103 protein-coding genes and 2 pseudogenes (2 of these 105 cut by a window edge) are annotated in these 114037 nt (G+C 62.6%); 42 read left to right on the forward strand and 63 right to left on the reverse strand.

From position 1 onward, the window contains the following. On the reverse strand, positions 1 to 424 hold the 5' portion of the coding sequence (gene tcdA, locus AC3B5Q_RS20280; protein WP_162149610.1) for a tRNA cyclic N6-threonylcarbamoyladenosine(37) synthase TcdA. Its footprint begins 386 nt before the window's first position; the window shows 424 of its 810 coding nt (coding positions 1-424); it begins with the start codon at positions 422 to 424; its stop codon lies beyond the left edge, outside the window. Positions 425 to 543: 119 nt separating this feature from the next. Here tcdA and AC3B5Q_RS20285 point away from each other — a divergent pair, with 119 nt between their 5' ends. The 4 genes from AC3B5Q_RS20285 (at position 544) to AC3B5Q_RS20300 (ending at position 5684) form a co-directional block, all read left to right on the forward strand. Then, on the forward strand, positions 544 to 3135 hold the full coding sequence (locus tag AC3B5Q_RS20285) for a glycosyltransferase (RefSeq protein WP_021785921.1): 2592 nt from the start codon (positions 544 to 546) through the stop codon (positions 3133 to 3135). Between the two features lie 190 nt (positions 3136 to 3325). After that, positions 3326 to 4477 carry a succinyl-diaminopimelate desuccinylase gene (gene dapE / locus AC3B5Q_RS20290; RefSeq protein WP_021785922.1) on the forward strand — a complete coding sequence of 384 codons (1152 nt, stop codon included), beginning with the start codon at positions 3326 to 3328 and terminating at the stop codon, positions 4475 to 4477. After that, the gene (locus tag AC3B5Q_RS20295) at positions 4477 to 5289 is read left to right on the forward strand and encodes a putative RNA methyltransferase (protein WP_021785923.1); all 813 of its coding nucleotides are present in this window, start codon (positions 4477 to 4479) and stop codon (positions 5287 to 5289) included. Before dapE ends, AC3B5Q_RS20295 begins: the two co-directional genes overlap by 1 nt. A 17-nt stretch (positions 5290 to 5306) precedes the next feature. After that, on the forward strand, positions 5307 to 5684 hold the full coding sequence (locus tag AC3B5Q_RS20300; protein WP_010952612.1) for a hypothetical protein: 378 nt from the start codon (positions 5307 to 5309) through the stop codon (positions 5682 to 5684). Between the two features lie 122 nt (positions 5685 to 5806). Here AC3B5Q_RS20300 and AC3B5Q_RS20305 read toward each other — a convergent pair whose 3' ends face one another. Further along, positions 5807 to 6016, reverse strand: a complete 210-nt coding sequence (locus tag AC3B5Q_RS20305; RefSeq protein WP_003252255.1) for a cold-shock protein — start codon at positions 6014 to 6016, stop codon at positions 5807 to 5809. Between the two features lie 233 nt (positions 6017 to 6249). Between AC3B5Q_RS20305 and plsB the strand changes: the two genes are divergently transcribed. The 3 genes from plsB to AC3B5Q_RS20320 all read left to right on the forward strand — a co-directional run bounded on the left by plsB (position 6250) and on the right by AC3B5Q_RS20320 (position 9931). Then, positions 6250 to 8736: a glycerol-3-phosphate 1-O-acyltransferase PlsB gene (plsB, locus tag AC3B5Q_RS20310; RefSeq protein WP_021785925.1), complete on the forward strand. Its 2487-nt coding sequence runs from the start codon at positions 6250 to 6252 to the stop codon at positions 8734 to 8736. Positions 8737 to 8812: 76 nt separating this feature from the next. Beyond that, on the forward strand, positions 8813 to 9211 hold the full coding sequence (locus AC3B5Q_RS20315; RefSeq protein ID WP_021785926.1) for a YbaY family lipoprotein: 399 nt from the start codon (positions 8813 to 8815) through the stop codon (positions 9209 to 9211). Between the two features lie 33 nt (positions 9212 to 9244). Beyond that, positions 9245 to 9931: a DUF4197 domain-containing protein gene (locus AC3B5Q_RS20320; protein ID WP_021785927.1), complete on the forward strand. Its 687-nt coding sequence runs from the start codon at positions 9245 to 9247 to the stop codon at positions 9929 to 9931. 180 nt (positions 9932 to 10111) lie between these two features. Here AC3B5Q_RS20320 and AC3B5Q_RS20325 read toward each other — a convergent pair whose 3' ends face one another. Together AC3B5Q_RS20325 and AC3B5Q_RS20330 are read right to left on the reverse strand one after the other, a co-directional pair. Next, positions 10112 to 13177: an efflux RND transporter permease subunit gene (locus tag AC3B5Q_RS20325; protein WP_021785928.1), complete on the reverse strand. Its 3066-nt coding sequence runs from the start codon at positions 13175 to 13177 to the stop codon at positions 10112 to 10114. Between the two features lie 6 nt (positions 13178 to 13183). Continuing rightward, positions 13184 to 14284 (reverse strand): efflux RND transporter periplasmic adaptor subunit, encoded by a 1101-nt coding sequence (locus AC3B5Q_RS20330; RefSeq protein WP_021785929.1) that lies wholly within the window; start codon positions 14282 to 14284, stop codon positions 13184 to 13186. A gap of 175 nt (positions 14285 to 14459) precedes the next feature. Between AC3B5Q_RS20330 and AC3B5Q_RS20335 the strand changes: the two genes are divergently transcribed. Beyond that, positions 14460 to 15101: a TetR/AcrR family transcriptional regulator gene (locus AC3B5Q_RS20335; protein ID WP_021785930.1), complete on the forward strand. Its 642-nt coding sequence runs from the start codon at positions 14460 to 14462 to the stop codon at positions 15099 to 15101. Positions 15102 to 15170: 69 nt separating this feature from the next. Here the strand turns inward: AC3B5Q_RS20335 and AC3B5Q_RS20340 are convergent, their stop codons facing one another. Further along, entirely contained in the window at positions 15171 to 15947 is a 777-nt protein-coding gene (locus AC3B5Q_RS20340) for a class I SAM-dependent methyltransferase (protein ID WP_014592156.1), read from the reverse strand. Positions 15948 to 16051: 104 nt separating this feature from the next. Between AC3B5Q_RS20340 and AC3B5Q_RS20345 the strand changes: the two genes are divergently transcribed. Beyond that, positions 16052 to 16672 (forward strand): energy transducer TonB, encoded by a 621-nt coding sequence (locus AC3B5Q_RS20345; protein ID WP_274101284.1) that lies wholly within the window; start codon positions 16052 to 16054, stop codon positions 16670 to 16672. A 2-nt stretch (positions 16673 to 16674) separates the two neighbouring features. On the opposite strand, the gene AC3B5Q_RS20350 is transcribed toward AC3B5Q_RS20345, so the two are convergent. The 7 genes from AC3B5Q_RS20350 to ppc all read right to left on the reverse strand — a co-directional run bounded on the left by AC3B5Q_RS20350 (position 16675) and on the right by ppc (position 23868). Next, positions 16675 to 17364 carry an extensin-like domain-containing protein gene (locus AC3B5Q_RS20350; RefSeq protein WP_331245214.1) on the reverse strand — a complete coding sequence of 230 codons (690 nt, stop codon included), beginning with the start codon at positions 17362 to 17364 and terminating at the stop codon, positions 16675 to 16677. Beyond that, positions 17364 to 18194: an isocitrate lyase/PEP mutase family protein gene (locus tag AC3B5Q_RS20355; RefSeq protein WP_319298696.1), complete on the reverse strand. Its 831-nt coding sequence runs from the start codon at positions 18192 to 18194 to the stop codon at positions 17364 to 17366. The genes AC3B5Q_RS20350 and AC3B5Q_RS20355 overlap by 1 nt, the downstream gene beginning before the upstream one ends. Before the next feature lie 28 nt (positions 18195 to 18222). Beyond that, complete coding sequence (locus AC3B5Q_RS20360) at positions 18223 to 19092, reverse strand: DUF72 domain-containing protein (protein ID WP_021785934.1); 870 nt, start codon at positions 19090 to 19092, stop codon at positions 18223 to 18225. Positions 19093 to 19095: 3 nt separating this feature from the next. After that, on the reverse strand, positions 19096 to 19386 hold the full coding sequence (locus AC3B5Q_RS20365) for a hypothetical protein (protein ID WP_028697074.1): 291 nt from the start codon (positions 19384 to 19386) through the stop codon (positions 19096 to 19098). A 131-nt stretch (positions 19387 to 19517) separates the two neighbouring features. After that, the gene (tsaB, locus tag AC3B5Q_RS20370) at positions 19518 to 20192 is read right to left on the reverse strand and encodes a tRNA (adenosine(37)-N6)-threonylcarbamoyltransferase complex dimerization subunit type 1 TsaB (RefSeq protein WP_021785936.1); all 675 of its coding nucleotides are present in this window, start codon (positions 20190 to 20192) and stop codon (positions 19518 to 19520) included. A gap of 140 nt (positions 20193 to 20332) precedes the next feature. Then, the gene (adk, locus tag AC3B5Q_RS20375; RefSeq protein WP_004575467.1) at positions 20333 to 20983 is read right to left on the reverse strand and encodes an adenylate kinase; all 651 of its coding nucleotides are present in this window, start codon (positions 20981 to 20983) and stop codon (positions 20333 to 20335) included. A 257-nt stretch (positions 20984 to 21240) separates the two neighbouring features. Beyond that, positions 21241 to 23868 carry a phosphoenolpyruvate carboxylase gene (gene ppc, locus AC3B5Q_RS20380; RefSeq protein WP_021785938.1) on the reverse strand — a complete coding sequence of 876 codons (2628 nt, stop codon included), beginning with the start codon at positions 23866 to 23868 and terminating at the stop codon, positions 21241 to 21243. A 261-nt stretch (positions 23869 to 24129) separates the two neighbouring features. Here ppc and AC3B5Q_RS20385 point away from each other — a divergent pair, with 261 nt between their 5' ends. The 3 genes from AC3B5Q_RS20385 to lptF all read left to right on the forward strand — a co-directional run bounded on the left by AC3B5Q_RS20385 (position 24130) and on the right by lptF (position 26006). Next, on the forward strand, positions 24130 to 24474 hold the full coding sequence (locus AC3B5Q_RS20385) for a hypothetical protein (RefSeq protein WP_021785939.1): 345 nt from the start codon (positions 24130 to 24132) through the stop codon (positions 24472 to 24474). 276 nt (positions 24475 to 24750) lie between these two features. Beyond that, a complete protein-coding gene (locus AC3B5Q_RS20390; protein WP_020190164.1) occupies positions 24751 to 25164 on the forward strand; it encodes a DUF4398 domain-containing protein in 414 nt (137 codons plus the stop codon). A 50-nt stretch (positions 25165 to 25214) separates the two neighbouring features. Beyond that, complete coding sequence (gene lptF, locus AC3B5Q_RS20395; RefSeq protein ID WP_053870484.1) at positions 25215 to 26006, forward strand: lipotoxin F family OmpA-related lipoprotein LptF; 792 nt, start codon at positions 25215 to 25217, stop codon at positions 26004 to 26006. 332 nt (positions 26007 to 26338) lie between these two features. Here lptF and AC3B5Q_RS20400 read toward each other — a convergent pair. From AC3B5Q_RS20400 to prfB, 8 genes and pseudogenes are all read right to left on the reverse strand, one after another. Continuing rightward, positions 26339 to 26428, reverse strand: a pseudogene (locus tag AC3B5Q_RS20400) (hypothetical protein); the annotation flags it as partial. Positions 26429 to 26920: 492 nt separating this feature from the next. After that, positions 26921 to 27247, reverse strand: coding sequence for a PA3694 family proteiin (locus AC3B5Q_RS20405; protein ID WP_021785893.1), 327 nt, complete (start codon positions 27245 to 27247; stop codon positions 26921 to 26923). Then, the gene (locus AC3B5Q_RS20410) at positions 27244 to 28167 is read right to left on the reverse strand and encodes an alpha/beta hydrolase (RefSeq protein ID WP_274119276.1); all 924 of its coding nucleotides are present in this window, start codon (positions 28165 to 28167) and stop codon (positions 27244 to 27246) included. The genes AC3B5Q_RS20405 and AC3B5Q_RS20410 overlap by 4 nt, the downstream gene beginning before the upstream one ends. Further along, entirely contained in the window at positions 28139 to 29416 is a 1278-nt protein-coding gene (locus AC3B5Q_RS20415) for a flavohemoglobin expression-modulating QEGLA motif protein (RefSeq protein WP_028698370.1), read from the reverse strand. The genes AC3B5Q_RS20410 and AC3B5Q_RS20415 overlap by 29 nt, the downstream gene beginning before the upstream one ends. A gap of 135 nt (positions 29417 to 29551) precedes the next feature. Beyond that, entirely contained in the window at positions 29552 to 30100 is a 549-nt protein-coding gene (locus tag AC3B5Q_RS20420) for a hypothetical protein (RefSeq protein WP_021785891.1), read from the reverse strand. A 30-nt stretch (positions 30101 to 30130) separates the two neighbouring features. Then, positions 30131 to 30835 (reverse strand): TetR/AcrR family transcriptional regulator, encoded by a 705-nt coding sequence (locus tag AC3B5Q_RS20425; RefSeq protein ID WP_003252210.1) that lies wholly within the window; start codon positions 30833 to 30835, stop codon positions 30131 to 30133. 207 nt (positions 30836 to 31042) lie between these two features. Next, entirely contained in the window at positions 31043 to 32545 is a 1503-nt protein-coding gene (gene lysS / locus AC3B5Q_RS20430) for a lysine--tRNA ligase (protein WP_021785890.1), read from the reverse strand. 93 nt (positions 32546 to 32638) lie between these two features. Then, positions 32639 to 33734, reverse strand: a protein-coding gene (gene prfB, locus AC3B5Q_RS20435) for a peptide chain release factor 2 (RefSeq protein ID WP_101196216.1) whose coding sequence is annotated in 2 segments (ribosomal slippage) — positions 32639 to 33661 and positions 33663 to 33734 — 1095 coding nt in all. Because the reading frame shifts where the segments join, the coding sequence is not laid out codon by codon here. A gap of 305 nt (positions 33735 to 34039) precedes the next feature. Here prfB and AC3B5Q_RS20440 point away from each other — a divergent pair. Then, entirely contained in the window at positions 34040 to 34471 is a 432-nt protein-coding gene (locus AC3B5Q_RS20440; RefSeq protein WP_021785889.1) for a hypothetical protein, read from the forward strand. Positions 34472 to 34533: 62 nt separating this feature from the next. Here AC3B5Q_RS20440 and AC3B5Q_RS20445 read toward each other — a convergent pair. The 8 genes and pseudogenes from AC3B5Q_RS20445 to AC3B5Q_RS20480 form a co-directional block, all read right to left on the reverse strand. Then, a pseudogene (locus AC3B5Q_RS20445) lies at positions 34534 to 35560 on the reverse strand (diguanylate cyclase); the annotation flags it as partial. Between the two features lie 48 nt (positions 35561 to 35608). Next, complete coding sequence (wspF, locus tag AC3B5Q_RS20450; protein ID WP_103469420.1) at positions 35609 to 36622, reverse strand: Wsp signal transduction system protein-glutamate methylesterase WspF; 1014 nt, start codon at positions 36620 to 36622, stop codon at positions 35609 to 35611. Continuing rightward, positions 36619 to 38910 (reverse strand): hybrid sensor histidine kinase/response regulator, encoded by a 2292-nt coding sequence (locus tag AC3B5Q_RS20455; RefSeq protein ID WP_021785886.1) that lies wholly within the window; start codon positions 38908 to 38910, stop codon positions 36619 to 36621. The genes wspF and AC3B5Q_RS20455 overlap by 4 nt, the downstream gene beginning before the upstream one ends. Further along, positions 38907 to 39572, reverse strand: a complete 666-nt coding sequence (locus AC3B5Q_RS20460) for a chemotaxis protein CheW (protein ID WP_021785885.1) — start codon at positions 39570 to 39572, stop codon at positions 38907 to 38909. Before AC3B5Q_RS20460 ends, AC3B5Q_RS20455 begins: the two co-directional genes overlap by 4 nt. Further along, on the reverse strand, positions 39569 to 40852 hold the full coding sequence (locus AC3B5Q_RS20465; RefSeq protein WP_488392724.1) for a CheR family methyltransferase: 1284 nt from the start codon (positions 40850 to 40852) through the stop codon (positions 39569 to 39571). Before AC3B5Q_RS20465 ends, AC3B5Q_RS20460 begins: the two co-directional genes overlap by 4 nt. After that, positions 40849 to 41355, reverse strand: coding sequence for a chemotaxis protein CheW (locus AC3B5Q_RS20470; protein ID WP_135192775.1), 507 nt, complete (start codon positions 41353 to 41355; stop codon positions 40849 to 40851). Before AC3B5Q_RS20470 ends, AC3B5Q_RS20465 begins: the two co-directional genes overlap by 4 nt. Positions 41356 to 41360: 5 nt before the next feature. Beyond that, positions 41361 to 42983 carry a methyl-accepting chemotaxis protein gene (locus tag AC3B5Q_RS20475; protein ID WP_021785882.1) on the reverse strand — a complete coding sequence of 541 codons (1623 nt, stop codon included), beginning with the start codon at positions 42981 to 42983 and terminating at the stop codon, positions 41361 to 41363. 392 nt (positions 42984 to 43375) lie between these two features. Then, positions 43376 to 44059, reverse strand: coding sequence for a tellurite resistance TerB family protein (locus tag AC3B5Q_RS20480; RefSeq protein ID WP_021784208.1), 684 nt, complete (start codon positions 44057 to 44059; stop codon positions 43376 to 43378). A gap of 216 nt (positions 44060 to 44275) precedes the next feature. Here AC3B5Q_RS20480 and ydcS point away from each other — a divergent pair, with 216 nt between their 5' ends. The 5 genes from ydcS (at position 44276) to AC3B5Q_RS20505 (ending at position 49760) form a co-directional block, all read left to right on the forward strand. Then, positions 44276 to 45427 (forward strand): putative ABC transporter substrate-binding protein YdcS, encoded by a 1152-nt coding sequence (gene ydcS / locus AC3B5Q_RS20485; protein WP_021784209.1) that lies wholly within the window; start codon positions 44276 to 44278, stop codon positions 45425 to 45427. Positions 45428 to 45577: 150 nt separating this feature from the next. After that, positions 45578 to 46609: an ABC transporter ATP-binding protein gene (locus AC3B5Q_RS20490; RefSeq protein ID WP_021784210.1), complete on the forward strand. Its 1032-nt coding sequence runs from the start codon at positions 45578 to 45580 to the stop codon at positions 46607 to 46609. Between the two features lies 1 nt (position 46610). Continuing rightward, on the forward strand, positions 46611 to 47522 hold the full coding sequence (locus AC3B5Q_RS20495; RefSeq protein WP_021784211.1) for an ABC transporter permease: 912 nt from the start codon (positions 46611 to 46613) through the stop codon (positions 47520 to 47522). Beyond that, entirely contained in the window at positions 47512 to 48318 is an 807-nt protein-coding gene (locus tag AC3B5Q_RS20500; RefSeq protein ID WP_021784212.1) for an ABC transporter permease, read from the forward strand. Before AC3B5Q_RS20495 ends, AC3B5Q_RS20500 begins: the two co-directional genes overlap by 11 nt. Positions 48319 to 48335: 17 nt before the next feature. Beyond that, positions 48336 to 49760, forward strand: coding sequence for a gamma-aminobutyraldehyde dehydrogenase (locus AC3B5Q_RS20505; protein ID WP_084852279.1), 1425 nt, complete (start codon positions 48336 to 48338; stop codon positions 49758 to 49760). A gap of 310 nt (positions 49761 to 50070) precedes the next feature. On the opposite strand, the gene AC3B5Q_RS20510 is transcribed toward AC3B5Q_RS20505, so the two are convergent. Further along, positions 50071 to 51177 (reverse strand): NADH:flavin oxidoreductase/NADH oxidase, encoded by a 1107-nt coding sequence (locus AC3B5Q_RS20510; protein WP_021785131.1) that lies wholly within the window; start codon positions 51175 to 51177, stop codon positions 50071 to 50073. Between the two features lie 772 nt (positions 51178 to 51949). Here AC3B5Q_RS20510 and AC3B5Q_RS20515 point away from each other — a divergent pair. Genes AC3B5Q_RS20515 through AC3B5Q_RS20525 form a run of 3 tightly spaced genes read left to right on the forward strand, consistent with a single transcriptional unit; the run spans position 51950 to position 54043 of the window. After that, positions 51950 to 52543 (forward strand): 2OG-Fe(II) oxygenase, encoded by a 594-nt coding sequence (locus AC3B5Q_RS20515; RefSeq protein WP_173401672.1) that lies wholly within the window; start codon positions 51950 to 51952, stop codon positions 52541 to 52543. Then, positions 52540 to 53463 (forward strand): hypothetical protein, encoded by a 924-nt coding sequence (locus AC3B5Q_RS20520; RefSeq protein WP_135192776.1) that lies wholly within the window; start codon positions 52540 to 52542, stop codon positions 53461 to 53463. Before AC3B5Q_RS20515 ends, AC3B5Q_RS20520 begins: the two co-directional genes overlap by 4 nt. 37 nt (positions 53464 to 53500) lie before the next feature. Further along, a complete protein-coding gene (locus AC3B5Q_RS20525) occupies positions 53501 to 54043 on the forward strand; it encodes a hypothetical protein (RefSeq protein WP_021785703.1) in 543 nt (180 codons plus the stop codon). Between the two features lie 92 nt (positions 54044 to 54135). Here the strand turns inward: AC3B5Q_RS20525 and recJ are convergent, their stop codons facing one another. Both recJ and AC3B5Q_RS20535 read right to left on the reverse strand, forming a co-directional pair. Next, positions 54136 to 55845: a single-stranded-DNA-specific exonuclease RecJ gene (recJ, locus tag AC3B5Q_RS20530; RefSeq protein WP_020192999.1), complete on the reverse strand. Its 1710-nt coding sequence runs from the start codon at positions 55843 to 55845 to the stop codon at positions 54136 to 54138. 8 nt (positions 55846 to 55853) lie between these two features. Further along, positions 55854 to 56396, reverse strand: a complete 543-nt coding sequence (locus tag AC3B5Q_RS20535; RefSeq protein WP_003252169.1) for a YaeQ family protein — start codon at positions 56394 to 56396, stop codon at positions 55854 to 55856. 130 nt (positions 56397 to 56526) lie between these two features. Here AC3B5Q_RS20535 and AC3B5Q_RS20540 point away from each other — a divergent pair, with 130 nt between their 5' ends. Then, a complete protein-coding gene (locus AC3B5Q_RS20540; RefSeq protein WP_392524212.1) occupies positions 56527 to 57726 on the forward strand; it encodes a CaiB/BaiF CoA transferase family protein in 1200 nt (399 codons plus the stop codon). A gap of 19 nt (positions 57727 to 57745) precedes the next feature. Further along, positions 57746 to 58621, forward strand: coding sequence for a TIGR02285 family protein (locus AC3B5Q_RS20545; protein WP_021785705.1), 876 nt, complete (start codon positions 57746 to 57748; stop codon positions 58619 to 58621). A 189-nt stretch (positions 58622 to 58810) separates the two neighbouring features. On the opposite strand, the gene AC3B5Q_RS20550 is transcribed toward AC3B5Q_RS20545, so the two are convergent. The 6 genes from AC3B5Q_RS20550 to xerD form a co-directional block, all read right to left on the reverse strand. Next, entirely contained in the window at positions 58811 to 59092 is a 282-nt protein-coding gene (locus AC3B5Q_RS20550; protein WP_021785706.1) for a DUF3509 domain-containing protein, read from the reverse strand. Positions 59093 to 59171: 79 nt separating this feature from the next. Continuing rightward, positions 59172 to 59591: a response regulator gene (locus AC3B5Q_RS20555; RefSeq protein WP_028696992.1), complete on the reverse strand. Its 420-nt coding sequence runs from the start codon at positions 59589 to 59591 to the stop codon at positions 59172 to 59174. Between the two features lie 130 nt (positions 59592 to 59721). Then, entirely contained in the window at positions 59722 to 61131 is a 1410-nt protein-coding gene (thrC, locus tag AC3B5Q_RS20560; RefSeq protein WP_003252159.1) for a threonine synthase, read from the reverse strand. A gap of 60 nt (positions 61132 to 61191) precedes the next feature. Further along, positions 61192 to 62496 (reverse strand): homoserine dehydrogenase, encoded by a 1305-nt coding sequence (locus tag AC3B5Q_RS20565; RefSeq protein WP_003252157.1) that lies wholly within the window; start codon positions 62494 to 62496, stop codon positions 61192 to 61194. An 83-nt stretch (positions 62497 to 62579) separates the two neighbouring features. Continuing rightward, positions 62580 to 63323: a thioredoxin fold domain-containing protein gene (locus AC3B5Q_RS20570; protein ID WP_021785708.1), complete on the reverse strand. Its 744-nt coding sequence runs from the start codon at positions 63321 to 63323 to the stop codon at positions 62580 to 62582. 153 nt (positions 63324 to 63476) lie between these two features. Beyond that, on the reverse strand, positions 63477 to 64373 hold the full coding sequence (gene xerD / locus AC3B5Q_RS20575) for a site-specific tyrosine recombinase XerD (RefSeq protein WP_003252154.1): 897 nt from the start codon (positions 64371 to 64373) through the stop codon (positions 63477 to 63479). Between the two features lie 68 nt (positions 64374 to 64441). On the opposite strand from xerD, the gene AC3B5Q_RS20580 reads away from it, so the two are divergent. Beyond that, on the forward strand, positions 64442 to 66247 hold the full coding sequence (locus tag AC3B5Q_RS20580; RefSeq protein ID WP_021785709.1) for a cation:proton antiporter: 1806 nt from the start codon (positions 64442 to 64444) through the stop codon (positions 66245 to 66247). 3 nt (positions 66248 to 66250) lie between these two features. Here the strand turns inward: AC3B5Q_RS20580 and AC3B5Q_RS20585 are convergent, their stop codons facing one another. The 6 genes from AC3B5Q_RS20585 to ffh all read right to left on the reverse strand — a co-directional run bounded on the left by AC3B5Q_RS20585 (position 66251) and on the right by ffh (position 70331). Then, on the reverse strand, positions 66251 to 66658 hold the full coding sequence (locus AC3B5Q_RS20585; RefSeq protein ID WP_014592194.1) for an acyl-CoA thioesterase: 408 nt from the start codon (positions 66656 to 66658) through the stop codon (positions 66251 to 66253). Between the two features lie 94 nt (positions 66659 to 66752). Continuing rightward, positions 66753 to 67103 (reverse strand): 50S ribosomal protein L19, encoded by a 351-nt coding sequence (rplS, locus tag AC3B5Q_RS20590; RefSeq protein ID WP_003252148.1) that lies wholly within the window; start codon positions 67101 to 67103, stop codon positions 66753 to 66755. 42 nt (positions 67104 to 67145) lie between these two features. Continuing rightward, on the reverse strand, positions 67146 to 67898 hold the full coding sequence (gene trmD, locus AC3B5Q_RS20595; protein ID WP_003252146.1) for a tRNA (guanosine(37)-N1)-methyltransferase TrmD: 753 nt from the start codon (positions 67896 to 67898) through the stop codon (positions 67146 to 67148). Between the two features lie 3 nt (positions 67899 to 67901). Next, positions 67902 to 68438: a ribosome maturation factor RimM gene (rimM, locus tag AC3B5Q_RS20600; protein WP_003252144.1), complete on the reverse strand. Its 537-nt coding sequence runs from the start codon at positions 68436 to 68438 to the stop codon at positions 67902 to 67904. Positions 68439 to 68443: 5 nt separating this feature from the next. Beyond that, the gene (gene rpsP / locus AC3B5Q_RS20605) at positions 68444 to 68695 is read right to left on the reverse strand and encodes a 30S ribosomal protein S16 (protein ID WP_003252142.1); all 252 of its coding nucleotides are present in this window, start codon (positions 68693 to 68695) and stop codon (positions 68444 to 68446) included. Between the two features lie 259 nt (positions 68696 to 68954). After that, on the reverse strand, positions 68955 to 70331 hold the full coding sequence (ffh, locus tag AC3B5Q_RS20610) for a signal recognition particle protein (protein ID WP_003252139.1): 1377 nt from the start codon (positions 70329 to 70331) through the stop codon (positions 68955 to 68957). A 311-nt stretch (positions 70332 to 70642) separates the two neighbouring features. Between ffh and AC3B5Q_RS20615 the strand changes: the two genes are divergently transcribed. The 3 genes from AC3B5Q_RS20615 (at position 70643) to AC3B5Q_RS20625 (ending at position 74235) form a co-directional block, all read left to right on the forward strand. Next, positions 70643 to 71452: a cytochrome C assembly family protein gene (locus AC3B5Q_RS20615; protein WP_021785711.1), complete on the forward strand. Its 810-nt coding sequence runs from the start codon at positions 70643 to 70645 to the stop codon at positions 71450 to 71452. 9 nt (positions 71453 to 71461) lie between these two features. Continuing rightward, entirely contained in the window at positions 71462 to 72667 is a 1206-nt protein-coding gene (locus AC3B5Q_RS20620; RefSeq protein ID WP_021785712.1) for a transporter associated domain-containing protein, read from the forward strand. A gap of 269 nt (positions 72668 to 72936) precedes the next feature. After that, positions 72937 to 74235: an MFS transporter gene (locus AC3B5Q_RS20625; RefSeq protein ID WP_021785713.1), complete on the forward strand. Its 1299-nt coding sequence runs from the start codon at positions 72937 to 72939 to the stop codon at positions 74233 to 74235. A gap of 37 nt (positions 74236 to 74272) precedes the next feature. Here AC3B5Q_RS20625 and purT read toward each other — a convergent pair whose 3' ends face one another. The 5 genes from purT to AC3B5Q_RS20650 form a co-directional block, all read right to left on the reverse strand. Next, positions 74273 to 75454, reverse strand: coding sequence for a formate-dependent phosphoribosylglycinamide formyltransferase (gene purT / locus AC3B5Q_RS20630; RefSeq protein ID WP_488392725.1), 1182 nt, complete (start codon positions 75452 to 75454; stop codon positions 74273 to 74275). A 76-nt stretch (positions 75455 to 75530) separates the two neighbouring features. Beyond that, complete coding sequence (locus AC3B5Q_RS20635) at positions 75531 to 75998, reverse strand: VUT family protein (RefSeq protein ID WP_103469424.1); 468 nt, start codon at positions 75996 to 75998, stop codon at positions 75531 to 75533. Positions 75999 to 76191: 193 nt separating this feature from the next. Next, positions 76192 to 76383, reverse strand: a complete 192-nt coding sequence (locus AC3B5Q_RS20640; protein ID WP_162497239.1) for a DUF1289 domain-containing protein — start codon at positions 76381 to 76383, stop codon at positions 76192 to 76194. 1 nt (position 76384) lies between these two features. Beyond that, positions 76385 to 76909 (reverse strand): gamma carbonic anhydrase family protein, encoded by a 525-nt coding sequence (locus AC3B5Q_RS20645; RefSeq protein ID WP_103443794.1) that lies wholly within the window; start codon positions 76907 to 76909, stop codon positions 76385 to 76387. Positions 76910 to 76953: 44 nt separating this feature from the next. Then, positions 76954 to 77553 (reverse strand): CoA pyrophosphatase, encoded by a 600-nt coding sequence (locus tag AC3B5Q_RS20650; RefSeq protein WP_021785718.1) that lies wholly within the window; start codon positions 77551 to 77553, stop codon positions 76954 to 76956. Positions 77554 to 77676: 123 nt separating this feature from the next. Between AC3B5Q_RS20650 and AC3B5Q_RS20655 the strand changes: the two genes are divergently transcribed. The 4 genes from AC3B5Q_RS20655 to AC3B5Q_RS20670 all read left to right on the forward strand — a co-directional run bounded on the left by AC3B5Q_RS20655 (position 77677) and on the right by AC3B5Q_RS20670 (position 85205). Further along, the gene (locus AC3B5Q_RS20655) at positions 77677 to 78228 is read left to right on the forward strand and encodes an NUDIX hydrolase (protein ID WP_021785719.1); all 552 of its coding nucleotides are present in this window, start codon (positions 77677 to 77679) and stop codon (positions 78226 to 78228) included. 22 nt (positions 78229 to 78250) lie between these two features. Then, positions 78251 to 78805: a L,D-transpeptidase family protein gene (locus AC3B5Q_RS20660; protein ID WP_010952551.1), complete on the forward strand. Its 555-nt coding sequence runs from the start codon at positions 78251 to 78253 to the stop codon at positions 78803 to 78805. Positions 78806 to 78965: 160 nt separating this feature from the next. Continuing rightward, positions 78966 to 80651 (forward strand): ShlB/FhaC/HecB family hemolysin secretion/activation protein, encoded by a 1686-nt coding sequence (locus AC3B5Q_RS20665; protein WP_021785721.1) that lies wholly within the window; start codon positions 78966 to 78968, stop codon positions 80649 to 80651. A 27-nt stretch (positions 80652 to 80678) separates the two neighbouring features. Continuing rightward, the gene (locus AC3B5Q_RS20670; protein ID WP_488392726.1) at positions 80679 to 85205 is read left to right on the forward strand and encodes a hemagglutinin repeat-containing protein; all 4527 of its coding nucleotides are present in this window, start codon (positions 80679 to 80681) and stop codon (positions 85203 to 85205) included. 160 nt (positions 85206 to 85365) lie between these two features. Here AC3B5Q_RS20670 and AC3B5Q_RS20675 read toward each other — a convergent pair whose 3' ends face one another. Then, entirely contained in the window at positions 85366 to 86001 is a 636-nt protein-coding gene (locus AC3B5Q_RS20675) for a Pr6Pr family membrane protein (RefSeq protein WP_028696989.1), read from the reverse strand. 1 nt (position 86002) lies between these two features. Then, positions 86003 to 86224, reverse strand: a complete 222-nt coding sequence (locus AC3B5Q_RS20680; RefSeq protein ID WP_021785724.1) for a VF530 family protein — start codon at positions 86222 to 86224, stop codon at positions 86003 to 86005. 163 nt (positions 86225 to 86387) lie between these two features. On the opposite strand from AC3B5Q_RS20680, the gene AC3B5Q_RS20685 reads away from it, so the two are divergent. The 7 genes from AC3B5Q_RS20685 to cmoB all read left to right on the forward strand — a co-directional run bounded on the left by AC3B5Q_RS20685 (position 86388) and on the right by cmoB (position 97761). Then, positions 86388 to 88430 carry a TonB-dependent receptor gene (locus AC3B5Q_RS20685; RefSeq protein WP_084850802.1) on the forward strand — a complete coding sequence of 681 codons (2043 nt, stop codon included), beginning with the start codon at positions 86388 to 86390 and terminating at the stop codon, positions 88428 to 88430. A 603-nt stretch (positions 88431 to 89033) separates the two neighbouring features. Further along, positions 89034 to 90368: a carbohydrate porin gene (locus AC3B5Q_RS20690; protein ID WP_084850803.1), complete on the forward strand. Its 1335-nt coding sequence runs from the start codon at positions 89034 to 89036 to the stop codon at positions 90366 to 90368. Positions 90369 to 90398: 30 nt separating this feature from the next. Then, positions 90399 to 92810, forward strand: coding sequence for a glucose/quinate/shikimate family membrane-bound PQQ-dependent dehydrogenase (locus AC3B5Q_RS20695; protein ID WP_021785727.1), 2412 nt, complete (start codon positions 90399 to 90401; stop codon positions 92808 to 92810). 203 nt (positions 92811 to 93013) lie between these two features. Next, entirely contained in the window at positions 93014 to 95431 is a 2418-nt protein-coding gene (lon, locus tag AC3B5Q_RS20700) for an endopeptidase La (RefSeq protein WP_021785728.1), read from the forward strand. Positions 95432 to 95582: 151 nt separating this feature from the next. Continuing rightward, complete coding sequence (locus AC3B5Q_RS20705) at positions 95583 to 95975, forward strand: protease inhibitor I42 family protein (protein WP_021785729.1); 393 nt, start codon at positions 95583 to 95585, stop codon at positions 95973 to 95975. Between the two features lie 89 nt (positions 95976 to 96064). Continuing rightward, positions 96065 to 96808: a carboxy-S-adenosyl-L-methionine synthase CmoA gene (cmoA, locus tag AC3B5Q_RS20710; protein WP_028698130.1), complete on the forward strand. Its 744-nt coding sequence runs from the start codon at positions 96065 to 96067 to the stop codon at positions 96806 to 96808. Further along, positions 96805 to 97761, forward strand: a complete 957-nt coding sequence (gene cmoB, locus AC3B5Q_RS20715; RefSeq protein WP_021785731.1) for a tRNA 5-methoxyuridine(34)/uridine 5-oxyacetic acid(34) synthase CmoB — start codon at positions 96805 to 96807, stop codon at positions 97759 to 97761. Before cmoA ends, cmoB begins: the two co-directional genes overlap by 4 nt. 69 nt (positions 97762 to 97830) lie before the next feature. Here cmoB and AC3B5Q_RS20720 read toward each other — a convergent pair whose 3' ends face one another. Further along, positions 97831 to 98034, reverse strand: coding sequence for a hypothetical protein (locus tag AC3B5Q_RS20720; RefSeq protein ID WP_101196224.1), 204 nt, complete (start codon positions 98032 to 98034; stop codon positions 97831 to 97833). A gap of 309 nt (positions 98035 to 98343) precedes the next feature. On the opposite strand from AC3B5Q_RS20720, the gene AC3B5Q_RS20725 reads away from it, so the two are divergent. Together AC3B5Q_RS20725 and AC3B5Q_RS20730 are read left to right on the forward strand one after the other, a co-directional pair. Beyond that, complete coding sequence (locus tag AC3B5Q_RS20725; RefSeq protein WP_021785733.1) at positions 98344 to 99018, forward strand: heavy metal response regulator transcription factor; 675 nt, start codon at positions 98344 to 98346, stop codon at positions 99016 to 99018. Beyond that, entirely contained in the window at positions 99015 to 100397 is a 1383-nt protein-coding gene (locus AC3B5Q_RS20730; protein ID WP_028698131.1) for a heavy metal sensor histidine kinase, read from the forward strand. Before AC3B5Q_RS20725 ends, AC3B5Q_RS20730 begins: the two co-directional genes overlap by 4 nt. A gap of 65 nt (positions 100398 to 100462) precedes the next feature. Here the strand turns inward: AC3B5Q_RS20730 and pdxJ are convergent, their stop codons facing one another. From pdxJ to rpoE, 10 genes are all read right to left on the reverse strand, one after another. Next, on the reverse strand, positions 100463 to 101185 hold the full coding sequence (pdxJ, locus tag AC3B5Q_RS20735; protein ID WP_265413591.1) for a pyridoxine 5'-phosphate synthase: 723 nt from the start codon (positions 101183 to 101185) through the stop codon (positions 100463 to 100465). A gap of 61 nt (positions 101186 to 101246) precedes the next feature. After that, a complete protein-coding gene (recO, locus tag AC3B5Q_RS20740) occupies positions 101247 to 101930 on the reverse strand; it encodes a DNA repair protein RecO (protein ID WP_021785736.1) in 684 nt (227 codons plus the stop codon). Between the two features lie 121 nt (positions 101931 to 102051). After that, positions 102052 to 102954 (reverse strand): GTPase Era, encoded by a 903-nt coding sequence (era, locus tag AC3B5Q_RS20745; protein WP_003252061.1) that lies wholly within the window; start codon positions 102952 to 102954, stop codon positions 102052 to 102054. Further along, entirely contained in the window at positions 102947 to 103636 is a 690-nt protein-coding gene (gene rnc / locus AC3B5Q_RS20750; RefSeq protein ID WP_003252059.1) for a ribonuclease III, read from the reverse strand. Before rnc ends, era begins: the two co-directional genes overlap by 8 nt. Before the next feature lie 163 nt (positions 103637 to 103799). Continuing rightward, positions 103800 to 104654 carry a signal peptidase I gene (gene lepB, locus AC3B5Q_RS20755; protein ID WP_021785737.1) on the reverse strand — a complete coding sequence of 285 codons (855 nt, stop codon included), beginning with the start codon at positions 104652 to 104654 and terminating at the stop codon, positions 103800 to 103802. A gap of 5 nt (positions 104655 to 104659) precedes the next feature. Next, positions 104660 to 106459 carry a translation elongation factor 4 gene (gene lepA / locus AC3B5Q_RS20760; protein ID WP_031322928.1) on the reverse strand — a complete coding sequence of 600 codons (1800 nt, stop codon included), beginning with the start codon at positions 106457 to 106459 and terminating at the stop codon, positions 104660 to 104662. A gap of 180 nt (positions 106460 to 106639) precedes the next feature. After that, entirely contained in the window at positions 106640 to 108043 is a 1404-nt protein-coding gene (locus AC3B5Q_RS20765; RefSeq protein WP_373939453.1) for a DegQ family serine endoprotease, read from the reverse strand. 206 nt (positions 108044 to 108249) lie between these two features. Beyond that, the gene (locus AC3B5Q_RS20770) at positions 108250 to 109215 is read right to left on the reverse strand and encodes a MucB/RseB family sigma factor regulatory protein (protein ID WP_084850810.1); all 966 of its coding nucleotides are present in this window, start codon (positions 109213 to 109215) and stop codon (positions 108250 to 108252) included. Between the two features lie 12 nt (positions 109216 to 109227). Continuing rightward, on the reverse strand, positions 109228 to 109818 hold the full coding sequence (locus AC3B5Q_RS20775; protein ID WP_021785741.1) for a sigma-E factor negative regulatory protein: 591 nt from the start codon (positions 109816 to 109818) through the stop codon (positions 109228 to 109230). Positions 109819 to 109851: 33 nt separating this feature from the next. Beyond that, entirely contained in the window at positions 109852 to 110433 is a 582-nt protein-coding gene (gene rpoE / locus AC3B5Q_RS20780; RefSeq protein ID WP_003252049.1) for an RNA polymerase sigma factor RpoE/AlgU, read from the reverse strand. A gap of 435 nt (positions 110434 to 110868) precedes the next feature. On the opposite strand from rpoE, the gene nadB reads away from it, so the two are divergent. Then, a complete protein-coding gene (nadB, locus tag AC3B5Q_RS20785) occupies positions 110869 to 112473 on the forward strand; it encodes an L-aspartate oxidase (protein ID WP_021785742.1) in 1605 nt (534 codons plus the stop codon). A gap of 117 nt (positions 112474 to 112590) precedes the next feature. Here nadB and AC3B5Q_RS20790 read toward each other — a convergent pair whose 3' ends face one another. Both AC3B5Q_RS20790 and AC3B5Q_RS20795 read right to left on the reverse strand, forming a co-directional pair. After that, complete coding sequence (locus AC3B5Q_RS20790) at positions 112591 to 113049, reverse strand: protein YgfX (protein WP_103463001.1); 459 nt, start codon at positions 113047 to 113049, stop codon at positions 112591 to 112593. After that, on the reverse strand, positions 113033 to 113287 hold the full coding sequence (locus AC3B5Q_RS20795) for an FAD assembly factor SdhE (protein ID WP_003252043.1): 255 nt from the start codon (positions 113285 to 113287) through the stop codon (positions 113033 to 113035). Before AC3B5Q_RS20795 ends, AC3B5Q_RS20790 begins: the two co-directional genes overlap by 17 nt. A 133-nt stretch (positions 113288 to 113420) precedes the next feature. Here AC3B5Q_RS20795 and ygfZ point away from each other — a divergent pair, with 133 nt between their 5' ends. Continuing rightward, on the forward strand, positions 113421 to 114037 hold the 5' portion of the coding sequence (gene ygfZ / locus AC3B5Q_RS20800; RefSeq protein ID WP_021785744.1) for a CAF17-like 4Fe-4S cluster assembly/insertion protein YgfZ. Its footprint extends 325 nt past the window's final position; the window shows 617 of its 942 coding nt (coding positions 1-617); the start codon lies at positions 113421 to 113423; its stop codon lies beyond the right edge, outside the window.

Consider the following 114037-nt stretch of genomic DNA (forward strand, 5'->3'; position numbering starts at 1 on the left):
TCTTGCGCCGCCGACACCAGGCGATCAGCGCCGCCTTGGCCATGACGCTGTCGATGCAGTCGATCACGCAGTCGAGGTGCTCGGTGATGTATTCGGCCATGGTCTCGCGGGTGACGAAGTCGGCCACCGCATGCACCGTGCACGCCGGGTTGATCGCCCGCAGGCGCTCGGCCATGACCTCGACCTTGGGCCGCCCCACCTGCCCTTCCAGCGCATGGGCCTGGCGGTTGGTGTTGCTGACACAGACATCGTCCAGGTCGAACAGGGTGATTTCGCCCACGCCGCTGCGGGCCAGCGCTTCGGCCACCCACGAGCCCACACCGCCGATACCGACCACGCCCACATGGGCCAGGCCCAGCCGTTGCAGCCCTTGGTCGCCATACAACCGGGCAACGCCGGCAAAGCGTGGATCTTCTGTGCTCATGTTCATACCCCAAAAAACCGGCGCGCATTATATGCCAGTGAGCCCTTGCCCTGCATCGTTAGGAAAGAGACTGCCAACCCTGCTTTAATGTCCTATCACTTCGACATGAATGGACGACGATGTCTTCACGTAAATTCGGCCTGAACCTGGTAGTGGTGCTGGCCATCGCCGCACTGTTCACCGGGTTCTGGGCACTGATCAACCGCCCGGTCTCCGCCCCCGCCTGGCCAGAACAGATCTCTGGCTTTTCGTATTCGCCGTTCCGCCTGGGCGAAAGCCCACAGAAGGGTCAGTATCCCACTGACGACGAAATGCGCCAGGACCTGGAGCAGTTGAGCAAACTGACCGACAGCATCCGTATCTATACCGTGGAAGGCACCCAGGCCGACATCCCGCGCCTGGCTGAGGAGTTGGGCCTGCGGGTAACACTGGGGATATGGATCAGCCCGGACCTGGAGCGCAACGAGCGCGAAATCGCCACGGCCATCCAGTTGGCCAACACGTCGCGTAGCGTGGTGCGGGTGGTGGTCGGCAACGAGGCGCTGTTCCGGGAAGAAGTCACACCGGAAAACCTGATCAAATACCTGGACCGGGTACGCGCAGCTGTAAAGGTGCCCGTGACCACCAGTGAACAATGGCACATCTGGAAGGAACACCCCGAGCTGGCCAGGCACGTCGACCTGATTGCGGCGCACATCCTGCCCTACTGGGAGTTCGTGCCGATGAAGGATTCGGTCGAGTTCGTCCTCGACCGCGCCCGTGAACTGAAGCGCCAGTTCCCGCGCAAACCCCTGCTGCTGTCGGAAGTCGGCTGGCCAAGCAACGGCCGCATGCGCGGTGGTGCCGATGCCACACAGGCCGACCAGGCCATCTACTTGCGCACCCTGGTCAACACCCTCAACCGCAGGGGCTATAACTACTTTGTCATTGAAGCCTATGACCAACCCTGGAAAGCCAGCGACGAAGGCTCGGTAGGCGCCTACTGGGGGGTCTACAACGCCGAGCGCCAGCAGAAGTTCAACTTCGACGGCCCCGTGGTGGCGATCCCGCAGTGGCGGGCCCTGGCAGTGGCGTCGGTGGTGCTGGCAATGATCGCCCTGACGGTGCTGTTCATTGATGGCTCGGCCCTGCGCCAGCGTGGCCGGACCTTCCTGACGTTCATCACCTTCCTGTGCGGGTCGGTGCTGGTGTGGATCGCCTACGACTATAGCCAGCAATACAGCACCTGGTTCAGCCTGACCGTGGGCGTGCTGCTGGCCCTTGGCGCGTTGGGCGTGTTCATCGTGCTGCTCACCGAGGCCCACGAACTGGCCGAGGCGGTATGGATACACAAGCGCCGGCGCGAGTTCCTGCCCGTGCAGGCAGACAGTGCCTACCGGCCCAAGGTTTCGGTGCATGTGCCGTGCTACAACGAGCCACCTGAGATGGTGAAACAAACCCTCGACGCCCTGGCCGCCCTGGACTACCCCGACTACGAAGTGCTGGTGATCGACAACAACACCAAGGACCCGGCCGTTTGGGAGCCGCTCAAGGCCCACTGCGAGAAGCTTGGCGAGCGCTTCAAGTTCTTCCACGTCGCGCCTCTGGCCGGCTTCAAGGGCGGTGCACTGAATTACCTGATCCCGCACACGGCCAAGGACGCCGAAGTGATCGCGGTAATCGACTCGGACTACTGCGTCGACCGCAACTGGCTCAAGCACATGGTGCCGCACTTCGCCGACCCGAAAATTGCCGTGGTGCAGTCACCGCAGGATTACCGCGACCAGCACGAAAGCGCCTTCAAGAAGCTGTGCTACAGCGAGTACAAGGGCTTCTTCCACATCGGTATGGTCACCCGCAACGACCGTGACGCGATCATCCAGCACGGCACCATGACCATGACCCGGCGCAGTGTGCTGGAAGAACTGGGCTGGGCCGAGTGGTGCATCTGCGAAGACGCCGAACTGGGCCTGCGCGTGTTCGAGAAAGGCCTGTCCGCCGCCTACGCCCACAACAGCTATGGCAAGGGCCTGATGCCTGACACCTTCATCGACTTCAAGAAGCAACGCTTCCGCTGGGCCTACGGCGCCATCCAGATCATCAAGCACCACGCCAGCGCACTGCTGCGCGGCAAAGGCAGCCAGCTGACCCGTGGCCAGCGCTACCACTTCCTGGCCGGCTGGCTACCGTGGATCGCCGATGGCATGAACATCTTCTTCACCATCGGCGCGCTGCTGTGGTCGGCGGCGATGATCATCGTGCCGCATCGGGTCGACCCGCCGCTGATGATCTTTGCCATCCCGCCGCTGGCGCTGTTCTTCTTCAAGGTCGGCAAGATCGTCTTCCTGTACCGCCGAGCGGTAGGGGTGAACCTCAAGGATGCCTTCGCAGCTGCACTGGCCGGGCTGGCACTGTCGCACACCATCGCCAAGGCGGTCCTGTATGGTTTCTTCACCAGCAGCATGCCGTTCTTCCGCACGCCGAAGAATGCTGACAGCCATGGGTTGCTGGTGGCGATTTCCGAAGCGCGTGAAGAGCTGTTCATCATGGTGCTGCTGTGGGGCGCGGCGCTAGGCATCTACCTGGTTCAGGGGCTGCCGAGCTCGGACATGCGCTTCTGGGTGGCGATGTTGCTGGTGCAGTCGTTGCCATATGTGGCAGCGCTGGTGATGGCATTTCTGTCGTCGCTGCCCAAGCCCGCAGAAAAGGCTGCCGAAGCGCAGCAGGCTTGAAGTTGCCTGGGCTGACCTGTGCAGCCCATTCGCGGGCACGCCCGCTCCCACAGGCCTGGCACAGGCGTTCAGAGCTGTGCAGTACCTGTGGGAGCGGGCGTGCCCGCGAATGGGCCGTGCTGCCCGAAATCATTTGATATAAGATAACGCCCCTCAGATTTCCCCGCCTTGCCTTGCCCCGGAGTCCCCCATGACGGCCCCTGCCGAGCTCTCGCCTACCCTTCAACTGGCCTGCGACCTGATCCGTCGCCCCTCGGTCACCCCCGTCGACGCCGATTGCCAGGCGCAGATGATGAAACGCCTGGGTGCCGTAGGCTTCCAGCTGGAGCCGATGCGCATTGAAGACGTCGACAACTTCTGGGCCACCCACGGCAGCCAGGACGGCCCGGTACTGTGTTTTGCCGGCCACACCGACGTGGTGCCCACCGGCCCGGTCCAGCAATGGCAGCATGAACCCTTCGAGGCGCTGATCGACGCCGACGGCATGCTCTGCGGCCGTGGCGCCGCCGACATGAAGGGCAGCCTGGCGTCCATGGTCATCGCCAGCGAGCGCTTCGTGCAGGACTACCCGAACCACCGCGGCAAAGTCGCGTTTCTGATCACCAGCGACGAGGAAGGCCCGGCTCACCACGGCACCAAGGCGGTGGTCGAGCGCCTGAAAGCGCGCAACGAGCGCCTGGACTGGTGCATCGTCGGCGAACCGTCCAGCACCACCTTGCTGGGTGACGTGGTCAAGAACGGTCGCCGTGGTTCACTGGGCGCCAAGCTGACCATACGCGGCAAGCAGGGCCATGTGGCCTATCCGCACCTGGCGCGCAACCCGATCCACCTGGCCGCCCCGGCCCTGGCGGAACTGGCTGCCGAGCACTGGGACGAAGGCAACGCGTTCTTCCCGCCAACCAGCTTCCAGATCTCCAACGTCAATTCCGGCACCGGCGCCACCAACGTAGTCCCGGGCGAGCTGACCGCGCTGTTCAACTTCCGTTTTTCCACCGAGTCCACCGTTGAAGGCTTGCAGGCGCGGGTGTCGGCGATTCTCGACAAGCATGAACTGGACTGGTCGGTCGACTGGGCGCTGTCGGGCCTGCCGTTCCTGACCGAGCCAGGCGAGCTGCTCGACGCCGTAGCGGCCAGCATCAAGGGCGTCACCGGTCGCGATACCCAGCCCTCCACCAGCGGCGGCACCTCCGATGGACGCTTCATCGCAACCATGGGCACCCAGGTGGTCGAACTCGGCCCGGTCAACGCTACGATCCACCAGGTTGACGAGCGGATCCTTGCCAGTGACCTCGATCTGCTGACCGAAATCTACTACCAGACCCTGGTCCGGTTGCTCGCCTGATGCTTGCCTGCCCGCTTTGCCAAGCGCCGCTGAGCCGGCTCGACAATGGAGTGGTGTGCCCGGCCGGCCACCGCTTCGACCGCGCCCGCCAGGGTTACCTGAACCTGCTGCCGGTGCAGCACAAGAACAGCCGAGACCCCGGTGACAACCAGGCCATGGTCGAGGCCCGCCGCGACTTTCTCGACGCCGGCCATTACGCGCCAGTCGCCCGCCGCCTGGCCGAGCTGGCCGCCGAGCGCCAGCCAGGCGCCTGGCTGGACATCGGCTGCGGCGAGGGTTACTACACCGCACAGATCGCCCAGGCCTTGCCGGCCGCCGACGGCTATGCGCTGGACATCTCCCGCGAAGCGGTCAAGCGTGCCTGCCGCCGAGCACCGGCGGTCACCTGGATGGTCGCCAGCATGGCCCGCGTGCCGCTGACCGACGCCAGCTGCCAGTTCATCGCCAGCGTTTTCAGCCCGCTTGACTGGGCCGAGGCCAAGCGTTTGCTCAGCCCCGGCGGCGGCCTGATGCGGGTCGGCCCGACCAGCGGCCACCTGATGGAACTGCGTGAAGTGCTCTACGATGAAGTACGCCCTTACGCCGACGACAAGCACCTGGCCCTGGTCCCTGAAGGCATGGCCCATGCCCACAGCGAAACCCTCGAGTTCCGCCTGAGCCTGGCCGCGCCCAAGGCCCGCGCCGACCTGCTGGCCATGACCCCACACGGCTGGCGCGCCAGCGCCGAAAAACGGGCCCGGGTGATCGACCAGGCCGAGCCGTTCGAGGTCACGGTTTCCATGCGTTATGACTATTTCGTGCGCCAAGACTGAGCACACCCGGAGCCCTTATGCGTCAACCTGATATCGAGATCTACCTGAAGGACGCCGACGTCGACCACAAGCAGATTGCCGAGTGGCTCGCCCAGGCAATCGGCCCGTGCACCGAGTGGAAGCAGAAAGGCCATACCTTCAAATGCCAGGCCGGTAACATTCCGGTCACTTGGTTACCCAAGGCTGTAGGGAAATGGAACAGCCTGTACCTGGAAAGCGACCAGACGCCGTGGGCCGATGACGTTGCCTGCGCCCGCGCCGCATTTGCCGCGCTGGGTGTGGAAGTGCGCTGCGCGCCGGGTGGCTGGGTCGAGGAAGACGGGGAAGAAGATGCTGACCGCTGGGTCCGCATCAGCGCCGACGGTGAAGAGGAAATCACCTGGCGTACATCATGAAACGGCAGGCTTGCTCGTTTCTGTAGGAGCGGGCTTACCCGCGAACACGGGCCTCGCCCGTGGCAGCCACCGTAGTGGCTGCTTCGCGGGCAAGCCCGCTCCTACGGCTTGAAACCAGAGGCTCAGAGGCCCACTACGTCTTCGGCTTGCAGGCCTTTCTGGCCCTGCACGCAGGCGTACTCCACCCGCTGCCCTTCGACCAGGGTACGATGCCCCTCACCGCGAATCGCCCGATAGTGGACGAACACATCCGCACCACCTTCGCGCTGAATGAAGCCATAACCCTTGGCATCGTTGAACCACTTTACATTCCCAGTCTCACGAGACGACATCTGAACTACTCCGGATTTTTATTGTGAAGATCGCCTTGCAGGCACGAGGTCACATGCCCCGTGCCAACGCCGCTTGCTGAAATATCCTGCAAGTGGCAGGCCGAGTATATGACACAGAACAAAAAAAATTGATGACGGTCCCGTCGTTGGCCGAATTTTGCTGAACTTACGCCGATACGGCAGACTAAATAGCAGAATACTCACCTGAACATCACACCCAGGGCACACACCCCATGACCCGTTCCCCCCTGCACCGCCTGATATTCGGCGGCCTGCGTCGCCTGTTGTACCTGTGGGTGCGCTCCGAGACCATCAACCAGTCTTCCATGACCCTCAACCTCGACCGCAGCCGGCCGGTGTTCTATGCGCTGCCCTCGCCCGCGCTCACCGACCTGGCCGTGCTCGACCACGAGTGCACCAAGGCGGGGCTGCCGCGCCCGGTGCTGCCGGTAGCCGTCGGCCCACTGCAGGAACCCGCCGCGTTCTTCTACCTGACCCCCGACCCGGACTGGCTCGGCCGCCAGGACAAAAGCGGCGCCCCGCCCACGCTCGAGCGCCTGGTGGCTGCCGTCAGCCAGCATGCCGAAGAAGATGCGCAGATCATTCCTGTCAGCGTGTTCTGGGGCCAGACCCCGGCCAGCGAGTCCAGCCCCTGGAAGCTGCTGTTCGCCGACAGCTGGGCGGTAACCGGGCGCCTGCGCCGGCTGCTGACCGTACTGATCCTGGGGCGCAAGACCCGGGTACAGTTCTCCGCGCCAATCCACCTGCGCGAACTGGTGCAGCACAACAAAGGCCACGAGCGCACCGTGCGCATGGCCCAGCGCCTGATGCGCGTGCACTTTCGCAACCTCAAGACTGCCGTCATCGGCCCGGACATCTCGCACCGACGCACCCTGGTCAAAGGCCTGGTCCATGCCCCGCAAGTGCGCCAGGCGATTGCCGACGAAGCACAGCGCGAGAACCTGCCGCTGGCCAAAGCCGAGGCCCAGGCATTGCGCTATGGCAACGAGATAGCCTCGGACTACACCTATACCGCCATCCGCTTCCTCGAAGTGGTGCTCAGCTGGTTCTGGAACAAGATCTACGACGGCATCAAGGTCAACCACATCGAACAGGTGCAGGGTATCGCCCCTGGCCATGAAGTGATCTATGTGCCGTGCCACCGCAGCCACATCGACTACCTGCTGCTGTCGTACCTGCTGTTCCGCAACGGCCTCACTCCGCCGCACGTGGCTGCAGGCATCAACCTCAACATGCCGGTGGTGGGTAACCTGCTACGCCGTGGTGGCGCCTTCTTCATGCGCCGCACGTTCAAGGGCAACCCGCTTTACACGGCAGTGTTCAACGAGTACCTGCACACCCTGTACACCAAGGGCTTCCCGGTCGAGTACTTCGTCGAAGGCGGCCGCTCGCGTACGGGGCGCATGTTGCAGCCGCGCACCGGGATGCTGGCCATTACCCTGCGCAGCTTCCTGCGTTCGTCGCGTACGCCAATCGTGTTCGTGCCGGTGTACATCGGCTACGAACGCGTGCTCGAAGGCCGTACCTACCTGGGCGAACTGCGCGGCGCCAGCAAGAAGAAGGAGTCGGTGTTCGACATCTTCAAGGTGTTCGGCGCACTCAAGCAGCGCTTTGGCCAGGTTTACGTGAACTTCGGCGAACCCATCCGCCTGGCTGGTTTCCTCGACCAGCAGCAGCCCGGCTGGCGTGAACAGGATCACGGTCCGCAGTACCGTCCGGACTGGCTCAACGCTACTACTGCTCGCCTGGGAGAAACCGTGGCCCGTCACCTCAACGAGGCAGCCGCCATCAACCCGGTCAACCTGGTGGCCCTGGCACTGCTGTCCACCAGCCGCCTTGCCCTGGACGAACGCGCCCTGACCCGCGTACTCGACCTGTACCTGGCGCTGCTGCGCCAAGTGCCCTACTCGCCGCATACCACCCTGCCCGAGGGCGACGGCCAGGCACTGATCGAACATGTACGCAGCATGAACCTGATGGCCGAGCAGAAGGACGCCCTGGGCCGCATCCTCTATCTGGATGAAGGCAATGCGGTACTGATGACCTATTACCGCAACAACGTGCTGCACATCTTCGCCCTGCCGGCGCTGCTGGCCAGCTTCTTCCTCAGCAGTTCACGCATGAGCCGTGAACTGCTGGGCCAGTATGTGCACGCGCTGTACCCGTACCTGCAGGCCGAACTGTTTCTGCGCTGGACGCCAGAACAGCTGGACGAAGTAATCGACCAATGGCTGGTCGCGTTGGTGGAACAGGGCTTGCTGCGCCAGGACAACGATCTGTACGTGCGCCCGGCGCCCAGCTCGCGGCAATTCGTGTTGCTGACCCTGCTCGCCCGTACCATCACCCAGACCCTGCAGCGCTTCTACATGGCCACCTCGCTGCTGATCAACAGCGGGCAGAACAGCCTGAGTGCCGAAGCGCTGGAAGACTTGTGCGTGATGATGGCCCAGCGCCTGTCGATCCTGCATGGTTTGAACGCGCCGGAGTTCTTCGACAAGACGCTGTTCCGCCACTTCATCCAGACCTTGCTCGAGCAAGGCGTGCTGCACGCCGACGCGCAAGGCAAGCTGGGTTATCAGGACAAGCTCGGCGAGCTGGCCGAGGGCGTGGCCAAGCGTGTGCTGTCGGCCGAGCTGCGCCTGTCGATCCGCCAGGTGGCCCTGCACCGTGACGACGGGCTGGAAACTTCGGCCCTCTAACGGTTCATCGGTCGGGAAAATCCGCTAAAGTCCCTGGGGTTGGCCACAAGCCAGCTCCAAGGACACCGGAGATTCCATGAAAAAGCTCTTTATGCTGTGTTGCGCATCCCTGCTTGCAGCCTGTTCCAGCCAAAACCCACACAGCCAGGCCAGCCTGGACGGTGAAGTCTTCTACCTGCAGCGTATTGCCCTGCCGCCTGCCGCCACCCTGAGCGTGGAACTGCAGGATGTGTCACTGATGGACGCCCCTGCCGTAACCCTGGCGCGCCAGGCCGGCCCGGTCAAAGGCAACGTACCACTGCCGTTCCATCTCACCTATGATCCCGCGCAGGTCAAGCCTGGCCACCGCTATGCGGTGAGCGCGCGCATCGAGCTGAATGGCAAGTTGCTGTTCATCAACACCGAACAGCACGCTGTCGCGCTCGATGGCAGTGACCCGCAATCGGTACGCATCAAGGTAGACCAGGTTCGCTGATACCCGTACTCATCCGTTTACAAGGAAAGCTTCATGATCCGCACTTCCCTGCGCTTCACCACCCTGTGCGCCGGCCTGCTGCTGTCGGCCAGCGCCCTGGCCCTGTCGCTCGGCGACCTCAGCCAGAAAGACGCCACCGGCGGCCTGAAGGACGCCCTGACCCAAGGTGCGCAACTGGCCGTCAAGCAACTGAGCACCCCAGGCGGCTTCAGCAACAACCCGGACGTGCGCATCGAGCTGCCAGGCAACCTGGGCAAAGCTGCCAAGGCGATGAAAATGTTCGGCAAGGGTGAACAGGTCGAAGCCCTGGAAACCAGCATGAACAAGGCCGCCGAGGCTGCCGTGCCGCAGGCCCAGGCAATTCTGGTGGAGGCCGTGAAGAACATGAGCGTGACCGATGCCAAGGGCATTCTCAGCGGCGGTGACGACTCGGCCACCCAGTACCTGAACAAGAGCAGCCGCGAGCAGATCCGCGCCAAGTTCCTGCCAATCGTCAAGCAGGCCACCGACAAGGTTGGCGTGGCCCAGCAGTACAATGCCTTCGCCGCCCAGGCCAAAGGCCTGGGGCTGGTCAAGGATGACGCCAATATCGAGAACTACGTGACCGAGAAGGCGCTGGATGGCCTGTTCGAGATGATCGGCAAGCAGGAGCAGAGCATTCGCCAGAATCCGGCAGCCGCAGCTACCAGCCTGGCCAAGAAGGTTTTCGGCGCGCTGTAGGAGCGGGTTCACCCGCGAAAGGGCCGGGCCTGCTGGCCAATTTTCACCAGCCGTTCACCGTTGCTGCCGCTACCGTATTCGCGGGTAAACCCGCTCCTACACTGATCGAAAAGCCTGCGCGGTCCTCTGTAGGAGCGGGTTCACCCGCGAAGGGAGGGCCAAGCCCTCCCCCTGCGGTCTTCAGCCCTTCTTCACCCTGAACCACGCCGCATACAACGCCGGCAGGAACAGCAGTGTAAGCACCGTGGCCACGATCAGCCCACCCATGATCGCCACCGCCATCGGTCCATAGAACACACTACGCGACAACGGGATCATGGCCAGCACCGCCGCCAGCGCGGTCAGCACGATCGGCCGGAAGCGCCGCACCGTAGCCTCGATGATCGCCTGCCAGCGCTCCATCCCCGCTGCGATGTCCTGCTCGATCTGGTCCACCAGGATCACCGAGTTGCGCATGATCATCCCCGCCAGGGCAATGGTGCCGAGCATGGCGACAAAGCCAAACGGCTGGCGGAACACCAGCAGGAACAGGGTCACACCAATCAGCCCCAGCGGCGCGGTGAGGAACACCATCACCGTGCGCGAGAAGCTGCGCAGCTGGATCATCAACAAGCTCAGCACTACCACGACGAACAGTGGCATACCGGCATTCACCGATTTCTGCCCTCGCTCGGAGTCCTCCACTGTGCCGCCCACCTCCAGCAGATAGCCATCGGGCAGCTTGGCGCGGATGTCCTGCAAGGTCGGCAGAATCTGCTTCACCAGCGTCGCCGGCTGCTCCTGGTCGTAGATATCGGCACGCACGGTCACCGTCGGCAAGCGGTTGCGGTGCCAGATGATGCCTTCTTCAAAGCCGAACTCCAGGGTCGCCACCTGCGACAGCGCCACGCTTTGGCCATTGTCGGTAGGCAACGCCAGGCTACCCAGGTTGCCCAGGTCACTGCGCTCCTGGAGGGTGCCGCGCAGCAGGATCTCGATCAGCTCATTGTCCTCGCGGTACTGGCTGACCGTGGTGCCGATCAGCGAGCTTTGCAGGAAGCTCGCCAGGTGCGCGGTGCTCACACCCAGCGCCCGGGCGCGGTCCTGGTCGATTTCGAGGAACACCGCCTTGCTGGGTTCCTCCCAGTCCAGGTGCACGTTCACCACATGCGGGTTCTCGCGCACTTTGTCAGCCACTTCACGGGCCAGTGCACGGGCCTTCTCGATATGCTCGCCAGTGACCCGGAACTGCACCGGGTAGCCCACGGGCGGGCCATTCTCCAGGCGCGTGACCCGGGCACGCAGGTCGGGGAACTGCTGGTCCACAGTGCTGATCAGCCAACTGCGCAGGCGCTCGCGGTCCTCCATAGACTTGGCCAGCACCACGAACTGGGCAAAGCTGGCTGCCGGCAGTTGCTGGTCCAGCGGCAGGTAGAAGCGCGGCGAACCGGTGCCCACATAGGCCACGTAGTTGTCGATACCGTCCTGCTGCTTGAGCAGCGCCTCCAGCTGCTTGACCCGCTTGGCGGTATTGGCCAGCGAGGCGCCTTCGGCCAGCTTCAGGTCAACCATCAACTCCGGACGCCCGGAGGCCGGGAAGAACTGTTGGGGCACGAAGCGGAACAGCAGGATGCTGCCGATAAAGGCGGCAACGGTCAGCAGGATCACCGTCTTGCGCCGCCGTACGCACCACTCCACCAGCCGTCGCACACGCTGGTAGAACGGGGTGGCGTAGGGGTCTGGCGCATGGCCGTCCTTGCCATGGCGTGCGGCATGCAGCTTGGCCAGGTCGGGTAGCAGGCGCTCGCCCAGGTAAGGCACGAACACCACAGCCACCACCCACGAGGTCAGCAGAGCGATGGTCACCACCTGGAAGATCGACCGGGTGTATTCGCCCGTGCTGGAGGCTGCGGTGGCAATCGGCAGAAAGCCTGCTGCCGTGATCAGCGTACCGGTGAGCATCGGGAAGGCCGTACTTGTCCAGGCATAGCTTGCTGCCTTGAGGCGGTCGTAGCCCTGCTCCATCTTGATCGCCATCATCTCCACGGCAATGATCGCGTCGTCCACCAGCAAGCCAAGGGCCAGCACCAGTGCGCCGAGGGAAATCTTGTGCAGGCCGATGCCGAAGTAATGCATGGCGGCAAAGGTCATGGCCAGCACCAGCGGAATGGCCAGCGCAACCACCAGGCCAGTGCGCAGACCCAGCGAGAAGAAGCTCACCAGCAGCACAATGACCAGCGCCTCGACCAGCACCTGGACGAATTCCCCCACGCCAGCCTTCACCGCCGCCGGTTGATCCGAAACCTTGCGCAGCTCCATGCCGGCCGGCAGGCTGTGCGCCAGGCGCTCGAACTCGCCTTCCAGGGCCTTGCCCAGAACAAGGATATCGCCACCGTCTTTCATCGACACTGCCAGGCCAATGGCATCCTCGCCCATGAAGCGCATGCGTGGTGCGGGTGGGTCGTTGAAGCCACGGTGCACCTCGGCGACATCGCCAATCCGGAAGGTGCGATCACCCACGCGAATGGGGAACTGACGGATCTGCTCGACGCTGTCGAAACGCCCGCTCACCCGCAGATGCAGGCGCTCGCTGGGCGTCTCGAAGAAACCGGCGGTGCTCACCGCGTTCTGCTCTTGCAACGCCTTCTGTACGGCTTCCAGCGGCACGCCGAGGGTGGCCAGCTTGAGGTTGGACAGCTCGATCCAGACTTTCTCGTCCTGCAGGCCGATCAGCTCGACCTTGCCCACATCCTTGACCCGCTGCAGCTGGATCTGGATACGGTCGGCGTAGTCCTTGAGCACCGCATAGTCAAAGCCTTCGCCAGTCAGCGCATAGATATTGCCGAAGGTGGTGCCGAACTCGTCGTTGAAGAACGGGCCCTGGATCTCCGGCGGTAAGGTGTGGCGAATGTCCGCAACCTTCTTGCGGATCTGGTACCACAACTGGGGGATGTCCTTGGAATGCAGCGAGTCGCGGGCCATGAAGGTGACCTGCGATTCGCCGGGGCGGGAGAATGAGACAATCCTCTCGTACTCACCGGTTTCCATCAGCTTCTTCTCGATGCGCTCGGTCACCTGCCGCGCCACTTCTTCGGCGCTGGCGCCCGGCCACAGGGTGCGGATGACCATGGCCTTGAAGGTGAATGGCGGGTCCTCGCTCTGGCCAAGCTTGGTGTACGACATGGCGCCAATGGCGGCCAGCAGGATCATCAGGAACAGGACGATCTGGCGGTTGCGCAGCGCCCAGGCAGAAAGGTTGAAACCCATCGGGACTTACTCCTTGGCCGCCAGGTTCACTACACGGTTGCTGCGGTCCACAGGGCGTACCTCCTGGCCCTCGCGCAGTACATGGCCACCAGCGGCAACCACCCAGTCACCCGGGTCCAGGCCTTCGAGTACCGGCACACTGTCGCTGCCATACGCCCCCAGCCGCACCGTCGCCCGCTCCAGGCGGCTTTCCTTGTTCACCCGCCAGACATAGGCCTGACCGTTTTCCGAAGTCACTGCCGACAGCGGTACCGACAGCGGGATCAGCCCATCCTTGGCGATAAACACCCGGGCGCTCTGGCCCAGCTCAGCCGGAACGGCGGCCGTGGTAAAGGCGACGCGCGCCGCGAACGTGCGCGAACGCGGGTCGGCAGCCGGTGACAGCTCGCGAATGCGCCCCTGGAAACGCGCCTGCGGGTGCGACCAAAGCTCCACGCTCACCGGTTGGCCCACAGCGAAGCGAGCGAACTGCTGCTCCGGCAGGCCGATGGCCACTTCTCGCTCGCCATCGGCGGCGAGGGTAAACACGGTCTGCCCGGCGGCGACCACCTGGCCCACTTCAACCTGGCGCTTGGCGATCACCCCGGCCTGCGGCGCACGCAGCACGGCATATTCGGCCTGGTTGCCAGCCACATCGAACTCGGCCTTGGCCTGCTTCAGACGGGCAAGGCCTGCGCGGTAGAGGTTTTCGGCATTGTCGTACAGGGAATGGCTGACCATCTGCCGTTCCAGCAGCTTCTGGTAGCGGTCGCGCTCGGCGCGCACCAATGCCAGGTTGGCCTCGGCAGCCGCCAGCTGGGCGCGATTGGCTTCAAGTTGCAGGCGCACGTCCTGCGGGTCCAGCTCGGCCAGCGGCTGGTCGGCCTTGACCCGCTGCCCCTCCTCCACCAGGCGCTTGCTGACCTTGCCGCCAATGCGGAAGGCCAGCTCCGGCTCGAAGCGCGCGCGCACTTCGCCGGGGTAACTGTCGGCAGCGGCTTCGGCCGGCTGCGGCTGCACCACCAGCGCCGGGCGCGGCGCAGCGGGTGGGGCGGCTTCCTGGCCACATGCCGCCAGAAGCAGGGCAGCAGCGGCGGGCAGAGCGATGGACAAGGCATGGCGCAACATGATGAATCCTTTCGCGGAGTGCACATTTAATATTTGTACTGACGGGTATATTAAATCAGCGCAACGATGCCGGGAAGGGTGTGCGCGGGTTTTTCAAGCGTGCGGTGAGCAGGTAATGCAGCCTGGCTTTCGCCGGATGGCGCCTGACCCGTTAAGATGGTGATCCTTCAACCAGATGCAGACCACAATGTCCAACGACGCACCCATCGGCCCGGGCCGGCCCAAGGACCTGGCCAAGCGCGAGGCAATTCTCGAAGCGGCCAAGACGCTGTTCCTCAGCCTTGGCTACGCCAACACCAGCATGGATGCGGTCGCTGCGGCGGCAGGTGTTTCAAAGCTCACTGTGTACAGCCACTTCACCGACAAGCAGACCCTGTTCTGCTCGGCGGTCATGGCCACCTGCCAGATCCAGTTGCCTGACCTGCTGTTCGAGTATCCCGAGGGGGTACCGGTGGAAGAAGTGCTGCTGACCATTGCCCGCAACTTCCAGGCGCTTATCAGCAGTGACGAAGCGATCAAGCTCAGCCGCCTGATCATGGCCCAGGGCAGCCTGGACCCGAGTTTTGGCGAGTACTTCTACGAAGCCGGGCCCAAGCGCGTGCTGGCCGGGATGGAAGCCCTGCTGCGCGGGGCCCACGAGCGCGGACTGCTGCGCATCGACAACCCATTGAGGGCGGCAGAGCACTTCTTCTGCCTGGTCAAGGGGGCGCCAGATTACCGCTTGCTGCTGGGTTGTGCGGGGCCGCTGGAAGGCGATGAAGCCGAGGCGCATGTGCGCGAGGTGGTGGGGGTATTTTTGAGGGCATTCAAACCCTGATATCTGGATATCTTTGCAGGCCTCTTCGCGAGCTTACCCGCGAAGAGGCTGGGGCAGGTAACACAACCGTCAGGCTTTCAGCGCCTTCTTCGGATAAATGTCATACCGGCTCGACTTGCCTTCCAGGCTGTGGCTGGGCTTCGGCCCGTCGATGATTGGCGCCTTTCGCGGCCGCTTAACCACCACCCGGTGGCTGGCCAGTGCCAGGGCGGCTTCGAGCAGGGCCGGTGCATCCAGGTCATCGCCCACCAAGGGCCGGAACACGCGCATTTCCTTTTTCACCAGGGCGCTCTTGTCGCGGTGTGGGAACATCGGGTCGAGGTAGATCACCTGCGGCGCCTCCCCTTCCCAGGCGCGCATGCGCTCGATGGCGTTGCCGGTCAGCAGGCGCATGCGCCCGACAATCGGGCCCACTTCTTCGTCCGCTCGCGCCCGCGCCAGGCCGTCCTCCAACAGCGCGGCAATCAGCGGCTGGCGCTCGATCAGGGTCATCTGGCAGCCAAGGCTGGCCAGCACGAACGCGTCCTTGCCCAGCCCCGCCGTGGCATCCAGCACCTGCGGCCGGATACCTTGGGCAATGCCCACAGCCTTGGCGATCATCTGCCCGTTGCCACCGCCAAACTGGCGGCGATGCGCAGCCTGGCCTTCGACGAAGTCCACACGCACCGGCCCGGGCGCCTGCGGGCCCAGTTGCTGAATCTGCAAGCCGTCGGCGCCCACCTGCACCGCGAAGGCGGCGGTATCGTCCTGCAGCGGCAGGCCCAGGCGTTCAGCCCACGCCCTGGCCTGTTGCGCATACTCAGCTGCCATTGCCTCGACCCTGATACCCGTGCCTTGCTCTTCCATCGTTCACACCCGAAAAATCAAACCAAGCCCTTAATGAATCGGCAACCACGGCCGATACAGGCAATATCCCGCTATTCTGCCAGAGCACAACGCGCACGACTGCCATGTCAGATACTCTTCCCATCGGCTTGACCTACTTGTCGCCTGTCGGCAACTACAGTCAGCAAAACACCCAGGCACTCGGGGGCGTCAGCCACCTGTGGCAGGATTTCTTTGCCCGGGCGATGGCCGAGCAGCAGGAAGAGCCCGTAGACGGCGTCAGCCAGTCGTTCGTGCAGTACGACCAGGACAGCGGTGAACCCATCGGCGGCGCCCGTGCACTGGCGTTGATCGACGCCCAGCGCGCCTGCCCGGTGCAAGACACCGTGGTGGCACCGCCCGAGCCGCTGTTCCTGCCCAAGGCCGAGCTCGAGGCCAAGCTGCTACCACCCGCGCCCGAGCCGTTCAGTGCCATTGAACTGATCGAGCAGCAGCGCCAGCTCGACATCAACAACAGCTGGCTGCGTCCGGTGGTAATGAGCCAGGGCCAGCCCATTGCCGAGCCCGGCCCTGCCCCCACGCCACGGTCACTATTCCTGCCCATTGCCGAGTTCGAGACGAACCTGCTGGACCCGGCGCCCGAACCGTTCGACGACGCCACCCTGGCCAAGCAGCAAAATGACCTGGAGTTCGACATCCACTGGGCGCGCCCAGTGGTGCTGAACAACGTGCGCGCGTACGCCTGAGGCTAACGACAGATCTGCCAGCGCCCCATGTCCACGTGAAAGTGGTTGCGGTGCGCAGCGTTGTAATCCGGCCCCAGTACCGTGCTGAAGCTCTCGCAAGCCACCCGCTGCACCCGACGCAGGAATTCGGCCTTCTGCCCACCCGCCTGCCAGTCACGCGCCAGCACGATCCGCTGGCCGTCCTGTAGACGGAAACCGCTGATGTCCAGCGCATTGGCCATGGCGTGCTGGCTCAAACGGCCCTGCTTACGGTGGTAGACATTGCGGCAGGCAAAGCTGCCCAGGTGATCCACCTGCGTCACCGGTTGCCCAAACACCTCCTGCGCCGCCGGCTGCAAGCCATGGTTCTCGAACAGTGCATAGGCCACCGCCAGCGGGCAACTGGCCAGAAAACTGCTGCTCAACCGCGCCTGGCCGCCCTCGATGCGCCATACGTTCTGCAGCGGGCAGTTGGCCGAGGCCGGGCTGTCGGCTTGTGCCCGGTAACGCAGGTGGCTGGTTTCCAGCGCCTGCCGGCACAGCGCTGGGTCATCGCGCAAGCGTGACAGTTTGTAGGGGGTCAGCAGGTTGGGCGGTTGGCGCACGTCCAGCGGCGCCCAGGGGTTCCACAGGGCAGGCAGGCGCCAGCCAAAGTGCCAGGCCAGGCCGGCCACCGTCAGCAGGCCGACCAGTAGCGCCAGCAATGCCCGCATCAGCGGCGGAACAGGTCGTTCAGCTGGGCAAACGGCATTGCCTGCTCACCATAGCCGAACGTGCCCTCTTCGCGAATTTCCAACGCGGCTCGGTGAAAGGCCCCGAGTGCAGCACGGGCCAGCGAGGAGCCGACGCTGATGCGACGCACGCCCAGGTCCTGCAACTGGTTGACGTTGAGCGGCACGCCCGCCGTGCCCATCAGCACATTCACAGGGTGCGGTGCGACTGCCTGCACCACGGCACGGACTTCCTCCACGGTACGCAGCCCCGGGGCGTAGAGCACGTCTGCACCGGCTTCGGCATAGGCTTGCAGGCGCAAGATGGTGTCGTCGAGGTCCATGCTCCCGTGTAGCAGGTTTTCTGCCCGGGCACACAAGGTGAACGGGAACGGCAGGCTTCGCGCAGCCTGCACGGCGGCGCGCACCCGCTCCACGGCCAGCCCGAAGTCATAGATGGGCGCATCACTGCGGCCACTGGCATCTTCGATGGAGCCGCCCACCAGGCCGACTTCGGCGGCACGCAGAATGGTCTGGGCACAGTCTTCGGGCAAATCGCCAAAGCCGTTTTCCAGATCGGCGGCCACCGGCAGCGCGGTGGCATCGACGATCTCGCCGGCATTGTCCAGTGTATCGTCCAGGCTCAAGGCGCCTTCGGCGTCTGGCCGGCCCAGGCTGAAGGCCAAGCCGGCACTGGTGGTAGCCAGTGCCTCGAAACCCAGGCTGGCGAGCAACTTGGCGGAGCCGGCATCCCACGGGTTGGGGATGACGAACGCGCCCTCGCGCTCGTGTAACGCCTTGAAGGCCTCAGCTCGCAGGGTTTGCACATCCATGGTTCAACCTCCGGCAGTCAGGGAAAGGTCAGAGTAATCCCAATTGTTCGACCTCAGGGGCGCGCGGCAATTCCGGCAAAGGTGCCAGGCCAGGCAGGCGCGCCATCAGGCGCTGATGGAAACGCTGGGCCAGCGCCGCAGCCAGGCGATTGTCCGAGGTGTGCAGGAAGATATAGGGATTGCGGCCTTCTTCAATCCAGGCGGCGACCTTTTCTACCCAAGGGCTAAGGAAGGCCTGATTGGCCTCCAGTTCCGGATGGCCGATGAAGCGAACCTGCGGATGCTGGCTGAAGGCTGCCGGACGCGGTGGTACCTTGGGCTTCTTCGACTGCGCATGCAGCACGGCAGGGTCGCGCGAGGTGCAACTGAACAACGCACGGGGGTCGAGGCAGATGCGCTCTACGCCGCGTTCGTGCAGCAGGCGATTGAGCAGGCGTTCTTCCTCACCCTTGGCAAAAAAGGCCTGGTTGCGCACTTCCACGGCCACCGGCACGGCGATCTGATCGAGGAAGTGACAGAGCTCACCCAGGCGCGCCGGGCCGAACTGGGCCGGCAACTGCAGCCAGTAGGGTGATACGCGCTGGCCCAGCGGGGCCATCAGCCGGGTGAAGTCGAAGGCAGGCTCAAGCTGGTCACGCAGGTCGCCCTCATGGCTGACATCCCGCGGAAACTTGGCAGTGAAGCGAAAGTGCTCGGGCATGACTTGCGCCCAGCGGGCAATGGTCCCGGGCGCGGGACGTGCATAGAAAGTGGTGTTGCCTTCGACGGCGTTGAAGACCTGACTGTAGAAGCCAAGCATTTGATTACTGTTAGCGTCAGCGGGGTACAGGTAGTCTCGCCAGGCGTTTTCGCTCCACGACGGGCAACCGAGAAAGTAAGGCAGTGGTGACGGATTCATCCATCAAATGTACAGGTCGAGCCCCAGTACTTCCATGTCCCAGTCGGTAAAACCGGCAGTGCTCAGGTAGCTGGCCAGTGCGGTGGCGGTACGGCGGTCACGGGCACGAGGGAAAACCATGTCCTGCTGCCGGGCTGGCAGTCCACCACCAGGGCGGCGGGCAGTGGTTTCCTGCGGGGCGGCTTCTGCCTCCTCGATTACCTCGGCATCGTCGATGGCCTGGTCACGCACCGCTGCTTTGCGCGAGGCGCGCTTGAGCGGGTAGGACTGCGATGAGAAACCGTCGATACGCATGGCATGAGCACTCAGGACCAATGATGGCAATTTAGCAGCATCAGGGTTCCGTCGCTAATGCTTGAGTGATAACTGGACCACAGATCGCGAAAAAGGTTTTAGCGTGTTCGGCGATAACCGACGAACAGCACTCAGTGCTTCTTGGGCGTGGCTACATTGTCGCGCAGATAAACCGGCTGCGCCTGCTCGGCGACGATTGCCTCGCCGCGCGCCCAGGCGAAGGTGGCCAGGCTGAGGACGTCCAGGGCATTGGGCAAGGCGCCAGGGTTGCTCGCGGCCACCTGAACCGCCAAGCGCTCGGCATAGCCCCATCCGGTACCGGCACCGAACCACTCGCCATTGCTGCCTGCCGGCAGCGCCACCTGCTCGGGCGGTAACACGGCTTCACGGCCGACCAGGCGCATTTCGCCCGCCGTGGCCTGGTAGCAACCCCAGTACACTTCATCCATGCGTGCATCGATGGCCGCTGCCACCTGCTGCACGCCATGCTCGCGCAATGCACCCTGGGCCAGTGCGGCCAGGTTGGACACCGGCAGCACCGGGCGTTCGAGGGCAAAGGCCAGGCCTTGCACCACACCGATGGCAATTCGCACGCCAGTGAACGCGCCCGGGCCACGGCCAAAGGAAATGGCATCCAGCGCATTCAGTGCCACGCCAGAGTCGGCCAGCAGTTGCTTGATCATCGGCAGCAGCTTCTGGGCATGCATGCGCGGGATCACCTCGTAATGGCTGGTTACCTTGCCGTCATGCAGCAGCGCGACGGAACAGGCTTCGGTGGCGGTATCCAGGGCCAGCAGGGTGGTCATCGAACGGGTATCCAGGTGCGAATGAAAAAGAGCGGCAGTATAGAGCAGCAGCGGCGTTGTGTCCCGAGGGGGCCGCTGTGCGGCCTACAAACGACAACGGCCCGCAAGCGGGCCGTTGTCGAGGTGCGTCAGGCGCCGGTTCAGCTCAGGGCTGCCAGGACCTTGGCGGTGATGGCTTCAACCGAGCCGACACCTTCGATGTGGCTGTACTTCGGCTTGCCGCCATTGGCAGCCGACAGCTTCTGGTAGAAATCCACCAGCGGCTTGGTCTGGCTGTGGTAGACCGACAGGCGATGGCGAACGGTTTCTTCTTTGTCGTCGTCACGCTGGATCAGGTCTTCACCGGTCTCGTCGTCCTTGCCTTCCACTTTCGGCGGGTTGTACTGAATGTGGTAGGTACGGCCCGAGGCCAAGTGCACGCGACGGCCAGCCATGCGGCCAACGATTTCCTCGTCGTCCACGGCAATTTCGACCACGGCATCGATGTCGACACCGGCAGCGACCATGGCTTCGGCCTGCGGGATGGTGCGTGGGAAGCCGTCGAACAGGCAGCCGTTGGCGCAATCAGGCTGGGCAATGCGCTCCTTCACCAGGCTGATGATCAACTCGTCGGAGACCAGCTGGCCGGCATCCATGACTTTCTTCAGCTCCAGGCCCAGCGGGGTACCGGCCTTGACGGCGGCACGCAGCATGTCACCGGTGGAGATCTGTGGAATACCGAACTTTTCGGTGATGAACTTTGCCTGAGTACCTTTACCGGCCCCGGGAGCTCCCAGCAGAATTACGCGCATCTTGTGCTCCTCAAATTTTTTTATGAAATTCAATGGATTCGGCAACCAGGGCCAAGTCCGGAAAATCGGGTATGACCATAAATCGGTCAGAAGGCTGCTCAAGATACACAGCGCCCGGCAGCCAGACAAGCGTCCCAAAGTTGCAGGAATGCGCCACTTGCGGCTGACCGGGCAGGCGGTTGCGCCCGGCGCAACCACCCTTCCCGACATTGTGCCTGGCCTGTATGACACTCGCCAGGCATGACCCGGGCTTGCCCTTAGCCGGTGTTGCGCAGCCCGGCAGCAATACCCGCCACGGTCACCAGCAAGGCCTGCTCCAACGGGCTGTCCAGAGCGGCTTCGCGGCTGCGCGAGCGGGCCAGCAACTCTGCCTGCAGGCGGTGCAACGGGTCCAGATAGGTATTGCGCAGGCTAATGAATTCCAGTGTCTCGGGGCTGTGCGCCAGTAGCACCGGCTGCCTGGTCAGGCCCAGCACCACCTGGCACGACTGCGACAATAGGTCGCGCAGGTGCGCACCTAAAGGGAGCAAGTGCGGTTGCACCAGACGTTCGTCGTAGGCCTCGGCAATTTGCGCATCGGCCTTGGCCAGGACCATTTCCAGCATGTCGATGCGAGTGCGGAAGAACGGCCATTGCTCACGCATCTGCGCCAGCAACTCACCCTGCCCCCGGGCCAAGGCGTTAGTCAGCGCGGTTTCCCAGCCCAGCCAGGCCGGCAGCATCAGCCGGGTCTGGGTCCAGCCGAAGATCCACGGGATGGCGCGCAGGCTTTCGATGCCCCCGGCGCGGCGCTTGGCCGGGCGGCTGCCCAGCGGCAGGCGCCCCAGCTCCTGTTCTGGCGTCGACTGGCGGAAGTACTCGACGAAATCAGGGTTCTCCCGTACCACGCTGCGGTAGGCCTGGACACCATCGGCAGCCAACTGGTCCATCACCTCACGCCAGGCAGGTTGCGGGGGCGGCGGTGGCAACAGCGTGGCTTCAAGCACGGCAGCCAGGTACAGGTTGAGGTTTTGCTCGGCGATGCCCGGCAGGCCGAACTTGAAGCGAATCATTTCACCCTGCTCGGTGGTGCGGAAACGCCCCGCTACCGAACCCGGTGGCTGCGACAGGATCGCGGCATGGGCCGGGCCACCGCCTCGCCCGACCGTACCGCCACGACCGTGGAACAGCAGCAGCTCGACCTGATGCTCGGCACAGATACGCACCAGGTTTTCCTGAGCCCGGTACTGCGCCCAGGCAGCAGCCGTGGTGCCGGCGTCCTTGGCCGAGTCGGAGTAGCCGATCATCACTTCCTGCGGGCCGCGCAGGCCCGCGCGGTAGCCCGGCAGGCCAAGCAGGCGCTGCATGACCGGGCCGGCGTTGTCGAGGTCGGCCAGGGTCTCGAACAGTGGCACCACACGCATGGGGCGGGTCAGGCCGGCTTCCTTGAGCAACAGTTGTACCGCCAGTACATCCGAGGCGGCCCCCGCCATGGAGATGACGTAAGACCCCAGCGAGGCGGCCGGTGCAGCGGCCACTTCCCTGCAGGTCGCCAGCACTTCGGCGGTGTCCGCTTGCGGCTTGAAATGCGCAGGTAGCAGGGGCCGGCGGTTTTTCAACTCGGCCTGGAGGAACGCGATGCGCTGCTCCTCATCCCAGTCGGCGTAACGCCCCAGGCCCAGGTAATCGGTAATCTCGGTCAGCGCATCACGGTGACGGGCAGCGTCCTGGCGCACGTCCAGGCGGCCCAGGAACAGGCCGAAGGTGACCGCACGGCGCAAGCAGTCAAGCAGCGGGCCTTCAGCGATAACGCCCATGCCGCATTCGTGCAGTGACTGGTAGCACAGCTCCAGCGGCGCGATCAGCTCGCAGTTCTCCACCAGCACGTCGGCACCGGCCGGTTGGTTGCTGGTCAAGGCCGACTGCGCCCATGCGCGTGTCGCACGCAGGCGGTCGCGCAATCGCTTGAGCACTGCGCGGTAAGGTTCGGCACTGTCGCCGACTTGTGCGCGCAGGGCGTCGCTGGCCTGCTGCATGGACAGCTCGGCGGCCAGTGCGTCGATATCGCGCAGGAACAGGTCGGCGGCCATCCAGCGCGCCAACAGCAGCACTTCGCGGGTGACGGCAGCCGTCACATTGGGGTTGCCATCACGGTCGCCACCCATCCACGAGGCAAAGCGGATCGGCGCGGCCTCCAGCGGCAGCCGCAGGCCAGTGGCCTCCAGCAGGGCCTTGTCGACCTTGCGCAGGTGGCTGGGGATGGCGTGCCACAGCGAATGCTCGATCACTGCGAAACCCCACTTGGCTTCGTCTACCGGCGAAGGCCGGGTGCGGCGGATTTCTTCGGTATGCCAGGCCTCGGCGATCAGCCGGCGCAGGCGTTCGCGCACTTGCTGGCGTTCTGCCGCGGTCAGGTCACGGTGGTCCTGTGCGGCCAGTTGGCCGGCGATCGCGTCGTACTTCTGGATCAGCGTGCGACGGGCCACTTCGGTGGGGTGTGCGGTGAGCACCAACTGGATATCGAGCTTGGCCAGTTGCCGGGCCAGGGCGTCGTTGCTGTGGCCGGCCTGCTTCAGGCGCCCCAGCAGTTCGGGCAGTACCCGCGCTTCGAAAGGTTCGGGTTGGTCAGCGTCGCGGCGGCGGATCAACTGGTACTGCTCGGCCATGTTGGCCAGGTTGAGGAACTGGTTGAAGGCTCTCGCTACGGGCAGCAGGTCTTCTTCGGCCAAGTCCGCCAGGGTTGAACTCAGTTGCTCACCAGGGCCGCGGCGGTCGGCCTTGGCACTGTGGCGGATGTCCTCGATTTTCTGCAGGAACGCATCGCCATGCTGCTGGCGAATGGTTTCGCCAAGCAGTTCGCCCAACACATGGACATCTTCACGCAAACGCACATCGATATCGGTCATTGGCGCTCTCTCCGTTGCATCCCTATCAGCCTCAGCGCGCCCTGTGCAAGCGCGGGTTAACCCGTGAATAACCCAAGGCGGTGCCTGGCACCGGCTTTGCCGGTGTTCGCGGGTAAACCCGCTCCTACAGGGGGGGCGGTATCCCCCAAGAGTGCCCACAGCCGGGCGACGATGGCAAGCCGTGATGGGCCAAACCAAACTAAAGTGAAAGCACAGCACTCCCATGCAGTGCAGCCTTTCCAGGCGTCAACAGAGGTCATCATGAAAATTCGTGAACTCGCCCAGCATTGGGAACAGAATGCCGCCGGCACCCTCAGCCGTACGGGCCATGTCCTGCACCTGGACCTGGAGTCCGAGGCGCGCCTGGCCGCGCTGATCGACATGTACCCCAAACGCACGGCCGAAGAACTGCTCGGCGAACTGGTGGCAGCCGCCCTTGAAGAATTGGAGGCCAGCTTCCCCTATGTACAGGGCCGCCAGGTCATCGCCACTGACGAAGAGGGTGACCCACTTTACGAAGACGTTGGTCCTACGCCGCGCTTTCTCTCCCTGTCCCGCCAACACCTGCATAACTTGAGCAACGCTACAGTCGACAGCGACAAGTAACCGTCCGCTCCCCCGTTCCGGGCCTGCTCAAGGCCCGGAATACCGCTTCAGCCTGAGAAAGTTCCAGACAAATCGCACTGACCGATCAGTCAGAAATAGTTATCCGATTACGACGCTTTTTTCTGAACTATTCGAAAAACGTCCGAGTCGGAGCCAATAGCCATCACGCTAAAACCCTGCACACTGCCCTCGTGCACCGTTGAGCTGAAGCGCGCGGTTTTGTCAGGGATTGAGCGATGGACTGCTACGGACATCGTCGTTATCAGGAGTGATCCAATGGAACTGACCACCATGAAGACCCGCACTAGCAAACTGTCATCCACTCATGTGCGCGGGTTCAAGCTGGCCGCGCTGGCACTGGGCAGTAGCCTGGTCCTGGCCGGCTGTGCGGGCAATCCGCCCACCGAGCAGTATGCCGTTACCCAGTCCGCCGTGAACTCCGCCGTCAGCGCCGGCGGTACCGAGTTCGCCGCCGTGGAAATGAAGGCGGCTCAGGACAAGTTCAAGCAAGCCGAAATCGCCATGCACGACAAGAAGTACGACGAGGCCAAGCGCCTGGCCCAACAGGCCGAATGGGATGCCCGCCTCGCCGAACGCAAGGCCCAGGCAGCCAAAGCCCAGAAGGCCGTGCAGGATGCCCGCCAGGGCGTTCAGGACGTACGTGAGGAAGGCCTGCGCAGCGTTCAGTGAGCCCTGCCCCGCCAACCTTAGCCTTCGCACACGATCAAAGGATGAACACTATGCGCAAACACGTCATGATTCCCGCCCTGCTGGCCCTGAGCGTCGGTCTTGCTGCCTGCTCGCACGATCCGAATGCCAACCTGGAAGCGGCCCGCACCAACTTCTCTTCTCTGCAGAGCAATCCGCAAGCGAGCAAGGTTGCGGCGCTGGAGACCAAGGACGCCCAGGACTGGCTGAACAAAGCCGACAAGGCCTACATGGACCGTGAAGACGAGAAGAAAGTCGACCAACTGGCCTACCTGACCAACCAGCGCGTCGAAGTGGCCAAGCAGACCATTGCCCTGCGCACCGCCGAAGCTGAACTGAAGAACGCCTCGGCCCAGCGCGCCCAGGCCAAGCTGGATGCCCGCGACGCGCAGATCGCCAAGCTGCAGGAGAGCCTCAACGCCAAGCAGACCGACCGCGGAACGCTGGTGACCTTCGGCGATGTACTGTTCGACTTCAACAAGGCCGAACTCAAGAGCAGCGCTTACCCGAACATCACCAAGCTGGCGCGGTTCCTCCAGGAAAACCCGGAACGCAAGGTGATCGTCGAGGGCTACACCGACAGCGTCGGCTCGGCCAACTACAATCAGACACTGTCCGAGCGCCGCGCCAACAGCGTGCGCATGGCACTGGTACGTGCAGGGGTAGATCCGGCGCGTATCGTTTCGCAAGGCTATGGCAAGGAGTACCCGGTAGCGGACAACTCGAGCAACTCGGGGCGTGCGCAGAACCGACGGGTGGAGGTGACCATCTCCAACGACAACCAGCCGGTGGCACCACGCTCGGTGAGCCAGGCTCAGCGGTAAGGCTGGAACGCTGAAAGGACAAGCCCCGCGATTGAGGCGGGGCTTTTCTTTGTTCGCCGATAATGTTGTGGCGCCTGTGAGATCGAGCGCCGCCCGCGCGGCGCATCGCGAGCAAGCTCGCTCCTACATCTGTTTCGGGCCAATTATTCCTGTGGGATTTGCGCGCGAACGCCTTGGCGCATGGCGCGATATCGCGTCGTACAAACAAGGCGGTCGCGCGCGTCTGTCACAGGCGTAACTGGCCCGAAACAGATGTAGGAGCGAGCTTGCTCGCGATGCGCCGCGCGGGCGGCGCTCGATCTCGCGGGCGCCAAAAATGCTGCGCCGAACACTCACTGCACCTGCTGCGGTGTTTCCTCGCCCATGCAGCGCACCGCACGCTTGCGGTTGTCCACCAGCACGTCGGTCAGGCCTTTCTGTTTGTTTCGGGCCAATTATGCCTGTGGGGTTGGCGCGCGAACTCCTTGGTGCATAGCGCGTTATCGCGTCGTACAAACAAGGCGGTCGCGCGCGTCTGTCACAGGCGTAACTGGCCCGAAACAGATGTAGGAGCGAGCTTGCTCGCGATGCGCCGCGTGGGCGGCGCTCGATCTCGCGGGCGCCAAAAATGCTGCGCCGAACACTCACTGCACCTGCTGCGGTGTTTCCTCGCCCATGCAGCGCACCGCACGCTTGCGGTTGTCCACCAGCACGTCGGTCAGGCCTTTCTGTTTGTTTCGGGCCAATTATGCCTGTGGGGTTGGCGCGCGAACGCCTTGGCGCATGGCGCGATATCGCGTCGTACAAACAAGGCGGTCGCGCGCGTCTGTCACAGGCGTAACTGGCCCGAAACAGATGTAGGAGCGAGCTTGCTCGCGATGCGCCGCGCGGGCGGCGCTCGATCTCGCGGGCGCCCAAAATGCTGCGCCGAACACTCACCGCACCTGTTGCGGTGTTTCCTCGCCCATGCAGCGCACCGCACGCTTGCGGTTGTCCACCAGCACGCCGGTCAGGCCTTTCTGCTGGGTGTCGAACAGCACCAGCACCCCATCGACGCACTGGGCCACTTGCGGTGCCGGGTCCAGCGATACCTTGTAGTCCTCGCCGGGGATGGTCTTGAGCATGGTGAAATCCTGCAGCAGCAGGGCATCTTCGGGCTTGGCGAAATGCAGATAACCGTAATACCACAAAGCCCCCACCGTCACGATGATGCTGCCGACGCCGGTCAGGATCAGCGGGATGGCGTTGCGTTCTTCACTCATTGCTTGTTCTTCTCGTCAGGGAAATTGGGCACTTCGGCAAGCCGCCGCAGGCCGTTGAAATGGCTGGGGTCATCGAGGAACCGCAGCATCACCTGGCGCCAGGTAGGGTCGGCGAAGGTCTGCACGTGACCCCCTCGGGTCAGTTGCAGCACCCGCGGTGGTGGCGCGTGCTGATATAGGCGGATGGCGTTGTCCATCGGCACCAGGTTGTCGTCGATGCTGTGGAAAAACAACTTGGGCGGGCTGCTCAATCGCTCGATCGAGCGGATCGCGCTGTCGCCGTCCGGCACCAGCCACGACAGCGGAACCTGCAATGGCCAGGTCATCCAGGAAGTGCTGAGCGCAAAGCGCCCCACCGCGCGGTAACTGGCCGGCACACCATCGAACACCAGGGCGCTGAAACGCTGGCGCTGCTCGGGGTGGGCCGCCAGGTAATGAATGGCCATGGCACCGCCCAGGCTCTGCCCCAGCAGTACCAACGGCTTGCCCCGGACCTCGGGCGCCTGCTCCAGCCAGGCCATGGCTGCGGCAATGTCCTCGTACACTTCCGGCAGGCTCGGCTGGCCCTGAGACAAGCCATAGCCGCGGTAATCGATCATCAGCACCTGGTAGCCCTGCTCCGGCAGCCAGTAGCTACCCCCCAGGTGCCCAGGCAGGTTACCGCCGTTACCGTGCAGGTGCAGCACCGTGCCCTTGACTTCGACCCCGGCCTTGGCCGGCAGCCACCAACCGTGAAGGCGGATGCCATCAGCAGTGGTCAGCGTGACGTCGCGGTATTCCAGCTTGGCCCGCTCAGGGGTGAAGGCCTGACCACGCTCGGGGTAGAACAGCAGGCTGCTGCAGCCGCCAAGGCTCAGCAGGACCAGGCCCAGGACCAGCAGGCGGCAGTTCTCAGAGAATGTTCGCGTAGTCGGCTTCAATACGGTCCAGGCTCAGGTGGTTGAGGAAGTTGGAGAAGCACATCCAGGCCGACAGCGCGTTAAGGTCGCGGAACTGTTCGGGCAGGTACTTGGGCGGCTCGACCAGCCCTTCCTCGACGAGTTGGCGCAGGGTGCGCATGTCTTCCAAGGTGGTCTTGCCACAGAACAGCAACGGGATCTGTTCCAGTTTGCCCTTCTTCACGGCCAACTGAATGTAGTTGTAAACCATGATGAAGCCCTTGAGGTAGGACAAGTCCTTGGTGAATGGCAAGCCGTTGGGCACCGACCCGCGGAACACCCGGCTGGCGTTGCTGTAGCTCTGCGCCATCTCGAAGCCCTGCTCGCGGAAAAAACCGTAGACCTGCATGAAGTCTGCGCCCTCCTCGACCATGTGGATGGCTCGGGTGCGGTTGGTGAGCTTGCGCAGGCGGCTGGGGTAGGAGGCAAAGGCGATCACCTCCATGAGGATGGCCAGGCCCTCCTGGGTTACCGTCGACGAGGGCGGGCCCTTGGCCAGGAAGGTGCAGATCGGCTGGTTCAGGCCATTGAGCGTGGTCCCGACATGCACCAACCCTTCGTGCACCTCCAGGGCGCGCACATCGCGGGTGTTGAACATGGCATCGGCACGCACCTTGATGTAGTCGGCACCGGCTGCGGCGTCAGCGACGATGCCGTCTGACTCGAACACACGAATGGTTCCCTCGGCCTCGCCGAACACTTTGTTCAGCCGATGCTGTAGGATCTCCACGGCTTCCTTGGCGGTGAGGTTCTTTGGCTCATCCTTGAGGTCACCACGGCCATCGATGTTGTTCAGGTAGTCCGACAGCATCAGCCCAAGGTCGGCCAGGGTCGGGTCACCGGCGTGGAAGGCATCCGAGGCGGCGCCATACAGCTCTTGGGAGATCAGGCCGAAGTCTTCGGTACCGCGCGCTTCAAGCATGCGCACCACCATGCGGTATTCACGGCACATGCGCTTCATGATCTGCCCGACCGGGTTGAACTGGCCGAGCTGGCGAATGATGTCGCGCTCGATGCCCTGGAACTCGGCCTTGACAGCGCTGGAGTCGAACGACAGCGGGCGCGATTGGTAGTAGGCACGATCTACCGCCGGCGGCTCCTTGCCCTTGGCCTTGAGAAAGCCCTGGCGGATGTTGTCGTCCCACTTCACCGCGTCCAGGACCCGAATAGGCGTCTGTGCCGCAACGATGCGGTCGGACAGGGCGCGGATGGTTTGCTGGTATTCGTCCACCGGGGACTCCTTTCTAGTACACGAAACCTGTACCGGCGTCTTCGCGGGCTTGCCCGCTCCCACAGGGACACCACAGGATCAGATACCTGTGAAATACCTGTGGGAGCGGGCAAGCCCGCGAAGACGCCAACACGGTCATTTGCCCGAGCGCTGGAACCGCGCCACTTCGACGAACAGGTCGGAGTTGGCCGGGTCGTCCAGGTAGGCCAGCACCCGCGCTGCCGGGCTGTCGATCAGCACGCCGTCGCCGTTGTCGTCCGGCACTTCGGTGCTGCGCCCGGTCAGTTCCTTTTTGTCCACCGCCTGCTGCACCTGCTCGACGTCCAGGTTGTAGACCACCAGTTCCTTGCCATCGACGATGTCGAAGCCGCCAATCAGGAAATTGCCACCCAGCCGCTTGGGCACGCCAGCCGACAAGTACCAGCGGTTGCCGTGGCGTGACACGGTGAACACGTACTCTTCAGGGGCCTTGCCCTTGGCCGTGGCCACCGCCTTGTAGGCGTCGCCACCGCTACGGCTGATCACCAGTTTCAGCGGCTCCCCCCAGGCGTCCTTGCTGCTCCACTTGCCGAGCAGGGCCTTGGGCGCTGCCTGGTTGCTGGGCAAGGGCTCATGGAAGGTCACCAGACAACCGCCCAGCAGCAGGAATGACAAAGTCAACAACACCACACGCCAGGCTTTCATCAGGTTCTCCTTGAAAAGGTCGTTCTCGCCTCAGGCCGATGCCAGCACCAGCTGCAGGTATCGGGTAAGCATAGCGAGCATCTGCCCATCGGCTTGCGCATTCGCTTGCTTGAGCAGGCCTTGATATTCCAACTGCTCGATAATCGCCGTCAACATCTGTGCATCCTGCTCCGGCTGCCGCGAGCCCACGACCTGCAGCAATTGCCGGGTGCCGTGCAGCAGGATCTGCTCATGAGCGCACACCAGCTCGGCCAGTCGCGGGCACAGCAATGCTTCCTGGCGGAAGGCCTGCTCGGCCATCAGGAAGTCACGGCGGTTCAGCAATTGCCGCTGAACGTAGTCGGCGGTCATACGCGCCACCTCGTCAGCCAGCCGCGCCCGGGCCTGCGGGCTGCCATCGCCCTGTGCCAGCAACTGGCGCAACACCACCTCGGTGTTGGCCCACAGCTTGGCCATGTAGGCCGCACTGCGCTCGACGTACTGGGCAAAGGTATCGGTGAGCAGGTCCTCGATGTCCTTGAAGTAGTAGGTGGTGGCCGACAATGGCACGCCGGCCTCGGCGGCCACTGCCCGGTGGCGCACACCGCGCACGCCATCGCGCACGACAATGCGCATGGCGGCATCGAGAATCAACTGGCGACGCTGTTCGCTGCCTTGGCGGGCAGTCTTGCGGCCTTGGTATTGCACGCTTTCGGCGACGGCGGTGGCGATGCCGGCGGCGCCTTGGTCAGGCATGGCGGGTGTCACGGGGGATACCTCATGGGCAGTTTTTCATCGGTGCCGGCCTCTTCGCGGGCACGCCCGCTCCCACAGGGCCCCCGCAACATTCAGGAGTATGCGCAAGTCCTGTGGGAGCGGGCGTGCCCGCGAAGAGCCCAGTACCGACAACATAAAGCTTCAGGCAAGAAAAAGCCGCCTCGAAAGGCGGCTCGTTCAGCCTACTCAGGCCTGCGGACGCATGTGCGGGAACAGGATGACGTCGCGGATCGACGGCGAGTTGGTCAGCAGCATCACCAGGCGGTCGATGCCGATGCCTTCACCGGCGGTCGGCGGCATGCCGTACTCCAGCGCACGAACGAAGTCGGCGTCATAGTGCATGGCTTCATCGTCACCCGCGTCCTTCTCGGCCACCTGGGCCAGGAAACGCTCGGCCTGATCTTCGGCATCGTTGAGCTCGGAGTAGGCGTTGGCGATTTCGCGGCCACCGATGAACAGCTCGAAACGATCGGTAACGGCCGGGTTCTCGTCGTTGCGACGGGCCAGCGGCGACACTTCGAACGGGTACTCGGTAATGAAGTGCGGCTGTTCCAGCTTGTGCTCGACCAGCTCTTCGAAAATCATCACCTGCAGCTTGCCCAGGCCTTCATGGCCCAGCACCTTGGCGCCGGCCTTCTTGGCAATCTCACGGGCGCGGTCGACGTCCTGCAGGTCGGCAGCGGTCAGCTCCGGGTTGTACTTGAGGATCGAGTCGAACACCGACAGGCGTACGAACGGCTCGCCGAAGTGGAAGACCTTGTCGCCGTACGGTACGTCGGTAGAGCCCAGTACCAGTTGCGCCAGCTCGCGGAACAGTTCCTCGGTGAGGTCCATGTTGTCGCGGTAGTCGGCGTAGGCCTGGTAGAACTCGAGCATGGTGAACTCAGGGTTGTGACGAGTCGAAACGCCTTCGTTGCGGAAGTTACGGTTGATCTCGAACACTTTTTCGAAGCCACCCACGACCAGGCGCTTGAGGTACAGCTCCGGCGCGATACGCAGGAACATGGCCATGTCCAGGGCATTGTGGTGGGTTTCGAACGGTTTGGCAGCAGCGCCGCCTGGAATGGTCTGCAGCATCGGCGTCTCGACTTCGAGGAAGTCACGCTCGATGAGGAACTTGCGGATGTGCGAAATCACCTGCGAACGCACACGGAAGGTGTGGCGGGTTTCTTCGTTGACCATCAGGTCGACGTAGCGCTGGCGGTAGCGCTGCTCGGTGTCGGTCAGGCCGTGGTGCTTGTCGGGCAGCGGGCGCAGCGACTTGGTCAGCAGGCGCACGTTGGTCATTTCGACGTACAGGTCGCCCTTGCCGGAACGGGCCAGGGTGCCTTCGGCGCTGATGATGTCGCCCAGGTCCCAGGTCTTGACCGCGGCCAGGGTTTCTTCCGGCAGGGTCTTGCGGTTGACGTAGACCTGAATACGGCCAGTCATGTCCTGGATAACCATGAACGAGCCACGGTTGAGCATGATGCGGCCGGCTACCTTGACCGGGATCGCGGCTGCTTCCAGCTCTTCCTTGGTCTTGTCCGCGTACTGCTTCTGCAGGTCGTTGCAGTAGCTGTCGCGACGGAAGTCGTTGGGGAAGGCATTGCCCTTGGCACGCTCGGCGGCAAGTTTTTCCTTGCGCAGGGCGATCAGGGCGTTTTCTTCCTGTTGCAGGTCTTGCGATTCGGTCTTCAGGTCGCTCATGTCGTCATTCTTTCCATCAGGTATTCGTTGCCCGTTCCGGGCAGGGCACGCGCTACCGGCGGCTGGCCAGGTAGCGCGGCATGGGGGTGCTAATCACAGGCCCTGCTTGAGGCTCGCTTCCAGATACTGGTCGAGGTCGCCGTCGAGGACTTTCTGGCAGTCGCTACGCTCGACGCCGGTACGCAGATCCTTGATGCGCGAGTCATCCAGCACGTAGGAGCGAATCTGGTGGCCCCAGCCGATGTCCGACTTGCTGTCTTCCAGCGCCTGCGAAGCAGCGTTGCGCTTCTGCATTTCCAGTTCGTACAACTTGGCCCGCAGCATTTTCATGGCGGTGTCCTTGTTGGCGTGCTGGGAACGTTCGTTCTGGCAAGCCACCACAGTGTTGGTCGGCACGTGGGTGATACGGACCGCCGAGTCGGTGGTGTTCACGTGCTGACCACCGGCACCGGAGGAGCGGTAGGTGTCGATGCGCAGGTCGGACGGGTTGATCTCGATTTCGACCTTGTCGTCGATCTCGGGCGATACGAACACCGCCGAGAACGATGTGTGGCGACGGGCGCCGGAGTCGAACGGGCTCTTGCGCACCAGGCGGTGCACGCCGATTTCGGTGCGCAGCCAGCCAAAGGCGTACTCGCCCTTGATGTGCACGGTGGCACCCTTGATGCCGGCCACTTCACCTTCGGAAAGCTCGATGATGGTGGCGTCGAAACCACGCTTGTCGGCCCAGCGCAGGTACATGCGCAGCAGGATGTTGGCCCAATCCTGTGCTTCGGTACCACCGGAGCCGGCCTGGATATCCAGGTAGGCGTTGTTCATGTCCATCTCGCCGCTGAACATGCGACGGAACTCAAGCTGGGCCAGGTTTTCTTCCAGGCTTTCCAGCTCGGTCACGACGTCGCCGACGGCGCCTTCGTCATTTTCTTCGACGGCCATGTCGAGCAGGTCCTGGCAGTCACCCAGGCCGTTGGACAGCTTGTCCAGGGTCTCGACGACCTGGGCCAGCATGGCACGCTCGCGGCCCAGTGCCTGGGCGTACTCAGGCTTGTTCCAGACGTTGGGGTCTTCCAGCTCGCGGTTGACTTCGATCAGGCGGTCATGCTTGTGATCGTAGTCAAAGATACCCCCGAATTGACAGGGAACGTTCGGTGAGGTCCTTGATGGTGTTCAGGATCGGTTGGATTTCCATGGGCTGCCTACTCGCGCGAATTCGGTGAAAAGCCCGCGAGTATAACGCAGTCGGAGGCGCGGCGGCAGGCCCGCCCGGCAGGGAAACTCCACAGGTTTGGAGCATGCCGATCACGGCGAATATCACAATCGCAGACGAGCGCCAGAAATGTGCTGACTTGGAATAATTGGAGCGAGGAATTTCAGAGGTTTTGCATTCGCGCTCCCCGTCGGAACTGGCATTTCTGCCAGTTGCACGCATCAACGGCAGCTATTCAACTCTTACCTCGTAATACCGACCTGCAATCCCACCCAGGCGAGGCCAAAATGAATACCACCAAAATCATCGAAATTTACCCTAAATCAGCCACAAATACCGAATGGAGACTTAAAGGCGAGTTCGGCACCCTGACCATACCGAAAGAAAAAAACGGCTCGCTCAGCCTTAAAGCCATAACCAACCCAAGCGGCTCCCCTACAAAATACAGATTCGAGATGAATATTCTCTTCCCTGGCGTCGAGGGTGGGTCCCAGGAAAGCCTGGAGCAAGTCAGGACGGAGTTCATCTTCGCGAGCTCAATCAACCGCATAGAACATAGCGTCGATCAGAAATTGGTCACCTATGATTACTACGGCGATGACAATACGCTCAAGGTCAAGTCCATTTATCCGTGCAAGGTCGCCTACCAGCTTGTCTACAAGAATGGCGACATGGTTATCTTTCACGGCCCTACAAGGTACATAGAAATCGTGGAGTGAGCGTTATAAAAACAGGGGTATCGATACCGCCAGCCATCTTCGTCAACATTCTGAACAGTGCGCGCTGGCGGTATTCGCCCCTCAAGCAACGCCCACTTGGTTCCGGCCGCTGTTCTTGGCCAGATACAGCCCCTTGTCCGCCGCCGAAATCAGCTGCCGGCAATGGCTGCCAATAGCAGGCGTCTGGGTGGCTAGGCCGATGCTTACGGTCAAAAATGCATCAGCCGTCGGCGCAGTATGCGGGATGCCCAGGCCCAGCACGGTCTGGCGCAGCTTTTCGGCCACCAGCCGTGCCCCGCCTGGCGAGGTGTTGGGCAGCACCAGGGCGAACTCTTCGCCGCCATAGCGCGCCGGCAGGTCGGTCGGCCGCGAGCACGAGCTACGGATGGCTTCGGCCACCTGGCGCAAGGCCTCGTCACCGGCCAGGTGGCCAAAGCTGTCGTTGTAGACTTTGAAGTAGTCCACGTCGATCATCAGCAACGACAGCTGCTGCTGTTCACGCATCGCCCGGCGCCATTCCAGCTCCAGGTACTCGTCGAAATGGCGACGGTTGGACAGCCCGGTCAGGCCATCGGAGTTCATCAGCCGCTGCAGCATCAGGTTGGAATCCAGCAACTGCTGCTGGCTGACGCGCAGGGCACGGTAGGCCTCGTCGCGCTGCAGCAGGGTCAGGTAGGAACGCGAGTGGTAGCGGATGCGTGCCACCAGTTCGATGGTGTCAGGCAGCTTGACCAGGTAATCGTTGGCCCCGGCGGCAAATGCCGCACTCTTCACCAACGGGTCTTCCTTGGTCGACAGGACGATGATCGGGATGTCCTGGGTCACCGGGTTGTTGCGGTACTCGCGCACCAGAGTCAAGCCGTCCAGGCCAGGCATGATCAGGTCCTGAAGAATGACCGTGGGCTTGATGCGCATGGCCTGGGCCACCGCCTGGTGCGGGTCGGCACAGAAGTGGAAGTCGATGTTGTCTTCATTGGCCAAGCCACGCCGCACCGCTTCGCCGATCATGGCCTGATCGTCGACCAGCAGCACCATCGCCGAGTTCTCATTGGTGGTCGCGAAACCTTCGATCGGTAAATCATTCATCATTGTTCACCCGATCACTACCGGCCTGGCGGCGTGATTCAATACATTTCGTCATTTTGCGAAAAATTCAGTCAAGCGCCCGGCTATGCGTTCCAGCGGGCGAATTTCCACGGCGGCATCAATAGCCGCAGCAGCCTTGGGCATGCCGTACACCGCGCTGCTGGCCTGGTCCTGGGCAATGGTCAGAAAGCCCTGCTGACGCATCAGCTTCAGCCCCTGGGCACCGTCGCGGCCCATGCCGGTGAGCAGCACGCCCACCGCATCGCCATTCCAGTAACGTGCCACGCTCTCGAAGAACACATCGATCGAGGGCCGGTAGATTTCATTCACAGGTTCGGCAGTGTAGGCCAGTTGGCCGCTCTGTAGCAGGCGAATGTGGTGGTTGGTGCCGGCCAGGAGTACCTGCCCTGGCTGCGGTGGTTCGCCTTCACGGGCCAGGCGCACCGGCATGCCTGCTGCGCTGCTGAGCCATTCGGCCATGCCTGCGGCAAACACCTGGTCCACATGCTGGACCAGCACGATGGCCGCCGGAAACGCTGCCGGCAAGCCCTTGAGCAACACTTCGAGTGCTGCAGGGCCACCCGCCGAAGACCCGATTGCCACCAACCCGCGACGCTGGGAAGCCTCGCGCGGCGGTGCGGCCACCGACCTTGCGGCAGGTGCACGCTGCTGGCCGACCAGCCAGCCGATATTGAGGATCTTGCGCAGCAAGGGCGCCGCCGCTTCGCGGGCATCGCCAGCACCCAGCGCTGGGGTATCGACCACATCGAGGGCACCATGGCCCATGGCCTCGAACACCCGGTGCACGTTCTGTTTACGGTCGACCGTAACGATGACAATGGCGCATGGGGTTTCGGCCATGATCCGCCGGGTCGCCTCGACACCGTCCATCACCGGCATGATCAGGTCCATGAGGATCAGGTCCGGTAACTGCTCGGTGCAGCGCTGCACCGCCTCGGCACCGTTGCTGGCCACCCACACGACCTGATGTGCGGGCTCCAGGGCAACCGCCCGGCGCAACGCTTCGACGGCCAGGGGCATGTCATTGACGATGGCGATCTTCATCCCTGAGCACCTCCGATCAGCTCCACCACAGCATCCAGCAACGCATCGTCGTGGAAACTGGCCTTTGCCAAATAGTAGTCGGCGCCAGCATCCAGTCCTCGCCGCCGGTCTTCCTCACGGTCTTTATAGGACACCACCATCACCGGCAACGACTGCAGGCGCTGGTCGCGACGCACCAGGGTAACCAGCTCGATGCCGTCCATGCGCGGCATGTCGATGTCGGTGATCAGCAGGTCGAAGTCCTCGCCGCGCAGGGCGTTCCAGCCGTCCATGCCATCCACCGCGACCGCCACTTCGTAGCCACGGTTGCCCAGCAGCTTGCGCTGCAGTTCGCGCACGGTCAGCGAGTCGTCGACCACCAGGATACGTTTGCGGACCACACCGCGGGCTCCGCTGCTGCCGCGTTCGATGCGCTCCAGGCTGCCAGTGCTGAGCAGTTTTTCCACCGAGCGCAGCAAGTCTTCGACATCGACAATCAGGACTACCGAGCCATCATCGAGCAAGGCGCCGGAGGAAATGTCCTGCACCTTCCCCAAGCGTGGGTCGAGTGGCATCACGACCAGCACCCGCTCCCCCACCAACCGCTCCACGGCCACGCCGTACAGATGCTCGCGCTCACGAATCACCACCACCCGCAGGCTGGCTTCGTCACTTTGCCCGGCCGGGCGATTGAGCAGCTGGCTGGCCGCCACCAGGCCGATATGCCGGCCTTCGTGCCAGAAGTGCTGGCGCCCCTCGATCTGCACGATCTGGTCGGCGGTCACTTCCAGCGTGCGTTCGATATGCGCCAGCGGGAAGGCGTAAGCCTCACCGCCCACCTCGACCACCAGGCTGCGAACGACCGACAGGGTCAGCGGCACCTGCAGATGGAAGCGACAGCCCTGCCCTGCCACCTGGGTCAACTCGATCGAGCCGCGCAGCTCGCGGATCAAGTGCTGCACCGCATCCAGCCCCACACCGCGCCCGGACACTTCGGTAACCTTGTCGCGCAGGCTGAAACCGGGCAGGAACAGGAACGTCAGCAGCTCCGCCTCACTCATCTGCGCCACCGTATCAGCAGGCGACAGGGCGCGCTCGACGATGCTGCTGCGCAGGCGCTCCAGGTCGATACCGGCGCCATCGTCGATCAGCTCCAGGCTGAGCATGCCCGCCTGGTGCGAAGCCCGCAGTCGGATCACCCCCTCGTCCGGCTTGCCCGCCAGCAGGCGCCGCTCGGGCAATTCGATGCCGTGATCGACGGCATTGCGCAACAGGTGGGTCAGCGGTGCTTCGAGCTTTTCCAGCACATCGCGGTCGACCTGGGTCTTCTCCCCTTCCACCACCAGCCGCACCGGTTTGCCCAGCGAACGGCCCAGGTCGCGAACCATGCGGCTTTGCCCGGTCAGCACGTCGGCAAACGGCCGCATCCGGCAAGCCAGGGCGGTGTCATACAACAACTGCGCACGCTGGCTGGCCTGCCAGCCGAACTCATCCAGGTCGGCCGCCTGTTGCTGCAAAATCTGCTGGGTCTCTGCCAGCAGGCGCTGGGTCTGTGCCAAGGCCTCAAGCACCTCGCTGCTCTGACCACTGTCTTCCAGTTGCATGCGCAAGCCGTCAAGTGCCTGCATGCCTTGGCCGTGCATGCGTTTGAGACGCTGCAAGGTAGCCAGGTACGGTTTGAGCCGCTGGGTTTCCACCAGCGACTTGCTGGACAGGTCAAGCAGGCTATTGAGGCGGTCGGCGGTGACACGCAGTACCCGCTCGGCACCTTCGCCAGCGCGCTTGCCAGCCTTGCGCCGCAGGGCTGGTTCGGGTTCTGGCGGTTCGGCTCGCACTACCTCGGGTGCAGGCGGCAGGGTTGCCAGCGGCGGCTCCGGCGACGCGGATGCAGCCAGCGGCACGACAGGCACGGCAGAAGTGCCCGAGTCGAGCAGGCTGGCCATTTGCGCAAGAAACACCGGCAAGGTCGCCTGCGCCCCGGCATCGCCGGGTGTGGCAATACGTATCAGCAGGTCGGTACCTTGCAACAGCGCGTCAATATGCTCGGCGGTCAGACGCAGTCGGCCTTCCTGAGCCGCTACCAGGCAATCCTCCATGACGTGGGCGACACTGACACCAGCATCCACCCCGACGATGCGCGCTGCCCCCTTGAGCGAGTGCGCAGCGCGCATGCACGCTTCTAGCTGGTCGGCCTGGGTGGGGTTGCGCTCCAGTGCCATCAGGCCAGCGCTGAGCACTTGGGTCTGTGCCTCGGCTTCCAGGCTGAACAGTTCGAGCAACGATGCGTCGCGCATTTGCTCTGGGGTCATGACAGGCTCCGCTGCACGGCAGACATTAAGTGTTGATCGTCCAGAACCCGCACGCTGCGGCCGCGCCACTGCAAGACTGCGGCGGTGAAGCGTGTGGCGTCCCGGCCACTGCCCAGCAGCTGCGGGTCGAGCCGATGAATACCGTCGATTTCCTCGACGGCCATCACCACCGGCCCCCCCTCGGCGGCCAGAATAAGCATACGTGGCATCGCCCGGGCGCTACGTGGCTCGGTGGCGCCGGCCTGCACCCCGAGCAAGTCAGCCAGTGACAGGCACGGCACCAACGCGCCGCGCACATTGGCAACCCCATGCAGCAGCCGCGAGCGCTGGTGCGGCAATGAATGCACCGCCTGCAACGGGGCGATCTCGACCAGGCAAGCGGTAGCCAGCGCCAGCCATTCTTCGCCCAGACGGAACAGCAGCATGGAATGGCCGGTGTTTTCCTCGTCCGGCTGCACCGCTGCAGCCTGGTGGTCCTGCGTCAGCGCATAGCGGTCGAGCAAACGCGTGGCAGCAGCGGCATACACCTCGCAATTGCGGCAATGAACATGCCGCTCCAGCAGTGGGCACTGCTTGTCGCCGCGCACGCCAATGCGGTTCCAGCAGTCGTCGATGTGTGCATCATCCTCGGCGAGCAACTGCATCGCGGAATCACTGTTCATCGTTCAGACTCCCGGCCAGCCCGCGCCGCGCGCTCCTGAAGGCGCCGGGCGCCGGCCAGGTCACCCTGGGCCGCCAGCAAGGCGGCCAGGTGCACCAGCGCCTCGGGGTGCTGTGGTTCCAGGTACAGGGCCTTGCGATAATGGCTCAACGCCTGCTGCGCATCGCCTTCAGTATCACTGAGCAATCCCAGCCAGTAGTAAACCTGTGCCGACGGCGGGTACTGGCTCAGGTAGCGCTGGCATTCGCTACGGGCCTGCTCGCTGGCGCCGGCATTGGCCAGCCGGGCAATGCCGGCCAGCAACTCACTGGCCCCCTCGTGCTTGTGCTCGCGGGCTGGCGCTGGCTTGGCCGCCACCGGCAGCACACGCAGCGGGCGCAGCGAACGAGGCAACGCCACGCTGGGCTGCGGATAAACCGGTGCGGGTAAAGTCGTGAACGTACGCTTGGCGGGTTGGGCAGGTGTCGCAGCCAAGGGGGCGCTGTCGCCTTCGTGACGCACATAGGCAAACGACTGGGCGATCCCCAGCGGACGCATACCCATGCGTGCCAACAAGCTGCCTTCCGCCGGGCCGATGAACAGCACACCCTGCGGATGCAGCAAGCGCTTGAGCACTTCGAACACACGCTGTTGGGTCGCTACGTCGAAATAGATCAACAGATTGCGACAGAACACGAAGTCATACAGGCCGTCGCGGCTGGCCAGCGCCGGGTCAAGCACATTGCCCACCCGCAGGCTGACTTGCAGGCGTACCCGTTCATGCAGGCGGTGGCCTTCGCCCAGAGCATCGAAGTAACGATCGCGAAAGCACAGTTCGCTACCACGGAACGCATTGCGCCCATAAACCGCCTGCCCAGCCTTGGCAACCGAACTGGGGCTGATGTCCATTCCATCAACAAGGAATGCCCCTGGCGCCATGCCGGCGTCAAACAAGGCCATGGCCAGCGAATAGGGCTCTTCGCCGGTAGAACACGGCAGGCTGAGCAAGCGCAACGGACGCGCGCCAGCCAGTTGAGCCAGCCGTTTATGGGCCAGGCTGGCCAGCGCTTTGAAGGATTCGGGGTACCGGAAAAACCAGGTTTCCGGGACGATCACCGCTTCGATCAGCGCCTGTTGCTCATCTGCCGACTGCTGCAGGCGCAGCCAGTAATCGTCCAGGTCCATCGCGCCCGCAGCCACGCAACGTTGACGCAGCGCGCGTTCGACCATGGGCGCGCCCACCGACTCCACGTCCAGGCCAATACGCTCGCGCAAGAAGCGGAAGAAACGCTGTTCGTTCATGTGGGCATCCCTGTCGGGTATTGCGTGTACAGCAATGCGTGCACGGTGTCGGGCAGCAGGTCATTGACTTCGATGCGCTGCAGCAGGCCCTGGGCATCCTGGCGCACTGGGCCCAGATAAGGCGCTTCGCCTGTGTCCACCCCATAGGGCTGGAACTCGTCGGGTTGGCAACGCAGGGTTTCGGTGGCCTGCTCCAGGATCAGGCCCAGCTGCAGGCTGCCTCGGTAGCGCACCAGCACCAAGCGGGTGCTGGTGCGTTGCACCGCCGGCTGGCCGAAGCTCAGGGCGGCAAGGTCGATCACCGGTACCAACTGGCCACGATGGGCGAGGATACCCGCCACCCAGGCAGGTGCCTGGGCGATCGGCTTGAGCGGCTGACGGGGCAGCACTTCGACCACCTCGTGCACGCTCAGGGCAAACCGCTGCTCTCTGATGCGAAACTGTAGGTACAACACCCCTTTGGTGTTCTCCGCCCCCGCGCTGCGCAGTTGCAAGTCGTTCATCGCGGTCAGACTTTGAAACGCGACACGCCGCCACGCAGGCCCGCGGCCACCTGGCTCAGCTCATCGATGGCATAGCTGGCCTGGCGCAACGACTCGACAGTCTGGGTGCTGGCATCGCTGAGCTGGGCCAGCGCCTGGTTGATCTGCTCGGCACCGGTGGCCTGGGCCTGCATGCCTTCGTTGACCATCAATACGCGCGGCGCCAAGGCCTGCACCTGGTGAATGATCTGGCTGAGTTGTTCGCCCACCTGCTGCACCTCGAACATGCCGCGGCGCACTTCTTCGGAGAACTTGTCCATCCCCATGACACCGGCCGACACTGCCGACTGGATCTCGCGCACCATCTGCTCGATGTCATAGGTGGCCACGGCGGTCTGGTCGGCCAGGCGGCGCACTTCGGTAGCGACCACGGCAAAGCCGCGGCCATATTCGCCGGCCTTTTCCGCTTCGATGGCGGCGTTGAGCGACAGCAGATTGGTCTGGTCGGCAACCTTGACGATGGTTACCACCATCTGGGTGATGTTGCTGGCTTTCTCGTTGAGGATACCGAGCTTGGCATTGACCAGGTCGGCAGCGCCCATCACCTGGTGCATGGTCTCTTCCATGCGTGCCAGGCCCTGCTGCCCGGAGCCTGCCAGGCTGGATGCCTGATCAGCAGCCGTAGTCACTTCGGTCATGGTGCGCACCAGGTCCCGCGAAGTGGCGGCGATCTCCCGCGAGGTAGCGCCGATTTCGGTGGTGGTGGCGGCTGTTTCAGTGGCGGTGGCCTGCTGCTGCTTGGACGTGGCGGCAATTTCGGTGACCGAAGTGGTCACCTGCACCGACGAGCGTTGGGCCTGGGCCACAAGGTTGGCCAATGCCTCGGCCATTTCGTTGAAGCCGCTTTCGATGGCACCGAATTCGTCCTTGCGATCCAGGCTCAGGCGCATGCTCAGGTCACCGGAGCGCAGTTTGTCGAGGGCATGCACAATACGCTGCATGGGCGCCGTGATAGCGCGCATCAGCAGCAGGCCGCAGATGCCGGCAGCGACGATTGCCAGCAACAGCGAAACCAACATGCTGCCCTTGGCCGTGTTGACGGCATTGACGATCTCGTTGGTGGCGGCACCGGCAGAGGCCCGATTATTCTCGATCACATCATTCAGGTGCTCGCGCCCGTCCATCCAGGCCGGGGTGAGGACCTCGTTGATCAGCCGTTGGGCTTCGTCGTAGTTGTGCTGACCGTACGCATCCAGCACCTGGTTGACGATCTTGAGGTAGTTTTCTTCCAGTTGCACGAAGCTGTCAAATCGGGCCTGGTCGTCCTTGTCCTGAATGGTGGTCTGGTAACTGGCCATGAATTGCTTCAGCCGGTTATCGAAGTTTCTGAACAGTTCCAGGTCGGCCGAAGTAATTTCACGATGGTTCGACAGGCCCACCAACTGCTGGCTGGTGACGTAGCTGTCGACCCAGGCGCTGCGGATCATCGAGCTGTAGTAGACGCCGGGAATGCTATCGGTCCCCACCGCCTCTTCGGCGGTTTCGATAGTCACCAACCGCGAGTAGGCGGCCACGATCATCAGCAGCATGATGGCGATGATCACGGCGAAACTTGCCAGGATCCGTTGGCGCAAGGTCCAGTTCTTCACATTCAGCCCTCAGGAATTCACAACGAGCGGGAAAAATCGCCGAAGTATAGCCTAGGCGCCTTATGCTTTTGCGGGTGAAGTGCGGGGTATGAGGTAAAAGCCACCATGTGCATGACGCAACATATTCAGCGCCTGTGAGATCGAGCGCCGCCCGCGCGGCGCATCGCGAGCTGCGCTCGCTCCTACGTTTGTTTCGGGCCAGTTATTTCTGAGGGATTTGCGCGCGAGCATTTTGCTGCATGGCGCGATATCACGTTGGACGAACAAGGCGGTCGCGCGCATTGGCACAGGCGTTACTGGCCCGAAACAAACGTAGGAGCGAGCGCAGCTCGCGATGCGCCGCGCGGGCGGCGCTCCATCTAACAGGCGCTGAGTATTCCCCGACAGGTGTATTACGGAGCCACCGCTTGCCGTACCTGGTTTTCCAGCTCCTGGCGCAAGCCCGGGTCCAGCCGCAACTGGCGTGCCAACTCGTCCAGGTAGGCACGCTCCATGAAGTTTTCCTCATCAACCATCATCACGCTGGCCAGGTACATCTCGGCAGCCATCTCCGGCGTTTGCGCAGCGCGGGCCACTTCGGCCGGGTCCAGCGGCTTGTTCAGCTCGGCATGCAGCCAGTGTTGCAATTCGCGGTCGCTGTCCAGGCGCGTAAACTCGCCCTCGATCAGCGCCCGCTCGCGCTCGTCGATATGCCCATCGGACTTGGCCGCAGCCACCAGGGCGCGCAGTACCGCCTGGCTGTGCTGCTCGGCCTGGGCCGGCGGCAGGCGGTCTATCGTTTGAGGCTCGGCTGCGGCCACACGCTGGTTTGCCTGCCAGTTGCCATAAGCTTTATAGGCCAGCACCCCCAGCGCGGCGAGGCCACCGTAAGCCAGGGCTTTGCCACCGTACTTGCGGGCCTTCTTGCTACCCAGCAACAGGCCCAGAGCGCCGCCCCCCAAAAGGCCGCCCCCTGCTCCGGACAATAACCCGCCAAGCCCGCCTGACGCGCTGCCAGGTTTGGTCGCGCCCCCCTGCTTCTCGAGCATTTGCTGGCCGGATTTGAGGAGTTGATCAAGCAAGCCCCGGGTATTCATTCGCGTGTCTCCACGTAAGAAGATTCAAACGCCAGAGTAAGGCTTGGCGAAGCACACGCCATGCAGGGATTTGCTTCCGGATGTTGCATTAGCTGGCAAAAAGCCAACTAGACTCGATATCGCCAATGCTTCGCACCCACGCACTACGCTTATAACGATTGCTTCACTGCTTGCCTCATGACTGCCCGAAAAAGATCGCCAAGAAGAGGGAACACCATGTCAGTGCACAAGACCGCATTGCTCGGCGCCACCACCTGCGCCATGCTGGCCAGCGCCAGCCTGCAGGCCGCCGAACCGCCCAAGGCCCTGGGAGCCGGCGAGGGGCGCCTGGACATCGTCGCCTGGCCCGGCTACATCGAACGCGGTGAAAGCGACAAGGCCTACGACTGGGTGACCAACTTCGAAAAGGAAACCGGCTGCAAGGTCAGTGTAAAAACGGCCGCCACCTCGGACGAGATGGTCAGCCTGATGACCAAGGGCGGCTATGACCTGGTCACCGCCTCGGGCGATGCATCGTTGCGGCTGATAGCAGGCAAGCGTGTACAACCGATCAACACCGCCCTGATCTCCAATTGGAAGACCATCGACCCGCGCTTGCAGAACGGTGGCTGGTATGTGGTCGACAAGCAGGTGTACGGCACGCCGTACCAGTGGGGGCCAAACGTGCTGCTGTACAACACCAACACCTTCAAGCAGGCACCGACCAGCTGGAGCGTGGTGTTCGAGCCGCAGAACCTGCCCGATGGCAAGCCGAACAAGGGCCGCGTGCAAGCCTATGACGGGCCGATCTACATCGCCGATGCAGCGCTGTACCTGAAGTCGTCCAGGCCCGAACTGGGCATCAAGGATCCGTACGAACTGAACGAGGCACAATACAAGGCCGTGCTGGAACTGCTGCGCCAGCAACAACCGCTGATCCACCGCTATTGGCATGACGCCACGGTCCAGATGAGCGATGTGAAAAACGAAGGCGTGGTTGCCTCCAGCTCCTGGGGCTACATGGTCAATGGCCTCAAGGCCGAGAACCAGCCAGTGGCCTCGACCATTCCCAAGGAGGGCGCGACCGGCTGGGCCGACACCACCATGCTGCACGCCGAGGCCAAGCACCCCAATTGCGCCTACAAATGGATGGACTGGTCGTTGCAACCTAAGGTGCAAGGCGATGTGGCAGCCTGGTTCGGCTCGTTGCCGGCTGTGCCGGCGGCGTGCACCGCCAGCGAGCTGCTGGGGGCCGAGGGCTGCAAGACCAACGGCTTCGACAACTTCGACAAGATTGCCTTCTGGAAAACACCGCAGGCCCAAGGGGGCAAGTTCGTGCCTTACAGCCGCTGGACCCAGGACTACATTGCGATCATGGGTGGTCGCTGAGGTTGTCTGAATGCCTGTGCCGGCCTCTTCGCGGGCAAGCCCGTTCCCACAGGTTCTTCACCTGATGCAAGGGTGACGCTCCACCTGTAGGAGCGGGCTTGCCCGCGAAGAGGCCGGTACAGGAGAAATATTCATTCCTGGAGTCCACGCATGCCCCTAGCCGTCCAGTTCACCCAGGTTTCCCGCACCTTCGGCGAGGTCAAGGCCGTCGACCAGGTCAGCATCGACATCATTGATGGCGAGTTCTTTTCCATGCTCGGCCCTTCCGGCTCAGGCAAGACCACCTGCCTGCGCCTGATCGCAGGCTTCGAGCAACCCTCCAGTGGGTCGATCCGCATCCAGGGGATCGAAGCTGCTGGCATGCCGCCCTACCAACGTGACGTCAACACTGTGTTCCAGGACTATGCGCTTTTCCCGCACATGAACGTGCTGGACAACATCGCCTATGGCCTGAAGGTAAAAGGCGTGGGCAAGGCCGAACGCCACAGCCGCGCCGAGGAAGCCCTGGCCATGGTAGCCCTGACCGGCTATGGCGCGCGCAAACCGGCACAGCTGTCTGGCGGCCAGCGTCAGCGCGTGGCCCTGGCCCGGGCGTTGGTCAACCGGCCGCGGGTGCTGCTGCTGGATGAGCCACTGGGCGCACTGGACCTGAAATTGCGCGAACAGATGCAAGGCGAGCTGAAAAAGCTGCAACGCCAACTGGGCATCACCTTCATCTTCGTCACCCACGACCAGACCGAAGCGCTGTCGATGTCCGACCGGGTCGCGGTGTTCAACCGCGGCCGAATCGAACAGGTCGACACCCCGCGCAACCTGTACATGAAGCCCAGCACAACCTTCGTCGCTGAATTCGTCGGCACGTCCAACGTGGTGCGGGGCGAGCTGGCCATGCAGCTCAACGGCAGCCTTGCGCCCTTCTCCATCCGCCCCGAGCACATTCGCCTGGGCGACCCGGTAGTGACCAGCCATGAGGTACAGGTCAGCGGCGTGCTGCGTGATGTCCAGTACCAAGGCAGCGCCACCCGCTACGAACTGCAGCTGGACAACGGCCAACTGCTGGCAGTCAGCCAGGCCAATGACCGCTGGCAGAAGCAGATACAGGCCTGGCAGCCCGGGCAACGGCTGCAGGCGCACTGGCCCCGCGAGGCCATGACAGTGCTGCAGGAAACCGAGGACCGCTGAGATGAGCACACTGCGCAGCTTGTCCAACCTGCTGTACCGGCGCCCCAACCTGTACCTGGCACTGCTGTTGATCCCGCCGCTGACCTGGTTCGGCGCGATTTACCTGGGCTCGCTGCTGAACCTGCTGTGGCAGGGCTTCTATACCTTCGACGACTTCACCATGGCGGTGACTCCGGACCTGACCCTGGGCAACTTCGCCGCGCTGTTCAACCCATCGAACTTCGACATCATCCTGCGCACCCTGAGCATGGCGGTGGCGGTGTCGCTGGCCAGCGCGGTACTGGCCTTCCCCATCGCCTACTACATGGCGCGCTACACCAGCGGCAAGACCAAGGCTTTTTTCTACATCGCGGTGATGATGCCCATGTGGGCCAGCTATATCGTCAAGACCTATGCCTGGACCCTACTATTGGCCAAGGGCGGCGTGACCCAATGGTTCGTCCAGCAGCTGCATCTGGATGGCCTGCTGCAAGCAGTGCTGGCCGTGCCGGGCGTGGGCGGCAGCACGCTGTCGACTTCGCACCTGGGGCGCTTCCTGGTGTTCGTGTATATCTGGCTGCCGTTCATGATCCTGCCGATCCAGGCCTCGCTGGAGCGCTTGCCACCGTCGCTGCTGCAGGCTTCGGCAGACCTGGGCGCCCGGCCAGGGCAAACCTTCGTGCAGGTGATCCTGCCGCTGTCGATCCCCGGTATCGCCGCCGGCTCGATCTTCACCTTCTCGCTCACCCTGGGTGACTTCATCGTGCCACAACTGGTCGGCCCGCCCGGCTACTTCATCGGCAGCATGGTCTATGCCCAGCAAGGGGCGATCGGCAACATGCCGATGGCCGCCGCATTCACCTTGGTGCCCATCGTGCTGATCGCGGTGTACCTGGCCATCGTCAAGCGCCTGGGGGCCTTCGATGCACTCTGAAAAAGCGTCTGCAGGGCTGCGCCTGGCGGCGTGGGGCGGCTTGCTGTTCCTGCACTTCCCGATCCTGATCATCTTCCTGTACGCCTTCAATACCGAAGACGCGGCGTTCAGCTTTCCGCCCAAAGGCTTTACCCTGAAGTGGATCGACGTGGCCTTCGCCCGGCCCGATGTGCTTGAGGCAATCAAGCTTTCGCTGCAGGTGGCTTGCCTGGCCACATTGATCGCACTGGTGCTCGGTACGCTGGCCTCGGCGGCGCTGTACCGGCGCAGTTTTTTTGGCAAGGAAAGCATTTCGCTGGTGCTGATCCTGCCCATCGCCCTGCCCGGCATCATCACCGGCCTCGCCCTGCTCTCGGCATTCAAGACGCTGGGGATAGAGCCCGGGGTGTTCACCATCGTAGTCGGCCACGCCACGTTCTGCGTGGTGATCGTCTACAACAACGTGATCGCCCGCCTGCGGCGTACCTCGCAAAGCCTGATCGAAGCCTCGATGGACCTTGGCGCCGACGGTTGGCAGACTTTCCGCTACATCGTCCTGCCCAACCTCGGCTCGGCGCTGCTGGCGGGCGGCATGCTGGCCTTTGCCTTGTCGTTCGATGAAATCATCGTCACCACGTTCACCGCCGGGCACGAGCGCACCCTGCCGATCTGGCTGCTCAACCAGCTCAGTCGCCCGCGCGACGTACCCGTGACCAACGTTGTCGCCATGCTGGTGATGCTGGTGACCATGCTGCCGATTCTTGGCGCCTATTACCTGACCCGTGGCGGCGACAGCGTCGCGGGCGGAGGCAAATGACCCTGGAGGAGCCCCCGATGCAAACGCAGATGCTGATCAATGGCCAGCTGGTCGCTGGCCAAGGCCCGGCCTGGACCGTGCTCAACCCGGCGCTGGGCACTGCCCTGGCGCAGATCAACGAAGCCAGCGAAGCCCAGGTGGACAGCGCCGTGCGCGCTGCCGACCAGGCCTTCGACAGCTGGTCGCAAACCAGCCCTAAAGAACGTTCGCAGGCCTTGCTGGCGCTGGCCGACGCCATCGAAGCCCATGGCGATGAACTGGCCAGGCTGGAATCGCAAAACTGCGGCAAGCCCCTGAGCGCTGCACTGAACGACGAAATCCCGGCGATTGCCGACGTGTTCCGCTACTTTGCCGGTGCGGCGCGCTGCCTGGGCGGCTTGGCGGCAGGCGAGTACCTGCCGGGCCACACCTCGATGATTCGCCGCGACCCGTTGGGTGTGGTGGCTTCCATCGCGCCGTGGAACTACCCGCTGATGATGCTGGCCTGGAAGATCGCCCCGGCCCTGGCTGCCGGCAACACAGTGGTGATAAAGCCGTCCGAACTGACGCCCCTGACGGCCCTGCGCCTGGGCGAGCTGGCCCAGGACTTGCTCCCGCCGGGGGTGCTGAACATTCTCTTCGGTCGCGGCCAGACGGTCGGCAACCCGTTGATAACCCACCCCAAGGTGCGCATGGTATCGCTGACCGGCTCGATCCCCACCGGCGCGCACATCATCAGCGCCACCGCCGACAGCGTGAAACGCATGCACATGGAGTTGGGCGGCAAGGCGCCGGTGCTGGTGTTCGATGACGCTGACATCGATGCCGCCATCGACGGCATCCGAACCTTCGGCTTTTACAACGCCGGCCAGGACTGCACCGCAGCCTGCCGCCTGTATGTGCAGGACGGGATCTACGAGCGCTTCGTCGAGCGCTTGGGGAAAGCCGTAGCCAGCCTCAAACCGGGCCTGCAGGAGTCTGAAGAAACCGAACTGGGGCCGCTGATCAGTGCCCAGCACCGCGACAAGGTCGCCGGTTTGGTGCAGCGGGCCATCGCCCAGCCGCACATTCGTCTGGTAACCGGTGGCAAGGCAATAGAGGGCGATGGCTATTTCTTCGAGCCTACCGTACTGGCCGATGCCCTGCAGGACGACGAGATCGTGCGCAACGAAGTGTTTGGCCCGGTGGTTTCGGTCACCCGCTTCACCGATGAAGCGCAGGCGCTGGAATGGGCCAACGACTCCGATTACGGCCTGGCCTCATCGGTATGGACCCGTGACACCGGCCGCGCCCACCGCCTGGCGGCGCGCTTGCAGTACGGCTGCACCTGGGTGAACACCCACTTCATGCTGGTCAGCGAAATGCCCCATGGCGGGCAGAAGCATTCAGGGTATGGCAAGGACATGTCGATGTATGGGCTGGAGGACTACACCTGTGTGCGGCATGTGATGATCAAGCATTGAGGAGGCTCAGGGGTACGTCGGTACATTTGTAACGCCAACGAGATCGAGCGCCGCCCGCGCGGCGCATCGCGAGCTACGCTCGCTCCTACGTTTGTTTCGGGCCAGTCACGCCTGTGACAGGCGCGCGCGACCGCCTTGTTTGTACGACGCGATATCGCGCCATGCGCCAAGGCGTTCGCGCGCAAATCCCACAGGCATAATTGGCCCGAAACAAACGTAGGAGCGAGCGTAGCTCGCGATGCGCCGCGCGGGCGGCGCTCGATCTCAGCCCCAAACAAAACTCTCGCCAACCCCCAGCAACTCGAAGCCCCTAGTCCCGCAAATCAGACTCGTGAATCGGGTTGGCCCTGCTCGTGGCGCGTTGGTATTGCGCCGGCCAGGTGGCCTTGTTGCCGCCCAGGTCGTCGTCGGCATGCAGCGGCCAGTACGGGTCGCGCAGCAGTTCGCGGGCCAGGAAGATAATGTCGGCCTGGCCGGTGCGCAGGATGTGCTCGGCCTGGGCCGGTTCGGTGATCATGCCCACCGTGCCGGTGGCCATTTCCGATTCTTTGCGCACGCGCTCGGCAAAGCGGGTCTGGTAGCCGGGGCCGGTAGGGATCTCGGCGTTGACCGAGGTGCCACCAGAAGAAACATCGATCAGATCCACGCCCAAACTCCGCAGGCGGCGAGCCAGTTCAACGGTTTCATCCGGGTTCCAGCCATCCTCTACCCAATCGGTAGCCGATACCCGCACGAACAGCGGTAATTCGGCAGGCCAGGCCTTGCGCACGGCGTCGACCACCTCCAAGGTCAGGCGGATACGGTTTTCGAAGCTACCGCCATATTCGTCACGGCGCTGATTGCTCAGCGGTGACAGGAACTGGTGCAGCAGGTAGCCATGGGCAGCGTGGATTTCCACCACCTTGAATCCAGCCTTCAAGGCGCGTTCGGTCGAGGCGACGAAAGCGGCGATTACATCCTGGATCTCGTCCTGGCTCAGCTCGCGTGGAGGCGTGTGCTGCGGATCGAAGGCGATCCTCGATGGCCCCACCGGCTGCCAGCCGCCCTCCTCCAGTTTGACGCTGCCTGGTTTGCCAAGCCACGGGCGGTAGGTACTGGCTTTGCGCCCGGCGTGAGCCAGCTGAATACCAGCCACGGCGCCCTGGGCACTGATGAAGCGGGTGATGCGCTGCAACGGCGCTATCTGGGCGTCGTCCCACAGGCCCAGGTCTTCGGCGGTGATCCGGCCATCGGCGGTCACCGCCACGGCTTCAGTGATTACCAGGCCGGCGCCACCGACGGCGCGGCTGCCTAAATGGACGAGATGCCAGTCGTTGGCCAAGCCATCGACGGCGGAATACTGGCACATTGGTGACACGGCGATGCGGTTGGGCAAGGTCAGCTGACGCAGGGTGTAAGGCTCGAGCAGCAGGCTCATGAGGGCACCTCCCAAGGACTCCAATGGTGATCCGGCCCGGACACTCAAGTGCACATCCCTGGCCCGGTGCCGGTCATTAATGAGACTAGACCAGATTGGTGGTGGGGAAGGTTCTGTGGGATGGCGAGGGGTTCGCCGAAAGGTTTGCAGCGCCTGTGAGATCGAGCGCCGCCCGCGCGGCGCATCGCGGATAAATCCGCTCCTACATCTGTTTCGGGCCAATCACTCCTGTGCCGCCAACAGGGACCGCCTTGATGCATGGCTGAAGACCGATGAAAAGCAGTGGTGCCCACCTCGATATCGAAGGGAACAAACAAGGCGAACAGCGGTGGCCTCACAGGAGTGACTGGCCCGAAACAAACTGTAGGAGCGGATTTATCCGCGATGCGCCGCGCGGGCGGCGCTCGACTTCCGCAACCCTGCAAGAATCAAGGCAGGCACTTAATGGCCTTAGTACGGCCCCGGGATTTCTGAATGGTCCGACGCATGTATCAGACGTTTCCTACACATATGAGCTGGCGATGCCTTTAAGCGCTAGGGTAGTACCACCCACGACAACCCTTTCCACCCGGCCTACCGGGCATCTTAGAAAAATCCTACAGCCTATTACTTAAAGTTCTACGTTCTCTTGGGAAATTCTTCTCAAGCAACATCTCCCTCCTCCTATCGCTGTTCTGCCTCTCAAATACTATTGTCCATCACGTCACGGCGACCAATGAAGCCAATCACGCAGTTCGCACAAACTCGACCCCCACGCTCGCGAGTTGAGTCAATGACGGATATCCCCTTTACAGAAAAACCGACAGTATTAGATAAGTTTATTACTGAACACGAGCAAAATTTACTCACAAATTCATTTTCGGGTGCAATATGGAGATATGGCTGGCCCATTAATACAATTCCCCTCGCACGTCCTTGCTGGCACATCTTCATAGCCGGTAGCAAACGTACCTCACTGGAGTGCTGCGAGCATGAACTGGCCAGCGACAGCCATTGGGGCTTTCTACTTGATATTTGGAGGCGCACGCAGCTTGCTCACATGCGTGACTGTTTGCTGCTGGGTGTTTACGCAAACGGCCAGACTTTCGGCCAAGACAGTCCTATTCATAGAGATAACAAATCAATTGAACCAGGAAAAACCGCAGTCCTCTTCTGCAATGCCCAGTGGGAAACCACATGGGGCGGCGAACTGATTCTATTCGATCAGCAGAAGAATGACACCATCGCTGCCATACAACCAAAGCCGGGACGCATAGCGATTTTCGACGGACACATACCGCACAGAGCCAGAGCGCCCACCGTTGACTGCGACAAATTGCGAATCACTATCGCTTTCAAGACCATGAATAAGGATATTAAACAATGAGCACACGCGCCGAACTGATAGTAGCAGTAATAGATAAAACGGCAAAACCCATCAATCAAACTGGGGGAGCAGCAGCAATCCACGACCAATTCAACACAGATAAAACCGGATTTTCACTAGTCATCCAAACAGCACAGACAACTACGGCGATAGCCTCAGTAGTCTCCGTCACTCACCTCCCGATAGGTGCTGTACCCTTCATTAACATTGTTACCAATACCCTTTCTGGCACCGTGACCTTCCTGAAAGTCGCGGCAGACCTCAAAGAGGGCGCGAAAATTAAGAGCGGAGATGTCATAAGTTTGGCAAGCAACGTCGCAGGCATCGTGGCCTCGTTCGCCATTCTGGCCGGAGCACCTTTAATTGCTGGAGGGGCCACAGTCGTGGGCGTAACCGCCACACTCTATAGCATCTTCAATTCTGACCTGGCTAAAGCAGCTTACGACAAGATGGCTCCACTCTTTACCAGCCTGCTGAGTCAAGGTAACCTTACTGGTTTTACCGCGCCACGGATTGCGCCTGACTTCACACTCGCTTCACCTGACCAGATACTTTCCACCCACCAGGGAATGATCACAACCGTTAACTGGAACCCTGACTCTTCAGAAATATCCCTAGGCACCGAACCACTAAGTTTTCCAGATAGCAGCCAGGCTCACACCGCCCCAACAGGGAGCGAGACTTTCAATTCAACGCAACCGCCTCCCCTTAGCGGAAACTCCAGCAGCAACTCAGTAGCGGTGACATCTACCCCTGACATACCTGCCCCTGACGCAACACTGACTATAAGCATAGAAAGTATAGATGGTATAAAGTCACCCGACCAAGCACCATCAATTACCGTACCTATTGACGACAACCAGGACAATCAAGATAACTACATATGCTGTAGCAGCGCGCAGCAGGATCAGTACTTCTAGCCAACCTGTAAAACCCTCCACGCCGTAACGAGCCGATATGAATATCTGGCAGCAATCGCTAAAACTCATACGTGAACTCCCGCCTCACAAACAAGCCAAAGCACTATTAATAGGCGGACTTATAAATCTAACCCTAGGCACCAGCTTCACATTCATGTGGCGCGAACACAAAAACACCAATGAAGAGTTATGGTCGCGAGTTCCAGCCTCTCTCACCTCCAAGCCTGAAACCTGGGATAGCGACAAATCTCTTTATACGTTCAGCATCAAGTTTAAAACTTCAAATGGAAAGCACCACAACGCTCATCTTTATGCAGACAAAATATACTATGATGCAGCGAGCCTGGACCTAAATACGCCACTCTTTGTTGACATAGCAACCTCTAAAAGCGCTGCAACGGCTCAGCGCTTAATCGCTCCTAATGGAATGTTTCTTTATGATTCTGCAATGGCGGCACATGTCACCAATGTAAGAAACCGGGAGACCACACTAGCAGTTATCATTTTCTCATTTAGCGGCATCAGCATCTTGATTGCGGCAGCGGCGATCTACTACCGCCCCAGAAAGGAGTGCAACTGAACCTGAGCAGCACCTGGGAGATCGAGCGCCGCGCGGGCTGCGCTCGATTTGTGCCCCAGCGCAAGATCCAAGGCAGGCACCTGACGCTAAACTCAGCGCGGCTCCATATGCGCAATCATCAACTGCACACTCTCATTACCGCGAAACTCGTTCACATCCAGCTTGTACGCCAACTCCACCCAGCGCACCGTCGGGTTTGGCCACACTTCGCGGTCAATGCCGAAGGCAATGCCATCCAGCCGCACCGAGCCACATTCGCTCTTGAGCACCACTTTCAGGTGCCGTTCGCCAACCACACGCTGCTCCACCAACTGGAACACGCCATGGAACAGCGGCTCCGGGAAGTGCTGGCCCCAAGGCCCGGCGTGGCGCAGGGCCTTGGCCAGGTCGAGGTGGAATTCCTCGACCGCCAGGCTACCGTCGGATAACAGCCGGCCGGTCAGGTCTTCTTCGCGCAGTTGACGCCGCACCTCTTCATCGAACGCCTCGGCAAATGCCGGGAAATTGGCCTCGGGCAACGATAACCCTGCCGCCATGGCGTGGCCGCCGAACTTGCTGATCAGTTGCGGGTGGCGCGCGGCCACGGCATCCAGCGCATCGCGAATATGGAAGCCCGGCACCGAGCGCGCCGAACCTTTGAGCATGCCGTCGCCAGCATCAGCGAACGCAATGGTCGGCCGGTGGTAACGTTCCTTCAGACGCGAAGCCAGAATACCGATCACCCCTTGGTGCCAATCGGCATCGAACAGGCACAAGCCGTAGGGCATGGACTCGACCGGCAGGTCCTTGAGCTGGGCCAGGGCCTCGCGCTGCATGCCCTGCTCGATGGACTTGCGGTCCTGGTTCAGGTCGTCCAGCTGCTGGGCCATGTCCTGGGCCAGCGCCGCGTCTTCGCACAGCAGGCATTCTATACCCAGGCTCATGTCGTCCAGCCGCCCTGCGGCGTTCAACCGCGGGCCGAGGATGAAACCGAGGTCGGTCGAGGTGATCCGCCGGTGATCACGGCGGGCCACTTCGAGAATGGCCTTCAGCCCTGGTCGGGCTCGACCGGCGCGGATGCGCTCGAGGCCTTGGTGCACCAGGATGCGGTTGTTGGCATCCAGCGGCACCACGTCAGCAACACTGCCCAGCGCCACCAGATCGAGCAGCTCGCCAATGTTCGGCTGTGGCTGCGCCTCGTAGCGCCCAAGGCTGCGCAAGCGAGCGCGCAGGGCCATCAACACATAAAAGATCACCCCTACCCCGGCCAGCGACTTGCTCGGAAAGCTGCAGCCCGGCTGGTTGGGGTTGATGATGGCATCGGCATCGGGCAACTGCTCGCCCGGCAGGTGGTGGTCGGTGACCAGCACCTTGAGCCCGGCGGCCTTGGCGGCTGCCACCCCATCAACACTGGAAATGCCGTTGTCCACGGTAATCAGCAACTGCGGCTGGCGCTGCAGCGCCACCTCGACGATTTCCGGGGTCAGGCCGTAGCCGTACTCGAAGCGGTTGGGCACCAGGTAATCGACATGGGCCGCACCCAGCAGGCGCAGGCCCAGCACCCCGACGGTGCTGGCGGTGGCACCGTCGGCATCGAAGTCGCCGACGATGAGGATGCGCTGGCGCTGGTCGATGGCTTCGACCAGCAGGTCCACACCGGCCTCGATCCCCTTGAGCTGCTGGTACGGCAGCAGGCGTGCCAGGCTTTTGTCCAGCTCGGCCTCGCTCTGCACGCCGCGCGCGGCGTAAAGGCGGGTCAGCAAGGGTGGCAGGTTACCCAGAAATGGCAGGGTCGGCGGCAGCGGGCGAGGTTCGATACGCATGGGTTGCTTCAACCACGCTCACCGAGCAGCCACTGCAGTTGGACTTCATGCTGGCCACGGTCGTCGGTCACGAATACCGTACCTTCACTGATCATCACGTCCCACTTGATGCTACGCGGCATGTCGGTCGCCAAGGTTTCCAGCACCTCCTGCGGCACAGCGGCAATGCTCAGATTTTTCAGGTTCTTGACCGCGCTCACTACTTTGCCTTCCCACACTCGCAGGCTGCCGTAAGCCAGCAAGCTGGTGCGTTCGGTACGACGCGAGCACCAGGTCAGGCGATCGGCATCGGGCTGGCCAACTTCAATCCAGTGCAGCACGCGATCGTCCAGGCTCTTTTCCCACAGCGCCGGTTCATCGACATCCGACAGGCCGCGGCCAAACGACAAGTTCTCGTTGTACCAGAGCGCGTACGCCAACAAACGAACGGCCATACGCTCTTCGGTTTCCGAAGGGTGCCGAGCGATAGTCTGTTTGACGCTTTCGTAGACGTTGCGATCAAGGTCGGTGAGATTCAATTCGAACTTGTAGGTGGTGGACGGCTGGGCCATGGTCGACGGGCTTCGTGCAAAAGAAAGTGGCACAGTCTACCCCATCCGCACCTTCCATGCCCCGCAGCAGTACCCGGCGAAACCGACGTGTGATAAAACCACGGCTCTGCCCAACTGCCACGGATACCCCATGTCGACGCCCAGCAAACCCCTCGCCGGCCTTAAAGTTGTCGAACTCGGTACCCTGATCGCCGGGCCGTTCGCCTCGCGCATCTGTGCCGAATTCGGCGCCGAAGTGGTAAAGGTCGAATCGCCCGACGGCGGCGACCCGCTGCGCAAGTGGCGCAAGCTGTACGAGGGCACCTCGCTGTGGTGGTTCGTGCAGGCCCGCAACAAACAGTCACTCACCCTCAACCTCAAGCACCCCGAGGGCCGCGACATCCTCAAGCGCCTGCTGGCCGAGGCCGACATCCTGATCGAAAACTTCCGCCCGGGGGTGCTGGAGAAACTCGGCCTGGGGTGGGATGTACTGCATGCGCTGAACCCGCGCCTGGTGATGGTGCGCCTGTCGGGCTTTGGCCAGACCGGGCCGATGAAAGACCAGCCAGGCTTCGGTGCCGTAGGCGAGTCGATGGGCGGCCTGCGCTACATCACCGGTTTCGATGACCGCCCCCCGGTGCGCACGGGGATTTCCATCGGTGACTCGATTGCTGCCCTGTGGGGGGTGATCGGCGCGCTAATGGCGCTGCGCCACCGGGAAGTCAATGGCGGCCAGGGCCAGGTGGTGGACGTGGCCCTGTACGAGGCGATCTTTGCCATGATGGAGAGCATGGTCCCGGAGTTCGATGTGTTCGGTTTTATCCGCGAACGCACCGGCAACATCATGCCTGGCATCACACCTTCCTCCATCCACACAAGCGCCGACGGCAAGCATGTACAGATCGGCGCCAACGGTGATGCGATCTTCAAGCGCTTCATGCAGGCCATCGGTCGCGACGACCTGGCCAATGACCCCACCTTGGCCAGCAACGACGGCCGCGACCTGCGTCGTGACGAGTTGTACGGGGTAATCGACCGCTGGGCCAACAGCCTGCCACTGGACCAACTGATGCAGGTGCTGACCACCGCCGAAGTGCCGGCCAGCCGTATCTATTCGGCCGAAGACATGTTCAACGACCCCCAGTACCTGGCGCGCGAGATGTTCCTGCAGGCCAAGCTGCCGGATGGCAAGCCATTCCACATGCCCGGCATCGTGCCCAAGCTGTCGGAAACGCCCGGATCTAGCGAATGGGTTGGCCCGGCCTTGGGCGAGCATACCGAGGCGCTGCTCGGCAGCCTGGGCTACGACGCAGCGGCCATCGCCAGCCTGCGTGCAGCGGGCACGGTCTGACCCTGGCGCTTCTGTCTCCATGTACGCAATCCGCTGCCTACGCCTTCTGGTCCTGCTCTGCGGGCTTTTGCCCGCGTTGCTGATACAGCCAGCGAGCGCCAAGGAGCACCTCTTCTGGCTGGTGCGTGACCTGCCACCTTTCACCATTTTTGATGGCCCGGAAGAAGGCCGGGGGGTGATCGACCAGTTGTTACCGCTGCTGATCAGGCAGATGCCCGAGTACGAGCACAGCATCGTGCGGGTCAACCGCGCCCGCGGCCTGCAGATGCTGCAAGACCGTGACACCTTCACCTGCGACCCAACCGTGCTGTGGACCCCGAAACGGGCCGAGTATGTGCATTTTTCCGTTCCATCGCTGGGCGCGCTCAGCGGTGGCCTGGTGTTGCGCAAGGAAAACCAGGCGCTGGTGGCACCCTACCTCGACGGCCAGCAGGTGGACCTGAATGGCCTGCTGAGCAAGGCCTCGCTGAAGCTGGGTATCGTCGCCGAGCGCAGCTATGGCACCCAGATTGACACCATCCTGAGCCAGTTGCCCGACAGCACGCTCAGCCGGCACTACGGCAACGAGGCCACCGCCAACCTGCTGCAAATGCAGCAACTGGGGCGTCTGCGCCTGGTGCTCGGCTACTGGCCAGAGGTGCGCTACCTGATCGAACAACAAGGCGGGTCACTGACTGACTACCAGTTTCATACTGTGCAGGGCGTGAATCGCTACCAGTTTCTGCATGTGGGATGTTCAGATAACGAACGGGGGCGTGCGGCAGTTGCACACATCGACCAGTTGTTGCCTGCCCTGCGCCGGGATGTATTGCCAGGGTTGTATGCCCGCTGGCTGGACCTTGCATTGCGGGAAGACTACCTGAAGGACAGCCGTCTTTTCTTTGAGGACAGATAAGCCCACCCGGCATGCACCGTCTTTGCAGGAGCAGCCTTGGGGATAGGTGCCTGCCCGCAAAAAAGAAACCCCGGGCGCTGGGGAAGACGCCCGGGGCCAAGCGAAAGCCCTTGAGGACTTCCCGTGACAGCCTTGCCAGCGCCGGAGCAAAGCACTGGCTGGCTGCCCCTACACTGTCTGATAAGCCACTTAGGCAAAGGTTCCCTGCGGTTGCTGGCGATGCTGCAATGCCGCGATCACACAAGGCTGCAACCGGCCCTCGGCTATTTGCAGGTCTCGGTGCAAGCCGTCCACGAGGTCGATCAACAGGCGTTGCTCCTGCAATTGGCGCTCGCTGACCGTGCGCTGCAAGGTAATACCCGAGAGGCGGTCGTGAACGGTCAGTTGGCGATTACCGCCGGGATCGGCGATGCCGAGGTGGGTCTGATAGGGCGTCAGGGCTTCGTTGAGCAGGCTGCAGATTCTTTCCATCCGGATCACTCGCTGCGTGGTGGGACCTAAAGTGACTGACCAGCAGGCGCCGCAAAAAGTTCGTCAAACCACGCCCGCTTCAGTGAGCATGCGGGGCTGGCATGACAGTTTGAATACGCCTCCCTGGGCGCACCTGCAGTGTTTGCAAGGCATGCTGCAGGCGTGGCATCGACAGCGGCCAGGGCAACTCGTCGAGCACCCACATGCCGCGTTTTCTGGCCTCTTGGGCAAGGTTTTGACGCTTTGGGGCAGGCTCGCCGACGAACAGCAATGCGCGCACTCGCCGCTGCTGGGCGAGCAAAGCAAGGCCGGCCCGGGCTGGCATGGCGTGGTCGAGGATCAGCAAGTCAGGACGACGTTCAGCGCAGAGGCAGGCGTCAAGGTCAGCGACGCTTTCGCTGATGCGCACGTTGAACACACCTTGGCCGTTGAGGGCCTGGTGCAAGAGGATCTGGTGGGACGGGCGAGCCTGGTGGATTAACACATAGGGCTGGTGCATGAGCCGCTCCTGGTGGGAGGACCGGCTAATTTATGCTTGGCACTCGGCGGACCGAATAGGATGTTTCTGATAGACCAGAGGGAAAAGGCTGAGACTTTGGGGCCGCGCTGCAGCCCCAAAAGCAATGCTATTACAGCGGCTTGCCGCGGTTGCCGTGCTGGCTGACAAAGCCCTGTACAGCCTTCAGGTCATTGGCCAGTACCGTGCAACGCTCTTCACGGCTGAACAGGTCGCTGAGGTGCGCGGGTAGTTCCAGCGCCTTGCCCACACCGGCCTTCTCCACCGCGTCCGGGAACTTGACCGGGTGCGCAGTACCCAGCACCACCATTGGCGTGTCCAGGCTGCGGCGGCACTCGCGGGCAGCCTTGACGCCAATGGCAGTATGCGGGTCGAGCACTTCACCGGTGGCGGCGAACACTTCTGCGATGGTCTCGCAGGTTTGCTCGTCGCTGACAGCCAGCGAGTCGAACAGTTTGCGGGCTTCGGTCCAGCGGTCTTGCTCGACGCTGAAGCCGCCACCTTGCTTGAAGTTGGCCATCAGCTCGGCAATCGCACCACCGTTGCGGCCATGCAGGTCGAACAGCAGGCGCTCGAAGTTGGACGAAACCATGATGTCCATCGACGGCGACAGGGTGGCGTGCAGGGTTTCCTTGACGTACTGGTTGCCGCTCATGAAGCGGTGCAGGATGTCGTTGCGGTTGGTGGCGACGATCAATTGGCTGACCGGCAGGCCCATGTTGCGCGCCAGGTAGCCGGCGAAGATGTCGCCGAAGTTGCCGGTTGGTACCGAGAACGCCACCGAGCGCGCCGGGCCACCCAGCTGCAGGGCTGCATGGAAGTAGTAGACGATCTGGGCCATGATCCGCGCCCAGTTGATCGAGTTGACGGCGACCAGGCGGGTGCCCTTGAGGAACGACTGGTCGGCGAAACTGGCCTTGACCATTTCCTGGCAGTCGTCGAAGTTGCCTTCGATGGCGATGTTGTGGATGTTGTCGCCAAAGATGGTAGTCATCTGGCGGCGCTGCACTTCCGACACGCGCTGGTGCGGGTGCAGGATGAAGATGTCGACGTTGTCGCAACGGCGGCAGCCTTCGATCGCGGCGGAACCGGTATCACCGCTGGTGGCACCGATGATGACCACGCGCTCGTTGCGTTTGGCCAGCACATGGTCAAGCAGGCGACCGAGCAACTGCAGGGCAAAGTCCTTGAACGCCAGGGTCGGGCCGTGGAACAGCTCCAGCACCCACTCGTTGCTGTTCAACTGACGCAACGGGGCGACCGCAGCGTGGGCGAACTCGCCGTAGGTTTCTTCGAGGATCTTCTTGAAGTCGGCGTCGGCGATGCTGCCTTCGACGAACGGGCGCATCACGCGGAAGGCCAGCTCGTGATAGGGCAAGCCGGCCCAGGAGGCGATTTCTTCCTGGGTGAAGCGTGGCAGGTTTTCCGGTACGTAAAGCCCGCCGTCGCTGGCCAGGCCAGCCAGCAGCACGTCTTCGAAATTCAGGGCCGGTGCCTGGCCGCGGGTACTGATATAGCGCATGGGTGCAAACCTTCGATGCTGGGGCCGGGGCCGCGCGGGCGGCCCGTCGGCAAATATTTGTTAGTTGAGCTGCTCGACGCGAATGCGCACAACCTTGCCGACCACGTCCTGCAGGGCTTCCAGGGCGACGATGGCGTCGTTGATACGCTGCTCGACCACGCCATGGGTCACCAGGATCATTGGTACCAGGCCGTCCTGCTCCTCGGCTTCCTTCTGCATGATCGACTCGATGTTGATACCACGCTCCGAGAGGATGCTGGCGACCTGGGCCAGTACGCCCGGGTGATCCTTGGCCTGGATGCGCAGGTAGTAGGCGCTTTCGCAGGCTTCGATCGGCAGGATCGGGTGGGCCGACAGCGAGTCTGGCTGGAAGGCCAGGTGCGGCACGCGGTTTTCCGGGTCGGAAGTCATGGCACGGACTACGTCGACCAGGTCGCCGACCACTGACGAAGCGGTAGGCTCCATACCCGCGCCGGCACCGTAGTACAGGGTGGAGCCGGCAGCATCACCGTTGACCATGACAGCGTTCATCACGCCGTTGACGTTGGCGATCAGGCGGTCGGCCGGGATCAGCGTCGGGTGCACGCGCAGCTCGATACCTTCCGCGGTGCGACGAGCCACACCCAGGTGCTTGATGCGGTAGCCCAACGCCTCGGCATAGTTCACGTCTGCCGTTGTCAGCTGGGTGATGCCTTCGGTGTAGGCCTTGTCGAACTGCAGCGGGATACCGAACGCGATGGACGCCAGGATCGTCAGCTTGTGCGCAGCGTCAATGCCTTCTACGTCAAAGGTCGGATCGGCTTCGGCGTAGCCCAGCGCCTGGGCTTCGGCCAGCACGTCCGGGAAGGCACGGCCCTTCTCACGCATTTCGGTGAGGATGAAGTTGCCGGTGCCGTTGATGATGCCAGCCAGCCAGTTGATGCGGTTGGCCGACAGGCCTTCGCGGATGGCCTTGATCACCGGGATGCCACCGGCTACGGCCGCCTCGAACGCGACAATCACACCCTTCTCGCGGGCTTTGGCGAAAATTTCGTTGCCGTGCACGGCAATCAGCGCCTTGTTGGCGGTGACCACGTGCTTGCCGTTTTCGATGGCCTTCAGCACCAGGTCGCGGGCGATGGTATAGCCACCGATCAGCTCGATGACAATGTCGATCTCCGGGTTGCTTGCAACTTCGAACACGTCAGCGGTAATGGGGGTACCGGTAATCTGGCAGTTCGGGTTCTGCGAGCGCATGGCGATCTGTGCCACTTCAATACCGCGCCCGGCACGGCGGGCAATCTCCTCGGCGTTGCGCTGAAGTACATTGAAGGTTCCGCCACCGACGGTCCCCAACCCACAGATGCCTACTTTGACCGGTTTCACTGTGAACTCCCCATTGAACGGCCGACACGTTTGCCGACCGTGAAACTTGCCGTCACCCCATGACGACGGCGTACTGAACTGGATTACTTGGCAAGTGCCAGCTTGGCGACCTGCGGTGCCGGCTGGTAGCCCGGAATGACCTGGCCGCTCTCAAGAACAATGGCCGGCGTGCCATTGACCCCGATCGACTGACCCAGCTGGAACTGCTTGCTGACCGGGTTGGTGCACTTGGCGGCCTTGATTTCTTTACCTTCGACCATTTTGTCCATCGCCCCACGGCGGTCGCTGGAGCACCACACTGCCTGCAACTGCTGGTCACCCGACGAACCGAGGCCCTGGCGCGGGAAGGCGACATAGCGCACTTCAATACCGCGACGGTTCAACTCGGGCACTTCGGCGTGCAGCTTGTGGCAGTACGGGCAGGTGGTGTCGGTGAACACGGTGATGTGCGACTTGGTTTCGCCCTTGGCAGGATAAACCACCATCTCGGCGGCTGGAATGCCGTTGATGAGCTTGGCAATACCTTGGCGTTCGGCTTTTTCGGTGAGGTTGACCGGCTTGCCGTCCTGGATCTGGAACAGGTAGCCCTGCATCACGAACTGGCCATCGGCGCTGGCATACAGCACGCGGCCGCCCTGCAGCTTGACTTCATACAGGCCGTTGAGCGGGCTGCTGGCCACGCTTTCCACGGGCACTTCCAGCTCGAGGTTCTGCAACGATTTACGGATGGCCTGCTCGGCACCGGCGTTGCCATCGGTTGCCGCAGCAACGGCAAAGGTACTGGCCAGCGCCAACGCGGCGGCGGCGAAAAACTGGGTCACGCGCATGGGAACTCCTGAAGGCGGACAGGGGCCGGAGGGCGCCACCTGCGGAAAATACGCGGTGACCGTGCGGCCCTTGGTGCAAACCGCCCAAGCCTACCACATCACGCTGCCCGTGAAGGAGGTCGCAAGGACCGGTCGGCGGAACATGAAAAACATTCATCCACGTGGGTGGTGCTGGGCGTGCAACTGCTGCAGACGGGCCTTGGCGACGTGGGTATAGATCTGCGTGGTCGAAAGGTCACTGTGGCCCAGCAGCATCTGCACCACACGCAAGTCGGCACCGTGGTTGAGCAGGTGGGTGGCAAAGGCATGCCGCAGGGTGTGCGGCGACAGCGGCTTGTCGATGCCGGCAACCCGTGCGTGGTGCTTGATACGGTGCCAGAAGGTCTGGCGCGTCATCTGCTCGCCGCGCTGGCTGGGGAACAGCACGTCGCTGGGCCGGCCGTTGAGCAGTTCGGCGCGGCCATCGCGCTGGTAGCGCTCCAGCCACACCACCGCTTCTTCGCCCATGGGCACCAGGCGTTCCTTGCTGCCCTTGCCCATTACCCGCAGCACACCTTGGCGCAGGTTGACCTGGTCAAGGGTCAGGCTGACCAGTTCGGTGACCCGAAGGCCGCAAGCGTAGAGCACTTCGAGCATGGCACGGTCGCGCTGGCCAATGGCTTCGCCCAGGTCCGGAGCCTGCAGCAAGGCTTCGACGTCGGCTTCGGACAGCGACTTGGGTAGCGGCTTGCCCAATTGCGGCATATCGACCTGCAGGGTCGGGTCAATGGCCACCAGCTTTTCACGCAGCAGATAACGGAAGAAGCCGCGCAGGCCGGACAGGAAACGCGCCGTGGAACGTGGCTTGTAGCCCTGGTCCAGGCGCCAGGCCAGGTGATCGAGGATCAGGTCGCGGCCGGCGTCTGGCAACGATACCGAATGCTCCTGCAACCAGCCATTGAACAGGGCCAGGTCGCTACGGTAGGACACGCGTGTGTTGTCGGACAGGCCTTTTTCCAGCCAAAGGGCGTCAAGGAACTGGTCAATCAGGGGGTGGTCGAGGGCGGGCATGAAATCTCGGTGGCAAACGAGGAAATGGCGCTTAGTCTTTCATAACAACGCCGGCATAGGGAGCCCGCATGAACGAACAGCAGATCCTTCTGAGTGTGGGCGGCATCGGCGCAGCGGCGCTCGCCTGCCAGTGGCTGGCCTGGCGCCTGAAGCTGCCGGCAATTCTGTTTCTGTTGTTGGCCGGGATCCTTGCCGGTCCAGCGCTGGGATGGCTCGACCCCGAGGCGCTGTTCGGCCCATTGCTGATGCCGCTGGTGTCGCTGGCGGTAGCGCTGATTCTGTTCGAAGGCAGCCTGACCCTGCACCTGTCGCAGTGGCGCGAGATCGGCAGTGTGGTGCATCGCCTGGTCACGGTGGGCGCACTGGTCACCTGGCTGGTGATTGCACTGGCAACCCACTGGCTTCTCGGGTTCGACTGGCCGCTGGCGATTCTCTTCGGCACCCTGACCCTCGTGACCGGCCCAACGGTGATCGTGCCCATGCTGCGCGTGGTGCGGCCAAAGGCAGCGATCGCGAACATCCTGCGCTGGGAAGGGATCATGATCGACCCGATCGGCGCGCTGCTCGCCGTGGTGGTATACAGCTTCATCATCGCCAGCGCCGAGGGTAACGGCCTGAGCCAGAGCCTTGTTACCTTCGCCGGCGTGATCTTCTGCGGTACCGCCCTGGGCGCGGCTGGGGGCTGGCTGCTGGGGCAAATCATGCGCGAACAGTGGCTACCAGAATACCTGCACAACCTCGCGTCATTGGCGGCGGTACTGGGTATTTTCATCGCCGCCAACCAGATCGTGCACGAGTCGGGGCTGCTGGCGGTCACCGTGATGGGAATGTGGCTGGCCAACATGCGCGGGGTTGATGTGCGACAGATCCTGCACTTCAAGGAAAACCTCAGTGTGCTGCTGATTTCCGGCCTGTTCATCCTGCTGGCTGCACGCCTTGACCTGCATGCCCTGCTAGGCCTTGGCCCTGCCGTGCTGGCACTGTTGCTGGTGATCCAGTTGCTGGCACGCCCCCTCAGCGTCTGGCTGGCCACACTGGGCTCGACACTCAACTGGCGGGAGCGCGCGCTGCTGGCCTGGATTGCTCCACGCGGTATCGTTGCCGCAGCCGTTTCAGCCATTTTTGCCATCCGCCTGGACCAGGCCGGCCACCAGGATGCCTTGCTGCTGGTACCGTTGACCTTCGCGGTCATCATCGGCACGGTGGTACTGCAAAGCGCCACGGCCAGGCCGCTGGCACGCTTGCTCAAGGTCGCCGAACCGGCCCCCAGCGGGTTTCTCATCGTCGGTGCCAACGAGCCGGCCCGGGCCATCGCCAAAACCCTTCAGCAATTGGGCTGTCGGGTTTTGCTGACGGACTCCAGCTGGGAAAACATCCGCGCCGCGCGCATGGACGGGCTCACGACCTATTTTGGCAACCCGGCCTCGCAGCATGCCGACGCCCATCTGGACCTGGTCGGCCTCGGGCACTTGCTGGGCCTCTCTCCTGCCGGCGAAATCAATGCATTGGCCTGCGCCAGGTTCCGTCACGATTTCGGGCACAGCCGGCTGTTCGTGCTAGCCAGCGGCCTGGAGAAACAACGCAGCGACAAACATCGGGCGGCCGAAGAGCACCGCGGGCATCTATTGGGGGCCAAGCCGATGACCTATTTGCAACTGGCCAACCGCATGCATCAGGGCGCCGAGTTGTATAGCACCACCCTGACCGAAGGCTTTGGCTGGGACGCCTACCAGGCGCTGCATGGCGAGCGTGCACACTTGCTGTTCGCACGCGATGACCATGGCTGGGTTCATGTAGCCAGCCCTGATAACCCGTTGCAGCCACAACCGGGCTGGACCCTGGTGGCATTGATCGAGCCAGCACCGGAGCCGTGACACTCAGGCGCCTGGCAGCACGGGCACCGGGCGCTTGTCCTCGTCGATGGCGACGAAGCTGAACACCCCATGGATCGCACGGTCACGGCCATCCAGGTACATGTTCTCGACAAACACATCCACCTGCACCTGCAAGCTGGTATTGCCGACCTTGATCACCGTACCCACCAGCTCGACGATCGAGCCCGCCGGAATCGGGTGCTTGAAATCGATGCGGTCGGTAGACACGGTCACCAACGGCAGGCGGCAGAAACGCGTGGCAGCGATGAACGACACTTCGTCCATCCAGGCCAGGGCGGTGCCGCCAAACAGGGTGTTGTGGTGGTTGGTGGTATTGGGGAACACCGCCTTGGTCACGCGGGTAACCGACAGCTCGGTGCGGCGCTGGATTTCCTGGTCTCGGGTAGTCATGGCAATCACATTTTCGGGGGTTCAAAACGCAAAAAAGCAGCCCGAAGGCTGCTTCTTTCTCGCTAGGCGGCCTCGGCCACCGGGCAAACTGTACTCAGGACAGTTTTTCCTTGATGCGAGCGGCTTTGCCGGACAGGTCGCGCAGGTAGTACAGCTTGGCTTTACGCACGTCACCACGACGTTTCACGGCCAGGCTGTCGATTTGCGGGCTGTAGGTCTGGAAGGTACGCTCTACGCCAACGCCGCTGGAGATCTTGCGCACGGTGAAGGCGCTGTTCAGACCGCGGTTACGCTTGGCGATAACGACGCCTTCGAACGCCTGCAGACGGGAACGCTCACCTTCCTTCACTTTAACCTGAACGACAACGGTGTCGCCTGGTGCGAAGGTCGGGATTTCCTTGCTCATCTGCTCGGCTTCGAGCTGCTGGATGATCTTGTTGGTCATGCTGTGCTCCTAAGATGGATACGCGATCCACCATCGATACGTTTAACTATCGTCCCGCTCGCGGAGATATTCCTCGAGCAGCTTCTTCTCTTCTCCAGAAAGCGAGCGACTTTCCAGAAGATCGGCGCGTCGTTCGAAGGTCCTACCAAGGGACTGCTTCATCCTCCAACGCCGGATATGTGCATGGTTGCCACTTAGCAACACGTCGGGAACACGCTGATCCGCATACACCTCAGGCCGGGTGTAGTGCGGGCAATCGAGCAGACCATCGGTGAAAGAATCTTCTTCCGCCGAGTCCACATGCCCTAAAGCTCCGGGCAGCAGCCGCGTAACCGCATCGATCAGTACCATGGCCGGCAGCTCGCCACCGGAAAGCACATAGTCACCAATCGACCACTCCTCATCGACATGAGCCTCGATAAAGCGCTCGTCGATGCCTTCATAACGACCGGCGATCAGGATCAACGATTCCTGTTCGGCCAGGCCTTTGACCGCCTGCTGAGTCAGCTTGCGGCCTTGTGGCGAAAGGTAGATCACCTTCGCCGCTGCTCCGGTCGCTTGCCTGGCGCTAACCAGGGCGTCTTCCAGAGGCTTGATTTTCATCACCATGCCCGGACCACCGCCAAACGGCCGATCATCTACCGTGTGGTGACGATCTGTGGTGTAGTCCCGCGGGTTCCAGCAAGTCACCTGAAGCAACCCTTGTTTCACCGCGCGGCTGGTAATGCCGTACTCCGTGATGGCCGAGAACATCTCGGGGAACAACGTGATGACGTCTACGCGAAGGTTACCCATCGTTTAGAAGTCCGCGTCCCATTCGACCCGCATCACGCCTGCTTCCAGGTCGATTGCCAGCACACATTGCTCTGTATAGGGCAACAGACGCTCGCGATCATCCAGGCTGCCTGCGCAGGGCTTGACCACCATTACATCGTTCGCACCGGTCTCCAACAGGTGATCGACCTTGCCGAACAGTTGTTCGTCCTGGTTGATGACCTTCAGACCTACCAACTGGTACCAGTAGTACTCGTCGGCAGCCAGGTTGGGCAAAAGGCTCCGCGGGATGCAGATTTCGTAACCGCTCAGAAGACGGGCTTCATCGCGATCGTCGAGACCTTTCAGCTTCACGACCAGGCCCTTTTGGGAGCCACGACCGCTGACCAGCTCGACCTGCTTTACCTTGCCTTCGTGCCGAAGCGTCCAGCGTGGATAATCCAACAGGTTTTCAATCGGATCGGTAAAGGAATACACCTTCACCTCGCCGCGAACGCCGTGAACCGAAAAAATCTTGCCAACGACGATGAGGTCGTCAGCCTTTTCTGGCGTCGCGTTCATACTATTCAGGCAGCGGCCTTGGCAGCTTCCTTCAGCAGCTGAGCAACACGCTCAGACGGCTGTGCACCCTGGCTCAGCCAGTAGGTGACGCGCTCTTGGTTGACCGACAGCTTGACTTCGGCGCCAGCAGCGATTGGGTTGAAGAAACCTACGCGCTCAACGAAACGGCCGTCACGGGCGTTACGCGAGTTGGTCACGGTCAGGTGGTAGAATGGGCGCTTTTTCGAGCCGCCACGGGCCAGACGAATGGTTACCATGTGAACATCGTTCCTATAGTCGGTGCTGCAGTTGATACAGCAGCTGGTACTGCAAATCTGAATGCCAAATAGGCACACGGGTGCCCAAAAGGCCGCATATTCTCGGGGAATACACGGACATTTGCAAATGACTTTTTCGGCAAGGCCTCGCCCTGCCGTCCAGATTTGCCGGTTGCGCCGCGAAATTCGCGGCTGTTGCCCCGCTACAGCGGGGGTTCTGGGCGCCTGCCCGACAAAAGGCAGGCACCCGGATCAGGGGTTACAGCTTTGGCATGCCGCCACCTGGCAGCATCCCACCGAGGCCGCGCATCATCTTGGCCATGCCGCCTTTGGCAGAAAACTTCTTCATCATCTTCTGCATCTGCTTGTGCTGCTTGATCAGCCGCCCGATGTCCTGCACCTGGGTACCGGAACCCAATGCAATACGGCGCTTGCGCGAACCGCTGATCAGGTCAGGGTCACGGCGCTCGGCCGGGGTCATGGAGTTGATGATCGCTTCCATCTGCTTGAACTGCTTTTCGGCCGCGCCTTGGGCGTTGCCCATTTGTGAGAGGTTGACCCCACCGATGCTCGGCAGCTTGTCCATCAGGCCGCCGAGGCCGCCCATGTTCTTCATTTGCTGCAACTGATCGCGGAAGTCTTCGAGGTCGAAGCCCTTGCCCTTCTTCAGCTTCTTGGCCAGCTTGTCGGCCTTGGCCTTGTCGATGGTCTGCTCGGCCTGCTCGATCAGGCTGAGCACGTCGCCCATGCCGAGGATGCGCGAAGCGACGCGGTCGGGGTGGAACGGCTCGAGTGCCTCGGTCTTCTCACCCATACCGATGAACTTGATCGGCTTGCCGGTGATTGCACGGACCGACAGCGCGGCACCGCCACGGGCATCACCGTCGACCTTGGTCAGTACCACACCCGTCAGCGGCAGCGCCTCGCCAAACGCCTTGGCGGTGTTGGCAGCGTCCTGGCCGGTCATGGCGTCGACCACGAACAGCGTCTCGATCGGTTTGACGGCCGCGTGCAGCGCCTTGATCTCGTCCATCATGTCGGCGTCGATGTGCAGACGGCCGGCGGTGTCGACGATGACCACGTCGATGAACTTCAGCTTGGCTTCACGGATGGCGGCTTCGGCGATGGCCACCGGTTTCTGGCTGATATCGGACGGGAAGAAGGTGACGCCAATATCGTTGGCCAGTGTTTCCAACTGCTTGATCGCCGCCGGGCGATAAACGTCGGCAGACACCACCATCACACTCTTTTTCTTGCGCTCCTTAAGGAAGCGCGCCAGCTTGCCGGCGGTGGTGGTCTTACCGGCGCCCTGCAGGCCCGCCATCAGCACCACAGCAGGTGGGGCGGCGTTCAGTGCGAGGTCTTCGTTGGCCGCGCCCATCAGGCTTTCCAGCTCGGCCTGGACGATCTTCACGAAGGCCTGGCCCGGGGTCAGGCTGCGCGACACCTCGGTACCGACTGCACGATCCTTGACGCTGTTGACGAAATCCTTGACTACCGGCAGGGCAACGTCGGCCTCGAGCAGGGCCATGCGCACTTCGCGCAGCGTGTCCTTGATATTGTCTTCGGTCAGCTTGGCCTTGCCGGTGACATGGCGCAGCGTCTGTGACAGGCGGTCGGTCAGGTTTTCGAACATGGTGATCCTTTCAGGCCCAGTAAAGCCGAGGTTTGTCAGGTGCCAGGGGGGAAATACACACCCGCCGGGCACAGCAAGGCGGCGATTATAGCGAAGTGCAGCGGCGACGCACACCTTGGTAGATATTCGGTGCATGTGCTGGTCTCTTCGCGGGCGCGCCCGCTCCCACAGGATCCTCACTGCTTGCAGGCCTGCGCCATACCTGTGGGAGCAGGCGTGCCCGCGAATGCCCTGACACAACCCTTCAGTCTTCCTAGAGCGGCAGAATCTATGCCAAACTCCGTCTCTTTAAGGCTCGCCACCCAGGACTTATGGTCTCCTCTCCAAGCCTCATCCCCAACCTGATCGCTGCCGGCTTATATATAGCGGCGGCCATCTACCAGGGCTCATACCTGTCTCAGGGCCGCAAGGCCGACAAGCGCCTGCTTGGCCTGCTGGGTGTCATCGCGGTCCTGGCCCAGGCCGGTGCGCTGTTCTTCCAGCTGATCACCCCGCTGGGCCTGAGCCTGGACTTCTTCAGCGCCGCCAGCCTGATCGCCGTGGCCGTCATCTCCCTGACCCTGCTGGCCTGCCTGCGCATACCCGTGGAAAACCTGCTGGTGCTGCTGTTCCCACTGGGTGCGGTGACCGCGCTGATGGCCCAGTTCGCGCCACCCGGTACGGTACCGCTGATCAACGAAGAACCCGGCATCCTTGCGCATATCCTGCTGTCGATCCTGGCCTACGGGCTGTTCACCATCGCGGTGTTCCAGTCGCTGCTGTTGCTGCTGCAGGACCACCAGCTGAAGAACAAGCACCCGTCCGGGCTGATCCGCAACTTCCCGCCGCTGCAAACCATGGAAAGCCTGCTGTTCGGCTTCCTCTGGGCCGGCTGGTGCCTGCTGTCGCTGTCGCTGATCTCCGGCTGGCTGTTCCTCGACAACCTGTTCGCCCAGCACCTGGTGCACAAGACCTTGCTGGCCTGTGTCGCCTGGGTGGTGTTCAGTGTGCTGCTGTGGGGCCGCACCCGCCTGGGCTGGCGGGGCCACATGGCCATCCGCTGGACGCTGGCCGGTTTCTGCCTGCTGATGCTGGCCTATTTTGGCAGCAAGCTGGTTCGCGAATTCATCTTGCATATCTGACGGCCGCCCATGAACACCCTGCCGTACGCACCGCTATTCGGCACTCTGGCACTGGCCCTTTTGTGGTCAGCGCTGTTCACCGCCGTGGATGCTGCCCGCCTGCAGCTCAATGGCGCACTGCGCGCCGGCGAAGACGGCCAGCCCGTGCTGCCAGCCCAGGCCTTGTTGCTGTGCGCCAGCCTGGGCAAGCTGCTGGTACTGGGGCTGGCCTGCCTGGTCGGCCAGCGCCAGAGTGGCGAGCACGGCTTCTGGCTGGCAGGCATGGCCGCCACCCTCGCCTTGCTGGTGTTTGCCGAATACCTGCCACGACGCCTGGCCCGGCGTAACCCGCAGGCGTTCGTGAGCCTTGGTGCCAGCCTGCTGAAAGTGCCCCTCGCCCTGCTGCAGCCACTGGCCTGCCTGCTTGACGGCGCCGCCAAGCTGATTCTGCGCCCGTTCCGTGCACAGCCCACAGCGGTGGCCCTGCACGCGCAGGATGCCGACGACTTCGATGAGGATGAACAGCACGAAGCGCCTCGCCATGGCATGCTCGACGGCCTGCAGTCGCTGGACAAGATCACCGTCAACGACATCCTGGTGCCGCGCAACGAAGTGGATGGTATCAACCTCGACGAGCCGATCGAACGCATCATCGAGCAACTGATCGTCAGCCGCCACACCCGCCTGCCGGTCTACCACAACGACATCAACCAAGTCGAAGCGATTCTCAACACCAAGCTGATCAGTCACCTGCTGCCCAAGGCCGAGCTGACCCTCGAAGCGCTGCACGGCGCCTGCTACGAACCCTATTTCGTACCGGAAAGCACGCCCCTGCAAATGCAGTTGTTGAACTTCCACAAGCAGCAACGCCGCTTGGGCGTGGTCGTGGACGAGTACGGCGAAGTACTGGGTATCGTCACCCTGGAAGACATTCTCGAAGAGATCGTCGGTGAGTTCGAGGACGAACAAAGCCTGGACAACCCGCATGTGCACCCGCAGCCCGATGGCACCTTCGTCATTGATGGCACCGCTTCGTTACGCGAAATCAACCGCACCCTGGGCTGGCACCTGCCCTGCGACGGCGGGCCGAAAACCCTCAACGGGCTGGTTACCGAAGCGCTGGAAAGCATCCCGGAAAGCGCTGTTTGCCTGAAGATAGGCCGTTATCGCCTGGAAATCCTTGAAACAGAGGACAATTGCGCCAGCAAGGTACTGGTGTGGACCGTGACCCGATAGCTATACTCGGGTCACGCTTACCCAGCCCCGCCGTCACGCCTGCTACCCGCACCCGGCGCTCCACGGCCAGTCCGCTCCACTGATATGCCTTGCGGTCCTGCGTCAACACCCCCGAACAGTACCCGCCCCGCCCCTACCCCCCCTTGGGCTATCGTCAGTCGGGCGCACACAACAATACGCTCCGGCGTCCGCTTAACCGTGCCATTTACATGGCATGCCATCGCGGGCCAAGCCCATGGAGCCGGACCAGACTGTCAGGGACCTATTCAATGACAAGCAGCACTTACGCCCAAGCACCCGCCGCGCCAGTCAACTCGCCTGCGCGGGTAGCCACCGCCAGCTTCATCGGCACGGCCATCGAGTTCTATGATTTCTACGTCTACGCCACCGCCGCCGCCTTGGTGATCGGCCCGGTGTTCTTCCCGTCCGGGTCGGGCACCGCGCAAATGCTGGCCGCCTTCCTCACCTTCGGTATCGCCTTCCTCGCCCGCCCACTGGGCTCGGCGTTGTTCGGCCATTTTGGCGACCGCATCGGCCGCAAGTCGACGCTGGTCGCCTCGCTGCTGCTGATGGGCGTATCCACCACCGCCATTGGCGTGCTGCCGGGCTATGACAGCATTGGCGTGTGGGCGCCGATCATTCTCTGCCTGCTGCGTTTTGGCCAAGGCCTGGGCCTGGGGGGCGAATGGGGTGGCGCGGCCTTGCTGGCTACCGAGAACGCTCCGGAAGGCAAGCGTGCCTGGTTTGGCATGTTCCCGCAGTTGGGCCCTTCAATCGGCTTCCTGGCTGCCAACGGCCTGTTCCTGACCCTGGCGCTGGTGCTCAGCGACGAGCAGTTCCGCGAGTGGGGCTGGCGCATTCCGTTCCTGCTCAGCGCCGCACTGGTACTGGTAGGCCTGTACGTGCGCCTGAAGCTCGAAGAGAGCCCAGTGTTCGCCAAGGCCGTTGCCCGCCACGAGCGGGTGAAAATGCCGGTGGTCGACCTGTTCTCCAAATACTGGCTGCCAACCCTGCTGGGCGCTGCGGCCATGGTGGTGTGCTATGCGCTGTTCTACATTTCCACGGTGTTCTCGCTGAGCTACGGCGTAACCACACTGGGCTACAGCCGCGAAACGTTCCTTGGCCTGCTGTGCTTCGCGGTTGTGTTCATGGCCCTGGCCACACCGTTGTCGGCCTGGCTCAGTGACCGTTACGGGCGCAAGCCGGTACTGATCGTCGGCGGCCTGCTGGCGATAGCTTCGGGCTTTACCATGGAGCCACTGCTGACCTCGGGATCGACCACGGGCGTGGCGCTGTTCCTGGCCATTGAGCTGTTCCTGATGGGCGTGACCTTTGCGCCGATGGGGGCACTGCTGCCAGAGCTGTTCCCGACTCACGTACGTTATACCGGTGCCTCGGCGGCGTATAACCTGGGCGGTATCGTCGGCGCCTCGGCGGCTCCGTTCTTTGCCCAGAAGCTGGTGAGCATGGGCGGGTTGAGCTGGGTGGGGGGTTATGTGTCGGTGGCGGCGGTGATCAGCCTGATTGCCGTGCTGTGCCTGAAAGAGACGCGCAATACCGCGCTGTAAGCGACTGGGGCCGCTTTGCGGCCCCAGCACTCTCGGATCAGAACTCGACCTTGACCGCCTGAGCTGCACGCGTCGCCTTGGCCCGCGCCAGTTCGACCGATTCGTCACGCGCCAGGCACACACCCATGCGACGGGTACCGTTGATTTCCGGCTTGCCGAACAGGCGAATGGCGGTATCCGGCTCGCTCAGCGCTGCGCCCAGGTTGGCGAAGCTGGTCTGTTGGGACTGGCCTTCGGGCAAGATCACTGCCGAGGCCGACGGGCCGAACTGACGCACCACCGGAATCGGCAGGCCGAGAATGGCGCGGGCATGCAGGGCGAATTGCGACAGGTCCTGGGAAATCAGGGTGACCAGCCCCGTGTCATGCGGGCGCGGCGACACTTCGCTGAACCACACCTGGTCGCCCTTCACGAACAGCTCCACACCAAACAGGCCGCGACCGCCGAGGGCATCGGTGACCGCCTTGGCCACGCGCTGCGATTCGGCCAGCGCCTTCGGGCTCATGACCTGTGGCTGCCAGGACTCCTGGTAATCGCCCTTCTCCTGAAGGTGGCCGACGGGCTCGAGGAAGGTGGTGCCGCCCACGTGGCGCACGGTCAGCAGGGTGATTTCATATTCGAAGTCGATGAAACCCTCGACGATCACCCGACCCTTGCCAGCGCGACCGCCTTCCTGGGCATAGTCCCACGACTTCTGCAGGTCAGCATCGCTGCGCAGCAGGCTCTGGCCCTTGCCCGACGAGCTCATCACCGGTTTGACCACGCACGGGTAACCCAGGTCGGCTACGGCCTTGGCGTAGTCTTCATAGGTGTCGGCGAAGTGGTACGGCGAGGTTGGCAGGTCCAGCTCTTCGGCAGCCAGGCGGCGGATGCCTTCGCGGTTCATGGTCAACTGGGTGGCGCGGGCGGTCGGCACCACGGTAAAACCTTCGTTTTCCAGCTCGACCAGGGTGGCGGTGGCGATGGCTTCGATTTCCGGAACGATGTAGTGCGGCTTCTCGGCTTCGATTACCGCGCGCAGGGCAACGCCATCAAGCATGTTGATCACATGGCTGCGGTGCGCCACCTGCATTGCCGGAGCATTGGCGTAACGGTCGACGGCGATTACTTCGACGCCCAGGCGCTGCAGCTCGATTACCACTTCCTTGCCCAGCTCGCCACAGCCGCAGAGCAGTACACGGGTCGCGGTAGGCGACAATGGGGTTCCGATACGGGTCATTTCAGGTCCTCGAAGGCATCCGGGGCCGCGCCAGACTAGGCGCCACCCGCTGAAAAAGGACCGCTATTCTACACCATCAACCGGCGACGGCGGCCCGCCGTGCGCGAAATGCCATGGCCAGCCACACCGCCGTTACACCGGCGAACTTCGAGGCCATCGCGGTGCCGATCACTACCGGGGTCAGAGCGCCGATCATGCCGAAGAAAATGAAGGTATCCACCGGGATGCTCAACGCCGAGCTGAGCCACAGGCGGTCGCGCAGGGGCCGACGGGTGATGCTGAACACCAGCCAGTCGATCAGCTCGGAGATGAAAAATGCGCTGGCGCTGGCCAGCGCGATCGCAGGCTCCGACGTGACATAGGACAGCACCAGAGCCACCAGCATGGCGAACAGGGCGCCATGACCGAAGCGGGTCTGCACCATGTCACGCAGGATAAACACCAGGCCGCCCCAGGCGGACCAGATGATGTCCAGGTGCGGGGCACTTGAGAAGGCGTAGTTGATCAGCACTACGCTGCTGATGTAGGCAATCAGATAGAACATGGCGGGCAGTCTGTGGGCAAGCCGTACAGATTACCGCTGGGCCGTTCGCGGGTAAACCCGCTCCCACAGATGTGCAGCCCTCAAGGCTGTCGCTGTACCTGTGGGAGCGGGCGTGCCCGCGAAGCTGCCACTGCGGTGCATGGCACCGGCTTCGCCGGTGTTCGCGGGTAAACCCGCTCCTACAGGGTTCGCGTCAGGCCTGCATGATGAGGCCGGCTTCTACTGCCCGTTCATGGCAACGCTTGAGCACCGCCCGACGCTCGTCGTTGTCCATCCGCCCCCAGCGACCAATCTCGGCCACGGTACGCTGGCAGCCTGTGCAGATATCCTGCTCGTCCAGCGCACAAATACTCACACACGGCGAAGCCACCGGCCGCTCGACCACTTCACTCATCATCAACCACCAGATCCCGCGCATAGCGCTGGGCATTGTGCACGTAATGTGCGGCACTGGCTTCAAGCATGCGCTTCTGCTGCTCGGTCAGTTCGCGTACCACCTTGCCCGGCGAGCCCATCACCAGCGAACCATCCGGGATTTCCTTGCCCTCGGCAATCAGTGCGTTGGCGCCGATGATGCAGTGTTTGCCGATGCGCGCACCATTGAGAATCACGGCGTTGATACCGACCAGGCTGAAGTCGCCCACCGTGCAGCCATGCAACATGGCGTTGTGGCCGACGGTTACGCCCTTGCCCAACGTCAGGGGCGAGCCCATGTCAGTGTGCATCACCGTGCCATCCTGCACGTTGCTGCCTTCGCCGATATCGATCAGCTCGTTATCCCCGCGCAACACCGCCCCAAACCACACACTGGCATTGGCTTGCAGGCGCACGCTGCCAATGAGCGTGGCGTTGGGTGCGGTCCAACTGGTGGGGTGGCTCTCGACCCGCAGGTCGCCCAGGCGATATTTCATGCTTGTTCCTCAGGCTGCGACGCAGACGGCGGGGTAGGCCCCGCTCAATTTTCGATGTAACGCTCCGGCGGCTGATGCAGGCTGATACCGGCATCGAACAGCAGGTTGACCAGCTCGACGATCATGATCGCCGACAACCCCCAGATCTTGTATTCGCCATAACGATAGCTTGGCACGAACCAGCTACGGCCCTGGTAATCGATACGGTGGGTATGGTCGCGCGGGTCCTGGCGGAAAAACTCCAGCGGCACGGTGAACACTGCCGCAATCTCGGCATCATTGGCGCGATATTCGACGAAGTCGGGAATAAGCCCGACGAATGGCGTCACTTTCAGGCCATGTAGCGAAATCAGCGGGCTGAGCGGGCCAATCACCTCCACCAGGCCAGGAGGCAGGCCGATTTCTTCTTCAGCCTCGCGCAGGGCAGTAAAAACCAGGTCCGGGTCTTCCGGGTCCCGACGGCCACCGGGAAAGGCCACTTCACCACCGTGGGTAGACAGCCCCTTGGCGCGCAGGGTCAAGACCAGCTCGGGCGCTTCGCTGCGGGTAATGGGCAAGAGGACCGCCGCTTCGGGGAACCGTCTGTCGGTTTCCAGTGATGCGGGTTGGTGGTTGCTCATTCGGCGAAGTAGCTCGTCCAGCATTGCGCACGCTCGTATCCAGGTCCTGTGTTGCATGATGCACCAAAGCCGTGAAGCACCCAAGCCCCAGCGCTTGCGGCGGCACGGTGGCCGCGCCAAGATAGCCTTGAACATAAGGAACCACACATGAAATTCTGCAGCGCGTGCGGCCAACCGGTCACTCAGCAGATCCCCGAGGGCGACAGCCGCCTGCGGTACGTCTGCGGCTCTTGCCAGACCATCCACTATCAGAACCCCAACATCGTGGCCGGCGTGCTGCCAACCTGGGGCAGCCAGGTGTTGCTGTGCCGCCGCGCCATCGAACCGCGCCGGGGCTTCTGGACCCTGCCCGCCGGTTTCATGGAAAACGGCGAAACCCTCGACCAGGCCGCACGTCGCGAAACCGTCGAGGAAGCCTGCGCCCGGGTCGGGCCGACGTCCCTGTATCAGCTGTTCGATCTACCACACATCAGCCAGGTGCATGTGTTCTTCCGCGCCGAGTTGGCGGACCTGGACTTTGCCGTCGGGGTCGAAAGCCTGGAGGTGCGCCTGTTCGAAGAACATGAGATACCGTGGGACGAGCTGGCTTTCCGCACCGTCACTCGCACACTAGAATGCTACTATCGCGACCGCATCGGCCAGCACTACCCCATAGGCCATGAATACCTGCCGCCGATGAACGTCTCGCCACACACCTAAAAGCCTTCAGGGATACTGTTACATGCGCTGGTTGCTTGCCCTTTTCTGCCTTTGCGTTACCTCGGTGTCCCAGGCGGCCTTCACCGAAACCATCATCCGCAAGCCCGCGCCGGCAGCGCAAACCCCATCGCCTTCGCAGCAAGCCATGCAACCGTTGATCGACAAGGTGCTGGTGATCAAGTCCGAGCGCCGCTTGCAGCTGATCAGCCGTGGCGAGCCGCTGAAAACCTACCGCATCTCGCTGGGCAAGCAGCCCAAGGGCGCCAAGGAACGCGAAGGCGACAAGAAAACCCCTGAGGGCTTGTACTGGCTGGACTGGCGCAAGCAAAGCGACCGCTTCAACCTGGCCATGCACATCAATTACCCGAACATCAGCGATGCCGCCCGCGCGACCCGGGCAGGGGTGAATGCCGGCAGCATGATCATGATTCACGGCACGCCGATCAACGATGAGTACCCGGAATGGTACTTCCATACCCTGGACTGGACGGATGGTTGCATTGCCATGCGCAACCGCGACATGCAGGAAGTGTGGGACTTGGTACGGGATGGAACGCTGATCGAGATCAGGCCTTGATATAGGGCCTTCCGGTTACAGTTGTAGGAACCTTCCCACCGTTTTGCGAGAACCTGCCTTACAGGTGCTTAGGCAGGGTACTGCATCCAGGCGGGTGACTTAATTTTTAGCATCCACGCAGACGAGTACGAAAACCGTACATCATTTGCGGGGTGCTTCAATGCCGTGCCTGATTCACCGCATTGCCCATTGGCTGTCGGCCGGTTGCCTTTCTGGCTTGCTGTCCATTCCCCAGGTGCTGGCCGACGACCCTGCCAGCCAGCAGCTGCGCGATCAACAGCAGGGGCTGCGGCAGCTGGAGCAACAGCAGCGGCTGGAACGCTGGCAGCGTATACCCGCCCCGGTTGAAGCGACCAACACCACCACTTCCCGCCGCCCGCACGACGATCGCTGCTGGGCAGTCGATGGCGTGCGCGTGGCGGGCATGCACCGGCTTTCGAACTCGGCACTGGCGCCGACCCTCCGTGCTTTCACACCTGCCTGCATGGGCATCGCCGACATCAACCGGCTGCTCAAAGCCATCACCCAACGTTATGTACAAGCCGGCTACCCAACCAGCCGCCCCTACCTGCGGCAGCCCCCAGCAGAGGGCATGCCGTTGGACATCGTCATTGTCGAAGGCTTTGTCGAAACCATCGAACTGGCAGGCCCCGACCTGCCCCTGTCTCTCTCCAATGCCTTCCCAGGCCTGCTTGGGCAGCCACTGTACCTGCCCGACCTTGAGCAAGGCCTGGACCAGCTCAACCGCCTACGCGCCTATGAACTGGGCGCCACCTTGCTGCCCGGCGAACTGCAGGGCGGCACCCGCGTGGTCGTGCAGCCAGGCAAGGTTGGTTCACGCTGGCACCTGGACAGCCGCTTCGACAACCGTGGCAGCGAGCTGACCGGCCGCCACCGCATCTCCCTCGGCGTTGGCCTGGACAGCCCGCTTGGCCTCAATGATGAGCTGCGCCTGTCGTTGACCAGCACGGTGCTCGATACGCCCGGCCAAAGCCAAGGCATATCGCTGTACTACAGCATCCCCTACGGCGCCTGGACCTTTGCCCTCAGCGCCAGCCAGCTAAGTTATCAAGCCCCCCTCCCCTACAGCGACAAGGCTGCCGACGGCAGCAGCAGCTATCAGGGCCTGAGTATCGAGCGGGTATTGTGGCGCAACCAGCAAGGCATGCTCAGCGCCAGCGCCCGACTGGACCGCAAACAACTGGTCAACCGCACCGCTGGCGCGGTTATCGTCCAGCAGAGCCCGACGCTGACCACGGTAGAGGCCGGCATCAACCTGCTGTGGCTCGAAAGTGGCTTGTGGAACGGCTACTTCGGCGTTGCCCAAGGCATTGACGCATTGGGTGCCGACCGTTCGCCGTTGGGTGCTCAACGCCTGCGCCCGGACTTTCGCAAATACCGCGCCAACCTGCTGCACCTGCGTCAGGGCCCGGCACCCAAACCTTGGCGCTGGCAGAGCGAGCTGGCCCTGCAGTACAGCCGCGACCCGTTGCCTGCCGTCGAACAACTGCTGGTCAGCGACGATTCGGCTGTCCGCGGCTTTCGTCTGCGCACTTACTCCGGTGCCAGCAGCGCTGTCTGGCGCAATACGTTCAGCCAAGCGCTGCCACTGACCTGGGCCCACCCCTTCGAAATACGCCCCTACATCGGCCTGGACCAGGGCTGGGTTCGTACCGCCGAAGGCAAACCGTCGCAGCGCCTGGCCGGGGCCGCCGCAGGGTTGGAACTGAGCCTGCCCGGCAGCCGCCTGCGCCTGGACTACCAACGCGCCCTGTACACCAGCGACCTGCCCCGCCCGCGGCTGGAGCCCGGCTTCTGGGTACTGGACTGGACCCTGAACATCTGATTCACCCACAACAAAGAGAACGAGAAAATGCAAACACTCTCGCAGTTACCGCCTGTTCGCCCGGATACCTTGCGCTGGGCAATCTTCTTCGCTGTGTTCGGGCCCAGTGCCGCACTGGCTCAGACCGGGCTGGAAGCAGCCAGCGGCCCCGGGGGTACCCCGGTCATCCACAACGGCCACGGGGTACCGGTCATCGACATCGTGCCGCCCAACGCCAGGGGGCTGTCACATAACCAGTTCATCGACTACAACGTTGGCACCCCAGGCCTGGTGCTGAACAACGCCACCGCAGCCGGGCAATCGCAACTGGCCGGTGCCCTGGCGGCCAACCCGCAGTTTCAGGGCCAGGCCGCCTCGACCATTCTTAACGAAGTGGTCAGCCGCAACGCCTCGCTGATCGAGGGGCCACAGGAAATCTTCGGCCGCCCGGCCGATTACATCCTGGCCAACCCCAATGGCATCACCCTCAACGGCGGCAGTTTCATCAACACCACCCGCGCGGGCTTCGTGGTGGGCACCCCACAATTCGAGGAGCAGCAGCTCAGGTACCTCGATACGCTCACTGCCAGCGGCACCCTGCAGGTACTGGAGCGTGGTCAGGACAATGCCGGTGGCGCGCTCGAACTGATCGCACCGCGCGTAGACAGCAAAGGCCTGCTCATGGCCCGCGAAACGCTCGACATCACCGTCGGTCGCAACCGTATCGACAGCCGCAACGGCGAGGTGGTCGAACACCTGCCCAGCCCCTCTTCGAGCATTGACGCCAGCCTGTTCGGCGCCATGCGCGCCGGGCGTATCCGTGTGGTAAGTACTGCCGAAGGCGCGGGTGTGCGTGTGGGGGCCTCGCAGATTCTGGGCGCCGAGGGGGTCGACATCAGCTCGGCCGGGGGCCTGCATGTCAGCGGCGCTGGCGACCGCCCGACCGAGCTGCGCAGCGAGCGTGGCCTACTGAAACTCACCGCTGCCGATGACCTGATGCTTGAAACGGTCGACGGCCAGGCCCAGCGAATCGAAGCACGGGCGGGCAAGAAGCTCACACTGGACGCCAAGACAATCGAGCACATCAAGCACGACAGTGACAGCTGGAACAAGAAGTTCTGGTTCGTCACCCGCGAAACCTACAACAGCAAAACCACCACCACCCACCAGCAGCAACAGGGCAGTCAATTGCTGGGCACCGACAGCGTGCTGTTGCAGTCCGGCGACGACATGCGCATGACCGCAGCGAAGCTGGACGCCGGTAACGAGCTGACGCTAGACAGCGGTGCCGGCCTGGACATCATCGCCGGCATCGACAGCAAGCGCATCGAACAGCAGGTGCGTCATCGCAAGGACTTATGGCGCGGTGACAGCGATAGCGACCAGCTCAAGGAAACCGCAAAGGGCAGTACCCTGAGCGCCGGGCACATGTCGATAAAGGCAAGCGACAACCTCAACGTGCAGGGCAGCAGCCTGCACAGCCGCGGCGATCTGGCTATCCAGGCAAAACAGGCAGACATCGGCACCACCACCTTGCAGGAACACGGCACCCAACGCGACTACCGAGGCGACCTGGTATCCGGTACATTCTTTGGCGATCGAAAAGGTAACGACACCAAGGGCCAGGTCGTCGCGGGCAGCACGGTAACCAGCGATGGCGAGCTCACAGTGAGAGCCGACCAGGTTGCCATCAAAGGCAGCACCGTGTTCGGCAAACAGGACGCGGTGCTCTACAGCGATAACGGTTCGCTGGCCATCGAGGCAGACCATGGCAGCACGACCTCCACCCAGCGCACCAGCGACAGTAAGCTGTTCGGCCTGATCGGCAGCAAGCACGAAAGCACGGACCGCAAACAGCAGGTACTGGTCAGCGACGTCAGCTCGACCAGCAACCTGCGCCTGGCCAGCGCCGAAGAGATGCGCATCCAGGGCGCCAAGGTCGAAGCAGGCAAGCATCTGCAAGTCGAAGCCAAAGGCGACCTGTTGATTGGCAGTGCGCAATCGGTCGATGAACGCGAAACCCGCGACCAACAACGCGGTTTCACGGCCAGCGCCAGACAGACCCAGGAAGCCGAGGATGGCAAGCCGGAGTCCCGCCAGTACGCGGCTGACGTGGCCTATGAGGTCGTTACCACCACCGCCAAGCAGCGCGCGACCACCCAGGTTGCCAGTGAGCTCAAGGGCGCCTCGGTGGGCATGAGCAGCGGCGCGCACCTGCAGGTCAACGGCAGCAAGGCCCAGGCCACTGCCGGCGACCTCGACGTGCAGGCGCGGGAAGTGACACTTGGGGCGACCCGCAATGACCGTGACACAGCCACCAGCACCACCGAAAGTGGTGGCGGGCTGACGGTAACCGGTGGCATCGACCGCCTGGGCAGTTTCTTCGAAGGCCATCACAACCGCGGGGTGCAAGCCGAACGCGAAAGCAAGGTGCAGCGCAGCGAGTTGCAGGCCAGCGGCGATCTGAAATTGCGCAGTGATGCACTGCTCACCGAGGCCGCGCACGTCGAGGCCGGCAACACCCTGCAGGTGAACGCCGAACGCATCGACAACCGTGCGGTGCAGGATACCCATGAACATGAACAAAGCCGTGACGACTGGTCGGGTAGCCTGGGCGCCAGCATCGAATACCGCGACCTGACCCGCCCTATCGAGCGCCTGGTGCTGGGTGAGGAAGCCCCGCGCTTCCAGCAAGCCTCGCCCGAAGACGCCATGGCGCCGCCCAGCGTGGGGGCCGACATGACGGTTGAACACCTCAAGCGCCTGGAAAACCAGCGCCGTGGCATTGCTCAGGTCAGTGAGTTGTCCGCAGCAAAGGTCGAGGTCAAGGCTGACACACTGGCCGACCAGGGCACAGCCTGGCGGGCCAATGCCGGCTCGCTGAAAATCGAAGCGCAGCAGCACCAGGTGAGCGCCGCCGAAAATACCCAGGAAACCACCGTTCAACGCCTGGCCTATGGTGGCGACGCGCGCCTGGACACCAGCACCGGCGAGGACTTGAATGTACGCGCCGCCGGCAAAGGAGGGTCGCTGGATAAAAAGGATATTGCCAGTACCGCCGTACCCGGCAGCCTTTACGGGCAACAGGGTATCCAGGTACAGCTGGGCAGCGATGGCCGCTACGAAGGGGCCCGCATCGATGGCGGTGAAGGCAGCGTGGTCATGCACAGTGCCGGGTCGCTGGCCTTACCCCAGGCGACCGACCAGGCCGAACAGCAGTCACGCCAGCTCGATGGCAATGCCTGGGCCAAAGTCGGCAACCGCCCGGGCAGCACCGGTGTCGATGGCCGGGGTTATCTGGACCATGGCCAAAAGCTGAGCACGCAGGGCAAGGCACAAGTGGCACAAATCGACGCCAAGGGCGAGGTAAAGCTGACCAGCACAGGCGACCTGTTGCTCGAAGGCACGCGCATTGGTAGCCGCGAGGCCAAGGCCGCCGACATACAGGTGCAAAGTGGCGGCCAGTTGCAGGTCAAGGCGGCCAGCAATACCCAGCAAGCCGCAGGCAGCAACCTGGGTGGAGGCATGGAGCTGGCGGCCAAGGCTGGCCAGACCAAGGGGGGAGCCATCGGCGGCCACTTCAGCCACGGCAAGCAAGACGAACAAGCACGGCAGGCGGTCGATGCCCAGTTTGCCAGCAACGGCACACTGACCCTGAGCAGCAGCGCCCGCGAGGACATCGCCCTGCACCTGCAAGGCCTGCAGGCCTCGGCCGAACAGATAACCCTCGACGCCTCGAATGGCGGCATGCTGGTTGAAGCCTCTTCCAGCCAGGAGCGACGCGACAACCTCGACATCTCGGCCGGCGCCGGTTTCAACATGGCCAAGGGCGCGTTGGACACCCGCGGCTTGCATGGCCGGCTCAAGGTTGAACTCGACAAGCGCGACAACCTCACCTGGAATACCAGTGACCTGCGCGCCGAGCGCATCAACCTGCAAAGCCGTGGCGATACCCGCATCGAGAGTGCCACCCTGGATGCAGGGCATATTGGCGGCACAATCGACGGTGACCTGCGCATCGCCAGCCTCAAGGACAGCGTCGACACCCTGAGCGTGAAGGGCGATGTCAGGCTGAGCCAGGAGAAAAACCCGCAGGGCTATGTCAACGCGGCCAAATCGGTGGCTGGCCCGCTGGGAGGCAAGGTCGAGAAAACGGCCGGTTCGGCCCTGAGCAAGGCAGACCCAGGGTTCTCGCCAACCGTCAGCCTCGACGTGTCGCATGCACAGCGCGACAACGTGGCGCGTCAGACCACGCTGAAAAGCAGCGACGGCATCGACCTGCAGGTCGGTGGCAACGCTCATCTGGTGGGGGCACGCTTGCAGTCGGCCAAGGGTGACGTGAGGCTCGACGCCAACTCGGTCACCCAGGAAACGCTGAGCGGTAATGACTATCGCCGTGATCTGTCGCTGGATGCGTCGAACTCACCGGTGGACCTGGGCACGGCAATCGCCGAGATAGCCAAAAGCAAAATGGCGGCGGATGGCGAAAATGCGCTGGACCTGGGCGTGTTGAGGACCAGTGGGCATAGTCGCAGCGAGCAATGGGTTTCGAGCATGCAAGGGAAGAAGCACTAAGACGCCATCGCGGCCCAGGCCATTTGGGGATATCAGAAGTCTTGTGCCCTGCTGCTGACACCCAGGCCGCGAGTCTCCCGCTTCCACAGCGATTACCACAGCCCCTGGGCTTGTGATTTCTCTGCGGGAGCGGGCTTGCCCGCGAAGAGGCCGGCACAGGTCAAGCCAGCCTGTGCAGCCCCCGCCACCGATCCAGCCCAAGCAACACCAGCCCTATCCCCCAGAAACCCGCCAGCACCCCGAGCGCATTGAGCATCACCTGCCCATACCCCAGGCTCGCCACATCGATAAACGGATAGGCATACACGCCAATCTCGCTCCCCCGCCACAGCGCATAACCAAAGTAGACCGCCGGGTACAGCGCCCACACCAGCAAATGCCATAGCCGCAAACTGCCCTTGGGCACCTCGCACCACCAATACAAGGCATACAGCACCGGCATTACGTCGTGCAGCAACTCGTCCGCCAGCCATTGCCAACCCTGTGGTTGCCACAAATGACGCAGCAGCACGCTGTAGGCCAGCGCCACCAGTACGATACTGGCGGCCACAGCAGTGCTGACTGAAGGCGACAGGAAAAAGCGCTTGCCACGACCTTCCCGACCGAACGCGGCATAGCTGAGCACCGTCGCCACCAGGGTATTGGTCAGCACGGTGAAGTAGCCGAACACATTGATCAGGCCGCCAATCAGGCTGGCCTGTTCCTGCCAACGCGCCAGCAGCACCAGGTTCACCTGCACGGCAAGGCCGAACCAGCCCAGCACAGCCATACCGGTCAGCCAAGGGCGACGCGACATGTCAGGCCTGGCGCTGCAGCTTCACGTACAACTGTTCGACCTTTTCCCGCGCCCATGGTGTTTTGCGCAGGAACGTCAGGCTCGACTTGATGGTCGGGTTGCTCTTGAAGCAGCGCACATCGATACGCTCGGCCAGGCCAGGCCATTGGTAATGCGCCACCAGCTCGGTGAGGATCTGTTCAAGGGTCTTGCCGTGCAGCGCGTTGTGTTGGGCCGTGCTCATGCTGTGCTCCGTAGGAAAGATGCGCACCTTACACGAGTGTAGTGGTGGGAGGGATCAGTCGAGTCGACAGAAAAATCGCTGGTCAGAGACAAAACCTCTGTGATGGAATAGTTATGTTATGTTGTAACACTAAAAAGCATCTGCCAAGGAACGCCCCATCCCCATGCTGTACACACCGCTTCGCCTCTCCCCCCTTGCCGTCGCACTCTGGCTGGCTGCATCCCCCAGCCAGGCCGTAGAGCTCGAACCACAGGTCATCACCGCCAACCCGTTGGGTAACCGCCAACTGGCCGCCCCCAGCACCGTGCTCGAAGGCGAGAACCTGCTGCAACAACAGCACAGCACCCTGGGTGAAACCCTGAACAAGCAGCCCGGCGTCGCTTCTACCTGGTTTGGCCCAGGCGCCAGCCGCCCGGTGATCCGCGGCCTGGATGGCGACCGTATCCGCATCCTGCGCAATGGCGTCGGCGCCCTGGATGCCTCGTCGCTGTCCTATGACCACGCCGTGCCCCTGGACCCGGTAACGGTCGATCGCGTCGAAATCGTCCGTGGCCCGGCCGCCTTGCTGTATGGCGGTAACGCCATCGGCGGCGTGGTCAACACCTTCGACAACCGCATCCCGGACTCGCCCATCGAGGGCATCCACGGTGCCGGTGAACTGCGTTACGGCGGCGCCGACACCACCCGCAGCAGTGCCGGCAAGCTGGAGGCCGGTAACGGTGCCTTCGCCCTGCACCTGGATGCCAACAGCCGCCAGTTCAACGATCTGCGCATCCCTGGCTACGCCCGCAGCGCCAAAGTGCGCGATGCCGACGAGCCCGGCAGCAAACACCGCCTGGAAAACAGCGACGGTCGCCAGGACGGCGGCGCAATCGGTGGTGCCTACCACTGGGACCACGGCTACGCCGGCCTCTCGTACAGCGGCTACGACAGCAACTATGGCTCGGTGGCCGAGTCCGGCGTGCGCCTGGACATGAAACAGGACCACTACGCCTTCGCCTCCGAATTGCGCGACCTCGACGGCCCGTTCAGCTCAGTCAAGGTAGATGCCGGTTACACCGACTACGAGCACAAAGAAATCGAAGAAGGCGAAGTCCATACCACCTTCAAGAACAAAGGCTACGAAGCGCGTATTGAAGCCCGCCACCAACCACTCGGACCAGTGGAAGGGATCATTGGGGCCCAAGTCAGCCGTAACGAGTTCTCGGCCCTCGGCGAGGAAGCCTTCGTCCCGCATACTGATACCGACAGCGTGGCACTGTTCATGCTCGAGCAGTGGCAAGCCAGCGAGCGCCTGAACCTGAGCCTGGGTGCGCGCATGGAGCACACCCGCGTAGATCCTGACGCCAAAGGCAACGAGAACTTCGTCGACGCAGACAGCGCCAGCAGCTTCAACGCCTTCAGCCTATCTTCAGGCGCGGTGTACCAGCTCGACCCCATCTGGTCGCTGGCGGCCAACCTCGGCTACACCGAGCGTGCCCCGACCTTTTACGAGCTGTACGCCAATGGCGCGCACGTGGCCACCGGCGCCTTTGAAGTCGGCGACGCCAGTTTGAACAAGGAAAAGGCCATTTCCGCCGACCTGGCGCTACGCTTCGACAATGGCACCCATAAAGGCAGTGTCGGGGTGTTCTACAACCACTTCCGCAACTACATCGGCCTGATCGGTACCGGCAACACCCGCGAGGGCGGGCATGACCATGACGAGGATGACCACGATCACGATCATGATCATGAGGGCTTCCCGGAATACCAGTACCAAGGCGTGCGGGCGCGCTTCTACGGCATCGAGGCCCAGGACCGCTGGCAACTGGCCGAAAACCGTTACGGCAGCTTCGCACTGGAGTTGTCCGGTGACTATACCCGGGCCAAGAACCTCGACAGTGGCGAGCCACTGCCCCGTATCGCGCCGCTGCGCCTGAACAGCGGCCTGGTCTGGGAGCTGGACCGCTGGCAGGCGCGAGTAGATGTGCAACATGCAGCATCGCAGCACCGCAAACCCGCCAACGAAACCAGCACCGATGGCTACACCACGCTGGGGGCCAGCGTTGGCTACCGCTTCGACGTTGGCCAGAGCCAGTGGCTGGCGTTTGTGCGCGGCGAAAACCTGACCGACCAGACCGTGCGCTATGCCAGTTCGATCCTGCGCGATATCGCGCCGGCGCCGGGGCGCAGTGTGGAAGTGGGGTTGCGTACGACCTTCTGAACCAGACGCGACGAAGATGGGTGTGGGAGATTCTATGGTTCCTGGCGATTGCATCAGGGTTGCCAAGTGCTCGTCACAGCATCTTCAGCGCCTGTGAGATCGAGCGCCGCCCGCGCGGCGCGCATCGCGAGCTGGCGCTCGCTCCTACGTTTGTTTCGGGCCAATCATTCCTGCGGGATATGCACGCGAACGCTTTGGCGCATGGCTCGATATCGCGTCGTACGAACAAGGCGGTCGCGCGCGCCTGGCACAGGCGTTACTGGCCCGAAACAAACGTAGGAGCGAGCGCCAGCTCGCGATGCGCGCCGCGCGGGCGGCGCTCGATCCCCCAGGCGCTGCAAATCTTGTGGCCAACACCTGTCAGCCCTTATGCGATCTCTGTGCCGGGTTCACCGGCTGCCCACTCCCCTACCGACCTCGACTGTTGCCCGTTCAGCAACAATCATCTGCGACAATTTGTCTTTTTTTCTTACAGCTTCCCCTATATCCTCCCCGCCGCAAGCTGAAACGCTTCATCGAACACTCTTGTCGCCATATCCATTGAGGGGCCCGCCCTTCGATGCGCTTGCCGTTTTTTCAATAATCAAAAGATAGCGCTATCTCATGCTCCAACTGCCTAAAACCTGTTACATCGGCCTCGCCCTCAGTGCCTTGGCAACCCCCGCCAGCGCCAGCGAAATGTTCGCCAGCGACTCTCCGTGGATGCTCGGCGACTGGGGTGGAACCCGCAGCGAACTGCTGGAAAAAGGCTACGACTTCACCCTTGGTTACACCGGCGAGATGGGCAGCAACCTGCACGGCGGCTACGACCACGACCGCACCGCGCGCTACAGTGACCAGTTCACCTTTGGCAGCCACCTGGACCTGGACAAGATCCTCGGCTGGCACGACACCGAACTCCAGCTGACCATCACCGAGCGCCACGGCGACAACATCAGCAACGACCGCATCAACGACCCGCGTGTCGGCGGCTTCACCTCCGCCCAGGAAGTCTGGGGCCGAGGCGAAACCTGGCGGCTGACGCAGATGTGGATCAAGCAGAAGTACTTCGATGGTGCGCTGGATGTGAAATTCGGCCGCTTCGGTGAAGGCGAAGACTTCAACAGCTTCCCTTGCGACTTCCAGAACCTGGCCTTCTGCGGCTCGCAGGTGGGCAACTGGGTGGGTGGCATCTGGTACAACTGGCCAGTCAGCCAGTGGGCCCTGCGCGTGCGCTACAACCTTTCCCCAGAGCTGTACGCACAGGTCGGCGTCTTCGAGCAGAACCCTTCCAACCTCGAATCTGGCAATGGTTTCAAGCTCAGCGGCAGCGGCACCCAAGGTGCGGTAATGCCGTTCGAACTGGTATGGACCCCACGTATCCAAGGTTTGAAAGGGGAATATCGTGCCGGCTACTACTACAGTAATGCCAAGGCACAAGATGTTCTCAAGGACAGCAACGGTCAGCCGGCCGCCCTCAGCGGCGCCGCCTACCGCAGCAGCTCGAGCAAGCACGGCTTGTGGATCGGCGCCCAGCAGCAGGTCACCTCGCTGGCGTCCGACCAGTCGCGCGGCTTGAGCGTGTTCGCCAACGCCACGGTGCATGACAAAAAGACCAATGCCATCGACAACTATGTGCAGGCAGGACTGGTATACAAAGGGCCCTTCAATGCCCGCGCCAAGGACGACATCGGTTTCGCCCTGGCCCGCGTGCACGTCAACCCTGCCTATCGCAAGAACGCCCGCCTGGCCAACCAGGCCGCCGGCCTCTACGACTACGACAACCCAGGCTTCCTGCCAGTGCAGGACACCGAGTACAGCGCCGAGCTGTACTACGGCATCCATTTGGCCGACTGGCTCACGGTACGCCCCAACCTGCAGTACATCCGCCACCCGGGCGGGGTGTCGCAGGTCGATGGCGCCCTGATCGGCGGCCTGAAGATCCAGAGCAGTTTCTAACCCCTTTTTTGACCTGACGGAGAACCTACGATGAGCACTGAAGGTGCGAACCAAGGAAGCCGCTGGCTACCGCGCCTGGTTGGCGCGCTGCTGTTGCTGATGGGCCTGGCCCTGCTGGCCGGCGGTATCAAGCTGAGCCAGCTAGGCGGATCACTTTACTACCTGATCGCCGGTATCGGCTTTGCCCTGTCGGGCATCCTGCTGCTGGCCCAACGCCGGATCGCCCTGGGCCTGTATGGCCTGGTGCTGCTGGGGAGCACCGTTTGGGCCCTGCTCGAAGTAGGCCTGGACTGGTGGCAACTGGTGCCGCGGCTGGCCATCTGGTTCGCCATCGGCGTGGTGCTGCTGCTACCGTGGGCACGTCGCCCGCTGATCGGCCCGGCCAGCAAAGCCAATACTGCACTGCTCGGCGTGGCAGTGGTAGCTTCGGGCGCTTGCGCGCTGGGCAGCCAGTTCACCCATCCCGGTGAAGTGTTTGGCGAACTGGGCCGCGACAGCAGCGAAATGGCCAGCGCCGCCCCCGCCATGCCCGACGGCGAATGGCAGGCCTATGGCCGTACCGAGCATGGCGACCGCTACTCGCCGCTGCGCCAGATCACCCCGCAGAACGCCTACCGCCTGGAAGAAGCCTGGCGCATTCGCACCGGTGATCTGCCAACCGAAAACGACCCGGTGGAGCTGACCAACCAGAACACCCCGCTCAAGGTCAACGGCATGCTCTACGCCTGCACCGCGCACAGCCGCCTGCTGGCGCTGGACCCGGACACTGGCGCGGAAATCTGGCGCTACGACCCGCAGGTCAAGAGCCCGACCGGCACCTTCAAGGGCTTTGCCCACATGACGTGCCGTGGCGTCTCGTACTATGACGAAAACCGCTACGTCAGCCGCGACGGCAGCCCGGCGCCGAAAATTACCGACGCAGGCCAGGCCGTGGCCCAAGCCTGCCCGCGTCGCCTCTACCTGCCTACCGCGGATGCCCGCCTGATCGCCATCAACGCCGACAACGGCAAGGTCTGCGAAGGCTTCGCCAACCAGGGCGTGATCGACCTCACCACCGGCATTGGCCCGTTCACCGCCGGCGGCTATTACTCCACCTCGCCTGCTGCGATTACCCGTGACCTGGTGATCATCGGTGGCCACGTCACCGATAACGAGTCGACCAATGAGCCGTCCGGGGTGATCCGCGCCTACGATGTGCACGACGGCCACCTGGTGTGGAACTGGGACAGCAACAACCCGGACGACACCAAGCCATTGGCTGCCGGCAAAATGTACAGCCGCAACTCGGCCAACATGTGGTCGATCGCCAGCGTCGACGAAGACCTTGGCATGATCTACCTGCCGCTGGGCAACCAGACCCCGGACCAGTGGGGCGCCGACCGCACCCCAGGCGCCGAGAAGTACAGCGCCGGCGTGGTCGCCCTTGACCTGGCCACCGGCAAGGCACGCTGGAACTACCAGTTCACCCACCACGACCTGTGGGACATGGACGTCGGCAGCCAGCCGACCCTGGTCCACCTGAAAACCGACGATGGCGTGAAACCGGCGATCATCGTACCGACCAAGCAAGGCAGCCTGTACGTGCTCGACCGCCGCGACGGTACGCCAATCGTGCCGATCCGCGAGATCCCCACCCCACAAGGTGCAGTGGAAGGCGACCACACCTCGCCAACCCAGGCCCGCTCCGACCTCAACCTGCTCGGCCCAGAGCTGACCGAACAGGCCATGTGGGGCGCCACGCCTTTCGACCAGATGCTGTGCCGCATCCAGTTCCGCGAGCTGCGCTACGAAGGCCAGTACACCCCGCCATCCGAGCAAGGCTCGTTGGTCTACCCAGGCAATGTCGGTGTATTCAACTGGGGCAGCGTGTCGGTCGACCCGGTGCGCCAGCTGCTGTTCACCTCGCCCAACTACATGGCGTTCGTGTCGAAGATGGTCCCGCGTGAGCAGGTTGCCGAAGGCAGCAAGCGCGAAAGCGAGACCAGCGGCGTGCAGCCGAACACCGGCGCACCGTATGCAGTGACCATGCACCCGTTCATGTCACCGCTCGGCGTACCGTGCCAGGCCCCCGCCTGGGGTTACGTCGCCGCCATCGACCTGTTCACCAACAAGGTGGTGTGGAAACACAAGAACGGCACCACCCGCGACAGCACCCCGCTACCGATCGGCCTGCCGGTTGGCGTGCCGAGCATGGGCGGCTCGATCGTTACCGCCGGTGGCGTCGGCTTCCTTAGCGGCACGCTCGACCAGTACCTGCGCGCCTATGACGTGAACAACGGCAAGGAGTTGTGGAAAGCGCGCCTGCCAGCGGGTGGCCAGGCCACGCCGATGAGCTACACCGGCAAGGACGGCAAGCAGTACGTGCTGGTGACTGCCGGCGGCCATGGCTCGCTGGGCACCAAGATGGGCGATTACATCATCGCTTACAAATTAGCTGAGTAAGCTACACCGCTCCCGCAGGCTCAGCCCTGTGGGAGCGGCCTTGTGTCGCGATTGGGTCGCGCAGCTGCCCCAACGATCTAGAATGCTGGATGGATTCTGGGGCTGCTGCGCAGCCCAATCGCGACACAAGGCTGCGCCCGAACCATTGAAACCCATCCCTCCCCGCCCCATCTAAGCACCATAGTCATTCACGCAGGTGCCCCATGAGCGACCAGCAGGATTTCCCCGAACACCCTGACGAACACAGCGAAGTCGAACACACCCTCCAGGCCGAAGCCGGCCACGCCCTCGCCCTGCCCGGTCAGCAGCTGCCGGACAAGGTCTACGTCATCCCGATCCACAACCGCCCGTTCTTCCCGGCCCAGGTACTGCCGGTCATCGTCAATGAAGAACCCTGGGCCGAAACGCTCGACCTGGTGGCCAAGTCACCGGACCACTGCCTGGCGCTGTTCTTCATGGACACCCCGCCAGAAGACCACCGCCACTTCGACACCTCGGCATTGCCGCAGTACGGCACGCTGGTCAAGGTGCACCATGCCAGCCGCGAAAACGGCAAATTGCAGTTCGTCGCCCAGGGCCTGTCCCGGGTGCGTATCCGCAACTGGCTCAAGCACCACCGCCCGCCCTACCTGGTCGAAGTCGAATACCCGCGCCAGCCCGCAGAGCCGACCGACGAGGTCAAAGCCTACGGCATGGCACTGATCAACGCGATCAAAGAGCTGCTGCCGCTCAACCCGCTGTACAGCGAAGAGCTGAAGAACTACCTCAACCGCTTCAGCCCCAACGACCCTTCGCCGCTCACCGACTTCGCCGCCGCGCTCACCTCGGCAACCGGCAACCAGTTGCAGGAAGTGCTCGACTGCGTGCCCATGCTCAAACGCATGGAAAAGGTACTGCCAATGCTGCGCAAAGAGGTGGAAGTCGCGCGCTTGCAGAACGAGATATCGGCCGAGGTCAACCGGCAGATCGGCGAGCACCAGCGCGAATTCTTCCTGAAGGAACAACTCAAGGTCATCCAGCAGGAGCTGGGGCTTACCAAGGACGACCGCAGCGCCGACCTCGAACAGTTCGAACAGCGCCTGGAAGGCAAGACCCTGCCACCGCAGGCACGCAAGCGCATCGATGAAGAGATGGGCAAACTGGCCATTCTGGAAACCGGTTCGCCCGAATACGCCGTCACCCGCAATTATCTGGAATGGGCCACCGCCCTGCCCTGGGGCGTGTACGGCAAAGACAAACTCGACCTCAAGCATGCGCGCAAAGTCCTCGACCAGTACCATTCCGGCCTCGACGACATCAAGGAGCGCATCCTTGAGTTCCTCGCCGTGGGCGCCTGGAAAGGCGAGATCAGCGGCTCGATCGTGCTGTTGGTGGGCCCGCCCGGGGTGGGCAAGACCAGCATCGGCAAGTCCATCGCCGAATCGCTCGGCCGGCCGTTCTACCGCTTCAGCGTCGGCGGCATGCGTGACGAAGCCGAGATCAAGGGCCACCGCCGCACCTACATCGGCGCCCAGCCCGGCAAGCTGGTGCAGGCCCTGAAAGATGTCGAAGTGATGAACCCGGTGATCATGCTCGACGAAATCGACAAGATGGGCCAGAGCTACCAAGGTGACCCGGCATCAGCGTTGCTGGAAACCCTCGACCCCGAGCAGAACGTCGACTTCCTCGACCACTACCTCGACCTGCGCCTGGACTTGTCCAAGGTGCTGTTCGTGTGCACTGCCAACACCCTTGATTCAATACCCGGGCCGTTGCTCGACCGCATGGAAGTGATCCGCCTGTCCGGCTATATCACCGAAGAAAAACTGACCATCGCCAAGCGCCACCTGTGGCCCAAACAGCTGGAAAAGGCCGGTGTTTCCAAGACCAGCCTCAGCATCAGCGACAGCGCACTGCGCCTGGTGATCGACGGCTATGCCCGCGAAGCCGGCGTGCGCCAGTTGGAGAAGCAACTGGGCAAACTGGTGCGCAAGGCTGTGGTCAAGCTGCTGGATAACCCCGAAGCCAAGCTGAAGATCGGTACCAAAGACCTGGAAACCGCTCTCGGCATGCCGGTGTTCCGCAGCGAACAGGTTCTGGCAGGCAAAGGCGTGATCACCGGCCTGGCCTGGACCAGCATGGGCGGTGCCACGCTGCCGATCGAGGCAACCCGTATCCACACCCACAACCGCGGCTTCAAGCTGACCGGCAAGCTGGGTGACGTGATGAAGGAGTCTGCCGAAATTGCCTACAGCTATATCAGTTCCAACCTCAAGCAATTTGGCGGGGATACAGGTTTCTTCAACGAAGCGTTCATCCACTTGCACGTACCCGAAGGCGCCACGCCCAAGGACGGCCCGAGTGCCGGCATCACAATGGCCAGCGCTTTGCTTTCACTGGCCCGCGACCAGCCTGCCAAAAAAGGTGTCGCCATGACTGGCGAGCTCACCCTCACTGGCCAGGTACTGCCGATTGGCGGCGTGCGCGAGAAGGTGATTGCGGCGCGGCGGCAGAAGATTTTCGAACTGATCCTGCCGGAGCCTAACCGTGGCGACTTCGAAGAACTGCCGGAGTACCTGCGCGAAGGCCTGACAGTTCACTTCGCCAAGCGCTTTGCCGACGTGGCCAAAGTGCTGTTCTAGCCTGCACCGGCCTCTTCGCGGGCAAGCCCGCTCCTACAGGGATAGCGAACCCTTGCAGGGGCGGGCTTGCCCGCGAAAGGGCCGGCACAGGCAACACAAATTTCCTCGATCATCGGTTATCCTCAGGCCATCGCCAGCCTTCGGAGCCACCATGACCTCTCCTCGTCTGCTCGTTCCCCTGAGCTTTGCCCTGCTTGCTGCTTGCGCGCAACAACCGTCGCAGCCCGTTGACCTGGACGCCGAAAGCGAATGCCCCAAGCGCCTGCAGGTCGGCCAGATCCTCACGCTTACCTTGCCCAGCAACCCCACCACCGGCTACCGCTGGCTGGTACAGAACCCGGCGCCCAACGTGTTGCAAAGCCTTGGCCCCGAGGTTTACAGCGCGCCTGAAGACACCGGCATCGTCGGCAGCTCGGGCATGTCGACCTGGCGCTTCCAGGCCCGCGCGACTGGCGAAGGGAACCTGGTATTGGTCTACCAGCAACCCTGGGCCCCGGAAGTGCGCCCGGTGCAGACCTTCGATTGCGCCATTCGGGTCAATTGAACGCAAAGCGCTGGTCAGCCAACCATGCATCCAGGCTGCGGTTTGGCTAGAATGCGCCCCCTGCCTATCACCAGCCGCCTGGATTCGCCGTGAGCAAACAACCCGACCGCCTTTTCTCCCAACCCCTGGAGCAGGTGCCCGACTTCGTCTTCAACGAAGACGTCGTGCGTGTGTTCCCGGACATGATCAAGCGCTCGGTACCCGGTTACCCAACCATCGTCGAGAACCTCGGCGTACTGGCCGCTCGGTTCGCCCAGCCAGGCACCGCGCTGTACGATCTGGGCGCATCGCTGGGTGCCGTTACCCAGTCGCTGCGTCGCCATGTACGCAGTGACGGCTGCAGGGTAATCGCGGTGGATAACTCCGCCGCCATGGTCGAGCGCTGCCGCCAGTACCTCACTGCACAAGATTCGATGTTCCAGGAGTTGCTGCCGGTGCAGGTGCTGGAGGCCGATATCCTTGCCCTGCCCTTCGAGCCCGCCTCGGTCGTGGCGATGAACTTCACCCTGCAGTTCGTCGCCCCTGACCAGCGCCTTGAACTGCTCGGGCGAATCCGCCAGGCGCTGCTGCCCGGCGGTGCACTGATTCTCTCGGAGAAGCTGCGCTTCGCCGATGAGCAAGAGCAGGACCTGCTCAATGAGCTGCACCTGGATTTCAAACGGGCCAATGGCTACAGCGAACTGGAGATCGCCCAGAAGCGCAGCGCCATCGAGAACGTGATGAAGCCCGATACACTCGAAGCCCACCAGGAACGCCTGCGCGCAGCCGGTTTCTCGAAGGTGGTGCCTTGGTTCCAATGCCTTAACTTCGCCTCGTTGATAGCCCTGCCATGATCGATCTGTCTCCCCTCGTCCGCCGCCTGGCGGGCACGCCTCTGGCTTCCTGGTCGCAAGGCCTGCAAGCGCAACTGGACGCCAAGCTGGAAAAGGGCCACGGTGACCTCGACCGCTGGCGCGGGGCGCTGGAAGCCCTGCCCGCCCTGCAACCCAGTGAAATCGACCTGGTCAACGGGTTGCGCCTGGATTGCGACTGCGACGACGCCACCCGTGCGCAGATGCGCCAGGCACTGATGGGCCTGTCGCCCTGGCGCAAAGGGCCGTTCGACCTGTTTGGCGTGCACGTTGACACCGAATGGCGCTCGGACTGGAAGTGGTCGCGGGTCGGCCCGCACCTGGACCTCAAGGGCAAACGCGTACTCGACGTGGGCTGTGGCAATGGCTACTACCAGTGGCGCATGCTCGGTGCCGGCGCGGACATGGTAATTGGCGTCGATCCCAACTGGCTGTTCTTCTGCCAGTTCCAGGCCGTGCAGCAATACCTGCCGGAGTTGCCGGCCTGGCACCTGCCGTTCGCCCTGGAAGACCTGCCCGCCAACCTGGAAGGTTTCGATACCGTGTTCTCCATGGGCGTGTTCTATCACCGCCGCTCGCCCATCGAGCACTTGCTGGCGCTCAAGGACTGCCTGGTCAAAGGTGGCGAGCTGGTGCTGGAAACGCTGGTTATCGAGGGCGACGAAAACCAGGTGCTGGTGCCTGAGGACCGCTACGCACAGATGCGCAATGTCTGGTACCTGCCGTCGGTACCGGCGCTGGCCCGCTGGCTGCGCCGTGCCGGCTTCAGCGATGTGCGCTGCGTCGACGTTAGCGTGACCAGCGTCGAGGAACAGCGCAGCACCGAATGGATGCGCTACCAGTCGCTGAGCGACTTCCTCGACCCGAACGACCACAGCAAGACCATCGAAGGCCTGCCAGCCCCACGCCGCGCCACCCTGCTGGCGCGCAAATAAAAAAGGCGCCCGCATGGGCGCCTGAATACACCTGCGGCGAGGAGCCGTCGCGGCGCAGGTGTTGTTAGCTCAATCCTTGGCCACCTCACGCGCCTTCTCTTGCGCCTTGCGCTCGCGCTCGGCAACAGCCTGTTGCTTGTCGCCATGCAGTCGCTCCTGGTCTTCGCGGAAGGCTTGCCAGAACTGCCTGGAGCGCTCCGCACCGCCCTCGGCATAAACACTGGCGCTACCCAGGGCAAGGGTGGCCAACAGCAGGTATTTGGTCAGGTTCATCGTGTTTGCCTCGTAATAACCGATCGGACACGGCCATCCTAGCGAGGGCTGGCTAACGGCAAGGTGAGGCGGGGATTACAGTCCTGCAATGTGGCCTTGTGTGGACTGTTCGGGCCTCTTCGCGGGTAAACCCGCTCCTACAGGAACGGGTTTATCCGCGAAGAGGCCCGAACAGACCGCCAGATAACAGCAGAATTACAAATTCGTTATCTGCAACGCTGGCCTTTTTTCATGCCGTAACATGGGACCCTTGACCCTGATGTCACTACAGGGTCAAGAATCGCCCCCTTTCAACACACCGAGCCCCCAATGCGCCTACTGATCATCGAGGACGAGCTGCGTACCGCCGACTACCTGCAACAAGGCCTGCGCGAAAACGGTTACGTGGTCGACTGCGCCCGCACAGGCACCGACGGCCTGCACCTGGCCCGCCAACAGGCCTATGACCTGGTCATCCTCGACGTCAACTTGCCCGAAATCGATGGCTGGACCGTGCTGCAGCGGCTACGTGCCGAATCGGCCACGCGCATCATGATGCTTACCGCCCACGGTCGCTTGGCCGATCGGGTAAGAGGCCTGGACCTGGGCGCGGATGACTACCTGCTCAAGCCTTTTGAGTTCCCTGAGTTACTGGCCCGCATCCGCAGCCTGCTGCGCCGCAACGACCAGCAACTGCAACCCAGCACCCTGCGCGTCGCTGATCTGGAACTGGACCCCGGCCGCCACCGCGCCTACCGCGCCGGGCAACGCATCGACCTGACCGCCAAGGAGTTCGCCCTGCTGCACCTGCTAATGCGCCAGACTGGCGAAGTGTTGTCGCGCACGCAGATCATCTCACTGGTGTGGGACATGAACTTCGACTGCGACACCAACGTGGTCGAGGTCTCGATCCGGCGCCTGCGGGCGAAGATTGACGACCCGTTCGACAACAAGCTGATCCATACCCTGCGTGGTGTGGGCTACGTACTTGAGGCTCGCCTTTGAAAAACGCCAGCCTGTCGTTACGCCTGGGCCTGAGCGTGACATTGATGGGCGCCGCATTGGTGCTGCTGCTGGCCTGCCTGGCCGTGTTTGCCCTGGATCACGAACTGGACAGCCGCGCGCGCAAGGATTTGGCGCGCAAGATGCTTCAGGTCGAGCACAACCTGCGTGTGGATCTGCGCAGCGAGGACCTGGGCAGCCGCGCCCACCCACTGCTGGACCTGGTGATGGGGCATGACAACCTGAGCCTCAGTGTGCTGGCTCTCGACGGCCGTCACCCCCACCTGCTCAGCCTCGGCCCGGCCCTGGAATCGCGGGTCGGTGAACTGCACACCGATGCGCGCCTGGCCTTTCACGCCTGGCGTGACAGCGGCGGTAACCAGATTCTCACCGTTACCCGGCTGATGCGTCTGCGCGACAACACCCCCGTCAAGGTGATGATGTCGCTCAACCGCGCCGACGACAACGCCCTGCTACAGGCCTATCTGCACTCCACGTTACTCGCATTGCCACTGCTACTGGTTTTGATCGGTGCAGGGGCATGGTGGCTGATGCAACGCGGCCTGAAACCGTTGCGGCACTTCCGGCGCATTGCCGGGCAGGTGTCGGCCCAGGACCTGCAGCATCGCCTGCCCGCTACCTCCCTGCCGCAGGAACTGGCGGAACTGGCCGGCAGTATCAACGTGATGCTCGATCGACTCGACCAAGGTGTCATGCAGCTGTCGCAGTTCTCTGACGACCTGGCCCATGAACTGCGTACACCGTTGGGCAACCTGATGGGCAAGGCGCAGGTGACACTGGCCCGTGAGCGGGACAACGCCAACTATCGGGAAGTGCTGGAAGACAGCGTCGAAGAGCTGACCCGGCTCAACCGCATCATCAACGACATGCTGTTTCTTGCCCAGGTCAGCCAGCCGCATACGCAGGTCGCATTGAAGCCCTTGGCGCTGGCCGACGAGGCAGCGCGGGTTGTCGAGCTGTTTGCCTACAGTGCCGAGCTGAAAGAGATTGAGATAAGCGTTCAGGGCTGGGGAACAGCGCAGGGAGACCGGCTGATGTTTCAGCGGGCACTGTCGAACCTGTTGAGCAACGCCATACGGCACAGTCCAGAGGGTAAACCCGTAGCTCTGTGCATCGAACGCTCGGGCAGCGAAGTACGGCTATCCGTGGAGAACCAGGGGCCGGGTGTGGCGGCAGAGCAACAGTCGCGCTTGTTCGAGCGGTTTTACCGGGTAGGTTCGGGGCGTTCGCGGCTGGAGGGCGGAACCGGGCTGGGGTTGGCGATCGTGAAGTCGATCATGCAGTTGCATGGCGGGCGGGTCGAGGTCAGCAGCTGCCCCCTGGGGCCTACCCGGTTTACCTTGGTGTTTCCTGCCGAGTGATCGGCCGCCTGTACCGGCCTCTTCGCGGGCTTGCCCGCGAAGAGGCCGGTACAGGCGACCAACAATCAGCGCGAAGCTGCCACGATCAGCGCCTTCATTTCAGCCACAGCAGCCTTGAAGCCGACAAACAGGGCATGCGCCACAAGTGCATGGCCAATGTTCAGTTCATTGATACCCTTGATCGCCGCCACCGCCTCGACGTTGTGGTAGTGCAGCCCGTGACCCGCATTGACGATCAGCCCCTGCCCCACGCCAAACGCCACACCATCGACGATGCGCTTGAGCTCTTCAGCCACTTCGGTGGGAGTTTCTGCATCGGCATAACGGCCGGTGTGAAGCTCGATGGCCGGTGCGCCAACCCGACGCGAGGCCTCGATCTGCCGCTCGTCGGCGTCGATGAACAGCGACACCTCGGCACCGGTACGCGCCAGCCGTTCCACTGCAGCCTTGATCCGCGCTTCCTGCCCTGCCACATCCAGGCCACCTTCGGTGGTCAGCTCCTGACGGGTTTCGGGAACCAGGCAGATGTGCGCCGGGCGAATCTTCTCGGCAAAGGCCATCATCTCTTCGGTGACGCCCATCTCGAAGTTCATGCGGGTTTGCAGCACATCCTTGAGCAGCATGACATCACGCTCCTGGATGTGCCGGCGGTCTTCACGCAGGTGCACGGTGATGCCATCGGCGCCTGCTTCCTCGGCGTCCAGGGCTGCCTTGACCGGGTCAGGGTAGCGCGTGCCACGGGCCTGGCGCAGGGTCGCCACGTGGTCGATGTTTACGCCAAGAAGCATGCGGTTGCTGTGAGTCACGAAAGGCTCTCCTGAAGATTGAGCCCAACAGCATACGTCCAGATCAGCGCTTGCGAAACAGTTCCCGGCTGACCAGCGGTTTTGCACCCAGATGAACTGCCAGTGCCTGGCGCATCAGCCGCTTCGCGGCAAGCAAGGCGCCGGGGGCGTCCCAATCGGTTTGGGCCATAGCCAGCAGTTCGGTGCCACGGAACAGGCCGGGCTGCGCCAGCTCTACCCGCTCCAGGCCGGCGTCAACGCGCAAGCGGTACAGGCCATCGGTGGCAATGGGCTGCTCGTTGACGTCATGGTGCAAGGAAAACGCATAACCGAGTTCGTCCAGCAGCCGCCATTCGAACGAGCGCAGCAGGGGCTCCAGCGGGCGCCCGGCACTCAGTGCCTGCAAGGTCAAGGTGTAGTGCTCGAACAGCGCCGGGAACGGCGCTTCGGCAGGCAGCAGGCGCATCAGCAGTTCATTGAGGTACAACCCGCTGAACAGGGCATCGCCGTGTAGCCAGGCGGCGATGCCGGTACTGTCCATACGGCCGACATTCTTCAGCTCGCCGCGACCACGCAGCTCCACCTCCAGCGACACGAACGGTCGCACCAGGCTGCCGCCCTTGCCCCGCGCGCGGCGCAGCACGGCACGCATGCAGCCCTGCGGGGTGAAGAAGTCTACCAGCGCGCTGGTTTCCTTGTAGGCACGGCTATGCAGTACGTAGGCTGGCTGGGGGGTGGGTTGGTCCATGCACTATCTCTGGGGCCTGATGTACGTGTGGGAGCGGGCGTGCCCGCGAAAGCGTCAGTGAACCCACTATCGCATTCGCGGGCAAGCCCGCTCCCACAGGAATAACCGACCAGTCAGGTAATTACAGGTCGCCGTAGCCCAGCGAACGCAGGGCGCGCTCGTCATCGGACCAGCCGCCTTTGACCTTGACCCACAGGTTGAGCATGACCTTGGAATCGAACAGCACTTCCATGTCCTTGCGCGCCTCGGAACCGATGCGCTTGATGCGCTCGCCCTTGTCACCAATGATGATTTTCTTCTGGCCGTCGCGCTCGACCAGGATCAGCGCGTGAATGTGCAGCACATGGCCCTGCTGCTTGAATTCCTCGATTTCGACGGTGATCTGGTACGGCAGCTCCGCACCCAACTGGCGCATGATCTTCTCGCGTACCAGTTCAGCGGCGAGGAAGCGGCTGCTGCGGTCGGTGATCTGGTCTTCGGGGAAGAAATGATCGTTCTCGGGCAGGTGCTTGGCGATCTGTGCTTCCAGCGCTTCAAGGTTGTGCCCCTGCTGCGCGGAAATCGGCATCACCTCGGCGTTCGGCAATTGCTCTTGGAGCCACTGCAGGTGCGGGATCAGCTCGGCTTTCTCTTCCATGCGGTCGGTCTTGTTGACCGCGATGATCAGCGGGCCGGTCACATACTGCACGCGCTCCAGAACCAGTTGGTCCTCGTCGGTCCACTTGGTACGGTCGACCACGAAGATAACCACGTCGACGTCCTTGAGGGCCGCCGAGGCGTTGCGGTTCATGTAGCGGTTCAGCGCCTTGTCGTTGGCTTTGTGCATCCCCGGGGTATCGACATAGATCGCCTGCACATCACCTTCGGTCTTGATGCCGAGCATGTTGTGACGGGTGGTCTGGGGCTTGCGCGAGGTAATCGCGAGTTTCTGACCGAGAATGTGGTTGAGCAGGGTCGACTTGCCGACGTTGGGGCGGCCGACAATGGCTACATAGCCGCAGCGGGTCGGGTTGCTATCAGTCATTGCCATTCTCCACGCCCAGGGCGATCAGTGCAGACGCGGCGGCGACTTGCTCGGCAATACGCCGGCTAACGCCCTGACCACGGCTCTTGTTGTTCAGCAGTACCACTTCGCATTCGACGAAGAAGGTTCGGCAGTGTGGTTCACCCTGGATATCCACTACTTCGTAACGCGGCAGCTCACAGCTGCGCGACTGCAGGAACTCTTGCAGGCGGGTTTTCGGATCTTTATTGGTGTCGACCAGCGTCAGGCCTTCAAACTCATCGGCCAGCCAGGCCAGGATGCGCTCGCGGGCAGTGTCCATGTCAGCGTCCAGGTAGATGGCACCAATCAGTGCCTCCAGGGCGTCAGCCAGGATCGACTCGCGACGAAAGCCGCCGCTCTTGAGTTCTCCGGAGCCCAGGCGCAGGTAATCGCCCAGGTCAAAACCACGGGCCAGACGGGCCAGGGTCTCACCCTTGACCAACCGTGCACGCAGCCGCGACAACTGGCCTTCGCGAGCCTGGGGAAAACGCTCGAACAGCGCTTCACCGGCAACGAAGTTGAGAATGGCGTCACCGAGGAACTCCAGGCGCTCATTGTTGCGCCCGGCGTAACTGCGATGGGTCAGTGCCAGGAGCATCTGGTCCTGGTTCTTGAAGGTGTAACCGAGCTTTCGCTCCAGACCGGCAAGGGAAGCACTCATGCGGCCACCCGATCGTTGTTCAACGCGTTGTTCAAATCAACATCCTGAAAGACTGTTTGGCTGTGGTCCGCCGATCGATTTGCGGCGAATCTCCCGATCCCTGAGAACACAGCCTATGTCAGAAAAGCATTCGGCGCTGTCTGCTGGACAGCGCCGATGGGTATCAATGGATCAGGCCAACCCGCGACAGGTTGGGCAAGTGGCTGAGTTTGGGCTCTGGCCAGCTCATCCACACCGCAAAAGCCTTGCCGACAATGTTCCGGTCCGGAACCATGCCGTGCAGTTCCTTGGGAATGTTCGGGTCATCCCAGAAGCGGCTATCGTTGGAGTTGTCGCGGTTGTCGCCCATCATGAAGTAATGGCCCGCAGGCACGGTCCACTGCTGGTCCGGCGGCATGCGATAACGGCTCATTTCCTTGCGGATCAGGTGCTCGGTCTCGCCGAGCTTTTCCTTGTACAGCTGAGCGCTGCCCAGGGTACCCGGCTCGCTGCCCACCAGTTGTTCGGCAACGGGCTGGCCGTTGACGAACAGCCGCTTGTCGTTGGTGTAGCGAACTACGTCGCCCGGCAGGCCAACCACACGCTTGATGTAGTTGACATTCGGGTCGCTCGGGTAGCGGAACACCATCACATCCCCGCGTTGCGGGTCACCGACCGCGATGACCTTCTTGTCGATCACCGGCAGACGAATGCCGTACGAGAACTTGTTCACCAGGATGAAGTCGCCCACTTCCAGGGTCGGCTTCATCGATCCCGAGGGGATCTGGAACGGCTCGACCAGGAACGAACGCAGCACCAGCACGATGAACAGTACCGGGAAGAACGACTTGCCATACTCGACCAGCAACGGCTCCTTGTTCAGCCGTTCGACCACCGCCATCTCGGGCTGGCTGACGCTGCCCTGATAGTTGGCGATTGCCGCACGCCGGCGCGGGGCCAGGAACAGCAGGTCGATCAAGCCAAGCAGACCGCAGATGAAGACGGCGATGACTAGCAACAGCGGGAAATTTAGCGACATAGGACCTAGCTATCCAACCTGAGCACGGCGAGGAAGGCTTCTTGTGGAATTTCCACGTTGCCCACCTGTTTCATGCGTTTCTTACCGGCCTTCTGCTTCTCCAGCAGCTTCTTCTTACGGCTGACGTCACCACCGTAGCACTTGGCCAGTACGTTCTTTCTGAGCGCCTTGACGGTTGTCCGCGCAATGATCTGGCCGCCAATGGCTGCCTGGATCGCTACGTCAAACATCTGCCGAGGGATCAGTTCCTTCATCTTCTCGGTCAACGCACGGCCTTTATAGGCCGCGTTGTCGCGGTGCACGATCAATGCCAGGGCATCAACCTTGTCGCCGTTGATCAGTACGTCCAGTTTGACCAGGTTGGCCGACTGGTAGCGATCGAAATGATAGTCCAGCGAAGCATAGCCGCGGCTGGTGGATTTGAGGCGATCGAAGAAGTCGAGCACCACTTCGTTCATCGGCATGTCGTAACGCACCTGCACCTGGCTACCGAGGAACTGCATGTCGCGCTGTACGCCACGCTTCTCGATGCACAGGGTGATGACGTTGCCCAGGTGCTCCTGCGGAACGAGGATGGTCGCGGTGACGATCGGCTCGCGGAAGTCGGCTACCGCCGAGACGTCCGGCAGCTTGGACGGGTTGTCGACGACGATGGTTTCGCCGGTTTTCAACTCCAGCTCGTAGATTACGCTTGGAGCGGTGGTGATCAGGTCCAGATCGTACTCGCGCTCCAGGCGCTCCTGGATGATCTCCATGTGCAACATGCCCAGGAAACCGCAACGGAAGCCAAAGCCCAGCGCGTCGGAGCTTTCCGGCATGTACTGCAGCGAGGAGTCGTTCAGGGTCAGCTTCTGCAGAGCGTCGCGGAAATCCTCGAAGTCGTCGGAGCTGACCGGGAACAGGCCGGCGTAGACCTGCGGCTGAATCTTCTTGAAGCCGGGCAGCACTTCGACCTCAGGGGTCGAGGACAGGGTCAGGGTGTCGCCAACCGGGGCGCCGTGAATGTCCTTGATGCTGGCGATGATGAAGCCTACTTCGCCGGCTTTCAGATCAGCAGTCTGGGTGTGTTTCGGGGTGAAGACACCGACGCTGTCGACCAGGTGCACCTTGCCGGTGGACTTGACCAGGATCTTGTCGCCTTTCTTGACGCGGCCCTGGCGCACGCGCACCAGCGAGACCACACCCAGGTAATTGTCGAACCAGGAGTCGATGATCAGCGCTTGCAGCGGTGCATCGATCTCACCTTCTGGCGCGGGGATGGTGTGCACCAAGCGCTCGAGCACCTCGTCCACGCCCATGCCGCTCTTGGCGCTGCAGGCTACGGCGTCGGTGGCGTCGATACCGATGATCTTCTCGATCTCGTCCTTGACGCGGTCCGGGTCGGCCTGTGGCAGGTCCATCTTGTTCAGGACCGGCATGACTTCCAGGCCCTGCTCGATGGCGGTGTAGCAGTTGGCTACGGACTGGGCTTCCACGCCCTGGCCGGCGTCGACAACCAGCAGTGCACCTTCACAGGCCGCCAGCGAGCGCGAGACTTCGTAGGTGAAGTCGACGTGGCCGGGGGTATCGATGAAGTTCAGCTGGTAGATCTTGCCGTCCTGCGCCTTGTAGTGAAGCGTGACGCTGTGGGCCTTGATGGTGATACCGCGCTCACGCTCCAGGTCCATGGAATCGAGCACCTGGGCTTCCATCTCGCGCGCCGTCAGGCCGCCGCACATCTGGATGAAACGGTCAGCCAGCGTCGACTTGCCATGGTCGATGTGGGCGATGATGGAGAAATTGCGGATATGACTCAAATCACTCACGGGTCAACACTCGAAAAGGCTGCGAGCCGGACGCCCGCCGAAAAATAGCCGGGAATTGTACCTTAAGCTGCTGGGTTATGGGAGATTCCTCTGTCCGACTGTACACAGCAATCATTCCCGCAATTGTGAAGATTCATGAAAAAGGGCAGCCGAAGCTGCCCTTTCGCCTTGCGAAACCGCTTATTCAGCAAGCTTGAAGGTGATAAAGCTGGCACGCCCCTGACGCAGCACGCGCATCGACACAGAACGGTTCTTCGGCAGTTCCTTGGCGATTTCGGTGAATTCCTTGGCCGAACCGATGGCCTGGTTGTTCAGATGGCTGATGACATCACCCGGGCGCAAGCCGATCATGGCTGCCGGACCATCCTGCACTTCCTTGATGACCACGCCACCTTTGAGCTCCAGAGATTTTTTCTGCTCGGCGGTCAGGTCGGCGACCGATACACCCAGGCGGTTGCTGCTGCGCTCGGCGCTGCCGTCGGCACCGGTGCCGATGTCGACATCGTCGTCCGGCAGTGCGCCAACGCTGATGTTCAGGGTCTGGCGTTTGCCGTTGCGGATGATTTCCAGCTTGGCCTTCTCGCCATCCTTGAGGCTACCAACCAGGTGTGGCAGATCGGCCGACATGACGATTGGCTGGCCGTTCATGCTGAGGATCACGTCCCCCACCTGCAGGCCGCCTTTGGCCGCCGGGCCGTCTTCCAACACCTGGGCTACCAGGGCACCCGCCGGCTTGTCCAGGCCGAACGATTCGGCCAGGTCCTTGTTGACCTCCTGAATCACCACGCCCAGCCAGCCGCGGCTGACCTTGCCGTCTTTCTTCAGCTGGTTGGAGACATCGATCGCTACATCGATCGGGATGGCGAACGACAGGCCCATGAAACCGCCAGAACGGGTGAAGATTTGCGAGTTGATACCCACCACTTCGCCTTTCATGTTGAACAGCGGGCCGCCGGAGTTACCCGGGTTGATGGCAACGTCGGTCTGGATGAACGGCACGTAGGTGTCATTGGGCAGGGTCCGGCCCTTGGCGCTGACAATACCTTTGGTCACCGAATGGTCGAAGCCGAACGGCGAACCGATGGCCAGTACCCACTCGCCCACCTTGAGCTTTTCGGAATCACCCAGCTTCACGGTCGGCAGGTTCTTGCCGTCGACCTTCAGCAGCGCAACGTCGGTGCGCGGGTCGGTGCCAACCAGCTTGGCCTTCAGCTCGCTGCGGTCCGACAGGCGGACGATGATCTCATCGGCATCGGCCACCACATGGTTATTGGTGAGCACATAGCCATCACTGGAAATGATGAAGCCCGAGCCCAACGACTGCGCCTCACGCTGGCGGTCGCCGCGCGGCGAGCGCGGCTGCTGGGGCATGTTGCGCTCGAAGAATTCGCGGAACATCGGCGGCAGGCCTTCCAGGTCCGGCATCTGGCCTGCCGCCATTCGGCGCTCAGGCAGCTTCTGTTTGGTACTGATGTTGACAACCGCCGGCGAAGCCTGCTCGACCAGGGTGGTGAAGTCCGGCAGGGCTTCCTCGGCCTGGGCGGTGAGTACCTGGCCGAGCATCAGCACAGCAGCGAACATCATTAGGTAGGATTTCAAGCGTGGTATTGACATACGACTCCCGTCACAACGAGCGGTAGTTTGGAAAGACCCCTGCACAAAGCAGAAAAGGCCAGGCTCTTCAAAGCCTGACCTATAGAAAATTTGCCGATGGATTGCAAATGACAATGCTTTAATTTCATTTCAGGCGTATGCCCATCCGACTTGGCTCGGCATGCAAAAGCGCGCCATTACTGGCGCGCCTGGGCATCCTGGGGGCGCATCGACAGGGCGACGCGTTCTGCCGTACCCAGCGGAATTTCGCCAACCACGGTCACCATCACTTTGCCCTTGGGTGTATTCAGGCGACGCGAGACTGCCGAGGTCGGGCCTAACTGGGTGCGCATGTCGGTGCTGCCATCATCGCTCACTTGCTCGATGAATACCGAAAAACGCGCCAGGCCGTCGTCATACATCAGGCTGCTGACCGAACTGTTGCGCTTGGGATCGCGGCGCACCGAGCTGTTGACCAGCTCGAAACCGGGTGGCAGCCAGTCCGAACGCCAACCCGCAGCGGTATCATTGCTACCGGCCGCCACATGCTGCACAGGCTTGCAGGCAGCACCTGGGCGCAGGTCTGCGTCGCTGGGGATGTCATCGGTATCGAGACGGGTCATCTGGAAGCGTTCCAGCAACTGCCCCTTGTCGTTGAGCATCAACGAACGCAGCGGCAAGCCCGAGTGGCGGTCCAGATGCAATTCGAAAGCATAACGGTGCTGGTCGCGTGGAGTGAGCGTAATGATCACGGCATCACGCCCGGCGACCCGCGACTTGCCTGCCACACTCAAATCGTACCAGCCCATCAGTTTCAGCGGATCAAGCACACGCGGTGCGGTATCCGACGGCGCCACGACTCCGCTGGCCAAGGCCCCGCTGACGCACTCCACCTTGCCATCCACGCGCACGATTTCCTGGGCGGCGCCATCAAGCTGCAACAGCCGCTCGCTGACTTTGCCGCCCTCGACCCTGTGCCAGATGTCGTGGGAGGAGAAACTGCCATTGCGTTCGTAGACGAACGACCCTTGATAGCTCTGTTTTTGCTCGGCCTGTGCCAGCCTGTTCAACCACTCACTCGCCTCGGGCGAAGAGTTGGCCGCCAATGCTGGCACCGTCATGCAGCTGCCTATCAGCAGCGACAGGAGAGGTAGCGCGCGCATGATCCTCCTTACTTAACGGTTTTCCAGGCTGGCGGCGCGGGCATATGGCAATGCGGTTTCAGTGCCCTTGAGCGCAGATTCCTGAGCATGCTGGCGCAGGTAGCCTGGCAGACGCTGATCCCAGCCGGCCTGGTTCTGCAGCACACCATTGGCCATTGGCCCGGTCGGTTGCTCACTGCTCTCACTATAGCCTGCCAAAACGGCCGGGCCTTGCGTTTGTGGCACACTCAGGCCTTGCTGGACAGGCTGCTGGGCAGCAAGCTCGGCCCCAGTGATCTCGTCCTGGTTGTACATACGCACACCCGCCAGCACCGCCACGGTAACCGAGGCAGCTACCGCCAGACGGCCAATGCTGCGCCAAGGGCCTTTCTTGACCTTGGCTGGCACGGCTTCGTCAGCCAGCGCAGCAGAAACCGCCGAGGCGATATCCAGGTTAGGCAGCAGCAGCTCCTTGTGCATGGCTGCACGGGCAACCTGGTAACGCGACCAGGTGGCACGGGTTTCGGCTTCGTCGACGGCGTTCAACACCCGACGTAATTCCAGTTCATCCGCTTCGTTATCCATCACCGCGGACAGCGATTCCTGCAAAGCTTCACGACTCATGGCGGTTCCTCTCTTGGCGCTGTCGCCGCTGTCTCAGGTTTCCTGCAACAACGGCTGCAGGGCTTTATCTATGGCCTCCCGAGCGCGGAAGATTCGAGAGCGCACGGTACCCACCGGACATTGCATGACACTGGCAATGTCTTCGTAACTCAGACCGTCGAACTCGCGCAGCGTCAATGCCGTACGCAGGTCTTCGGGCAGTTGCTGGATGGTGCGATGGACAGTGCCTTCGATTTCATCCCGCAACAACGAGCGCTCTGGGGACTCGAGATCCTTGAGGCCATGATCGCCGTCGTAAAACTCCGCGTCCTCGGAGCTCACATCACTGTCTGGCGGCCGTCTTCCACGGGACACCAGGTAGTTCTTCGCCGTGTTGATGGCGATGCGGTACAGCCACGTATAAAACGCACTGTCGCCGCGGAAGTTGCCAAGCGCACGGTAGGCCTTGATGAAGGCTTCCTGTGCTACATCCTGGGCCTCGTGGGTATCGTGAACAAACCGCACGATCAACCCGAGAATCTTGTGCTGATACTTCAGCACCAACAGATCGAAAGCTCGCCTGTCGCCGCGCTGCACGCGCTCGACAAGCTGCTGATCCTCTTCCTGGGTTAGCATGAACACTCCTCAGTGAACTCGAAGGAGCGTTGCATCAGCCATCGTTCAGGCTTGCAACCATAGACTCGGGCTTTGCGCAAAAGTTCTCCCCTCCAAGCAAGTTTCCTGCAGCCCTTTGTCGGCTTGCACGGAAGACGCGGCGCGGTCACAGCCGGCAACGTCGATAATCAGGTTTCAAATACGCAGGGGTAAAGCCCGGAAAGGCCTGCCGCCCTGCGTCGCCGCGGCAAATTGTGGCGTACGGGCAGCCTTCATAGGATTTCCGGCCATGTCGGAAAGTTCCCACAAAGGTTGTCGCAACCTGGCAAGTAGCATGGAAATTGGCCACCCGGGGCTGCTATAAAGGCATCCCGACACGTTTAACGATAGTTTCACAATGCCATCCGCGCGTGACCATTGTGCCGTGCCCCTCCCAAAGATTACTAGTGTCCCGACATGAGCCAACAATTCCAACATGATGTCCTGGTGATCGGCAGCGGTGCCGCCGGTCTCAGCCTGGCACTTAACCTCCCCAGCCACCTTCGCGTAGCCGTGTTGAGCAAGGGCGACCTGGCGAACGGCTCGACCTTCTGGGCCCAGGGCGGCGTCGCTGCCGTACTGGACAATACCGATACTGTGCAGTCGCATGTCGAGGACACCCTCAATGCCGGCGGCGGGCTGTGCCATGAAGATGCAGTGCGCTTTACCGTCGAGCACAGCCGCGAAGCGATCCAGTGGCTGATCGAGCAAGGCGTACCCTTCACCCGCGATGAGCACTATAGCGTCGACGATGGCGGCTTCGAGTTCCACCTCACCCGTGAAGGTGGCCACAGTCACCGGCGCATCATCCACGCCGCCGACGCTACCGGCGCAGCAATTTTCACCACGCTGCTGGAACAGGCTCGCCAGCGCCCGAACATCCAGCTGCTGGAGCAGCGGGTGGCGGTCGACCTGATCACTGAGCGCCGCCTGGGGCTACCCGGCCAACGCTGCCTTGGCGCCTACGTGCTCGACCGCAATACCGGCGAGGTAGACACTTTCGGCGCGCGCTTCACCGTGCTGGCCACGGGCGGTGCGGCCAAGGTCTACCTCTATACCAGCAACCCCGATGGTGCCTGCGGCGACGGTATCGCCATGGCCTGGCGGGCCGGCTGCCGGGTGGCGAACCTGGAATTCAACCAGTTCCACCCCACCTGCCTGTATCACCCGCAGGCCAAGAGTTTCCTGATCACCGAAGCCCTGCGCGGCGAGGGCGCCCTGCTGCGCCTGCCCAACGGCGAACGCTTCATGCCGCGCTTCGACCCACGCGAAGAGCTGGCCCCACGGGACATCGTGGCCCGCGCCATCGACCACGAGATGAAGCGCCTGGGCGTGGACTGCGTATACCTGGACATCACTCACAAGCCTGCGGACTTCATCAAGAGCCACTTCCCCACCGTGTACGAGCGCTGCCTGGCCTTTGGCATCGATATCACCCGTCAGCCGATCCCGGTGGTGCCAGCGGCGCATTACACCTGCGGCGGAGTGATGGTCGACGATTGCGGCCACACCGACGTGCCTGGCTTGTATGCCATCGGCGAAACCAGTTTCACCGGCCTGCACGGCGCCAACCGCATGGCCAGCAACTCGCTGCTGGAATGTTTTGTATATGGTCGCGCCGCCGCTGCTGACATCCAGGCGCACCTGGAGCAAGTGGCCATGCCCAAGGCCCTGCCCGGCTGGGACGCCAGCCAGGTGACCGACTCGGACGAGGACGTGATCATTGCGCACAACTGGGACGAACTGCGGCGCTTCATGTGGGACTACGTCGGCATCGTACGCACCAGCAAGCGCCTGCAGCGGGCCCAGCACCGCATTCGTCTGCTGCTGGATGAAATCGACGAGTTCTACAGCAACTACAAGGTCAGCCGTGACCTGATCGAGTTGCGCAACCTGGCGCAGGTGGCCGAACTGATGATCCTGTCCGCCATGCAGCGCAAGGAAAGCCGTGGGTTGCATTACACACTGGATTATCCGGGGATGCTGGACGAGGCCAAGGACACCATCCTTAGCCCGCTCTGAAACAGCGTCGCGGCCTTCGCGGGCTCGCCCGCTCCCACAAAGGGTTAACTGCCTTGCAGTTTTGCGCAGTAGCTGTGGAAGCGGGCGAGCCCGCGAAGAATCCAACCCGGCCTTGATCTATGCCCGGCCCACCGCGGCCCAGCGCCGCCGGCTGAACTTCAACCGCACCCGCAATCGCCGATGCTCATCCGGCCCCAGCGCATCCCCCGGTACGCACTGGCTCTGCCCCAACCACCGCCCCGCCCGCTCAAAGCGCAACACCACCAGCCCAGGCAAAGCCAGGCTATCCCGGCACAAGCGCACTGACTGCCACCCGCAGGCACGGCTGAACACCTGCCAGCCCCGCACATCACGGCGCAGGCCGACAACAGCCTGGTCATGGGTCAGCAGGATACGTCGGGGAATGGCCCAGCCAGCGTGGGCCGTGCAGGCGGTGACAACCGAAAAGGCCAACCACCCGGGCAGCGGGCTCGCCCACACGGCAAGCCACGCCAGTACCTGACAAGCCAGGTAGGCCGCCAGCAGCAGGCGCGAGCCTTGCCAGCGGCACTCGAAGCATTCACTTGGGCTGGACACGGTCCAGAATGATGCGGACCATGCGCTGCAGTTCCGGGTCTTCGGACTCGGTGCGCTCCATGAACCAGCCGAACATGTCCTGATCCTCGCAGCTCAAGAGACGCACGTACAGTTCACGGTCGGTCTCATTGAGGGTGGGGTAGACTTCCTGGGTGAAAGGCACCAGCAGTACGTCCAGTTCCAGCATGCCGCGGCGGCTGTGCCAGAAAAGCCGGTTGAGTTCAGTTTGTTCGACCATGGGGCCCTCCTCGAATGGGCCGCCAGTATACAGCCAGGCGCGCGAAGCGACACCGGGCGTTGGTCTAGTCACCTACCTATTTTGTTACCGGCGTTCTATGATGGCCGCCAGTCTTTAGCCACCGCGATGACCCATGGCCGATTCCGCTTTCTTCTGCCCCCTGTCCCACGAGGGCATCCTCGCCGTCCGCGGCTCCGATGCAGGCAAGTTCCTGCAAGGCCAGCTGACCTGCAACATCAACTATCTCAGCCAGGAATACGCCAGCCTCGGCGCCCGCTGCATGGTCAAGGGGCGCATGCAGTCGAGCTTCCGCATAGTGCCCGAAGGCAACGGCTACCTGCTGGCCATGGCCAGCGAATTGCTTGACGCGCAACTGGCCGACCTGAAAAAGTACGCCGTGTTCTCCAAGGCCACGCTGACCGACGAAAGCACCGCTTGGGCACGCTTCGGCCTGCAAGGTGGCGACTCTGTTCTGCAGGCGCTGGGGCTTGTCGTGCCCGCAGCCGCCGGTAGCACCGTGCGCCATGATGGGCTGATCGCCATCACCGCATCCGCTGGCCGTGTTGAACTGTGGGTGCCGGCGGCGAACGCAGAGCCTGTACGCCAGGCCCTTGCCGCAGCGCTGCCCGAAGGGGGTATCAACGACTGGCTGCTGGGGCAGATTCGTGCAGGTATCGGCCAGGTCATGGGCCCGACCCGTGAGCTGTTCATCCCGCAGATGATCAACCTGCAGGCCGTCGACGGCGTCAG

The sequence above is a fragment of the Pseudomonas sp. D5(2026) genome, assembly GCF_057766845.1.

Bases quoted from the DNA above. Each gene is read 5' to 3' on its own strand.
- pdxJ (WP_265413591.1), bottom strand. From the start codon at position 101,185: ATGCTTCTTGGCGTAAACATCGACCACGTGGCGACCCTGCGCCAGGCC.
- AC3B5Q_RS20795 (WP_003252043.1), bottom strand. From the start codon at position 113,287: ATGGTCGAACAAACTGAACTCAACCGGCTTTTCTGGCACAGCCGCCGC.
- tsaB (WP_021785936.1), bottom strand. From the start codon at position 20,192: ATGACCACCCTGCTGGCCCTGGATACCGCCACCGAAGCCTGTTCCGTC.
- AC3B5Q_RS20770 (WP_084850810.1), bottom strand. From the start codon at position 109,215: ATGCGCGCGCTACCTCTCCTGTCGCTGCTGATAGGCAGCTGCATGACG.
- lon (WP_021785728.1), top strand. From the start codon at position 93,014: ATGAGCGACCAGCAGGATTTCCCCGAACACCCTGACGAACACAGCGAA.
- AC3B5Q_RS20340 (WP_014592156.1), bottom strand. From the start codon at position 15,947: ATGGAAGAGCAAGGCACGGGTATCAGGGTCGAGGCAATGGCAGCTGAG.
- rnc (WP_003252059.1), bottom strand. From the start codon at position 103,636: ATGAGTGCTTCCCTTGCCGGTCTGGAGCGAAAGCTCGGTTACACCTTC.
- AC3B5Q_RS20585 (WP_014592194.1), bottom strand. From the start codon at position 66,658: ATGACTACCCGAGACCAGGAAATCCAGCGCCGCACCGAGCTGTCGGTT.
- AC3B5Q_RS20405 (WP_021785893.1), bottom strand. From the start codon at position 27,247: ATGAGTGAAGAACGCAACGCCATCCCGCTGATCCTGACCGGCGTCGGC.
- rpoE (WP_003252049.1), bottom strand. From the start codon at position 110,433: ATGCTAACCCAGGAAGAGGATCAGCAGCTTGTCGAGCGCGTGCAGCGC.
- lptF (WP_053870484.1), top strand. From the start codon at position 25,215: ATGCGCAAACACGTCATGATTCCCGCCCTGCTGGCCCTGAGCGTCGGT.
- AC3B5Q_RS20660 (WP_010952551.1), top strand. From the start codon at position 78,251: ATGCGCTGGTTGCTTGCCCTTTTCTGCCTTTGCGTTACCTCGGTGTCC.
- AC3B5Q_RS20505 (WP_084852279.1), top strand. From the start codon at position 48,336: ATGCAAACGCAGATGCTGATCAATGGCCAGCTGGTCGCTGGCCAAGGC.
- trmD (WP_003252146.1), bottom strand. From the start codon at position 67,898: ATGGGTAACCTTCGCGTAGACGTCATCACGTTGTTCCCCGAGATGTTC.
- AC3B5Q_RS20665 (WP_021785721.1), top strand. From the start codon at position 78,966: ATGCCGTGCCTGATTCACCGCATTGCCCATTGGCTGTCGGCCGGTTGC.
- AC3B5Q_RS20305 (WP_003252255.1), bottom strand. From the start codon at position 6,016: ATGTCGTCTCGTGAGACTGGGAATGTAAAGTGGTTCAACGATGCCAAG.
- AC3B5Q_RS20470 (WP_135192775.1), bottom strand. From the start codon at position 41,355: ATGAACGACTTGCAACTGCGCAGCGCGGGGGCGGAGAACACCAAAGGG.
- AC3B5Q_RS20670 (WP_488392726.1), top strand. From the start codon at position 80,679: ATGCAAACACTCTCGCAGTTACCGCCTGTTCGCCCGGATACCTTGCGC.
- AC3B5Q_RS20725 (WP_021785733.1), top strand. From the start codon at position 98,344: ATGCGCCTACTGATCATCGAGGACGAGCTGCGTACCGCCGACTACCTG.
- dapE (WP_021785922.1), top strand. From the start codon at position 3,326: ATGACGGCCCCTGCCGAGCTCTCGCCTACCCTTCAACTGGCCTGCGAC.
- rimM (WP_003252144.1), bottom strand. From the start codon at position 68,438: ATGAACGCGACGCCAGAAAAGGCTGACGACCTCATCGTCGTTGGCAAG.
- AC3B5Q_RS20455 (WP_021785886.1), bottom strand. From the start codon at position 38,910: ATGACCCCAGAGCAAATGCGCGACGCATCGTTGCTCGAACTGTTCAGC.
- AC3B5Q_RS20545 (WP_021785705.1), top strand. From the start codon at position 57,746: ATGTACGCAATCCGCTGCCTACGCCTTCTGGTCCTGCTCTGCGGGCTT.
- era (WP_003252061.1), bottom strand. From the start codon at position 102,954: ATGACTGATAGCAACCCGACCCGCTGCGGCTATGTAGCCATTGTCGGC.
- AC3B5Q_RS20320 (WP_021785927.1), top strand. From the start codon at position 9,245: ATGATCCGCACTTCCCTGCGCTTCACCACCCTGTGCGCCGGCCTGCTG.
- AC3B5Q_RS20495 (WP_021784211.1), top strand. From the start codon at position 46,611: ATGAGCACACTGCGCAGCTTGTCCAACCTGCTGTACCGGCGCCCCAAC.
- AC3B5Q_RS20500 (WP_021784212.1), top strand. From the start codon at position 47,512: ATGCACTCTGAAAAAGCGTCTGCAGGGCTGCGCCTGGCGGCGTGGGGC.
- AC3B5Q_RS20460 (WP_021785885.1), bottom strand. From the start codon at position 39,572: ATGAACAGTGATTCCGCGATGCAGTTGCTCGCCGAGGATGATGCACAC.
- AC3B5Q_RS20515 (WP_173401672.1), top strand. From the start codon at position 51,950: ATGACGGATATCCCCTTTACAGAAAAACCGACAGTATTAGATAAGTTT.
- AC3B5Q_RS20705 (WP_021785729.1), top strand. From the start codon at position 95,583: ATGACCTCTCCTCGTCTGCTCGTTCCCCTGAGCTTTGCCCTGCTTGCT.
- AC3B5Q_RS20675 (WP_028696989.1), bottom strand. From the start codon at position 86,001: ATGTCGCGTCGCCCTTGGCTGACCGGTATGGCTGTGCTGGGCTGGTTC.
- lepB (WP_021785737.1), bottom strand. From the start codon at position 104,654: ATGTCGCTAAATTTCCCGCTGTTGCTAGTCATCGCCGTCTTCATCTGC.
- AC3B5Q_RS20425 (WP_003252210.1), bottom strand. From the start codon at position 30,835: ATGCCTGACCAAGGCGCCGCCGGCATCGCCACCGCCGTCGCCGAAAGC.
- AC3B5Q_RS20325 (WP_021785928.1), bottom strand. From the start codon at position 13,177: ATGGGTTTCAACCTTTCTGCCTGGGCGCTGCGCAACCGCCAGATCGTC.
- AC3B5Q_RS20580 (WP_021785709.1), top strand. From the start codon at position 64,442: ATGAACGAACAGCAGATCCTTCTGAGTGTGGGCGGCATCGGCGCAGCG.
- lysS (WP_021785890.1), bottom strand. From the start codon at position 32,545: ATGAGCGACCTGAAGACCGAATCGCAAGACCTGCAACAGGAAGAAAAC.
- AC3B5Q_RS20390 (WP_020190164.1), top strand. From the start codon at position 24,751: ATGGAACTGACCACCATGAAGACCCGCACTAGCAAACTGTCATCCACT.
- AC3B5Q_RS20685 (WP_084850802.1), top strand. From the start codon at position 86,388: ATGCTGTACACACCGCTTCGCCTCTCCCCCCTTGCCGTCGCACTCTGG.
- AC3B5Q_RS20465 (WP_488392724.1), bottom strand. From the start codon at position 40,852: ATGAACGAACAGCGTTTCTTCCGCTTCTTGCGCGAGCGTATTGGCCTG.
- rpsP (WP_003252142.1), bottom strand. From the start codon at position 68,695: ATGGTAACCATTCGTCTGGCCCGTGGCGGCTCGAAAAAGCGCCCATTC.
- AC3B5Q_RS20525 (WP_021785703.1), top strand. From the start codon at position 53,501: ATGAATATCTGGCAGCAATCGCTAAAACTCATACGTGAACTCCCGCCT.
- purT (WP_488392725.1), bottom strand. From the start codon at position 75,454: ATGACCCGTATCGGAACCCCATTGTCGCCTACCGCGACCCGTGTACTG.
- AC3B5Q_RS20550 (WP_021785706.1), bottom strand. From the start codon at position 59,092: ATGGAAAGAATCTGCAGCCTGCTCAACGAAGCCCTGACGCCCTATCAG.
- AC3B5Q_RS20680 (WP_021785724.1), bottom strand. From the start codon at position 86,224: ATGAGCACGGCCCAACACAACGCGCTGCACGGCAAGACCCTTGAACAG.
- AC3B5Q_RS20285 (WP_021785921.1), top strand. From the start codon at position 544: ATGTCTTCACGTAAATTCGGCCTGAACCTGGTAGTGGTGCTGGCCATC.
- AC3B5Q_RS20315 (WP_021785926.1), top strand. From the start codon at position 8,813: ATGAAAAAGCTCTTTATGCTGTGTTGCGCATCCCTGCTTGCAGCCTGT.
- AC3B5Q_RS20520 (WP_135192776.1), top strand. From the start codon at position 52,540: ATGAGCACACGCGCCGAACTGATAGTAGCAGTAATAGATAAAACGGCA.
- AC3B5Q_RS20655 (WP_021785719.1), top strand. From the start codon at position 77,677: ATGAAATTCTGCAGCGCGTGCGGCCAACCGGTCACTCAGCAGATCCCC.
- ydcS (WP_021784209.1), top strand. From the start codon at position 44,276: ATGTCAGTGCACAAGACCGCATTGCTCGGCGCCACCACCTGCGCCATG.
- AC3B5Q_RS20385 (WP_021785939.1), top strand. From the start codon at position 24,130: ATGAAAATTCGTGAACTCGCCCAGCATTGGGAACAGAATGCCGCCGGC.
- AC3B5Q_RS20350 (WP_331245214.1), bottom strand. From the start codon at position 17,364: ATGCGGGCATTGCTGGCGCTACTGGTCGGCCTGCTGACGGTGGCCGGC.
- AC3B5Q_RS20625 (WP_021785713.1), top strand. From the start codon at position 72,937: ATGACAAGCAGCACTTACGCCCAAGCACCCGCCGCGCCAGTCAACTCG.
- AC3B5Q_RS20300 (WP_010952612.1), top strand. From the start codon at position 5,307: ATGCGTCAACCTGATATCGAGATCTACCTGAAGGACGCCGACGTCGAC.
- plsB (WP_021785925.1), top strand. From the start codon at position 6,250: ATGACCCGTTCCCCCCTGCACCGCCTGATATTCGGCGGCCTGCGTCGC.
- AC3B5Q_RS20620 (WP_021785712.1), top strand. From the start codon at position 71,462: ATGAACACCCTGCCGTACGCACCGCTATTCGGCACTCTGGCACTGGCC.
- AC3B5Q_RS20480 (WP_021784208.1), bottom strand. From the start codon at position 44,059: ATGAATACCCGGGGCTTGCTTGATCAACTCCTCAAATCCGGCCAGCAA.
- nadB (WP_021785742.1), top strand. From the start codon at position 110,869: ATGAGCCAACAATTCCAACATGATGTCCTGGTGATCGGCAGCGGTGCC.
- AC3B5Q_RS20720 (WP_101196224.1), bottom strand. From the start codon at position 98,034: ATGAACCTGACCAAATACCTGCTGTTGGCCACCCTTGCCCTGGGTAGC.
- AC3B5Q_RS20695 (WP_021785727.1), top strand. From the start codon at position 90,399: ATGAGCACTGAAGGTGCGAACCAAGGAAGCCGCTGGCTACCGCGCCTG.
- recJ (WP_020192999.1), bottom strand. From the start codon at position 55,845: ATGCGTATCGAACCTCGCCCGCTGCCGCCGACCCTGCCATTTCTGGGT.
- recO (WP_021785736.1), bottom strand. From the start codon at position 101,930: ATGGACCAACCCACCCCCCAGCCAGCCTACGTACTGCATAGCCGTGCC.
- AC3B5Q_RS20540 (WP_392524212.1), top strand. From the start codon at position 56,527: ATGTCGACGCCCAGCAAACCCCTCGCCGGCCTTAAAGTTGTCGAACTC.
- rplS (WP_003252148.1), bottom strand. From the start codon at position 67,103: ATGACCAACAAGATCATCCAGCAGCTCGAAGCCGAGCAGATGAGCAAG.
- wspF (WP_103469420.1), bottom strand. From the start codon at position 36,622: ATGAAGATCGCCATCGTCAATGACATGCCCCTGGCCGTCGAAGCGTTG.
- adk (WP_004575467.1), bottom strand. From the start codon at position 20,983: ATGCGCGTAATTCTGCTGGGAGCTCCCGGGGCCGGTAAAGGTACTCAG.
- AC3B5Q_RS20775 (WP_021785741.1), bottom strand. From the start codon at position 109,818: ATGAGTCGTGAAGCTTTGCAGGAATCGCTGTCCGCGGTGATGGATAAC.
- AC3B5Q_RS20635 (WP_103469424.1), bottom strand. From the start codon at position 75,998: ATGTTCTATCTGATTGCCTACATCAGCAGCGTAGTGCTGATCAACTAC.
- AC3B5Q_RS20330 (WP_021785929.1), bottom strand. From the start codon at position 14,284: ATGTTGCGCCATGCCTTGTCCATCGCTCTGCCCGCCGCTGCTGCCCTG.
- AC3B5Q_RS20650 (WP_021785718.1), bottom strand. From the start codon at position 77,553: ATGCTGGACGAGCTACTTCGCCGAATGAGCAACCACCAACCCGCATCA.
- AC3B5Q_RS20510 (WP_021785131.1), bottom strand. From the start codon at position 51,177: ATGAGCCTGCTGCTCGAGCCTTACACCCTGCGTCAGCTGACCTTGCCC.
- AC3B5Q_RS20420 (WP_021785891.1), bottom strand. From the start codon at position 30,100: ATGAAAGCCTGGCGTGTGGTGTTGTTGACTTTGTCATTCCTGCTGCTG.
- AC3B5Q_RS20295 (WP_021785923.1), top strand. From the start codon at position 4,477: ATGCTTGCCTGCCCGCTTTGCCAAGCGCCGCTGAGCCGGCTCGACAAT.
- AC3B5Q_RS20345 (WP_274101284.1), top strand. From the start codon at position 16,052: ATGTCAGATACTCTTCCCATCGGCTTGACCTACTTGTCGCCTGTCGGC.
- xerD (WP_003252154.1), bottom strand. From the start codon at position 64,373: ATGCCCGCCCTCGACCACCCCCTGATTGACCAGTTCCTTGACGCCCTT.
- AC3B5Q_RS20555 (WP_028696992.1), bottom strand. From the start codon at position 59,591: ATGCACCAGCCCTATGTGTTAATCCACCAGGCTCGCCCGTCCCACCAG.
- AC3B5Q_RS20365 (WP_028697074.1), bottom strand. From the start codon at position 19,386: ATGCGTATCGACGGTTTCTCATCGCAGTCCTACCCGCTCAAGCGCGCC.
- AC3B5Q_RS20440 (WP_021785889.1), top strand. From the start codon at position 34,040: ATGAATACCACCAAAATCATCGAAATTTACCCTAAATCAGCCACAAAT.
- AC3B5Q_RS20355 (WP_319298696.1), bottom strand. From the start codon at position 18,194: ATGGATGTGCAAACCCTGCGAGCTGAGGCCTTCAAGGCGTTACACGAG.
- AC3B5Q_RS20360 (WP_021785934.1), bottom strand. From the start codon at position 19,092: ATGAATCCGTCACCACTGCCTTACTTTCTCGGTTGCCCGTCGTGGAGC.
- AC3B5Q_RS20615 (WP_021785711.1), top strand. From the start codon at position 70,643: ATGGTCTCCTCTCCAAGCCTCATCCCCAACCTGATCGCTGCCGGCTTA.
- cmoB (WP_021785731.1), top strand. From the start codon at position 96,805: ATGATCGATCTGTCTCCCCTCGTCCGCCGCCTGGCGGGCACGCCTCTG.
- AC3B5Q_RS20765 (WP_373939453.1), bottom strand. From the start codon at position 108,043: ATGATGTTCGCTGCTGTGCTGATGCTCGGCCAGGTACTCACCGCCCAG.
- thrC (WP_003252159.1), bottom strand. From the start codon at position 61,131: ATGCGCTATATCAGTACCCGCGGCCAGGCACCGGCCCTGAATTTCGAA.
- AC3B5Q_RS20490 (WP_021784210.1), top strand. From the start codon at position 45,578: ATGCCCCTAGCCGTCCAGTTCACCCAGGTTTCCCGCACCTTCGGCGAG.
- AC3B5Q_RS20335 (WP_021785930.1), top strand. From the start codon at position 14,460: ATGCAGACCACAATGTCCAACGACGCACCCATCGGCCCGGGCCGGCCC.
- AC3B5Q_RS20570 (WP_021785708.1), bottom strand. From the start codon at position 63,323: ATGCGCGTGACCCAGTTTTTCGCCGCCGCCGCGTTGGCGCTGGCCAGT.
- ffh (WP_003252139.1), bottom strand. From the start codon at position 70,331: ATGTTCGAAAACCTGACCGACCGCCTGTCACAGACGCTGCGCCATGTC.
- AC3B5Q_RS20535 (WP_003252169.1), bottom strand. From the start codon at position 56,396: ATGGCCCAGCCGTCCACCACCTACAAGTTCGAATTGAATCTCACCGAC.
- ppc (WP_021785938.1), bottom strand. From the start codon at position 23,868: ATGACCGATATCGATGTGCGTTTGCGTGAAGATGTCCATGTGTTGGGC.
- AC3B5Q_RS20645 (WP_103443794.1), bottom strand. From the start codon at position 76,909: ATGAAATATCGCCTGGGCGACCTGCGGGTCGAGAGCCACCCCACCAGT.
- AC3B5Q_RS20690 (WP_084850803.1), top strand. From the start codon at position 89,034: ATGCTCCAACTGCCTAAAACCTGTTACATCGGCCTCGCCCTCAGTGCC.